This window comes from Streptomyces venetus, from assembly GCF_039540295.1.
Lineage (GTDB): Bacteria > Actinomycetota > Actinomycetes > Streptomycetales > Streptomycetaceae > Streptomyces > Streptomyces venetus.
The window spans coordinates 403,197-517,717 of sequence record NZ_BAABET010000007.1; the positions used below are offsets into that span (position 1 = coordinate 403,197).

The window sequence follows — 114,521 nt, forward strand, 5'->3', positions numbered from 1 at the left end:
GCGCGGGGGCCGGCCAGCTCTCGCCGAGGGCCGCGACCGCGTCGTCGATGGCGTGCACCAGCCGCAGCCGCGGGAACGCGTAGCGCCGGTACACCGACCTCGGGCCGCCCCACTTCTTCGGGTCGCTCAGCGCCCGCACCATGGCGGCGGCCCGGCGCACCTCGGTGGGGCCCTCGTAGGCGTCCTGCACCACCGCGCAGCGCGTGCGGTGCGCCTCCTGACCCGCGTGCAGCTGGCGGACCAGCCCGGCCACCGCGTCGTCGTCCGCGCTCTCCTGCGCGTGCACGACGAACACCGGCATCGGCGGCTCGGCGCTCGTGCGGAAGTCCTGGATGAGGATCTCGAGCTGGTCCTGGAGGTGCGCTGCGGCGCTGCTCTCCGGTCTGCCGTCATGCCCCCCAGGGCAGTCCGGTGGCGTGCGGTCGGCGTTCACCATAAGCAACCCCCGTTCACCTTCGGTGACCTACGAGGCTAGCGGGTGCGAGTGGGGTGGGAGTGGGTGACGGACGAACTTCGGCACGTTTCGTCAGACTCGGCCACGCGGGCCGGATCCGCCGCACCGCGAGCTGAGCCGGACGCGACCGTATCGCTGTGCGAAGGGTCCACGGTGATCCGAAGGGCGGGACGCCTCAGGGCCGGGTGACCTCGTATCAGGGCCGGATGACCTCGAACCAGACGACCTTGCCGGTGCTGAGCCGGGTCGCGCCCCAGCGCCGGGCCAGCCGGTTCACCAGGTACAGGCCGCGTCCGCCCTCGTCGGTGGCACGGGCCTGCCGCAGCCGCGGCAACTGGGGGACGTCGTCGCCGACTTCGCAGCGCAGGACATCGGTGCGCAGCAGGCGCAGGCTGATCGGCCGGGAGGCGTGCCGTACGGCGTTGGTGACGACCTCGCTGACCAGCAGTTCGACGGAGTCGCTGAGCTCCTCCAGACCCCACCGCGCCAGGGCGCGCCGGGCCAGGCGGCGGGCCCGGCCGGGGGCGGTGTCCTCCGGGTCGAGGAACCAGTAGGCCACGTCGCCGGCCGCGATCCCTTCGAAGCGGGCGGCGAGCAGCGCGATGTCGTCGTCCCGGTCGCCCGGGCCGAGCATGTCGAGCACCTCGTCGCACAGCGCTTCCAGCGAGGGCGGCCGGTCGGGGCCGGCGCGCAGGGCGGTGGCCTCCGCCTTCTCGCGCAACTGCTCGATGCCGGTCCACACGTCCCTGAGGCGTGACTCGACCAGGCCGTCGGTGTACAGCAGCAGGGACGCGTCGGCGGGGGCGTCGAGTTCGACCGCCTCGAAGTCGACACCGCCGACCCCGATGGGGGCCCCGGGCGGCACGCGCAGCACCTCGGCCCGGCCGCCCAGGTGGAGCAGGACGGGCGGCGGGTGACCGGCGTTGGCGATGGTGATGCGGTGCGACACCGGGTCGTAGACGGCGTAGAGGCAGGTCGCCATGTGCTCGGAACCGAGGCGCTGGGCCTGTTCGTCGAGGTGGTGCAGGACCTCCTGCGGCGGCAGGTCGAGCCCGGCGAGCGTCTGGGCCGTGGTGCGCAGCTGGCCCATGATGGCGGCGGAGGTCATGGAGTGGCCCATGACGTCGCCGACGACGAGGGCGACACGGTTGCCCGGCAGCGGGATCACGTCGTACCAGTCGCCGCCCACACGGGCCGATTCGGCGGCGGGCAGATAGCGCGCCGCGAGCCGGACCCCGGCGGGGCTGGGCAGGGTCTCGGGCAGCATGGTGCGCTGGAGCTCGTCCGCGATGTAGGCCTCGCGGCCGTAGAGGACGGCCTTGTCGATGCCGAGGGCACTGTGCGTGGCGAGCTGTGCCGCGACGAGGAGGTCGGCGGCCTCGAACGGCGCGCTTTCGGGGCGGCGCAGGAACACGGCCGCGCCGATGACCCGCCGTCGTCCGCGCAGCGGCGCGAGGATCGCGCGCTGGCCCTCCGGTACGACGAACTCGCGGTCTTCAGCGAGCAGTTCGGCCAGGGCGGCACGGGCCGCCGGGGCGTCGGTGAACACCGGGCGCACCCCCCGCAGCACCTCGGCGAGCGCACTGCCGGGCCGCACCTCGCACAACTCGGCGGCTCCGGTGTCCGCGAACGGCACGGCGCCCGGATCCTCCTCCGCCGGGAACCGCTCGTCGCGGAACAGCCGCAGCGCCACGGGGCCGGCCGACCGCTCGTCGCCGACCGGCAGCGGCTCACGCAGGTGGACGAGGACCGCCTCCGCGAAAGTGGGCACCACCGCCCGGCACAGGCCGGTCAGGATCTCGTCCAGCTCCATGGCGCGGCTGATCCGCCGGGTCGCGGCACCCACGAACCGCAGCCGGTCCCCGTCCCGCCGCGCCGGCGTGGAGGCCGGTGCCGGGGTGGGCGAGGCCGGTGATGACCCGCTCACGCCGAGCGCGGCATGGGCCGCCAGCTCGCAGAGCACCTGCCGGTCCTCCGTACGGAAGACCTCCCGGTCCGGCCGCCGCAGGAACAGGGCGGCACCCGCCGCTCCGTGAGCACCGGCCAGGGGGACGAGCAGGACCCGGTCCCCCTTCGGCAGCCGGGCGTTCGGCCCCAGCAGCTCGCGCAGCGCCGGATCCAGGTCGATGGAGTCCCTGCCCAGCGCCTCGCCCGCCTGGAGGACCTTCGCCAGCACGCCGGACTCCGCCATCGGCACGGTGACGAGCGCCGTCCCGTCCAGCGTGCCGCCGAGCCCCTCCCGCGGGCCGGGCTGCCACAGCGCGCCCCCGTCGGGCGACGGGTCGGCCGGGAGATACGGGGCGACGGCGGCAGCCGGTGCCGGGCGCGATGCGGTGGTCCCCGTGGGGCGGCAGCCGCTGCCGCTCAAGTGCAGCCGCACCCCGGAAGCCCCGGGATCCTTGTGGTCCGGAGCGGCGAGATACACGACGAGGGCGTCCGCGACGGACGGCACCGTCGTCCCGCAGAGCTCCTGGAGCACCTGCGCCGGATGCCCGGCGCGCGCGACACGACGGACCGCGTGGGTGAGAAAGCGTTTGGGGTCGGGCCGCATCGCCCACATCCTGCGCGAGGCAGGGGGTTCTGTCCAGCCGTAGGCGGCAGCCAACCCTTCGGGCCCTCGCTCCAGTTGGCGGACCGGGCCCGGCCCCTGGTGCCGAGCCCGCGCACCCGGGCCCCGTGCGCCGGGAAAGCGGTTCCGTACGAACCGGCTCACCACCGAGTTCATCGCCCGGCAGGCCGGCATCGCCGTGCGGGACGTGCTGTCCGAGACCGTGTACGCCGAGGCGGTGCCGCTCGGCCCGTGGGACGTGAAGGTGCTTCAGGACGAGAGGCTCCAGCAACCACCCTTTCCGCCCGGGGAGTTCCGGCCGCCTGTTCGCTGGGCATCGTGTCAGGGGCGTGGGCCGCGCCGCCCCGGAGGGGGGAGCGGGCGGGCCTGTCGGCCGGGCGAAGGGATGGGAAAGCCATGACGTCACCGCTGCCCCCGGGAGAGACGCTGCCACAGCCGGTGCTGAACCCGCCGGCCTCGGTCGCGGTGTTCCTGGTCGCCACGATCGACACCGGCGGGGAAGCCGCCGTACGGGAGGTGCTGGGGTCCCTCGCGGGACTGGTGCGGTCCGTCGGCTTCCCGAGCCCCGACGGCGGCCTCGGCTGCGTCGCCGGCATCGGATCCCGGGCCTGGGGCCGGCTGTTCGGCGGCCCCAGGCCCGCCGAACTGCACCCGTTCCGCGAACTGGCCGGGCCCCGGCACCACGCCCCGTCGACCCCCGGCGACCTGTTCTTCCACATCAAGGCCGCCCGCACCGACCTGTGCTTCGCCCTCGCCGCCGAGCTCATGCGGCGGCTGCGCGGCACGGTCACCGTGCGGGACGAGACGCAGGCCTTCTCGTACTTCGACTCGCGCAACGTCCTCGGCTTCGTCGACGGCACCGAGAACCCCGTCGGGCAGGCCGCGGCCGACGCGGCGCTGGTCGGCGAGGAGGATCCCGCCTTCCGCGGCGGGAGTTACGCCGTCGTGCAGAAGTACCTGCACGACGTGGACGCCTGGGAGGCCCTCGCCGTCGAGGCGCAGGAGAAGGTGATCGGCCGCACCAAGCTCACCAACCTCGAACTCGACGCGCCCGGCTCCCACAAGGACGTCAACACCGTCCTCGGCCCGGACGGCGCCGAGCAGCGGATCCTGCGCGCCGCGATGCCGTTCGGCAGGCCCGGGCACGGCGAGTTCGGCACGTACTTCGTGGCCTACGCGCGCACGCCCGGGATCCCCGAGACGATGCTGCGCAAGATGTTCCTCGGCGGGCCGGGCTCGGGCCCCGACCCGCTGCTGGACTACTCACGGGCCGTCACCGGCAGCCTGTTCTTCGTCCCCCCGGCGGGGTTCCTGGAGGCCCTGCCGGAGGGCTGACGGCCGGGCCGCTCGGTCAGACTCGGTCAGACGCGCTCCAGCGGCCGGTGCGGTTCGGCCGGCAGCCGGACCTCGATCGGGTCGCCGGGGCGCACCACCCCGCCCTCCCGCACGACGCTCATGATGCCGGCCTTGCGCACCACCCGGCCGCTCGCGTCACGGCCGACGACCTGTTTCAGCAGCCCGTCCTGGAAGGCGTCGATCTGCAGGCAGGGGTTGCGCAGGCCGGTCACCTCCAGCACCGCGGTGTCACCGATCCGCAGCAGCGTGCCGACCGGCAGGCCCAGCAGGTCGATGCCGCGCGTGGTGATGTTCTCCCCGAGCGCGCCGGGCGCCACCTCGAAGCCCGCCTCGCCGACCTCGGCGAACAACTCCTCGTGGATGAGGTGCACCTGTCGCAGATTGGGCTGGGTGGGATCCTGCGCGATCCGCGAACGGTGCTTGACCGTCACCCCCGCGTGCACGTCGCCCTCCACTCCCAGCCCTTCGAGCAGCGTGATGCTGTCCCTGTTCGGCTTGGTGAACGAGTACACCCCGTTACTGCTGACCGCCGTCACCGTCGCGTCCACGCGTCCGGTCCCCCTTACCCGTTGGCAGTGATCCACCAGGAGCCTAACGCGTACGCGGGTCTCACACCTGGCGGGGCCGGCCCGAAAAGTACACGGTCAATGCGCCGCGTCGGCGGCCTGCCCGTAGCCGAGCGGGGCTGGTTTGGCCCAGCGTGGTGGTTCGAATGCCGGCATGCCGGTCCCAGTTACTCCGGCCTACCTCATTCTCACCATAACCGGGAGGGGAGCTCCCAGCCGAATCAGCCACAGAGCTTAGTAATTCAACCTGAAATAGTTGACAAAAGACCCAGTGAGAAGTAGTGGTGAGGGTTGTGATCTGTTGCGGGTTTGATCAATACTGGTGGTGTACATCTAGGTACTCCTGAAAGAGTGACCCCAAAGTAGTTGCAGGGGGTAGCGCCATGGTGCTGGAGCCGGGCGATAAGTACGCTGACCAAGGTCGGCATGAGGAAGCCCTTGAAGCCTACGAATGGGCGCTTGGTGTGGACCGTTACAACATCAGAGCGTTGCGCGGGAAGATAGCGGCCCTGGTTGCGCTGTGTCGATGGACTGATGCCGAGGGTGCCGCCGACGAAGCAGTTGCCATGTATCCAAGGGATGCGGGCCTGCGGGTGGCACGAGGATGGGTTCTCAGTGAGCAGGACTACGCTGAAGATGCACTTCGGGAGTTCGAAAAGGCCAGCGGCATAGATCCAAATTCTAAAGAAGCCCTGCAGGCGCAAGCCGCCCAGCTGCGTTATATGCGTCGTTGGGAGGAAGCTGAGGAGGCAGCGCGGATAATGAGTCAGTTGCCGGACAGCACGGATGCGCATGTGATGCTTGCGTGGGTACTGTCCGACAGGGGCCGTCATGGCGACGCAATGAGAGAAGTCAACGAAGCGATAGCCAATGAGAAAAAGCCCCACCGTTGGGCCTGGTCCACCAAAACGCAGTTTCTGGCCATGCGGCAGCGTTGGGAAGAGGCCGAGAAAAACGGATACAAGGCGATCCAAGAACTTCCGGACGACCTTCCTCAGCGTTCCGCGCTCTGTGATGTGCTCCGGGGGGAAGGGAAATACGAGGAGGCGCGGGAGCATGCAGAGAAGGCGTTCTCCGAAAATCCTGTCCACCCGAAGGTGCTGTCGGACTATATTCAGATCCTGAAAGAACTCCAAGAATTCAAGACGGCGGAGGAGGAGGCTCGCAAGGTGGTCGCCGAGCATCGAAGGTCGGTGGACGCACACACAGTCCTGGCGCAATTGCTGGACAGCCTCTGCCGACCCGGGGAGGCCTTGAAATCCTACGATGACGCCCTGGCGCTGAATCCGCAATTCGAGCCGGCGATCATCGGAAAGTCCTCTGCTCTGCGGGGACTGGGCCTCCTGGACGAAGCGCAGAGGTTTATGGGTGGGCACCTTGAGCGGGCCCATTATCGGCCATTTCTTGTTGAACAAGGCATGATCGAGCTTGAACGAGGCATCGCTCACCCGGAACTTGACCACTTCCGGAAGGCGGAAATCCGCCTTGAGGATCTCCTTGAAAACCATAGCGAGTCCGCGGAAGAGAAAGGCGAAGCGCTGGAGCAGCTCGGGTGGGTAGCTTTCGAGCAGGGAGACTACAGAAAGGCGGACAGGCAATTCAAGAAGGCGCGTGAGCAGGATCCCATGCATGAGTACAAGTATTGGCTTGGATCGGCTTGGGTGAGCGCGCGGGAGAAGAAGTCGGATTCTCGGGAGGAAAATTCTAATTGCGATGTCGACAGTGGCCTCCGTCGGCGCATTGCAGATTTCCTGGACCGCGCGCCCAACGATCCTTTGGCTCCATTGGCTCACTCGTGGCAAGGCGTCATCAAATTCCGTGACGGCGACTGCGCGGCCGCGGAGCAAAGCTTCAAGAAGGTAGTCGAGCTTGCGCCCTTCTCCAGTGGTCATTTCGCTCTGGGGTCCTTGTATAGAATGATGGGCTTGTATAAGGAAAGCCTGGAATCCTTGGAGCGTGCGAAGGAGCTCAATGAAAATGACGCGAGCGTGCGCATCGAGCTCGGTCAGCTCTGCCTGGAGCGCAGTGAGTCTTCTGAGGATGCGGAAGCGGCTGCCTGGCACTTCCGTCGGGCCCGAATGTCGACTGCGAACAGAAATGAAAAGGGAGAGGCGGCTTTGGGGCTGGCAGTTGCTCTCGTGCGATCACGGGGCGATTTGAAGGCGGCAGAGGATACGCTGTACACGGCCATCCAAGTCGGAGACACCGTGAGTGATTCCACAGCGAAGCTCCATCAGGCCTTGGCTCGGGTGCTGGTAGAGGACGGCGATGCGGTCTCGGAATCAGCGGAAGGCGAAGCCTCCATGACGCCCTTCTATGGTGAAGCCCAGGAGGCGGCCAAGAAAGCGATTCAAAGGAACAAGAACGACCCCGAATCGTACTTCGTAGCCGGAGTGGCGGAACAGAGGTTGGCGAGTCAAGCATCGAGCGCATTTGGGCAGAGCAGGCACCGCAAGAGTGCTCGTTGCCATTTCAAGAGGAGCAAGGAATATCACCACGATGAAGCCGGCAAGCGCGAGGCCGGGCGCGCTGTTGAACTGCTTGGGAAAAGCCCTTTGGTGGGGCCTGCCGTCGCAGCACCTGTCGTGATCTTTATTGTTGCACTGGTTTTGCTGGCCACCTGGGTCAACTTCCTCTGGTGGAGCGAGGTGACTACGACAATGGTCATGACGCTCACGCCAGTTCTCCTCGGGCTGATTTTCGCAGGGTTCTTGTTGCCCAAAGTGATCAGCTTGAGGCTGCCCGGCGGTGTGGAAGCCAGGCTGGAGGAGAACCTGAGCATTGTGCCGAATGTGCGGCCAAAGGTGATGCTCAACCCCTCCCGATTCACCCCGTCGTCCAGCTTCTTCGGAAGTCCCTCCCAACTTCGGTGGCGGATGCCGAAGGCGTGGGCGACCAGGTATATCGATAGGTGATGTCCCGAGTCGTCCGTTCCCCGGCGACGGGAAACCCCGCCGACCGCAGCACCCGCCGCCCCGCGTCCACCGCGAAGACCTCACAACCGGCCCGATCCGCCGCCCACTCGACCCCCTCGGCGCCCATCGCGAAGGCCGCCGTCGCGACGGTGTCGGCCTCGGTGAGGGTGGGGGCGACGACCGTGAGGCTCAGGAGCCCGGTCGCCGGGCGGCCCGTGCGGCCGTCGATGATGTGGTCGCCGCGCTCGTAGCGGGCGGAGGTCGCGACGGCCCGGTCCGTGAGGTCCAGCACCGTGCACAACCGGTCGGCGTGCTCGGGATGCCGTACCCCGACCCGCCAGGGGCCACCGGCGGCGACGACGTCACCGCCCGCGTTGAGACAGAAGCGCCGGGCCCCGGCCGCCGCCAGCAGCTCGGCGCCCTTCTGCACCGACCAGCCCTTCACCACGGCGCACGGGTCGAGGCCGCGACCGGGCAGACGCACGTCGAAGGCGCCCCCGGTCGCGACCCGGTACTCCTCGCACAGATCCAGGACCTCCCGCAGCTCGGGGCCGGGCACGCGCACCTCCCCGCGGTCCAGCCGGGACACCTCGCTGTCCGGACGGAACGGGCTGAACCGCGCGTCGACCGCGCGCAGCCAGGCGAAGAGGCCGTCCACCGGCGCCTCGGGGAAGTCCTCGTCGTCGATCCGCACCGACACCGGGAAGCCCATGACGTGCTCGACGCGCCGCATGTCCTCAGCCGTTCGCGTCGATGGCGGCCTGGAGCGACTCCTTGTAGCCGTCGCTGGTGATCGTGGCGCCGGAGACGGTGTCGATGTCGGCGCTCTGCGCTTGGAGGGTCTCCTCGATCAGCTTGGGCACGGCGGCCGTTGTCTGGGGGTGGTTCGGCTGTTGCAGCATGCGGACCGAGGCGATCTTCTCCCCGTCGAAGGTGACCTCGACCTGCACCGGGCCCTTCTCGGTGTCGATGGCCGAGCCCGACACGACCGTGGACGTCGCACCTCCGGACGAGGAGGCCGAGGGCGTCGACGCCGGTGCCGCGGCCTCCGTGACGGTCGACGACGACCCGCCGTCGTGCGAGGGCACGTACCGCCAGACCGGGATCAGACCCGCGACGCTCAGAACCAGGACGGGTATGGCTCGCTTCACGACAGTCTCCTCGTCATCCGGCCAGGCTGAAGCGTTCGAAGTGGACCTGCGGCTTGGGCACGCCCAGCTCGCGCAGGCTGCCGAGCACGGCGTTCATCATCGGTGGCGGGCCGCAGAGATAGACGTCCCGCTCGGTGATGTCCGGCACGAGACGGACCAGTTCCCCGGGCGCCAACCGGTCCGGCACGGGCGGCCCCGTCACCAGGTGCAGCTCCGCGCCCTTGGCGAGCGCGAGCTCGCGCAGTTCGCCGTGGAGGACGGCGTCCCGGTCGGTGGCGACCCGGTAGATCACGACGGCGTGGCCGTGCAGTTCCTCCAGCAGGGCCCGGACGGGCGTCACGCCGACCCCGCCGGCGATGAGCACGGCGTCCGGGCGGGTGCGGTGCAGGGTGGTGAAGGCGCCGTAGGGGCCCTCGGCGAACACGCGCGTGCCGACCTTCAGATGGCGCAGGGCGGCGCTGCCGTCGCCCGCCCGCTTGGCGGTCAGGCGCAGGGTGCGGCCGTCCGGGGCGGCCGACAGCGAGAACGGGTTGGCCTGCCACCAGCGGTCCTTCGTCAGGAACCGCCACAGGAAGAACTGTCCGGCCCGGGCGGGGAGACGGTCGAGGTCGCGGCCGGTGACGTAGACGGAGACGACGTCGTCGTTCTCCGGGACGACCGCCGTGACACGGAGCCGGTGGCGGAGGTTGCGCCACAGGGGCAGCACCAGCCGGCCCGCGAACACCGCGGCGAGCGCCCCGCCCCACACGGCCGACCAGTACGTCCTCGCCACGGACGACGAGGTGAACGTCGTGCCCGCCGCCACCTGGTGGGTGAAGGCCAGCACCACCGCGACATAGGTGTACAGGTGGATGAAGTGCCAGGCCTCATAGGCCAGCCGGCGCCGGGCCCAGCGGGCCGAGACCGCGCCGACCACGATGACGACCGCCAGGGCGACGATCGCGCGCAGCACGCCCTCCGTGGTCTCGGCGAGGTCCACCAGCTGGTCCACCGGGTCCAGGGACGAGGACCGCGCGTAGCCGAACGTGATGAACACCGCGTGCGCGAGCAGCAGCCACAGCACCGAGAAGCCGGTCCAGCGGTGGAGGGACGTCAGCCGGTCCATGCCGATCCGCCGGTCGAACCACGGCAGCCGGGCCACCAGCAGCAGCTGGAACGCCATCAGCAGCGCCCCGTACAGCCCGGTCAGCCGGCCCAGCACGATCAGCGCGTTCGAGGCGAAACCGGCCTGGACGAAGAAGACGGCCACCACGGCCGCGTTGGCGAGCAGCACCGCGAACAGGCCGGCGCGGCCCACCACTCCCGGGCGCACGCCCGGCCGTGTGGCGGTGGGGGGTCGTTGGAGGGTCGTCACGGTCGGCAGCTCCTTGATCGGATCCTGGGACACCGAGCTTGTCGCGAGGGAGCTGTCGAAATACTGTCGCTCAACTTTCAAGTTTTTATCGATCCGGCGGGAGAAGGCCGTGCGGCTATGGAGGCTCGGGACAGGTGAAGCACTATGAGCGGGTGGAGAAAGTACGACTGCTCGTCGTCGACGACGACCCGCCCATCGCCGATCTCGTCGCCACCGTCGCCCGCTACGAGGGCTGGGAGGCGGTCACGGCGTACACCGGCGAGGACGCGCTGCGACGGGCCGCCGCGTTCCACCCCGACATCGTGGTGCTGGACCTGATGCTGCCCGGCGTGGACGGCTTCGGCGTCCTGGACCGGCTGCGCGCCTCCGGCACGATGGTGCCGGTGGTCTTCCTCACCGCGCGCGACGGCGTCGCCGACCGGGTCGCGGGCCTGACCCGGGGCGGCGACGACTACCTGGTCAAGCCGTTCGCCGTGGAGGAACTGATGGCCCGGCTGCGGACCGTGCTGCGGCGCAGCGCCGGACCCGCCTTCCAGCGGTCCGTGCTCCAGGTCGGCGACCTGACGATGGACGAGGACACCCGTGAGGTGCGACGCGGCGACACGCTGCTGTCGCTGACCCCCACCGAGTACGAGGTGCTGCGCTACCTCCTGCGCAAGTCACCCACCGTGCTCACCAAGGCGCAGATCCTCGACCACGTGTGGGAGTACGGCTTCGGCGGCCGGTCCAACGTCGTCGAACTGGTCGTCAGCCGGCTGCGCCGCAAACTCGACGAGACGGACGACGGCGCCGCCCCGCTGATCCACACCGTGCGCGGCTTCGGGTACGTCCTGCGACAGGCCTCCGAGTGATCGCCCGGCTGCGGCGGGCGTACCGCGGGATGCGCCTGGGCACCCGGCTGGCCCTGGGTCTCGGCGTCCTGGCGCTGGTCGTGTTCGCCGTCGTCGGCACGGCCCTGACCACCTATATGCGGGACTACCTCTCCGCCCAGCTCAACGACCAGCTGAAGCTCGCCCAGCTCGCCCAGTCCAAGAGCATCGCGGACCACGGCACCCTCCAGGGCAAGAAGTACTACCGCTGGTACTACGCCGTGTACGACGTTTCGGACGGCACCCCCGAGCTGCGCAAGCCCGAGGACCCCGCCGACGTGCCGCGGGACGTCGACGACTTCACGGCCCTGGCCCGGGCCCAGGCCGCCACGCACGAGGAGCTCGTGCGCACCGAGCACCTCAAGGGCGCGGGCGCCTACCGGCTGCGCGCCTGCGAGGTCGAACCCGGGGTGGTGCTGGTGAGCGCCGCGCCCATGGACGACATCGAGGACACGGTCGGGCAACTGATCACGATCCAGGCCGTCACGTTCGGGCTCGCGCTGCTGGCCCTGGTGGTCCTCGGCCGCAGGATGCTGCGCCGCGGCCTGAAACCGCTCAGCGACATGGCGTACACCGCGAACGGCATCGCGTCGCACGACCTGACCGAGTCGGCGGCCCGGCTGCCGCTGCGCGCCGACGGCCGGGACGGCGGGCCGGAGGTGGACGAGCTGCGGACCGCCTTCAACACGATGCTGGAGCACATCGACGACTCCCTCGCGGTGCGCGCGGAGGCCGAACAGCGGCTGCGCCGGTTCGTCGCCGACGCCTCGCACGAACTGCGCACCCCGCTGATGTCGGTGCGCGGCTACGCCGACCTGTTCCAGTACGCCGCCGCCAACGCCCCCGAGGAACGCGACCGGCACCTGACCCGGCTGCGCGCCGAGGCCGCCCGGATGGGGGTCCTCCTGGACGACCTGCTGCTGCTCGCCCGGCTGGACGCGGCGGAGGTGGAGACGCCGCTGCGGCTCCAGGACGCCGACCTGATGGAACTGGTGCACCAGGCCGCGGACGCCTTCCGCGCGGGCCGCCCCGGCCATCCGCTGACCGGGCCGGCCGGGCCGCGGACGGTGTGGCTGCGGATGGACCCGCTGCGCATCCGGCAAGTCGTCGACAACCTCCTCACCAACGCGGCCGTGCACACGCCCCCCGGTACGACGGTGTCCGTGGAGGTGCGCGTCGGTCCCGGCACGGCCGAGGTGCGGGTCACGGACACCGGCCCCGGCATCCCGCCCGACGACCGGGCCCGCGTCTTCGACCGTTTCTACCGCGTCGACAAGGCCCGCAGCCGCGACCGCGGCGGCAGCGGACTCGGCCTCGCGGTCGCCCGCTCCCTGGTCCGGGCCCACGGCGGCCGCATCGAGCTGGACAGCGAGCCGGGGGCGACGGTGTTCACCGTGCGCCTGCCGCTGAACGCGCGGGGGCCTGCGGCTGCCCGGGGGCCGGAAACGGCCGCGGTCTAGACTCGTCCGGCACAGCCCGTACGACCATGGCCAAAAGTCTCCGCCAACCCGAAGGGCTCCGGCGTCTTGATACGGATCGAATCAGTCACCAAGCGGTACCCGGACGGCACGGTGGCGGTGGACCGGCTCTCCATGGAGATACCCGACCGCTCGATCACCGTCCTCGTCGGACCGTCGGGCTGCGGCAAGACCACCACCCTGCGGATGATCAACAGGATGGTCGAGCCGAGCGAGGGAACGATCCTCCTCGACGGCGAGGACATCCAGCGGCAGCCCGTCACCACCCTGCGCCGGTCCATGGGGTACGTCATCCAGAACGCAGGCCTCTTCCAGCACCGCACGATCGTCGACAACATCGCGACCGTGCCCCGCATGCTCGGCTGGGGCAAGCAGAAGGCCCGGGCCCGGGCGGCGGAGCTGATGGAACGCGTGGGCCTCGACACCGCGCTCGCCAAGCGGTACCCCTACCAGCTCTCCGGCGGCCAGCAGCAGCGCGTCGGAGTGGCCCGGGCGCTCGCCGCCGACCCGCCGGTACTGCTCATGGACGAGCCGTTCTCGGCGGTCGACCCCGTGGTGCGCAAGGGACTCCAGGACGAACTGCTGCGCATCCAGGAAGAGCTGGGCAAGACGATCGTCTTCGTCACCCACGACATCGACGAGGCGATCAAACTCGGCACCATGGTCGCCGTGCTGCGCACCGGCGGTCACCTCGCCCAGTACGCACCGCCCTCCGAGCTGCTGGCCGAACCCGCCGACGCCTTCGTCGAGGACTTCCTCGGCGGCGACCGCGGCATCCGGCGGCTGTCGTTCTTCCCGTCCGGGCGGCTCGAGCTGACGACCGGCCCAGTGATCCCGCTCGACGCGACCGCCGAGCAGATCGCCGCCCCCGACGCGCCCTGGCTCCTGGTGACCGACGCGGACGGCAGGCCGCTCGGCTGGGGCGAGCCGGGCGACCTGGCGGCCGGGGACATCAGGCCGGACCGGCTGCTGTCCCACGGGCGGCCGTTCGTGCCCGGCACCGACTCCCTGCGGGTCGCTCTCGACTGCGCGGTGCTCTCCCCGACCGGCTGGGCCGTCGCCGTGGACGGCGACGGCCGGGTGACCGGAGTCGTCTCGCAGCAGACCATCGGCGAGGCGATCCGCAGCGCCCACGCGGCGGGGCGCGACGACGAGAAGGTCGCCGGATGAGCGGCTTCCTGCACGACTTCTTCGACATCCCCAGCGACCTCCAGCACAGCTGGCTCGGACTGATCGGGCTGCACCTGAGGGAGGCCCTGCTGCCGGTCGCGGCCGGACTGCTGCTCGCGCTGCCGATCGCCCAGCTGTGCGTGCGCTTCCGCTGGCTGTACCCGCCCGTCCTCGGTGTCACGACCGTGCTGTACGCCATCCCGTCGCTGGCGTTCTTCGTCGTGCTCATCGACTACACCGGGCAGACCGAACTCACCGTGATGATCCCGCTGGCCGTGTACAGCCTGGTGGTGCTCGTCCCGGCGATCGTCGACGGGGTGCGCTCGGTGTCCGAGGAGACCCTGGCCGCCGCCACCGCCATGGGCTTCGGACCCGTACGGCGCTACTTCCAGGTGCAGTTGCCGATCGCGGTACCGGCGATCATCGCCGGCCTGCGGGTGGCGACCGTGTCCAGCATCTCCCTCGTCAGCGTCGGCATGCTGATCGGCAACCAGGGCGCGCTCGGCAACCTGCTCCACGACGCGCAGATCTACAACCGGCCCGAACTGACGTGGAACTCCGTGATCACCACGGCCCTGCTGGCGATCCTCGTCGACGCCCTGCTGGTTCTCGTCCGCGTGCTGCTGACGCCCTGGATGCCCAGCGGCACGGCCCGGCGCAAGCAGGCGCCCGCACTTGAGGATGCCGCCCGGTGAACGTTCTGAACTTCGTCAACTCCTTCTTCAGCGACAGCGCCCACTGGCACGGCTACGACGGCATCCCCGCCCGCCTCGGGGAACATGTGCGGTACACCCTTCAGGCGCTGCTCCTCGCCGCGGCGATCGGACTGCCGATCGGCCTGTTCACCGGCCACTACGGCCGGGGCGGAAACGCCCTGTCCCTGGTGGCCACCGCGGGACGGGCCCTGCCCAGCTTCGGGCTGCTGGTGCTGATGACGACCCTGCTGGGCTTCGGCATGCTGCCCGTGATGATCCCGCTGGTGATCCTCGCCGTCCCGCCGATCCTGGTCACCACCTACGAGGCGATGCGCAGCGTCGACCCGTCACCGGTGGACGCCGCCCGCGGCATGGGCATGCACGAGTCGCGCATCCTCTTCCAGGTCGAACTGCCGGTCGCGCTGCCGCTGATCCTGAGCGGACTGCGCTCGGCGGCCATCCAGATCGTGTCGACCGCGACCATCGCCGCGTACGTCAGCCTGGGCGGCCTCGGACGGTACATCGTGGACGGCCTTTACCAGCGCGACTACGAGAAGGTCGTGGGCGGCGCGACCCTCGTGGCGGTCCTCGCGCTGGTCACGCTCGCACTGTTCTGGGCGGTGGCCCGGACCGCGGTGTCGCCGGGTGTGCGCAGGAGATGACGCCAATCGGTGACCAAGCAGCTCTTGACTGACCGAATGGCCGCTGGCTTGGATCAGTGGGTGATTACTACGCCGAAGAGCAGTACCCGGTCCATATCGAGGCACCCCGGTGCGGCGGCGGTCGCGCTCGCCGCTGCGGTTGCTCTGCTCGGGGGCTGTTCCTCCGGCGGCACCTCCGACGACCCGCTCAAGGGCGGCGGGGCGAAGGGCGACACCGTCGTCGTCGGCTCCAACAACTTCGCCGAGAGCATCCTGCTCGCCGACATCTACGGCGAGGCCCTCAAGGCCAAGGGCATCAAGGTCACCTACAAGCCCAACATCGGCAGCCGCGAGACCACGTACGGGCTGATGAAGAACGGCACGATCACCGTGCTGCCGGAGTACAACGGCTCGCTGCTCGCCTACCTGGACGCGAAGGCCAAGCCGAAGACGGTCGAGGAGACCACGACCGCCATCGACGCCAAGCTCGACTCCAAGCTGGAGCTGCTGAAGCCGTCGGCCGCGCAGAACAAGGACTCCGTGACGCTCAACGCGGAGACCGCGAAGAAGTACAAGCTGACCTCGGGCTCGTCCATCGCGGACCTCAAGGACGTCGCCAAGGACCTGGACTTCGGCGGCTCGCCCGAGTTCCAGACCCGGCACCAGGGACTGGCCGGCCTGAAGTCGGTGTACGGGCTGGAGTTCAAGTCCTTCAAGTCCCTCGACGCGGGCGGGCCGCTGACGCAGGCGGCACTGAAGAAGAACACCGTGCAGGCCGCGGACCTCTTCACCACCGACCCGACCATCACCCGGGAGAAGTTCGTCGTCCTGAAGGACCCGGAGAACCTCTTCGGCTTCCAGAACGTGCAGCCCCTGGTCCGCAAGGGCGAGCTGTCCAAGGAGGGCGCCGCGGCGCTCGACGCGGTCTCGGCCAAGCTCGACACCAAGGCCCTCCTCGACCTGGACGCGCAGGTGCAGCTCGAGAAGAAGGACCCGCTGGACGTGGCCAAGGCCTGGCTGAAGTCGGCTGGGCTGGCCTGACCGGCCGTCCGACCATCGGGCCCGGGCGGCGACGACCGCCCGGGCCGCAGGCCGTGCCGCCCCGGCCTTTGCAGGCCTGGATGCCGCGGCGGCTTCCCTAGGCCTGCACCGCCGACGCGATCAGCTGGTCGATCAGGGCGATCAGCACGTCCCGGCACGACTCCCGGTCCCGTGCGTCGCACAGCAGGACCTGCACGTGCTCCGGGACGGCGAGCGCGTCCCGGATGTCCTCGGGCGGGTAGGGGTGTTCGCCGTAGAAGCCGTTGACGCCGACGACGAACGGGATGTCCCGGCGTTCGAAGAAGTCGATCGCGGCGAAGCTCGACTCGGGTCTGCGGACGTCGACCAGGACCACGGCACCCAGCGCGCCGAGGGCCAGGTCGTTCCACATGAACCAGAACCGCTGCTGTCCCGGCGTGCCGAACAGGTACAGCACCAGTTCCCGGCTGATGGTGATCCGGCCGAAGTCCAGGGCCACGGTGGTGGCCCGTTTCTCCTCGATGCCGTCGAGGTCGTCGACGCCCAGACCGGCCATGGTCAGGGGTTCCTCGGTACGCAGCGGGGCGATCTCGCTGACCGACCCGACCATGGTGGTCTTGCCGACGCCGAAGCCGCCGGCGACGAGGATCTTGACCGTGTCGGGTGCCGAAGGCGCGTCCGTGGTGGAGTCAGAGCCGGCCAAGGCCGTCCCTCACTTTCTGCAGCAGGTCCAGGTCCGGGGTGGTGCGGGAAACGAGGCGCGGTGCGCGGACGGTGATCCGGCCGGCTTCCAGGAGGTCGCAGAGCAGGATGACGACCACGCTCACCGGGAGGTCGAGCCGGGCGGCCAGCTCCGCGACGGCGACCGGCTCGGCGCACAGCCGCAGGATCCGGTTGTGCTCGGGCTGGCACCGGACGGCCGCCACGGGCTGCGGATCGACCGCGGTGACCGTCGCGATGAGCGTGAAGTCGGTGCGGCTGGGCCGGGTTCTGCCACCGGTCAGAGTGAACGGCCGGACGAGCCGGCCCGCCGAGTCGCCTCCGCCCACCTCACACGCCTGGGTCGACGACGGGCCCGGCCGTGCCCCGCGGTGCCGCGCTGAGGTGCTCGCCGATCTTCTTCACCAGCATGTTCATCTGGTACGCCACCACCCCCACGTCCGCGCCCGGCCCGGTGAGCACGACCAGGTGCGCGCCGGGGCCGGCGGAGGTCAGGATCAGATAGCTGTTGGCCATCTCGATGAGCGCCTGGCGCACCGGACCGCCCCGGAAGTCCATGCTGACGCCCTTGCTGAGGCTCATCAGCCCGGAGGCGGTCGCGGCGAGCCGCTCGGCGTCGTCGCGCAGGAATCCGGTGGACTTGCTCACCACCAGACCGTCTTCGGAGAGCACCACGGCCTGGCTCACGTCGGCGACCCGCTCCACGAGTCCGGTCAGCAGCTGGTCGAGCTGGGTGTGGGTGGCGGGGATGGGGCGTGTCATTGCGGTGTCCTTCGTCAGCGGTCAGCGGGCGGAGTCGAGGGGACGGAGTCGGCGGCTGCCCGGCGCGGTGCGGCCGGCTCGTCGTCGTACGGCGGCTCGGCGTCGCCGTCACGGGCCCGGAGCGTGCCGCGCTGGAAACCGGCCAGGGAGGAGGCGGCCGCTTCCGCGGTGAACTCGTCGGGGGAGTCGTCCTCGTCGGGTCCGGACTCCTCACGCAGCTCCTCCACCAGGCTGGTCTGCGGGACCCGGCGGGGGAGCGGGGCGAGACCGTCCCGGCGGGGGACGACCTCGCGGGCGGCGGTCGGGGTGGTGGCGGAGGCCGTGCGCGCCACGACGAGGGGGCGGGGCTCGCGGGGCGGTCCGGCGACGCGGTCGGCCTCCTGCGGGGCGTCGCCCCCGCGCGGCGCCTCGCCCCCCGGGGAGGCCGCGGCCCGTCCGGTGTCCGTGTCATCCGGCCCAGTGTCCGTGGCGGCCCGCCCGGTGTCCGTAGCATCCCGCCCGTCCACCGAACCCCGCACGTCCACCGAATCCCGCCCGTCCTGCGCAGTTCCGCCGTCCGTCGCTCCGCCGTCCGTCGCTCCGCCGTCCGTCGCTCCGCCGTCCGTCGCTCCGCCGGCCGTGCCCCTCGGGCCGGCCGTGGCCACCAGACCGTTCACACCGGCGCCCCGCGCCCGGGACGTCCCGCCGCCCGGGGCCTCCCGCACCACGATCTCGTGCGGGATCAGCACGATCGCCGTGGTCCCGCCGTACGGTGACGAGCGCAGGGTCGCCGTGATGCCGTGCCGGTGGGCCAGCTGGGCGATCACGAACATGCCGAGCCGCAGGTCGTCGGCGAGCGCCACCACGTCGAACTGCGGGGGCACCGCCAGCTGTTCGTTGAAGGACGCGTAGTCCTCCTCCGACATGCCGAGGCCGCGGTCCTCGACCTCGACGGCCAGGCCCTTGGCCACCATCTGGGCGCGCACCGTGACGGGGCTCGGGGCGGGGGAGTAGGCGGTCGCGTTGTCGATGAGCTCGGCCAGCAGATGGATGACGTCGGCCACCGCGGGCGGGGCGACGTACACCTCCTCCTCGGTGTGCACCTCCACCCGCTGGTACTCGGCGACCTCGCCGACCGCGCTGCGCAGGATGTCGATCAGTGCGACCGGCTCGGACCAGCTGCGGCCGGGCCGTTCGCCGCTGACGATGACGAGGTTCTCCTCGTAGCGGCGCAACTGGCTGGCCGTGGAGTCCAGTTCGTACAGGCCCTTGAGGATGTCGGGGTCGTTGTGCTGACGCTCCAGCGCGTCCAGTTTGCTGAGCTGGAGGTTGACGAGGTTCTGGCTCTGCCGGGCGATGCCCAGGATGATCTTCTGGAAGCCGCGCCGGGTGTCGGCGAGTTCGACCGCGGTGTGCACGGCGGTGCGCTGGGCGGTGTTGAACGCCCGTGCCACCTGGCCGAGTTCGTCGTGGCCGTAGTCCAGTGTCTTCGCCGCCGTCTCGGGGTCGACCGTCTCGCCCCGCTCCAGCCGCGCCACCACGTCGGGCAGCCGCTCCTGCGCGAGGCTGACGGCGGCCCGGCGCAGGCCGCGCAGCCGCCGGGACAGCGAGCGGGTGATCCGCCAGGACATCCCGACGCACAGCAGCAGCGCGAGCAGCCCGCCCGCGCTCAGCAGGCCCGCCTTGATCAGCAGAGCGTCCGCCTGGTCGGCGCTGCGCTCCAGCAGTCCCGTCGTCTGCTGCTGGATCAGGGCCGCGTAGTGGTCGGACAGCTTGGCCATGGCGGTGTGCCACCGCTGCTGCGCGTCCGGCAGGGCGATCCGGTCCGCTTCGGCGCTGGAGTTGCGGGCCGCCAGCACCTGGTCCTCGACGGCCTGCAACGTCTTCCACTCGGGGCTCGCCAGGATCCGCTCGGTCTGCGCCTTGGCGTCGCCGGTCAGCTGGGGCAGGACCTGGTCCTGGACCAGCCAGCGCCGGGTGTTCACCAGCTCCGCGAACTGCACCCAGGCCTTGTCGTCCAGATGCCCGGTCGGCCAGGCCAGGGTCAGCTGCGCGTCCTCCCGGGAGACCAGCTCCGCCGCGTGCTCCAGCGCGACCAGCGGGCCTGCCTGCGAGGTGAGGTCGCCGTCGTCGACCTGCGAGAGCTCCTGGAAGGCGTGGATCTGGTCGTCGATGATCGAGGAGTACTGGTCGAGCGCCTGCTGGGCGGTGATGTCGGTGGGGTTGTCCACCTGGTCCCGGTAGTACTCCAGGCTGCCCACGGAACCCAGCACCGAGTACAGCCGGTCCGAGACGCGGGAGGGCGCCTTCTCGATCGCGTCCGCCTGTCCGATCAGCTTCGCGACGGCCTTGTCGGTCTCCGCGCGCTGCGCGTCGAGTGCGGCCCGGGAGCCCTTGGGTGAGGCCAGCCAGGCGGCCGAGAGGCTGCGTTCCCGCTGCAGTGCGAGCGTCGCGTCGGTGCCCATGGCACCGGTCGACCGGCTCAGCTCCGTCTGGTCACGCAGCCGAAGCCCCTCCGAGAACATCTGGATCGTCGTCACGCCCCACATGGCGGCGAGGGTGACGCTCGGCACCAGGGCCAGCAGCACCAGGGAGAGGCGTATGGAACCGAGACGGCGCCGGGCACCTGTCCGTCGAGACATCGTCGTCCTAGGGCGATCAGCGGGGAACGAGGAACGGGGAGGCGGAACGGTCGGGGGGTGCGGGGGACGCTCGCGGGGATGAGGGGCTGCCGGGCGCGGCACAGGGGATGCACAGGATGTTATCCGTACAAGTGACCGCACGGACCGGGCCTGACCGAATCTTTGGCGACACCGTCACAGGAAGCGTCCGGTCACCGGGTTCCGGCGGCCGCGAACCGGGCCACAGCGGACACGTTCGACCTGGTCACCAAGGCCGGCCCGGTGAGCACCGGAGCGGTCCCGCCGCCACTGACGTTGCCGTTGGTGCGGTACAGCCACAGGGCGTTCACCGCGAGGTAGCCCTGGAGGTAGGGCTGCTGGTCCACGGCGAACTGCACGTCGCCGCCCTGGACCGCCTTCACCAGGTCCTTGTTGAGGTCGAACGTGGCGACCTTGGCTCTGCTGCCGGCCTGTCTCACGGCCTTGACCGCGCTGAGCGCGTACTGGGCGCCGTTGGTGACGACCTCGTCGATGCTCGTGTCCTGACGCAGCCGGGAGGCGATCGTGGCGCCCACCGCGTCCATGTCGCTGCCGTCCACGTACAGGTTGTCGGTGTCGCCGTGAAAGGTCTTCTTCACGCCGGCGCAGCGGGCCTCCAGCGCCACGTTGCCGCGCTCGTGCACCACACACAGGACGTGCTTGGCCTTCACCTCGTCGAGCTTGTCGCCGACCGCCCGGCCCGCGACGGACTCGTCCTGGCCGAAGTACTCCAGCAGTCCCGACGGCCGCCAGGCGTCGATGCCCGAGTTGAGCCCGACGACGGGGATGCCGGCCGCCTTGGCCTGGGCGATCGGCCCGCGCATCGCCGCCGGCTTGGCCAGGGTCACCGCGATGCCGTCGACCTTGTCGCGGACCGCGCCGCGCACCAGGTCGGCCTGGGCGGCCGGGTCGGAGTCGCCGGCGTAGGTCAGGTCGACGCCGTCCTTGGCGGCCGCCGTCTCGGCGCCCCTGCGCACCAGGTCCCAGAAGGCGTCGCCCTTGCCGCCGTGCGTGACCAGGGCGACCTTCATCCCGCCGCCCGACCCGCCCGCCGCGTCCGCGCCCTCCCCGTCCCGGGCCACGCCGAGGACGGAGCAGCCGGCCACCAGCAGACACACGGCGGACGCCAGAGCGGCGACTCGGAAGAGTCTCGCTGCGGTGTGCGGTGGGGGAGGAGTGTTCATGGGGGGCGGACCTCGCTGTGCGGCCGAGCAAGAGCAGGGTGAGAGCACAGATATGGCCGTGAACGTGCACGACCCGATGACTCTCGCTGGCCCGGAGCCAACCGTGTGTGACCACTGGTCGTCAAGTGAGCAGCCACATGCAGTGAGTTGCCGCCGCCGCATCGTGATGACCGTTCGACCGGTCGAACGACGAGACCCTGCTCGTGGGTTGAGCGCCACCCCCCGTACATCGCGATGCCCTCGTCCCGGATGCCCTCACCTCCGCTTTTCCGTACCGTCCGCGCGGTTCGGACGCCACGTGTGGACCTGGACGATGCCGGGCCGCACCAGGTCGGCTCCGGCCGGGGACCGTCCCTCGAGCGCCCTAGACTGGTGCGGCTCAGGCGACGGGGACGACGGAAGGACGGCGACGGTGGCGGCAGCCGGCAGTGGCTTCGAGGACCCGTCCGCCGACGTGCTCGCCCAGGCGTCCGCGGCCTTCGGGCTGCTGGCCTCGCCCGCCCGGCTGCACATCGTCTGGGCGCTGGCCCAGGGCGAGAGCGACGTCACCGGGCTCGCGGAGCGGGTCGGCGGCGCGCTGCCCGCCGTCAGCCAGCACCTCACCAAACTGAAGCTCGCCGGCCTCGTCCGCTCCCGCCGGGAGGGGCGCCGGCAGGTGTACTACGTCGACGACCCCGACACCGTCGACGTCGTACGGCTCATGGTGGGCCGGCTCGCCGACCGCGCCGCACCGGCGCGCCGCCGCCTCCATGGCCTCTGACGCCGCCGCGGGCACCACGCTCGAGGTGCTGCGGCGACTGGAGTCGGGGCCCCGGGGGCTGACCGACGCCGAGGCCGCGGCCAGGCTCGTCACCTCCGGGGAGAACACCCTGCCGGAACGGCGTACGCCGTCCTGGCCCCGCCGGTGCGTGCGGGCCCTGCGCGACCCTTTCACCGCCGTCCTGCTCTGCCTCGGACTGGTGTCCGCCGCCGTCGCCTCCTGGGGCACCGCCGTGGTGATCCTCGCCCTGGTCGCGGTCAGCTGCGTCCTGCGCGCGAGCGGGGAGCACCGGGCCGACCGGTCCATGGCCGCCCTGCGCGAACTGGTCGCCGGCACCGCCACGGTACTGCGGCGCGACGACGCCCACGAGCCACCACGGGCCCGCGAGGTGCCGGTCGGTGAACTGGTCCCCGGCGACGTCCTGCGCCTCGGCCCCGGAGACCTGATCCCGGCAGACGTACGACTGCTCCGGGCCCAGGGACTGACGGTGCGCCAGGGCGCCCTCACCGGGGAGTCGGCGCCGGTGGGCAAGAGGGTCGTGGAGGTGCCGGGCGGGGCCGGGCCGGGCAACGGGGCGGGGGGCGACGCCCCGAACACACCCTGGCCGGGGGCCGCTTCCGCGGAGGGCGGGTTCGGCGCCGAGCCGGGGGCGTTGTCCGCAGGTGGCGGGCCTGGGGCTGGGTCGGGGGCCACGTCTGCCCGTGGTGGGTTCGGGGCCGGGCGGGATGGTGTGTCCGGTGGTGGCGGGCCCGGGGTCGGGTCGGGGGCCGCGTCTGCCGGTGGTGGGTTCGGGAACGAGCTGGAATTCGCGGCCGCCGGGGGTCGGGCCGGGGGCGTGCCGACGGCATCAGTCGCCGGCGAAGTGCCCGGCGCGGCCGGTGGCACCGCCTTCGACGCTCCCCACCTCTGTTTCCAGGGCAGCGCCGTCGCCTCCGGAACCGCCACGGCGGTCGTGATCGCCACCGGGGACGCGACCCGGTTCGCGGCCGCTCACCGGACGCCGGACACGCCCCGCGAGGGAGGTGCCTTCGACCGGTCCGTGCACGGGATCTCCTGGGTGCTGATCCGGTTCATGCTGCTGACGCCGCCCCTCGTGCTGATGGCGAACGCCGCCCTGCGCGGCCGCGGTCTGGAGACACTGCCCTTCGCCGTCGCGGTCGCGGTCGGGCTGACGCCCGAGATGCTGCCGGTGATCGTCACCACCTGCCTGGCCCGGGGCGCCACCCTCCTCGCCCGGACGCACGGTGTGATCGTCAAACGGCTGCCCGCGCTGCACGACCTGGGCGCGGTCGACGTGCTGTGCGTCGACAAGACCGGCACCCTCACCCAGGACCGGCCCGTCGTCGAAGGGTCCCTCGACCCGGACGGGCGGGACGACCCGGAGGTGCTGCGCTGGGCCGCCGTCGGCGCCTGGTGGACCCTCCAGCTCGCCGAACTGCCCGCGCCGGACGCCCTCGACGAGGCCCTGCTGGAGGCGGCCGGGCCGGTGGGCGAGGAGTACGACGGGGTGGACGCCGTGCCGTTCGACCCGGTACGGCGGATCTCGACGGCGGTGGTGCGAGGCTCCCTCGGTCGGCACACCGTCGTCGTCACGGGTGCCGCCGAGGCCGTGCTGGAGCGCTGTGCGACAGCGCCCGGCGCGCACGACCGGCTCCTGGCGCTCGCCGCCCGGGAGGCGGACGCCGGGCTGCGGGTGCTGGCCGTCGCCACCGCGGACCGCCCGGCCGGCGCGGGTGCCCCGGCCGATGCGCGGGACCTCGCCTTCCAGGGGCTGGTGACCTTCCGGGACGCCCTCGCCCCGACCGCCGCCGAGGCCCTGCGCGTCCTGGCCGACCGCGGCGTCACCGTCAAGGTCCTCACCGGCGACCACCCGGCCACGGCGGCCCGGGCCTGCCGGGAACTGGGCCTGGATCCGGGGGAGGTGCGGACCGCCGCGCACCCCGGGGACGCGGGGGCCGTCGGCGCGGCGACCGTCGTCGCCCGCTGCACCCCCGAGGACAAGGCCCGCGTCGTCGCCGCCCTGCGTGCCGCCGGGCACACGGTCGGCTACCTCGGGGACGGCGTCAACGACGTGGCCGCGCTGCGTGCCGCCGACGTCGGCCTCGCGCCCCGGTCCGCCGTCGGCGTGGCACGCGAGAGCGCCGATGTCGTGCTCGCCGAGAAGGACCTCACGGCGATCGGTCACGCGGTCACGGCCGGCCGGCACGCCAGCGGCAACATCGCCTCGTACCTGCGCGTCACGCTCTCCTCCAACCTCGGCAACGTCGTCGCCATGCTCGCCGCGGGCCTGCTCCTGCCCTTCCTGCCGATGCTCCCGGCCCAGGTGCTCGCGCAGAACCTGTGCTTCGACGCGGCCCAGCTGGCCTACGCCCACGACAGCCCCGGCGCGGCGGCGCTGCGCGGCCCGGCCGTGCTGCGGCCGCGCTCCTTCCTCCGGTTCGTCACCGCTTTCGGACTGCTCAACGCGGTCGCCGACCTCGCCACCTTCGCCGTCCTCGCCCTCGCCCTGAACGGCCCCGACGCCGTGGACGACGAGGCCGTGTTCCACTCCGCCTGGTTCACCGAGAACCTGCTCACCCAGGCGCTGGTGATGCTGCTCCTGCGGACCGGCCGGCGCCGCGAGGGGAGCCGGGTGCCGGGCCCGGTCGGCCTGGCGGCGGCCGGCCTCGCCGCCGTCGGCCTGCTGCTGCCGCCGAGCCCGCTCGGCGGTGCCCTCGGCATGACGGCCCTGCCCGCCGCGTACTACCTCCTGCCGGGGGTCGTCCTCGGCCTGTACGCCCTGGCCCTGACGGCGGCCCGGGCCCGGCTCCGGCGGCGTCAGCCGTAGCTGAGGTTCGAGCAGGGGTTGTCGTCCGCGGACCGGGCCCCGTCGGCGACCTCGGACGGTACGGCGGCCGGAGCCGGGGACGCGGACCCGGACGCCGCCGGGCTGTCCGCGTACGACCGGCCCAGCACGACGCTGATTCCGCTGCCGGTCACCGACCGGAGCCCGGCGCCCGGGAAGGCCGCCGCGACGGTCCGGGCCCGGTCCTCGAGGCCGGGGCCGTACTCGACCACCGTGGTGGCGTGGTCCTGGGCGGACGCCGTCGCCGTGCCCGTGACGGTGAAGCCGTCCGCGGTGAGGGCGGCGGCGGCGCGGGCGGCGAGGCCGGGGACGGTGGTGCCGTTGTAGACGGCGACGTCGATGCCCTCACCCGAGACCGGCGTGGCGGAGGCGGAGGGCGAACCGGTGGCCGAACCGGCTGCTCCGGTCCTCTTACCGCCGGCGTCCTCGCCGTCGATGGTGCGGTCGGCCTTGAGCGCGGCCCACAGGGCGTCGGCGTCCGGCTGCACGATCGCGACCCGGGAGCCCTCGTAACGCCAGGGCAGGGTGACGAACTTCGTGTTGTGCAGGTCGATGTCCTTCAGGGACATCGCGAAGGAGATCAGTTTCTCGGCGGAGCCGAGGCCGGGGTCGACGGTCAGCGACTCGGTGGCGGCGTCCGCCAGCGGCAGCAGCTTCGTGGGGGTGAGGCCCTTGCTCCTCACCTCCTTCAGCAGGCTCGCGACGAACGCCTGCTGGCGCTTGATCCGGCCTATGTCGGAACCGTCGCCGATACCGTGCCGGAGCCGTACGTAGTCCAGCGCCTTCTCGCCCGACACGGTCTGCTCGCCCTTGGGGAACAGCAGCTTGCCCGGCGCGGTGCGATGCGGGTCGAGGTCGTTCTCGTACACGTCCTGCGGGAGGCACACCCGCACGCCGCCCACCACCTCCGTCAGCCGTGCGAAGCCCTTGAAGTCGACGACGACGGTGTGGTCGACGCGCAGCCCGGTGAGCCGCTCCACCGTGTTCTGGGTGCAGGCGGGGTTGCCCTCGGCGGTCTGGCCGACCGAGTACGCCGCGTTGAACATCGTGTCCGGCTGGGTCTTCGTCCAGTTGCCGTCGGGCAGTCTGCACGGCGGGACGGTGACCAGGGTGTCGCGGGGGATGGAGACGGCGAGGGCGTGCCGGTGGTCGGCGTAGACGTGCAGCAGGAACGCGGTGTCGGAGCGGCCGATGTCGTTCTTGTCGCCGCCGCCCAGCGCCTCGTTGCCGCCGGTGCGCGAGTCGGAGCCGATGACCAGGACGTTCACGCCCTTGGAGGAGCCGGCTTCGGGGCGGTCGTCGGACAGGCCGCCGGAGTCGAAGGTGCTGATGTTGCCGTCCAGCTTCAGGTACAGCCAGCCGGCGCCGCCCGCGGCGAGCACGAGCAGGGCCAGGCAGACGGCCGGCCCGACGCGTACGCCGCGGCCGCGCCGGCGCCCGCGCCGCCGCCCCCCGTCCCGTTGGGCGGCCCTGTGCCGCGGCGGTTCCGTCGTCCGACTGCTGGTGACCGTCATCGGCGTCTGCTTGCCTCTCGCCCGAGGGTTGTACAGTTGCGCAATGTAGCAACTATTGAAGAGAGGGAGGGCATGACGTGCTGCGCAACGGACTGGAGCCCTGGCACCTGCTGATCGTGGCGATCGTCGTCATCGTCCTGTTCGGATCGAAGAAACTGCCGGACGCGGCACGATCGCTGGGCCGCTCGATGCGGATCCTCAAGAGCGAGGCGAGGGCACTGAAGGAGGAGGGCGCCGAAGATCCGACGCCCTCCGGGCCGTCCGTCAGCCCGTCAGGACCGGCAGCGACCGATGGCCGTGGGAGATGAACGAGTCCACCGGCCGCAGCTCGTCCGAGGGCACGGCGAGGGTGAGGCCGGGGAAGCGTTCGAACAGGGCCGGCAGGGCCACGCGGGCCTCCAGCCGGCCGAGCGGGGCACCCAGGCAGTGGTGGACGCCGTAGCCGAAGGCCAGATGGTCCTTCGCCGCGCGGGTGACGTCGAACGCGGCGGCGGCCGGGTCGTGCTGCTCCGGGTCGCGCCCGGCGGCGGCGTAGGAGGCGAGGATCGCCTCGCCCTTGCGGATCACCGCGCCGTCCGGGCCGCCCAGTTCACCGAGCGGGAGGTCCTCGACGGCGTACCGCAGCGGCAGGCTGGCCACCGGTGCCTCGGCCCGCAGGGTCTCCTCGATCACGTCGTCCCAGGTGGCCCGGCCGTCGCGGACGTGCGCGAGCTGGGCGGGGTGGGTGAGCAGCGCGTGGACGGCGTTGTCGAGCAGGTTGACCGTCGTCTCGTGGCCGGCGCTGATCACCAGCATCAGTGTGTCGAGCAGTTCCTGCTCGCTCAGCCGGGTGCCGCTCTCCTCCTCGTGGGCCGCGATCAGCGCGGAGGTCAGGTCGTCGCCGGGCGACGACCGTTTCGCGGCGACGAGTTCACCGAGGACGGCGTAGAACCGGGCGTAGATGTCGGTGACTTCGGCGGCGTCGGCCGAGGTGTGGAAGACGCCGTCCACCACGGCCCGCAGTTCGGTCCCCAGCTCCTCCGGCAGACCGAGCAGTTCGCCGATGACCTGGATGGGCAGCGGATAGCAGAACTCCTCCCGCAGATCGACCGCGTGGCCGTCCGCGTCAGCGCCGGCCCCGGCCTTGGCGACCCGGTCGAGCAGCGCCCCGGTGATCTCCTCGATCCGCGGCCGCAACGCGGCGGTGCGGCGGGCGGTGAACGCCTTGGAGACGAGGGTGCGCAGCCGCTTGTGCTCGGTGCCGTAGGCCGTGAACATGCTCTGCACCGCGACCCAGGTGTACAGCGGCCAGTCGGGTGAGACCTCGCCGTCGATCCAGCGCTGCCAGTGCCGGCGCGGGTCCTTCGACACCCGCGGGTCGGTGAGCAGCCGCTTCAGCAGCGGGGTGCTGCTGACCGCCCAGGCCGGGACGCCGTGGGGGAGCTCGACGGGGGTGACGGGTCCGCGCTCGCGGATCCGGGTGGCCTCGCCGTGGATGTCGCGGCCGGTCGGGTCGATCACAATCGGGCGGGTGAACTCCATCGGACTCTCCCTGTCCTGGCGGTCGTTCGCGTGGCGCGCCCGCACGTCGTGGGGGAGAGCGCGCCCCGTCCAGCCAAGTGGCCGCGGCGGGGCGACGCCAGGGGATGGCCGATCACTGGCTTGTTTCAGGCGGTCTGGCTTGCTTCGCGCTCCAGGGGCCGAGCCACCGCCTTCGCGGCCCGCGCCTCCTTCCTGCGCTTGCGCCGGCTGACGCGCGGCTCCTGGTCCGGGAGCCAGCCGAAGGTGAGGCAGCTGCCGACGACGCCCAGCAGCAGACCCACGAAGAAGCCGCCCAGGTTCGAGGTCATCCAGGTGCCCAGGGAGACCAGCACGCCGATGATCGAGTAGAAGAGGCGCTGGGCCGGGCTGAAGAGGATCAGTACGCCGCACAGCAGCATCACGGTCGGCAGCAGGTAGCCGGCCAGCCCCTGCATGCCGACGTGCATGATGACGGCGAGCGACGCCTTCAGGGTGAGCAGCACCTCCGCCCCGCCCAGGGCGAGCAGCAGCCCGCCCCAGAACGGCCGGCCGGCCCGCCACCGGCGGAACGCGGGCCGGAACCCGCCGGGCGAACCGTCGGGCATCAGCACCCCTTCTCGCTGAAGCTCAGCTTCAGCCCGGGCAGCTTGAACACACCTGCCGTCGTGGCGTAGTTGGTCTGCCGCAGGTTCTTGATGCGCACGGTGTCCGACTGCTGGCTGAACACACCGATCGGCCCCTTGCCCAGCGGACCGGCCTTGTTGAGCTTGCTGGCGTCGTTGCCGATCTCGATGTTCTTGAACGCGGCGTCGCCGGACAGCTCCGTCGAGTCGGTCGTCAGGTCGGTGGCCCTGACCTTCTTCGCACCGCCACCCGCCTTGATGAGGAGGTTCGTGCCGCCCAGGTCCACGCTCTGGCACAGCTTGGTGAGCGTGGCGTCCTTGATCACGGACTTGACGACCAGCACCTGGCCACCGGTGTCACCCGCGTTCGGGCTGCCCTCGGCCATCTCCCTCAGGTCGCCGAACTGTGCGAAGCCGGTGCCCTTCAGATCGGTGGCGGTGACCGTGAACGGCATGCCGGAGATGGCGAACTGCACGCCCAGCGCCCCCTCGGCGGTCATGACCGCGAGTCCGGCGGCGACCAGGGTGGCCGGCACCGCCATCACCGCGGCCCGGCGTGCCCGGACCCGTCCCCGTCGCGCGGGGGCATCACTGACGTCCGGCGCGGCGGCGCCGTCCGGTCTTTCGGGGCTGTGCTCGGCGGAGGAGGTCATGTCTGCTCCAGGTGCATGTCGGTGCGGATCGGACTTCGGTGGCACGTTGCCCTGGCGCGGACACCGACCGCGTACGCACGTCTCCCCGCAACTCCCGGCGGTTGCAAGGGCTTGCTCGTTACGCCGCAGTAGCCGACTCGGAAGTTACCGGGGGTTACATGAAGGGTCAAGGGAAGTGTGAACAAAGAGTGTTGAATGTGCGCCGCATGTGAGTCGCCACTCCCGGGGAAGGCTCAGCGCACGCACAACTCCCCTGCGAAGCCTTGACGTTGACTGACGAGTAGGTCTACAACTCTCCTCGTCTCACCGGATCCGTGGCGCCGGATCCGCCGCGCGGCGCCGTCCGCGTGTCCCGGACCGCCCGTCCCGCACGGGAACTCCCGCCGCCCGGTGTCTCCGCACGGGCTTTCTACCGCCCGAGTCCGACCCTCCACGGCCCCGGCACGGTCCCCTCCCTCGGGAGACGTGCCACCAGCCACCCCCCCCCACCCGGCCCGTCCGGAGCCGCGTCCCGTGCGGGCCTCCGGACGGTGACCGGCCTGCCGTTGCCGGCCCGTCACGTACGGAGAAGGCGTGACGGGCCGGCGGCGGCGGACGCGCACCCGCGTCCCCACCCTCCCCCCGCTTCACAGAAAGAGGTACACCCGCATGCGTACGCGCACCCTCCTCACCCTCACCGCCGTCGCCGCCCTGGGTCTCGCCACCCCCGCCTCGGCGGCCGACACCCCGGTCCTGACCGCGGGCGGCGCGGCCGTCGCGGTCGGGGACGTCCTCAACGCGTCCCTGGCGAGCGGCACCGCCGCCACCTTCTACTCCAGCGCCACCGGCGCCAGCGGCATCTCGTGCACCTCGTCGGCGTTCTCCGCCACGGTCACCGGCAACCCGGCCGCCCCCGGCACCGCCACCGAGTCCCTGACCTCGCACACCTTCGACACCAGCGGCTGTACCACCAACGTGGTCGGTGTGCTCGGCGTCAGCGGCATCACCGTCGACAACCTGCCCTACACCACCAGCGTGTCCTCCGACGGCACCGTCTCCGTGACCCCGCCCGCGGGCTCCACCGTCCAGTCCACGGTCAAGCTGCGCACCCTGCTCGGCACCATCAACTGCGTCTACCGGGCGCCCGGCCTGACCGGCAAGGCGGGCAACGCCGACCACAGCATCGCCTTCACCAACCAGCAGTTCACGAAGGTGTCCGGCTCGTCGCTGTGCTTCGCCAACGCCTTCTTCACCGCCAAGTACGCCCCGGTGACCGCGAACGGTGTCGCCGTCGACGTCAACTGAGCGCTGAGCGGCGCCGGTTCAGCGCCGACGCAGCCGTAGCACCAGGGCGGCGCCGCCGGTGAGCACCAGCACCGCGGCGGCGCCGCCCGCCAGCATGGGCGTGGACGGGCCCGAGGAGGGGGTGGAGGAGGAGGCCGCCGGGGTGGCGCCCTCGGCGTTGTCCTCCAGCCCCTTCCGTGTCTCCTTCTTCTCTCCCGCCCCCTTCTCCGCCTCCTCCTTTCCTGCCTTCTCCTCTCCCGCCTCCTTCTTCTCCGCCGTCCCCTTCGCTCCGTCCTTCTTCTCCGCCTCCGTCTTCTCCGCCTCCGGGAACACCACGTCCGAGCACGAGTAGTACGTGTCGGGCGTGCTGCTGTTCTGCCAGACCGTGTACAGCACGTGCCGCCCGGTCCGGTCGGACGGCAGGGTCGCCTCGAAGCGGTACGCGCCGTCCGTCAGCTCCGGGTCCGTCACCTCGGCGAACGGCTTCTCGGGCAGGTCGGACCAGGACAGCGGCCCGGCCGGGTCGTAGCCGGGCTTCGTCAGGTACATCCGGAACGTGCCGGTGTGCGGGATCGTCGAGACGTACCGCATGTTCAGCGTCGCTCCGGGCGTGACCCGGGTCGCCGGCCAGTCCGTGCGGGCGAGGTCGAGGCCCTTGTAGTCCGGCAGCCCTCCGCTGCACAGCTTCCCGTCGGGGACGACCTGCCGGTCCCGGCCGTCGACGTTCGCCACCCGCAGGTTGTCCCACGCCGTGAAGGGCGCGCCGTTCGCGGCGACGGCCGCCCGGCACGCCGCCGAGCCGGCGTCGTCCCCGCCTTCCGGGGAGCAGGCCACCACCCGGCTCAGCGGATCGGTCGGCGCGCCGTGCGCCCGCGCCGGGCCCGCCGTCCACAGCGGCAGCAGCAGCGGGGTGACGAGGGCGGCCGCGAGTGCGGCGCGGTGTGTGGTCGTTCGGCGCATCCGTCTGCGTCTCCTCGGCCGGGGCGGGAGTGGTCGGAAGTGCAGTACGGGAAAACGGCCCGGCGTGTTCACCCCGCCACGACCCGATCGAAAACGGGCCATTCGCACCCAACTGGCCGCCATGCAGGGGGGTTTTCCGGCCGGATCGAGGGTTTCCCCCGTATCCCGGTGACCTTCCCTTTGCCTATCGTTCGAGCGCAGCTGACCCACAGGTAACCCCGAACGGGTCGCTCCCCACACGCCTGGCCGGCCATCGCGTCGCTTGTCGAACCACCCCCCTCCGCTTCGACGACGAAGCGCGTCCACCGCCGCTCCGCGCGCAGCCCGGAGCCCGGTATCGAAAGGCAACGAGCGTGCGTACCTCCCCAGAGCTCAGACGGAAGCTGATATCCGTCGCCGTCGTCTCCGCCGCCCTGCTGACCGCCGCCCCCGCCTCGGTCGCCGTCGCCCAGGAGTCCGCCTCCACCCGGGCCGCCGCGGTTCCGGCCGACCGGACCGAGGCCGCCCCCGGCACCCCCGCCGAGCGGCTCATCGTCGGCTACAAGTCCGGCGCCACCGAGGCCAAGTCGAACAAGGCCGCGGCCGCCGACGCCCAGGCCAAGGCCGAGAAGACCGGCGAGCACGTCGACTTCCAGCGCCGCCTCGGCACCGGCGCCGCCCTCGTCGAGCTGGGCACCGACCCCACCCGGGCGGACGTCGCCGACGTCGTCGCCCAGTACCAGGCCGACCCGCAGGTCGCCTACGTCGTCCCGGACCGCCTCAACAAGCCGACGGCCGTCACCCCCAACGACACCGAGTACTCCAAGCAGTGGGACCTGTTCGAGTCCACCGCCGGCATGAACGTCCCGGCCGCCTGGGACACCACCACCGGCACCGGCGTCACCGTCGCCGTCATCGACACCGGCTACGTCACCCACTCCGACCTGGCCGCGAACATCGTCGCCGGTTACGACTTCATCTCCGACACCGCCGTCTCCGTCGACGGCAACGGCCGTGACAGCAACCCGGCCGACCCGGGCGACTGGTACAACGACAACGAGTGCGGCCAGGGCATCGCCGCCTCCGGCTCCTCCTGGCACGGCACCCACGTGGCCGGAACCATCGCCGCCGCCACCAACAACGGCAAGGGTGTCGCCGGTATCGCCCACGGCGCGAAGATCTCGCCGGTCCGCGTCCTCGGCAAGTGCGGTGGCTACGACTCCGACATCATCGACGCCATCACCTGGGCGTCCGGCGGCACCGTCTCCGGCGTGCCGGCCAACACCAACGTCGCCAAGGTCATCAACATGAGCCTCGGCGGGGGCGGCGCCTGCTCCAGCGCCACCCAGAGCGCCATCACCGGCGCCGTGAACCGCGGCACCACGGTCGTCGTCGCGGCCGGCAACGAGAACCAGAACGTCTCCAACGCCTCCCCGGCGAACTGCAACAACGTCATCGCGGTCGCCGCGACCAACCGCGCCGGCAGCCGTGCCTCGTACTCCAACTACGGCTCGCTCGTCGACATCGCCGCCCCCGGCGGTGAGACCCGCACCGGCACCGCCAACGGCATCCTGTCCACGCTGAACTCCGGCACCAAGACGCCGTCGAGCGAGAACTACGCCTACTACCAGGGCACCAGCATGGCCACCCCGCACGTCGCGGGCCTCGCCGCGCTGGTGAAGTCGGCGAACTCCGCCCTCACCCCGGCGCAGATCGAGTCGGCCATCAAGACCAACGCGCGTGCCCTGCCCGGCACCTGCTCCGGCGGCTGCGGCGCCGGCCTCGCGGACGCCGCCAAGACGGTCCAGGCCGTCAAGGGCGGTACGTCCACCGGCACGACCTTCTCCAGCACCACGGCCGTGGCCATCCCGGACAACGGCGCGGCCGTCGAGTCGCCGATCAGCGTCACCGGCCGCAGCGGCAACGCCCCGTCGGCCCTCCAGGTCGGCGTCGACATCACCCACACCTACCGCGGCGACGTCGTCATCGACCTCGTCGCGCCGGACGGTTCGGCGTACCGTCTGAAGTCCGCCGCCTCGGACTCCGCCGACGACGTGAAGACCACGTACACGGTGAACGCGTCGAGCGAGAGCGCGAACGGCACCTGGAAGCTGCGCGTCCAGGACACCGCGGCGCAGGACACGGGCACGCTGAACAGCTGGAAGCTGACCTTCTGATCCCGGCACGGGAACGCTGAACGGATCCAGCCACGAGCGGGCGGGCCGGCAGGTGCGGATGGGCACCTGCCGGCCCGTCTTTACGTCTGGCCGCACAACCCCCACAGTTAGATACCGAACGCGCTGTTTTCTTTCACCGGTTGCGCTTGTTTTGCCGGATGTGCCCCCGCACTCCGGCACACTGGTGTGATGAGCGCCGTCCCAGGGTGAGTTATCGTGTACACGGGGTAAAAACAAACGGCATGACCCGTTCATTTCCGTCCCGGGAGAGTTCAGTCGATGGTGAGGCAGTTGCGAGCCGAGCAGACCCGCTCGACGATCATCACGGCCGCCGCTGACCTGTTCGACCGTCGCGGCTACGAATCGACCAGTCTCAGCGACATCGTGGAGCACGCGTCGGTCACCAAGGGTGCCCTGTACTTCCACTTCGCCGCGAAGGAGGATCTCGCGCACGCGATCCTCGAAATCCAGTCGCGCACCGCCCGCCGGCTGGCGACGGAGACCGACAGCCGCGGCCACACCTCCCTGGAGGCGCTGATGCGCCTCACGTTCGGCATCACCCGTATGTCCGTCGAGGACCCGGTCCTGCGGGCCGGTCTGCGGCTCGCCACCGGGGGGATCCGGCCCCGCCCGCCGCTCAGCCACCCGTTCACGGAGTGGCTGGACATCGTCACGGCCCGGCTCGTCGCCGCGGTCAAGGAGGCCGACGTCCACCCGGACATCGACATCGACGTGGTGGCCCACTCCCTGGTCTGTTTCTTCGTCGGCACCCGGGTCGTCGGGCGCTCCCGCGAGCCCGTCGCCCGCCAGCCGCGCCGGACGGCCGAGATGTGGAACATACTGATCCGGGGCCTGGTCCCGGTGACCCGCCGTGCCCGCTACCTGAGCCTCGCGGCCCGCCTGGAACGCGAACTCGCGCCGGTCTGAACGGAACCCGCGGCGGTCCGAACGGGAACGCGCGCCGCTCCGAAGGGGCAGGCCGGGGACAAGGAACCCGCGCGCTACCGTGAGCCGCATGCCCGACACCGCATCCGCACCCGTCCTCCTCGGCAACCAGCCGGGCTCCTTCCCCCACAGCGTGCTGGCCGAGCGGCACCCCGCGATCATCCGGCAGGTGCGTGAGGCCTTCCCGTACGAACCCGGACAGCACCGCGCACTCGACGAACTGCTGGCGAACTGCACCAAGGGCGAGATCGAACCGCTCCCCGCCGACGCGCACGACCGCGACCTCTGGGAGACCTGGGGACTGCGCGAGTACGCCGGCCGGTCCTGGTTCGACGTGCCATGGCTTTGGTCCGAGAGCTGGTTCTACCGCCGACTGCTCCAGGCGGTCGGCTACTTCGGCCCCGGCCCCTGGCAGGGCATCGACCCCTTCCGCCCCTCCAAACTCGCCGAGCTCGACTCCCACGAGACCGACGAGGAACTGGCCGCACTGGACGACCTCGCCCACCGGCCCGCCGGTGAACAGGCACAGGCCCTCCTGCACGGCTCCCTCTGGGGCAACCGCGCCGACCTCGGCTTCCGGCTCTCCGCCGAAGGCGCACAGGCCGCCGACGCAGCGCCGGGCCTGGTCGCCGACGACAGCGAGACGCTCTGGTCGCTCCTCGACGCCGAAGGCCCGGACAGCGGCAACCGGACTCTGTGCCTGGTCGCCGACAACGCGGGCCGCGAACTCGTCCCCGATCTGCTCCTCATCGCCCACCTCCTGGCCGCCGGCCGCATCGGACGGGCGGTCCTGCACGTCAAGCCGTACCCCTACTACGTCTCCGACGCCACCACCGCCGACGTCGTCGACGCACTGCGCCGCCTCACCGGTGCCGGGGGAGCGGCCGCCGCGTACGGACGCCGGCTGTGGTCCGCCCTGGGCGACGGCCGTCTCGTCCTGCGAGCCCACCCCTTCTCCAGCGCCCCGCTGCCGTACCAGGAGATGCCCGGGGACCTGCGCGCCGAGTTCGCCTCGGCCACGCTGACGATCGTCAAGGGCGACCTCAACTACCGCCGCCTCGTGGGCGACCGGCTGTGGGCCCCGACGACCCCCTTCCCGGACGTCACGGCCTACTTCCCCGGCCCGGTCGCCGCCCTGCGCACCCTGAAGTCCGACGTGATCACCGGCCTCGACAGCCGTACGGAATCCGAGCTGGTCGCCGCGGAGGACCAGCGCTGGCGCACCAGCGGCACCCACGCGCTGATCCAGGTGAGGGTCCCCGGGTAGCGGGCACGGGCGCCGCCGAGGCCAGGTGGTGATTCACGCGATGGTGTGACCATGTCCCACCCCGCGGATGCGGCCACGGGGCGCCGGGTAGGGCCCCGGCCATGACGCAGCCGTTCGAACTCCCGCATTTCTACCTGCCGCACCCCGCGCGCCTGAACCCCCATGTCGACGAGGCCCGGGCCCACTCGACGCACTGGGCGCGCGAGATGGGCATGCTGGAGGGGTCCGGCGTCTGGGAGCAGGCCGACCTGCACGCACACGACTACGGCCTGCTGTGCGCCTACACCCACCCCGACTGCGACGCCCCCGCCCTCTCCCTCATCACCGACTGGTACGTGTGGGTCTTCTTCTTCGACGACCACTTCCTGGAGAGGTACAAGCGGAGCCAGGACCGCGTCGCCGGCAAGGCCCACCTGGACCGGCTGCCCCTGTTCATGCCGCTGGACCTCTCGACTCCCGTACCGGAACCGGAGAACCCGGTGGAGGCGGGCCTCGCCGACCTGTGGGCGCGTACGGTGCCGAAGATGTCCCAGGACTGGCGCCGCCGCTTCGCCGTGGCGACCGAGCACCTGCTCGACGAGTCCATGTGGGAGCTGTCCAACATCAACGAGGGGCGGATCGCCAACCCCGTCGAGTACATCGAGATGCGCCGCAAGGTGGGCGGCGCACCCTGGTCGGCCGGGCTCGTGGAGTACGCGACCGCCGAAGTGCCCGAGTCCGTCGCGGGGTCCAGGCCGCTGCGGGTGCTGATGGAGACGTTCTCCGACGCCGTGCACCTGCGCAACGACCTGTTCTCCTACCAGCGGGAGGTGGAGGAGGAGGGTGAGAACAGCAACGGCGTGCTCGTCCTGGAGACCTTCTTCGGCTGCACCACGCAGGAGGCCGCCGACACCGTCAACGACGTCCTGACCTCCCGCCTCCACCAGTTCGAGCACACGGCGTTCACCGAAGTGCCCGCGGTGGCCCTGGAGAAGGGCCTCACCCCGGACGAGATCGTGGCCGTGGCGGCGTACACCAAGGGACTCCAGGACTGGCAGTCCGGCGGCCACGAGTGGCATCTGCGCTCCAGCCGCTACATGAACGACAACGCCGTGCGCGGCGGCGGCCCATGGCCGGGGTTCACCGGCATCGGCACCTCCGCGGCCGACGTCCGCGCCCTGCTCGCCACGGCCGGAGCCATGGGGGCACCTCCCACGCCTTCCGGGCAGTGGGGGAGGCTGCGCTCCTACACGCACGTGCCGTACCAGAAGGTCGGCCCCGCCCAAATCCCCGAGATCCGCATGCCGTTCCCGCTGGAGCTCAGCCCGCACCTGGACGACGCCCGCCGGAGTCTGCGCGACTGGGCGGAGCGCATGGGCATCCTCGCCGAGGGCGTCTGGGACGAGGACAAACTCAGGGCCTGCGACCTCGCGCTCTGCTCGGCGGGCCTCGACCCGGACGCCACGCCCGAGGCACTCGGCCTCAGCGCACAGTGGCTCGCCTGGGGCACCTACGGCGACGACTACTACCCGCTGGTCCACGGCCGCCGCCGCGACCTGGCCGCCGCCCGGCTGACCACGGCACGCCTCTCCGCCTGCATGCCGCTCGCCGGTGAGGAGCCGCCGGCCCCGGCCGGCGCCCTGGAGCGCGGCCTGGTCGACCTGTGGCTGCGCACCACCGCGGGGATGACGCCCGAGCAGCGGCGCCCCCTGAAGGACGCGGTCGACGCCATGACCGAGAGCTGGGTGTGGGAGCTGTCCAACCAGCTCCAGAACCGCGTCCCCGACCCGGTCGACTACCTGGAGATGCGCCGCGCGACCTTCGGCTCCGACCTCACCCTGAGCCTGGCCAGGATGGGCCACGGCCCGGCCGTCCCGCCCGAGATCTACCGCAGCGGCCCGGTCCGCTCGCTGGAGAACGCCGCGATCGACTTCGTCTGCCTGCTCAACGACGTCTTCTCGTACCAGAAGGAGATCGAGTACGAGGGCGAGATCCACAACGCGATCCTCGTCGTGCAGTCGTTCTTCGGCTGCGACTACCCGGCCGCCCTCGTCGTCGTCCACGATCTGATGAGTCAGCGCATGCGCCAGTTCGAGCATGTCGTGGAACACGAACTGCCCGTTCTCTACAATGACTTCCAGCTCACGAACGAGGGGCGCGCCGTCATGGGGGAGTACGTGACGGAGCTGCGGAACTGGCTGGCGAGCATCCTGAACTGGCATCAGAACGTCGACCGCTACAAGGACGCATGGCTGTCCGGGCGCGCCCACGGCTTCCTCCCGGACCGGCCGCCCGCCGTGCCCGTGCCCGCTCTCGGCTGAGAGGGCGTTTTCCAGTCAGATCGCTCCGGAACGGGACATCGAGGAACCCCCGGCGGTGCTCCGGGGGTCTTCCTGAGTGAGGGGAACAGACAAGCACCAACACGGGGGTTTCACCTTGACCGACATCATCGACAAGCCTGCCGACGTCACCGGGGAGACGGGGCAGCCCCAGGCACCCGCACCGGCCGACCTCACGCCGTACGTCGCGCCGCTGCCCGTCCCGCCCGTCCTGCGTCCCGCCTCCGGCGACGTCCTGCGCGAGACCGAGATCGCCCTGCGCCCGACCTGGGTGCGCCTGCACCCGCAGCTCCCGCCGACCCTGATGTGGGGCTACGACGGGCAGGTGCCGGGCCCGACCATCGAGGTCCGGCGCGGGCAGCGCGTCCGCATCGCCTGGACCAACCGCATCCCCGAGGACAGCGAGTACCCGGTGACCTCCGTCGAGGTGAAGCTGCGCCGGGACGGCCGCCCGCAGGCCAGCACCGAACCGGGACGCGAGGGCGTCGAGCCGAACAAGGACGTCGCGGCCCTGCCCGCCTGGTCCGTGACCCACCTGCACGGCGCCCAGACGGGCGGCGGCAACGACGGCTGGGCCGACAACGCGGTCGCCTTCGGCGACGCCCAGCTCTCCGAGTACCCGAACGACCACCAGGCCGTGCAGTGGTGGTACCACGACCACGCCATGAACATCACCCGGTGGAACGTGATGGCGGGCCTGTACGGCACCTACCTCGTCCGTGACGACGAGGAGGACGCCCTCGGTCTCCCGGGCGGGGAGCGGGAGATCCCGCTGCTGCTCGCCGACCGCAACCTCGACACCGACGAGGACGGCCGTCTGAACGGCCGGCTGCTGCACAAGACGGTCATCGTCCAGGACAAGAACCCGGAGACGGGCAAGCCGGTCTCCATCCCGTTCACCGGCCCGTACACCACGGTCAACGGCCGTATCTGGCCGTACGCCGGCGTCGACGCGGCCTGCTACCGGTTCCGGCTGGTCAACGCCTCCAACGCGCGCATCTACGACCTCGTCCTCGTCGACGAGGAGAACAACCCGGTCCCCGGTGTCCTCCACCAGATCGGCAGCGACGGCGGACTGCTGCCGCGCCCCGTCCCGGTCGACTTCGGCGAGACCCTGCCGGCGCTGACCGCCGCGCCGGCCGAGCGGTTCGACCTGCTGGCCGACTTCCGGGGGTTCGAGGGCCGGACGCTGCGCCTGGTCAACAAGGGCCGCAACCAGCCGCCCGGCGTGCCGGATCCGGCCGGTGACGTGCCGTACCCGGCCGTCATGGAGTTCAGGGTCAGTGAGACCTGCGAGCCGGACACCTTCGAGCTGCCCACAGTGCTCTCCGGCTCCTTCCGCCGCCTCACCCACGACATCGGGCACGGCCACCGCCTGGTCGTCCTCACCCCGCCCGCCACCAAGGGCGCCGGCGGCCACCCCGAGATCTGGGAGATGGCGGAGGTCGAGCTCCCGGGCGACATCCAGGTCCCCACGGACGGCGTCATCCAGGTCACCGGGCCGGACGGCAGGACCCGGACGTACCGGCGTACGGCACGGACGTTCAACGACGCCCTCGGCTACACCGTCGCCGAAGGCAGCCACGAGCAGTGGAGCTTCCTCAACCTCGCGCCGATCGTCCACCCCATGCACATCCACCTGGCCGACTTCCAGCTGATGGGCCGGGACGCGTACGACGTGTCGGGCTTCGACCCGGCGGTGGGCGGCACGCGCACGCCGATCCGCCACGACGCGGGCACGTCCGTCCCGCTCGCCCCCAACGAGCGTGGCTGGAAGGACGTCTTCCGGGTGCCCGGGAACCAGATGCTGCGCGTCATGGGGAAGTTCGACGGCGCGCACGGCCGGTTCATGTACCACTGCCATCTGCTGGAGCACGAGGACATGGGCATGATGCGGCCCTTCGTCGTGATGCCGTCCCAGGTGCTGAAGTTCGACCACGGCGGTGCCCACGGCGGCCACGGGGAAGGCCACACGGGCTGAACGCGCCAGGCCCCCCACCGGCACCGTTCAGTCTCACTCGTTCGTGGCTCGTGGTGCGCCGATGTGCCGGGTAGAGCACCTGCCGTGATCGTTCCGCATCCGCCGGAGACGATCCGCGCATCCGGAGGGGAGCCATGGAACAGACCGCGTTGCGACCCAAACCCATGCCGGGTCAGGAGCCCGGCGGGGCTGCGCCTCCCACCGGGGCCGCCCCGCCGGCCCGGCCGCGCCCGCACGCCGCCCGGCGGCGCGGCCGGCGGCTCCTCAACGTGCTGTTCGCCGCGTTCGCCGGCGCGGTCCTGGTCCTGTCCGGGGTCGGTCTGGGGGCCATGGGCGCCACGGTGATCGGCGAGGACGGAATCCTCGACCCGAGGGAGCGGCACCTGCCGTGGCTCTCCGGCCCCTCGCCGTCCCCCACCGTGCCGTCGCCCGCCGCCGTGACGCTCGGCGTACAGGTCATGGACGCCGGGAGGCCGGGAGCCCGGGTCGTCGGGATCCATGTCCCCGGCCCCGGGCACGCGGCGGGCCTGGTGCGCGGCGACGTCCTCCTCGCCTTCGGCACGACCCGCATCGACACGGCCGCCGACCTGGCCCGGGCCGTCGCCCGCGCCCGCCCCGGCTCTGAGGTCAGGCTGACGGTCCGGCACCGCGGCGGCGGCTATCAGCAGCTGACGGTCGTCCCGGCCGTCAGCACCTGAGCGCCCGCCCACGGCTCGTCGGCCGCGCCGCCACGAGGCCGGCCGGTCGGGGCGACGCAGCGGGGACGCGGGGCAGCCGGGCATTACTGTTGATGCCTGGACAGGTATCTGCCGTGCGTGCCCGGGCGAAGTGCGCGGACGGCTCGCGCTGCCCCCTCCGGACGGGCAGGATGCTGCCCGTAGCCCCTTCGCCCGTCCTGGGAGGCCCGGATGACCGGAAGCACGGCCACGCCCTTCACCGCCGACGACTACCGGGCCCGCCTGGAGCGTGCCGCGCGGGCCGCCGCCGAGGCGGGTCTGGCGGGCCTGCTGGTGGCCCCGGGACCGGACCTGGTGTGGCTCACCGGCTACACCCCTCCGGCGGTCACCGAACGGCTCACCCTGCTGGTCATCGCCCCCGGCGAGGACCCCGTCCTCGTCGTCCCGGCCCTGGAGGCTCCGGACGCGCGGAAGGCGCCCGGCGCGTCCGCCCTGGTCCTGCGCGACTGGACCGACGGCAAGGACCCCTACGCCGCCACCGCCGCCCTGCTCGACGCCTCGGGCCGGTTCGGCATCAGCGACAACGCCTGGGCGCTGCACCTGCTGGCGTTGCGGAAGGCGATGCCCGCCGGCTCCTACACCTCGCTCACCGAGGCCCTGCCGATGCTGCGTGCCGTCAAGGACGCGGCCGAACTGGACCTCATGGCGGCCGCGGGAGCCGCCGCCGACGCGACCTTCGAGGAGATCCGGAACGTCCGCTTCTCCGGCCGTCGGGAAGCCGAGGTGGCCGCGGACCTCGACCGGCACCTGCGCCGGCACGGGCACGAGACGGTCGACTTCACCATCGTCGCCTCCGGACCGAACGGGGCCGACCCGCACCACGAGGCCGGTGACCGCGTCATGGAACGCGGCGACATGGTCGTCCTCGACTTCGGCGGCCTGCGCGGCGGCTACGGCTCCGACACCTCCCGCACGGTCCACGTCGGCGAACCCACCGACGAGGAACGCCGGGTGCACGACGTGGTGCGCGCGGCCCAGGAGGCGGGCTTTCGCGCCGTGCGGCCGGGCGCCGCCTGCCAGGACGTCGACCGGGCCGCCCGCGCGGTCATCGCGGACGCCGGATACGGCGAGTACTTCATCCACCGCACCGGACACGGCATCGGCGTCACGACCCACGAGCCGCCGTACATGATCGAGGGCGAGGAGCAGCCCCTCGTGCCCGGCATGTGCTTCTCCGTGGAACCCGGCATCTACCTGCCCGGCCGGTTCGGTGTGCGCATCGAGGACATCGTGACCGTCACCGAGGACGGCGGACGCCGTCTGAACACCACCTCCCGCGAGCTGGTCATAGTGGAGTGACGCCACCGATGTCCCCCGCACGCCTCCCGAACGGCAACGGCGCGACCATGACCCAGGCACCGACACCCTCCGCGGACACCGTCCGCGACCTGGTCCGTTCCCTGCTGAAGGACAGCGGGGACGGCAAGGAGACCAAGCAGGGCAGGGCGGGTGCCGGACCCGACGTCCGGCCCGCCGGCGCCGCTCCCGCCACCTGGTGGGTCGGCACCCGCCATGTGCTGCGGCTCGCCCTCGACCGCGAGGCGACCCTGCGCCAGCGCCGCGAACTGCGGCTGCGCGACCTCGTCCGCCCGCACGTCCCGATGGCGGTGCCGACCAGCGTGGCCCAGGGCGAGTGGGCGCCCGGGCTGACCTACACGCTGGACACCAGGGTGCAGGGCGGCTCGGGGGAGGAGCACGACGTGTCCGCGGTCGGCGAGGCCGACCTGGCCGGACTGCTCACCGGCCTGCGCGAGGTGCCGGTCCGGCAGGCCGAGACCCTCGGCGTGCCGCGGACCGCTCCGCGCTCCCTGGAGGCGCTGCGCCGCTCCGCCGTACGCTCCGCGGAACGCCTCGCCGACGCCGACGAGTTCGACGCAGCCCGCCTGAACCAGCTCACCGCGGCCGCCGCGGCCCAGCTCGCCGCCCAGCCCGGCTCGGTGGTCCTCACCCACCGCGCCCTCACGAGCGGGCACCTCGTGGTCAGCGCCGACGGGCGGGTGCGCGGCGTCCTCGGCTGGGCCGGCGCGGTCGTCGGCGACCCCGCCGAGGACATCGCGGGCCTCGCCCTCGCCGTCGGCTCGCCCGCCGCCGTACGCGCCGCCACCCTCGCCGGCTACGGTGCCCGGCCTTGCCTGCGCGGGCTGTGGCTCGCCCGCTGCGACAGCGTCATCCACCTCGCCGCGGCCCTCGACAGCCGCGACGCCGCCCGGACCACCCTGGCGCGGGCCCGGCTGCGGCACGCCTGGGAGCCGATCCTGCTGGAACGCGTGAGGGACCTGCGGGACACCGACGACGCCCTTTGACGGGTCGGGCGGCGAGGTCCCGTACGGCTATTCTCCGCACATGAAGCGCACTGTCGCGGTGACGTCCCTGCTGACCGCCGCCGCCCTCACGTGCCTGGCCGGCTGCTCTGGCGACCCCGTGAAAGCCACGCCCGGCGCCACGGCGTCCCCGGCGCGGACGACCCCGGCGGAACGCCTCACCGCGCTCGTGGTCACGGCGGCCGACCTCGGCACCGGCTACTCCGTGCGGAAGTTCGACGCGGCCGAGGGGAAGTCCGTCTTCGCCCGGTCCGCGCAGGAGATCACCGGCAACGCCTGCACCCCGCTGGCGGCCATGACGCACCAGCTGCCCCTCGGCAGGCCGCAGGCCTCCCTGAGCCGCGTCGTCGCGACCAAGGAGGCCCCCGGCACCCGCATCCACGTCACTCTCGCCACCTACGACAAGGGCGCGGCGGTGACGGCGATGGACAGCCTCCTCACCGACGCCGTGCGGGGCTGTTCCCTCGGCTTCACCGTCAGGGCGAACGGCGCCGCCGAGCTGTACGACCCGTTCGAGCCCGAGGACACCCCCTCGGCCGGCGACGAGGCCCTCGCCTACCGCGGCGTCGTCACGCCGGAGGGCGGCACGCCCCGGCCGGTGCGCACCACGGTCGTACGCCACGCCGACGTCATCGCCGTCTACACCGCGGTCGGCGGCGCCCGCATCACGAGTCCGGAACTCCTCGCGCCCCTGATCGAGGCGCAGGACGCGAAGCTCGGCTGACCTCCCCGGCGCTCAGTACTGCGCGAGCACCACGCCCGACTCACCGGGCACCCGCAGGACCCCGTCCGCGCCGGGCGTCTCCACCGGCTCCCACGCGGCCAGCACGCGCGCGTGCGGGACGCCGAGCGACAGCACGGCCGGTTCCGGCGCCAGGTTCACGGCCACGACGACGTCCCCGCGCCGGAAGGCGATCCAGCGGCGCTCCTCGTCGTGGGCCACCTTGGTGTCGGCGAGGTCGGGATCGGTCAGGTCGGGCTGCTCCCGGCGCAGCGCGAGGAGCTGCCGGTACCAGGCCAGCACGCGCGCGTGGGGCTCGCGACCGGGTTCGGACCAGTCGAGGCAGGAGCGGTCCCAGGTCGCCGGGTCCTGCGGGTCGGGCACGTCCTCCTCCTTCCAGCCGTGCGCGGCGAACTCCCGCCGCCTGCCCCGCCGTACGGCGTCCGCCAGCTCCGGGTCGGTGTGGTCGGTGAAGAACTGCCAGGGCGTGCCGGCCGCCCACTCCTCGCCCATGAAGAGCATCGGCGTGAACGGTGCCGTCAGGACCAGCGTGGCCGCGCAGGCCAGCAGTCCGGGGGAGAGCTGGGCCGAAAGCCGGTCCCCCTGGGCGCGGTTGCCGACCTGGTCGTGGGTCTGGGCGTAGCCGAGGAGCCGGTGGGCGGCCACCCGCGTCCGGTCCAGGGGGCGCCCGTGGTGCCGCCCGCGGAAGCTCGAGTACGTCCCGTCGTGGAACCAGCCGCCGGTCAGGGTCTTGGCGAGCCCGGCGAGGGGAGCACGCGCGAAGTCGGCGTAGTAGCCCTGCGCTTCACCGGTCAGCGTGGTGTGCAGGGCGTGGTGGAAGTCGTCGTTCCACTGCGCGTGCAGCCCCAAGCCGCCCTCGCCCCGGGCGGTGACGAGCCGCGGGTCGTTCAGGTCCGACTCGGCGACCAGGAACAGCGGCCGGTCCACCTCGGCGGCCAGGGCGTCCACGGCCGTCGACAGCTCCTCCAGGAAGTGCTGGGCGCGCGTGTCCACCAGCGCGTGCACCGCGTCCAGGCGCAGTCCGTCGATCCGGTAGTCGCGCAGCCACGCCAGCGCGCTCCCGATCAGGTACGCGCGCACCTCGTCCGAGCCGGGCGCGTCCAGGTTGACCGCGGAGCCCCAGGGCGTGTGGTGCGTGTCCGTCAGGTACGGCCCGAAGGCGGGCAGGTAGTTGCCCGACGGCCCGAAGTGGTTGTGCACCACGTCGAGCACCACCCCCAGGCCGAGTTCGTGGGCCCGGTCGACGAAGCGTTTCAGCGCCTCGGGCCCGCCGTAGGGCTCGTGCACCGCCCACAGGGAGACGCCCTCGTACCCCCAGCCGTGCGTGCCCGGGAAGGGGCACAGCGGCATCAGCTGCACGTGGGTGACGCCCAGTTCGGCGAGATGGCCGAGTCGCCCGGCGGCCGCGTCCAGCGTGCCCTCGCGGGTGTACGTCCCCACGTGCAGCTCGTACAGCACCGCGCCGGGCAGCGGTCGCCCCGGCCACCCCGCGCGCCAGGCGTACCGCTGGTGGTCGACGACCGCGCTCAGCCCGTCCGGGCCGTCCGGTTGCCGGCGCGACCGCGGATCGGGCAGCACGGGGCCGTCGTCCAGCGCGAAGCCGTAGCGTGACCCGTCGCGCGCATCCGCCTCGCCCCACCACCATCCCGTCCGTTCCGGATCGCGTTCCAACGCGTGCGTGACGCCGTCGCACTGGAGCGTCACGCGGTCTGCCTGCGGTGCCCACACCTCGAACTGCACGGACGGTTCCCCTTCGTCTGCTCACCGTGATGTAGCCCGTCCATGGTGCGTCAAAAGAGATCAATCCGCCGGTGCATCCACCCATTTGCGGCGGGTGTCGCCGGGTACGCGCGCGTGGCGGCCCTTTTCCCGTTTTCTGGACAGCCCGGCCGCGCTGCCCGAGAATCACCAACGTGACGTCGTCCTTCGAGTTCAACACGTACCCCGCGCGGCTCTCCGACGCGGAGCGCGACAGGGCGCTGAAGGTGCTCCGTGACGGCGTCGCCATGGGCCGCCTGTCCCACGACACGTTCGTCCACCGCATGGAGCTGGCACTCGCCGCCCGCCGCCCGGACGAGCTGGCGGTGCTCACCGCAGACCTGCCCACGGAGAGCCGCTTCTCCCGCGCGGTGTTCGGCACCGTCGAGGCGCTCTCCGGGTTCACCGTACGGCTGCGCAGGGCCTGGCGGGCCGAGCGGCTCCCGAAGCTGCTGCTGCCCCACCCCGCGCACGGCCATCCGCTGCGTATAGGGCGCGACCCCGCCAGCGGACTGCGCCTCAACCACGAGACGGTCTCCCGGGTGCACGCCGAACTCCGCCACCAGGGCGGGATGTGGGTCCTGCGCGACCTCGGCTCCACCAACGGCACCACGGTCAACGGACGGCGCGTCGTCGGTGCCGCCGTCGTCCGCGAGGGCGACCAGGTCGGCTTCGGGCGGATGGCGTTCCGGCTGTCGGCACCCTGACCGGAAACGAAGCCCTCCCTCAGCTCTGGCCTGGGCGTTACCGCCTGTCGCCTCGCTGAGGGTGGCCAAAACCCTGTGCCTCCCACGGTGTTGACGTACCCCGGAAGTCGTGACTGACTGTGCGTACGCCATGTACACGTGGTGAACCGACGGCACCGAACCGGGGAGGTGTGCCCTGCCGCCCCTCCCGCGCTACCCGACCGTCGACGAACTGGGCGCCCGGGCCGCCGCCCTCGTCGCCCGCCATCCCCGGGACGCCCGGCTGCGCCGGGTCGGCACCTCCCGCGCGGGCACGCCCATGTGGCTGCTCTCCGTCGGCCACGGCGGCCGTCAGGCCCTCGTCGTCGCCGGCCCCCATCCCAACGAACCCGTCGGCGGCGCCACCGTGCTGCGCCTGGCCGAGCGCGCCCTGGCCGACCCGCGGCTCACCGAGGGCGCCGACGCCACCTGGAACCTGCTGCTGTGCCTCGACCCGGACGGACTGCGCCGCAACGAGGGCTGGCTGACCGGCCCCTACACCCTCGGCCAGTACTTCCGGAACTTCTTCCGGCCCGGCTTCCTGGAACAGCCCGAATGGCTGCCCGACGGCGCGTCCGGCGCCGCACTGCCCGAGACCCGCGCACTCCTCGACGTCCAGGACGAGCTGCGTCCGTTCCTCCAGTGCTCGCTGCACGGCGTCGACATCGGCGGCGGATTCGTCGAGCTCACCCACGATCTGCCCGGCCTCGCGCAGCGCCTCGCCCACATCGCCGCCCGGCTCGGCATCCCCCGCGAGCTCGGCGCCTACGACGCCCTGTACTGGCCCGGCCTCGGGGACGCCGTCTACCGGATCCCGCCGCCACGCAGGGCCGACCTGGCCGCGGCCATCACGGAGGCCGCCGTCGAGTCGACCTGGTTCCACCCGTACCGGCACGGCACCGTCACCGCGGTCGTCGAGGCGCCCATGTGGGGCGTGGCGGCCGTGGCGGACGGTTCCCCGCCCGCGGACCGGGACGCGGTGCTGCGGGCCGTCAGCCGCACCCTGCGCCACGACACGGGCCTCCTGCGGCACCTGCTGGCCCGGATCAGGCCGCACCTCGCAGCCGTGCCCGACGCGGCGCGTCTGCTCGCCCCGGTCGACGACTACTTACTGGTCTGCCCCGGCCTCGCCGACGCCTGGGACCCGGACACCGGCGTCGGCACCGCCCACCCCCTCCCGCCCCTGAGCACCGCCCACCTGGTCGCCCTGCGCATCTCCGGGCGGCGGCTGGCGCTGCGCACCGCGGGGCTGCTGCACCAGCTCGTGCGGGCCGCCGGACACGACCCGGCCGGGGCACTGCCGGAGCTGGACCGGCTGATCGACGAGTGGTGCGCCGACTACCGCGACGGCTGCGGGGCGCGCTGGATCCCGGTGGCACGCCAGTCGGAGTACCAGGCGCGCGTGGTGCTCGCGGCCTTCGGACTGGCCGCGCGGCACCCGCGCCTGCGAGCCCCTTCGGGCGAGCCGGGAGTGGAGTCCGGGGCAGCGGTGCCGATGCAGCGGGAATGACGCGTCCGACCACCAGGTGGGTCCCCGGCCCCGCCCAGGGGCCTACGACGCCCCCTCGCGCGCGTGCAGCGCCGCTGCGACCACCGTGCGGGACTGGTGCTCGACCTGGTGCTCCAAGGGCACCCAGCGCGCGCGGAAACGTTCCGCGAAGGCCTCGCTCCAGGTCGCGACGAGTTCTTCGAGCTGCTTCGCCGCCCGGTCGTCCGTCCCGCGCAGCACCCGCAGCAGCATGGCCGCCGCCCGCAGCGGCACCCGGCGCGCGAACGCGTCCACGCTGCCGACGTACGCCCTGGTGAGGTCGGCGGGCGGAGTGTGGAGCAGGTCCGAGGCCAGCCCCGGCACCAGCTCCAGCCCCCACCGGGCGGCCCGCAGCAACGGCCCGTCCGGGCCGGCGAGCCGGGGCAGGGCGTCGTCGAGCACCCGCGTCACCTCCAGCGCGTCCCGTTGCAGCCGGCGTGCGAGCCGCCCGATCGCCGCCGCCGGAGCCGGATGCGGAGCCGGGTCGTCCACCAGGTCGCTCGCCCACATCGGCACCTCGACCACCGCGGTCAGACCGCCGTACCGGTGGGCGTGGAACCAGGTGCTGTGCCGCGCGTCGTCCGGCAGGCTCGGGTACGCCGGTCCGATCCCCGGCGCGGGCATCACATGGACGCCCGGTCCGGAGGCGGGCCAGCCCGCGGCGTCCGAAGCGCCGGTCTCGACCGGGATGTGCAGCTCGGCGGCGGACTTGGCGAACGGCTCGGCGAGCCCCGGCACGTCCCGGGTCAGCTGCACCCAGCTGCCGCCCAGGTCCGTGCCGTGCAGCGTCACCTGGAGATAGGGGCGCAGTTCGTCGATGACACCGGTCAGGGCCCTGGTCTCGGGCGGCAGCCGGTCGGGCGGCAGCAGGGACGGCGCCCACTCCGGCTGCTCCGGCCCCGCGGGACGGAAGAAGCCGAGGTGGTAGTCGAACAGGCTGCGGGGCGCCGGCGTCACGTGCAGGCTGGCCCCGTCGGGGTCCGCGCACAGCAGGAAGTGCCAGGAGATGCCGTCGCGCAACCGCCGCTCCTCCAGCACCCTCCGGGCGACCGCGAGCAGGGTGCAGGAGCCCGTCGGCTCGTTGGCGTGGGCGCCGGCGACCACCAGCACCGCGCGGCGGGCGCGCCCCACCGACAGCAGATGCAGGGGCCGGCCCGCACGGGAGGCACCCACCTGGCGAAGGGTGCAGACACCGGGGCGTTCAGCGGTCAACGCCCGGGCAGCAGAGACCTGTTCGGTCACCGTCGGGTAGCGCAGCTCCGGCAGGACACTCACCCCCGTCATATCCGCCCGAGTTCGCAGTCGCAGTACCCCACGGCCGTGGGACGGTGTCAAGGGCGCGGCGGGGGAGCCTCCACGGGGCGCCCGGAAGCACGGCCCGCCGGGACCGGGAGGCGTCCCTGAGGAGGGGGCGGTTCCGTCGCGGACGCGCCTGGCACCCGTCCCCGGCTCATTCGCCCACCTGCTCCAGCAGAGCCACCGGCGACCGCCCGAGCAGGTCCGCCACACGCGCGTGCCCTGTGAACTCCCGCCCCGGCTCCAGGGCATCCGCCCAGCGCCCCGGCGGCAGCGGAAGCCGGGTGTCCTGCCAGCCACCGGCCTCCTCGAGCCGCAGCGAAAGGCGTGTCACGGCCGTCAGTGCCGCGCCGGAGCGGACGAACGCCAGACAGTGGCGTGCCGCCGGGCCCTCGGCGGTCAGGGGCGTGTACGTCGCCGTGTCGCCGAAGGCGCCGGGGCGCCGTGCCCGCAGAGCGAGTGCCGCGCGCGTCACCCTGAGCTTCTCCTCGGACGTCGCGCCGGACACCTCGGGCGGGAAGCCCACCGCCCGCCGGTTGTCCGGGTCCACCAGGGCCCGGTACTCCGCCTCCGTGCCCTGGTAGACGTCCGGCACCCCCGGCATCGACAGCTGGACCAGGGCCGTGCCCAGCACGTTCGCCCGGATGTGCCGTTCGAGCGAGTCGCGGAACGCGGCGACCCGCTCGCCCGGCGTCCCGCACGGCCCGGCCGTCACGAACCGGGCCACCGCCTCCTCGTACGGCGGCTCCTGTTCGGTCCAGCTCGTGTACAGACCCGCCTCGCGCACGTGCTTCAGCAGCGCCCCCCGCACCCGCTCCGCGTCCGCCGGGCCCAGTCCGAACACCGTCTGCCAGGCCGCCCACGCCAGTTGCGCGTCCGGCACGCCCTCGCCGGTGCGCGTCACCTCGGCGAGGACGTCCGCCCAGCGGTCCGGGCACTCGGTGAGCACGTTCAGCGCCGCCCGGACGTCGGCACTGCGCTTGGTGTCGTGCGTCGAGACGACCGTCCCGGTCACCGGCCAGTCCCGCTGCACGCGCGCGCAGTACGCGTGGAACTCCTCCGGCGACAGCGCAGGACCGCCCGGATTCCCGCCCACCTCGGTCGCCGACAGCAGCGGCACGTAGCGGTAGAACGCCGTGTCCTCCACGGACTTCGCCCGCAGCGCCGACGAGGTCTGCGCGAACCGTGTCCGGAACTCCACCTGCGCGGGCTCGTCGCCGTACCGCCCCAGCACCAGGTCCCGTACGACGTCCACCGCACCGGCCTCCTCCGGCACGGCGAAGGCGAGCCGGGCCTCGGCCGCGGCCTCCTCGGTGACCACGCAGGCGGCGTCGACGGACTCGTACGGCCGGTAGACCTCCATCCGGACCAGGAGCTCCTGAAGCGCGGTGCGCAGCGCCCAGGGCGCGCGGTCGCGCAGGGCCGGTTCCGGCGAGGTCGCGCAGAGCCGGGCCGCCACCCGGGTCAGCCGGTCCGTCTCGGTGGCCAGCTCGTGCGTGAGGACCTTGTAGGCAGCCCGCCGCACCGTCGCCTCCCAGTGCCCCCCGCGGTCCGTCTGAGGCGCCGCGAACCGCCGGTACTGCCCCAGGAGGTCCCCGAACCCGGCCGGGTCCGTGAAGAGCCCGTCCACGTGCCGCAGCCCGTCGTAGCCGGTGGTCCCGGCGACGGGCCAGGAGGCCGGCAGCCGCTCACCGTCGGCCAGGATCTTCTCCACGACCGTCCACCGGCCACCCGTCGCCTCGTGCAGCCGCCGGAGGTAGCCGTCGGGGTCGGCGAGGCCGTCGGGGTGGTCGACGCGCAAGCCGTCGATCACGCCCTCGTGGAGCAACTGGAGGATCTTGCCGTGGGTGGCCTCGAACACCTCGGGGTCCTCCACCCGCACCCCGATGAGCTCCGAGATGCTGAAGAACCGCCGGTAGTTCAGCTCGGTGCGGGCCAGCCGCCACCACACCGGGCGGTACCACTGCGCGTCCAGCAGGTGCGGCAGCGGCAGGTCCCCGGTTCCCTCGCGCAGCGGGAACACGTGGTCGTAGTAGCGCAGAACGTCCCCGTCGACGCGCAGCTCCCCGAGCACCTCGCCCAGCGGCCCGCCGAGCACCGGCAGCAGCACCTGGCCGTCCTGGGCCTCCCAGTCGATGTCGAACCAGCGCGCGTACGGCGACTTCGGGCCCTCGCGCAGCACCTCCCACAGGGCCCGGTTGTGGCGCGGGGCCATGGCCATGTGGTTCGGGACGATGTCCACCACCAGGCCGAGCCCGTGCTCCCGCGCGGTGCGCGCCAGGGCCCGCAGCCCCTCCTCGCCGCCCAGTTCCTCGCGCACGCGCGCGTGGTCGACGACGTCGTAGCCGTGCGCCGAGCCGGGCACGGCCTCCAGGACGGGGGACAGGTGCAGGTGCGAGACCCCGAGCGAGGCCAGATACGGCACGACGGCCGCCGCGGCCCCGAACGGGAAGTCTGGCTGCACCTGCAGCCGGTACGTGGCCGTGGGCACCACCGGGTCAGTTCGCTCAGGCGTCATGGAAACGTACGTACCCGCCCCGCCGCCGTTCGTGCCCTCCCGCACGCCAGGTGCGCCGCGCGTCGCCCGGACGGGTGGCTCCCCCGGCCGACGGCGACGGCACGGGCCGGAGCCCGCGCCGCACGGGCCGCTGGAGCTACACGGGCCGCTGGAGCACGGTCAGGCTCCGGTCCGTGAGGGTCAGCCGGTCCCCGGCCTGCACCTTCGGTCCGGTGTCCGGCGGCACCCCTTCCGGGCGGGCCGTGTCGACCACGACCTGCCACTGCCGCCCGTGGTCGACCGGCACCACGAAGTCCAGCGCCTTCGGCGAGGCGTTGAACATCAGCAGGAAAGAGTCGTCGGTGATGCGCTCCCCGCGCGCGCCCGGCTCCGAGATGGCGTTGCCGTTGAGGAACACCGTCAGCGCCGAGGCCCGCGCCGAGTCCCAGTCGCGCTGGGTCATCTCCCCGCCCTCGGGAGTGAACCAGGCGATGTCGGACAGGTCGTCGTGCGTGCCCTCCACGGGTCGGCCGTGGAAGAAGCGCCTCCTGCGGAAGACCGGGTGGTCCCTGCGCAGCCACACCATCGCGCGGGTGAAGTCCAGCAGCTCCCGCTTGAGCCCGCCTTCCTCCTCCTCGCCCTCCGGCCACTCCACCCAGGCCAGCTCGTTGTCCTGGCAGTAGGCGTTGTTGTTGCCCCGCTGGGTGCGGGCGAGCTCGTCACCGTGGCTGATCATGGGCACGCCCTGGGACAGCATCAGCGTCGCGATGAAGTTCCGCATCTGCCGGGCCCGCAGCTTCAGCACCTCGGGGTCGTCGGTCTCGCCCTCGACGCCGCAGTTCCAGGACCGGTTGTGGCTCTCGCCGTCCCGGTTGTCCTCGCCGTTGGCCTCGTTGTGCTTGTCGTTGTAGGACACCAGGTCGTGCAGCGTGAAGCCGTCGTGGCAGGTCACGAAGTTGATGGAGGCCAGTGGGCGGCGCCCGTCGTCCTGGTACAGGTCGGAGGAGCCGGTCAGCCGGGAGGCGAACTCCGCGAGCGTGCGCTGTTCGCCCCGCCACAGGTCGCGCACGGTGTCCCGGTACTTGCCGTTCCACTCGGTCCACAGCGGCGGGAAATTGCCCACCTGGTAGCCGCCCTCGCCCACGTCCCACGGCTCGGCGATCAACTTGACCTGCGAGACGACCGGGTCCTGCTGGACCAGGTCGAAGAACGACGACAGCCGGTCCACCTCGTGGAACTGCCGGGCGAGCGTCGCCGCCAGGTCGAAGCGGAACCCGTCGACGTGCATCTCCGTGACCCAGTACCGCAGCGAGTCCATGATCAGCTGGAGCACGTGCGGGGACCGCATGAGCAGGGAGTTCCCGGTACCGGTCGTGTCCATGTAGTAGCGGGGGTCGTCGGTGAGCCGGTAGTAGCGCGGGTTGTCCAGGCCCTTGAAGGACAGGGTCGGGCCCAGGTGGTTGCCCTCGGCGGTGTGGTTGTAGACCACGTCGAGGATCACCTCGATCCCGGCCTCGTGGAGCGCCTTCACCGCGGACTTGAACTCCAGCACCTGCTGGCCCCGGTCGCCCCAGGACGCGTAGGCGTTGTGCGGGGCGAAGAAACCGATGGTGTTGTAGCCCCAGTAGTTGTTCAGGCCCATGTCGACCAGGCGGTGATCGTTCACGAACTGGTGGACGGGCATCAGCTCCAGGGCCGTGACCCCGAGCTCGGTGAGGTGTTCGATGATCGCCGGGTGCGCGAGGGCCGCGTAGGTGCCGCGCAGTTCCTCCGGGAGCCCCGGGTGGCGCATCGTGAGGCCCTTGACGTGGGCCTCGTAGATCACCGTGTGGTGGTACTCGGTGCGCGGGAGCCGGTCGTCGCCCCAGTCGAAGTACGGATTGACCACGACCGACGTCATCGTGTGCGGTGCCGAGTCCAGGTCGTTGCGCCGGTCGGGATCGTCGAAGTGGTAGCCGTAGACCTCCTCGCCCCAGCTGATCGAACCGCTGATCGCACGCGCGTACGGGTCGAGCAGCAGTTTCGCGGAGTTGCAGCGCAGCCCGTGCTCCGGGGCGTACGGTCCGTGCACCCGGAACCCGTACCGCTGTCCCGGCATGATGCCAGGCACGTACGCGTGCCGCACGAAGGCGTCGCTCTCCCGCAGCTCGACCGCGGTCTCCGAGCCGTCGTCGTGCAGCAGACACAGCTCTACTCGGTCCGCGGCCTCCGTGAAGACCGCGAAGTTGGTACCGGCGCCGTCGTACGTGGCACCGAGTGGATACGCCTCTCCAGGCCAGACCTGCATGGATACGACTCTTTCAGGTGTGCGGCGCCGGTGGGGACGCCTTGGCTCCGAGTCTCCCCAAAAGTGAGGGAACCACCTCTGACTCGCCTCCCTCTTACCGGGCGACCAGTGCATACGCGGTATGCCGAAACCAATGGGGCCAACACATACTCCCGGGGCCGTTGGGGGAGTAGGGGGAAGATGTGCGCAACATAGTGCACCGCCATCTCGGAAAGGTCGTGGCCGGTGCGGCCATCGCGGTCGCCGGAACCGCCGTGATGATCGGCGTCACCCTGCCGGGCACGGCCGGGGCCGAGGAGACGGGGGGCGTCGCGGGGCAGTCCGCCCGGCAGGCGGCCGGTCCGGAGCGGGCCGTGGCGCCCGGGGTCGTCGAGGAGGTACCGGCCGAAGGCGAGAAGGGCACGGGGCGTGACCCGCTGACCGACGACGAGCTGCGGCGGGCCGAGAAGATCGCCCTCAGCCGGCAGCTGTTCCAGGGCAGCGAGAGCGTCGACGGGAAGCGGGGCCCGCAGCCCCTCGGCGTCGACCTCGCCGAACCGGAGGCCGGCGACGCCGGCGACCCGGCCGCGCCGCGGCGCGCGGACGTGACCTTCTACGATTACCAGGACGACACCCTCGTCACCAGGACCGTCGACCTGGGCACCGGCAAGGTGGTCGCGAACGGCACCCAGCACGGTGTCCAGCCACCCCTGAGCCGTGCCGAGAAGGCCGAGGCGGCCGACCTGCTGATCGCCGACCCGCTGGGCGCCGGCCTCAAGGCCGACTACCGGGACGCCACCGGCAAGGCTCTCACCTCGCCGGACCAGCTCCAGCTCAGCGGCGCCGTCTACCGGGCCGCGCCGGGCGCCCAGCCCGCCGTGCTCGACCGCTGCGGAGAGCACCGCTGCGTCCGGCTGTTCCCGAAGATCAAGAACGGGCCGTGGGTCGACATGAGGTCGCTCGTGATCGACCTGAGCGCCCGCAAGGTCGCCGAGCTCGGCCACTGACCCGCCCGCTCCACTCATCCGTCCACCTCGCTCCTCCTCAGGGAGTCACCTCGTCATGCGCGTGAACAGAAACAGCAGGGCCCGCACCCGGGCGGCCGTGGGGCTGACCGTGGCCGCGCTGGCCGCCGGCGCCACGGCCGGCGCGGGACCCGCGAGCGCCCGGCCGGAGACCGCCCCCGCCGCGGCCGCCGCCCCCGCCGCGGCCTACTGCGGTGCCGCCCATCGCATCGAACAGAAGCTGTCCACCGGCACCACCTGGCGGATGTGCTGGCGCTACGACGGCAAGGCCGGCCTCGTCCTGGAGAACGTCTCCTACCAGCCCAAGGGCGAGCCCAAGCCGATCAAGGTCCTCAACAGCGCCAGGCTCGGCCAGATCCACGTCCCCTACGACGACGGCAACGTCGAGTACGACGACCTGACCGGCTTCGACTTCGCCCAGGGCCTGATGAACCTCGCCCCCGGCGAGTGCCCCGGCGGCACCATCAAGACGATCAAGGTCCCGGACTCCTGGAACGAGGACCCGAACGTCAAGGGCCTGTGCACCACCACCCGCTCCCGCGGCCACGCCTACCGCATGCAGGGCGACACCGCGAACAAGGTCTACCAGACCCAGGGCAAGGACCTCCTCGTCTACACGGTGAACCAGGTCGGCTGGTACGAGTACATGACCGAGTGGCGCTTCCAGGACGACGGCGCGATCACCATGAACGTGGGCGCCACGGGCAGCCTCTCCTGGGACGACTACGACGCCGGTGACGGCCGCGGCTGGCCGATCGGCAAGGGCGCCGCCGCCAAGGCCACCAGCCACAGCCACAACGCCTTCTGGCGGCTCGACTTCGCCCTCGACGGCTCCACGAAGAACAGCGTCGAGCAGTACGACTCCACCGTCACCGCACAGGCCACCGGACAGCGGGCCCCGACCACGAAGACGACCCGCACCAAGATCACCAAGGAACTCGCCGCGGACAGCAAGAACTACCGCTGGTGGCGCGTGGTCAGCGCGGCGGGCAAGAACAAGGACGGGCACGCGCGCTCCTACGAGATCGTCCCGGGGCCGACCACCAAGTACCCCGGCCGCAGCTTCACCAAGCACGACCTGTACGTCACGCAGTACAACAAGTGCGAACTGTTCGCCAGCAACAACCCCGGCAACTGCGGGCCCGGAGCCGGTTCGTCCGTCGACAAGTGGGTGAACGGACAGGCCGTGAACCACCCCGTGGTCTGGATGAACATCGGCTTCCACCACATAGCCCGGGACGAGGACCAGCAGCCCATGCCCGTCCACTGGCAGGGCTTCTCCATCGCCCCGCGCGACGTCACCGCCATGAATCCGCTCACTCCGGCCGAGCTCGGCTGGCAGAACGGGCACTGGCAGCCGCGCGGTTGAGAATCACCCTGCCCATCCGGCTGCACCGCCGACCGCTCCCGGAGTACCCTTCCTTGATCGTTGGGTGGGGTCTGGCACCCCTCGGGAGTGCTCGGGGGAGCGGAAGGCGGTGCGCGGGTGGGCTCGGGAGGGCTGGAGCTGCCCCCTGGTGACGAGGGTCACGAGGGGAACTCCGCAGACGTCCCGGCCGGAGCCGTGTCCCTGGCACGGCCGATGGACGTGTCGGGCTCGATCGGTCCGGAACTGGACTGGGACGCCGACAACTGGCGCGAGGTACGCACCCGCGCCCAGCGGGCCGGCCGGGCCTACATCTGGCTGAACCTCGTCGAACAGCGGCTGCGCGCGGTCGTCGCCGCCGTACTGCGGCCCGTCTACGAACCCGTCCACGGCGAGGACTGGGTGGTGGCCGCCGCCGGCCCCGCCGGGCAGGAGTGGGTGCAGCGCGCGGTCGCCGTACGCGAGGTCAGCCGCCGCAAGGGCTATCTGCTCGACCCGGCCGACGACAACGTCCTGTCCTTCCTCACCCTGCCCCAGCTGCGCGAGCTGATGGTGCAGCACTGGCCGTGCTTCGAGCCCTACTTCGACGACCGGCGGGAGGTCGAGCTCGCCCTGGACGAGCTGGAGGTCACCCGCAACGTCGTCTCCCGCAACCGGGCCCTGTCCGAGGCCGTCCTGAACCAGGCCGAGCGCGCCTCGGCCCGGCTGCTGGAGATGCTCGGCGCGGGTGGTGACGTGCCGTCCGCGCGCCGGCTGCCCATCGACGCGGTCGAGGACCTGGTGGGTGACCGGTACGCCGACGTGGTCGCCGTGCACTCGGACCGGGTGCGGCTGATGCGGCAGTTCCCCGCCGAGGACATCTTCGGCGGCGCCCGCCGCCTCGACGCCATCGGCATCGGCCTCAACCTGCTCGTGCAGAACTTCTCCGGCCGGCGTCTGGTGCGGCTCGCCGAGTCCGGCTGCCGGGTGCGGCTGCTGTTCCTCAACCCGGCCTCCAGCGCGGTCAAGCGACGCGAGCGCGAACTCGGCCTCAAACGCGGTGAGCTCAGCCGGGCCGTCGAGATGAACATCCTGCACATGCGCCGGGTGCGGGCCCGGCTGCGCGACCCGGGCGCCTTCGAGATCCAGGTCTTCGACGAGACGCCCCGCTTCACGGCGTACCTGGTCGACGGCGACGGGGCCGACGGCATCGCGGTCGTGCAGAACTACCTGCGCCGCACCCGCGGGATGGAGGCGCCGGTGTTCGTGCTGCGCAACGGTGGCAAGGTGGTCAAGTCGGGCGAGATCGACGAAAGCGGCCTCTTCCCCACGTATCGCGAGGAGTTCGAGGTGATGTGGGCGGATTCGCGACCGGTGTCGTGAGCGGGACCCCGGTGTGCGGTCGGGCGGGTGAGCGGAACGCGATCCCCTGATTGTCAGTGGTGCATGCGAAGGTGGGGATCACTGGGGGAACGCACCACAAGAAGGGGGACCGCCCATGGGCTGGCACCGGGAGCTGCTGATCGGCTTCGACCTGGAGACGACGGGCACGGATCCGCGCGAGGCGCGCATCGTCACGGGGGCCGTGATCGAGGTCAGGGGCGGGGAGCCGTTGGGGCGCCGGGAGTGGCTGGCCGACCCGGGAGTGCCGATCCCCGAGGACGCCGTGGCGGTACACGGCATCAGCAGTGAACGAGCGGCGGCCGAGGGCGGACCGGCCGACCAGGTGGCGGACGCCATGGCCGAGGTCCTCATCTCCTACTGGAAGACGGGCGTACCGGTCGTCGCCTACAACGCGGCCTTCGACCTGACCCTGCTCTCCGCAGAGTTGCGGCGCCACGGTCTGCCGTCCCTGCGCGACCGCCTGGGCGGCGTGGACCCGGCCCCGGTCATCGACCCGTACACCATCGACCGCTGGGTCGACCGCTACCGCCGCGGCAAACGCAACCTCGAAGCGGTCTGCGCCGAGTACGGCGTGGTCCTCGACTCCGCCCACGACGCCCTGTCCGACGCCCTGGCGGCAGCCCGCCTCGCCTGCGCGATAGCCACCCGCCACCCCAAGATCGCCTCCCTCGGCCCGGCGACCCTGCACCACCGCCAGATCGAGTGGTACGCACAGTGGGCGGCGGACTTCCAGACCTTCCTGCGCAAGAAGGGCGACACGACGGCCCTGGTCGACGGGGCCTGGCCGGTACGGGAGTTGGCCGAAGTGTAGAAGAGCCGCGGGCAGTCGTGCCGCTGGGGCGATGGGGGTACCCCCTGCTCGAGCGAAGCCGAGAGCTTGGGGGAGGCACCCCGCAGCGCCGAGCTGCGCACCCACCTGTCAGAAGGGCAGCCACCGCACGGTCTCATCGCCCTCCCGCAAGGACGCCACCCGCCGCTCGAACTCGGCCAACGCCTTCGGATTGCTCGGCGCATGCTGAGCAACCCACGCGCAACTGGCCGTCTCCCGAGCCCCCCGCAACACCGAACATCCCTCCCACACCCGCACATCCCACCCGTACGCCTCCGCGAAGGACTCGTACGCCGCGTCCGAAACCCCGTACCGGTCGTGCGACAGCACCATCACCACCAGATCGTGCTCCCGCAGATCCGACGACACCGTCTCCAGATCCACCAGCACCGGCCCGTCCGGACCCACATGCACATTCCGCGGCAACGCGTCCCCGTGGATCGGCCCGGGCGGCAGATGCGGCGTAAGGCCCGCCGCCTCCGTCGCGAACCCGTCCCGCCGCGCCCGTAGATACGCCGCGTCACCGGGATCGATCGCGTCGCCCGCGAGCCGCAGCCACCGTTCCACACCCCCCAGCAGATCACGGCCGGGAAGCTCGAAAGGAGGAAGAGGCGTGGCATGCACGACCCGCAGCAGTTCGGCCAGATCCCGCGGCTCGGCGGGCCGTACGGCGTCCGGCAGCCGATGCCACACCGTCACCGGGTGCCCGTCGACCAGCAGGGGCTCGGAGGCGGCCGCCCGCACCGCCGGCACCCCCGCCTCGCCGAGCCACCGCGCGATGTCCACCTCGCGGCGCGCCCGGTCGAGAAGCTCCGCGTCGCGGCCCACCTTGACGACCAGGTCACCGGCGGCGAACACCGCGTTCTCGCCCAGCGCGAGCAGCCGTGCCGCGCGGGCCGAGCCGGTCCCCGCGCCGGGCAGCACCCCCGCCGCGGCCAGTACGTCCCGCGCCCGTGCCTCGTCCATCGTCCGCCTCCGTCGTCCTGGTTTTCGCGTGTGCTGCCGCCGTACGGTTCCGGCCATCCGCCGGTCAGTGTCGCATCGGCACAGGTCGGACGGCATGCGCGGGGCCTTGACGAGGCATACCGCCTTCACGACCATGACCTGGCCAGCCGAGCCGTGCAAAGGGGCTGATTCCGTGACATCGGTGACCGAGGTGCGGAGACCGGCTCGCCGGGAGTCCGGGACACGCCCGCCCCGCCGGGCCGTCGACCACGGTGCATGGTTTCTCGTCCTGCCCGCACTGATCCCCATCCTCGTCCTCAGCGCCGGACCTCTGCTGTACGGGATCCTGCTGGCCTTCACCGACGCCCAGTCGGGCCGCACCGCGCCCACCCAGTGGATCGGCGGCCTCAACTTCCGGGACCTGCTGCACGACACGCTGTTCTGGGAGTCGTTCCGGATCGGGCTGGTGTGGGCGGTCGGGGTGACCGTGCCGCAGTTCCTGCTCGCGCTGGGCCTCGCCCTGCTGCTCAACCAGGACCTGCGGCTGCGCTGGCTGGCCCGCGCCCTGGCGATCATCCCCTGGGCCATGCCCGAGGTCGTGGTCGGCATCATGTGGCGGCTCGTCTACAACCCGGACGCCGGCATCCTCAACGAGACCCTGCGCGACCTCGGCCTGGGCAGTGGCCGCGACTGGCTCAGCGGGCTCGCCACCGCGCTGCCCGCCGTGATCGTCGTGGGAGTGTGGGCGGGTATGCCCCAGACGACGGTCGCGCTGCTCGCGGGTCTCCAGAACACCCCGCGCGAACTCCACGAGGCGGCGGCGGTCGACGGCGCGAGCGCCTGGCGCCGGTTCCGCACGGTCACCTGGCCCGCCCTCAGACCCGTCGCCCTGGCCATCACCGCGCTCAACCTGATCTGGAACTTCAACTCCTTCGCCCTGGTCTACGTCCTCACCAGCGGCGGCCCCGGCGGCCGGACCCGCCTGCCGATGCTCTTCGCCTACGAAGAGGCCTTCCGCTACGGGCAGTTCGGCTACGCGGCGGCGATGGGCTGCGTGATGGTGGCGGTGATCTCGATCGTCCTGGCGGTCTTCCTCGCCGGACGCCTGAGGGGAGGTGACGACGCGTGAGGACCGGCACCCCCGCTCGCGTCGGCCAGTACACGGCGCTGCTCGCCTACCTCGGCTTCCTCGCCTTCCCGTTCCTCTGGCTGGTCTCCACCGCGTTCAAACCGCCGCGCGAGCTGGGCAGTCTGCACCCGACCTGGATCCCGGAGGATCCCACCCTCGACAACTTCCGGCAGGCCTTCGACGAACAGCCGCTGCTGCACGCCGCCCTCAACTCCCTGCTCGCGGCGCTCGGCGCGGCGGTCGTCGCGGTGCTGATCGCGACACCGATGGCCTACGTCGTCGCCCGCCGCCGCACCCGGCTCGCGAAGGCGGTGACGGGCTGGGTGGTGGTCAGTCAGGCGTTCCCCTTCGTCCTGCTGATCATCCCGCTGTTCCTGGTGCTGAAGCACCTCCGGCTGATCAACTCCGTGCCCGGGCTGGTGCTGGTGTACGTGGTGTGGGCGCTGCCGTTCGCGCTGTGGATGCTCGCCGGGTACGTGCGGGCCGTGCCGCCCGAACTGGAGGAGGCCGCCGCGGTCGACGGGGCCGGACGGCTGCGGACACTCGTGTCGGTGACCGCCCCGCTGCTCGCGCCGGGCATCGTGGCGACCGCGCTGTTCGCCTTCATCACCGCGTGGAACGAGTTCTTCTTCGCGCTGGTGCTGCTCAAGACGCCGGAGAAGCAGACCCTGCCGGTCGTGCTCACCCATTTCATCGGCGCCGAGGGCGTCGCCGACCTCGGCCCGCTCGCGGCGGCCGCGTTCCTCGCGACGCTGCCCTCGCTGGTCGTCTTCGCGCTCATCCAGCGGCGCATCACCGGCGGCATGCTCACCGGGGCGGTGAAGAGCTGATGAGACACCTGCGTCTGCTGCTCCCGGTCCTCCTGCTGCTCCTCGCCGGCTGTTCCTCCGGAGGCACCCGCGACGACGGCCGGATCACCCTGCGCTTCCAGTCCCTGGCCTGGCAGGAGGAGTCGGTCGCAGCGAACAAGGACCTGGTGAAGGAGTGGAACGCCACCCACCCCGATGTCCGGGTCGAGTACGTGCAAGGCACCTGGGACAGCGTGCACGACCAGTTGCTCACCGCCTTCGAGGGCGGTGAGGCGCCCGACATCATCCATGACGCCTCCGACGACCTGGCGGACTTCGCCTACGGCGGCTACCTCGCCGATCTCACCGACCTGCTGCCCGCCCGGCTGAAGTCGGACATCCCGCCGCGCAGTTGGAAGACCACCACTTTCGGCGACGGCATCTACGGCGTGCCGTTCCTCCAGGAACCCCGCGTGCTGATCGCCAACGCGACGTGGCTCAAGCGGTCCGGCGTCCGGATCCCGACCCCCGAGCGCCCCTGGACCTGGGCCGAGTTCCGCCGGATCACCGAAGACCTCAGCGGCCGGGGCGAGTACGGCGTCGCCTGGCCGCTGAAGGAACCGGTCTCCGCCACGCTCAACCTCTCCCTGTCGGCGGGCGGACAGCTCTTCCACCGCGGGCCGGACGGCAAGGTGACGGTCCGGTTCGAGGCGGCCGACCAGGTGGTGCCGCGGACCGTACACGCCCAGGTCGGCACCGACCGCAGCGCCTCGCCCACCACCCTGGGCAGCGGCGGTTCGGACACCCTGCCCGGTTTCTTCGGCGGCCGGTACGCGATGGTCCCGCTGGGCTTCTCCTACCGCCAGCAGATCGTGCAGCAGGCCCCGAAGGGCTTCGAGTGGCAGGTGCTGCCCGCTCCGGCGGGCGCGGGCGGACTCACCCAGGGCGTCAGCCCGCAGACCCTCTCGATCGCCGAGGACTCCCCGCACCAGAAGGAGGCGGCCGCCTTCATCGACTTCCTGTTGAAACCGCGGAACATGGTCCGACTCGCCCTCGGCGACTGGATGCTGCCCACCGGCACCCGGGCCCTGAACGACCCGGCCCTGCGCACGGCGGAGCACGGCTGGTCCACGGGCACGGCGCTCGCCGCCCACCTGCGCCCGGCGCCCGCCCAGACCGTACGGGGCTACCCCGAGTGGAAGGACAAGGTGGCGACCCCGGCCTTCCAGGAGTATTACAGCGGGGCCATCGGCATCCGCGAGCTGCGGGAACGCCTGGAGCGGGACGGCAACCTGGTGCTGGCGCGCTACCAGCGCTGAGTACGGGCCGGCCGTACGGCCCCACCGGCGGCGATATTCCGTTGTGCGCCGCCGAGGGCCTCACCTAGCGTGCTGCTCGTGGGTATCAACGCGATCTACATCTCCGGTCACGCCCGGAGTTGCGTGCGCGCCGTACGGGTGCGCCGCGGCCCCGGAGCCCTGACCGGCCCGGGGAGCCACGCCCGCTGAGCCTTTCGAGGCCGGCGTCTCACCCTCCCCGTTCGTTCTCTGTCTTCCGGTCAGGGCCTTCGGCTGCCCTTTTCCCCTCACGGAAGACAAGGACCGCAGGCCATGGCCCGCCCCACCGCGACCTCCCGCGCGCTCTCGCAGAACTTCCTCGCCGACCGCGCCACCGCCGAACGCTTCGCCCGACTCGCCGTCCCACAGGACCGGCCGATCCCGCTGCTGCTCGAAGTGGGTGCCGGTAAAGGGGCGTTGACCGTCCCACTGGCCCGGCGCTGCCGGGAGCTGCGCGCTTACGAGATCGACCCGCGGCTCGTGCCCGTCCTGCGCGGCCGCCTCTCCGGCACGCCGCACGTGCACGTCGTCGGCGGGGACTTCCTCGCCCTCCGCCCGCCGCGCAGGCCCTTCTCGGTCGCCGGGAACGTGCCGTTCTCCCGGACCGCCGCCGTCGTCGACTGGTGCCTGCGCGCTCCCGCCCTCACCGACGCCACCCTGCTCACCCAGCTCGAGTACGCCCGCAAACGCACGGGCGACTACGGCAACTGGACGCTGCTGACGGTCCGCAGCTGGCCCCGCTACGAGTGGCGGCTGCTCGGCCGGGTCGACCGGCGCGGCTTCCGCCCCGTCCCGCGCGTGGACGCCGGGGTGCTGCGCCTCGAACGGCGTGCCACCCCGCTGCTCGACGACGCCGCGTACCGGAGCTGGCGGTCCCTGGTCGAGCTGGGCTTCTCCGGGGTCGGCGGTTCGCTGCACGCCTCCCTGCGGCGGGCCCACCCGAGGCGGCGGGTGGACGCCGCCTTCCGGGCCGCGCGCCTGGATCCGGGGGCGCTCGTGGGCGAGGTGACGCCCGCGCGGTGGCTGCGGCTGCACGAGGCGCTGACCGCATGAGCCACAAAGACATTGACGAGACGTCTCGTCTCGCATACGGTCGGCGCATGACCAGTCGCGCTCACATCGCCATGTTCTCCATCGCCGCTCACGGGCACGTGAACCCGAGCCTCGAGGTGATCCGCGAGCTCGTGGCGCGCGGCCACCGGGTCACCTACGCGATCCCGCCGGTCTTCGCCGACAAGGTCGCGGCCACCGGTGCCGAGGTGAAGACGTGGAATTCGACGCTGCCCTCACCCGACGACGACCCGTCGGCGTGGGGGACCACACTCCTGGACAACGTGGAGCCGTTCCTCGACGACGCGATCCAGGCCCTCCCGCAGCTGATCGAGGCGTACGAGGGCGACGAGCCGGACCTCGTGCTGCACGACATCGCCTCCTACCCGGCCCGCGTGCTGGCCCACCGCTGGGGCGTTCCCGCGATCTCCCTGTCGCCGACCATGGTCGCCTGGGAGGGGTACGAGAAGGAGGTCGCCGAGCCCATGTGGGCGGAGCCGAAGGAGACCGAGCGGGGCCGCGCCTACTTCGCCCGTTTCCAGGCCTGGCTGGAGGAGAACGGGATCGCCCTGCACCCCGACGCGTTCGGCGGCCGGCCCGAGCGCTCGATCGTCCTGATCCCCAAGGCGCTCCAGCCGAACGCGGACCGCGTCGACGGGAGCGTGTACTCCTTCGTCGGAGCCTGCCAGGGCGACCGGACCGCCGAGGGCGACTGGCAGCGGCCGGCCGGTGCCGAGAAGGTCGCGCTCGTCTCCCTCGGGTCGGCCTTCACCAAGCAGCCCGGCTTCTACCGGGAGTGCGTCAAGGCGTTCGGCGACCTGCCGGGCTGGCACCTGGTGCTCTCGATCGGCAAGCACATCGACCCGGCCGAGTTCGCGGACGTCCCCGCGAACGTCGAGGTGCGGTCGTGGGTGCCGCAGCTGACGATCCTCAAGCAGGCCGACCTGTTCGTCACACACGCGGGCGCGGGCGGCAGCCAGGAGGGCCTGGCCACCGCCACGCCGATGATCGCCGTACCGCAGGCCGCGGACCAGTTCGGCAACGCCGCGGTCCTGGAGGGCCTCGGCGTCGCCCGGCACCTCCCCACGGAGGAGGCGACCGGTGAGGCCCTGCGCGAGGCCGCCCTCGCCCTGGTGGGCGACCCGGAGGTCGCCCGCCGGCTGAAGGTGATCCAAGTCGAGATGGCCGAGGAGGGCGGCACACACCGTGCGGCCGACCTCATCGAGGTCGAACTGCGAGCCCGGCAGCGGTAGTCGGGACGGTCGCCCCGCTCCGTCGGGGCGACCGCCCCGCGCCGGGCCGTCTCGCCCTCACACCGCGACGGCCTGGCGGGTCAGGGGCATGCGGGCATGGTCGAGTGCCGCGTCCATGCGTGCCGCCTGCCCCTTGGTGAACATGAACATCGCGGCGTCGTCGGTGTAGTCCATGTAGTTCATGAACATGTCGCCGTCCGGCCCGTTGTTGCACGTCACATGGGGGAAGCTGGGGGAACCGAGGTTCGGCCCGCCCTGGTTGGGGGTGTCCGAGACGAAGTCGCTGCCGCTGCACCCCTCGTCGTCGTCGCCCCAGATGTGCCGCAGGTTCAGCCAGTGCCCGATCTCGTGCACGGCCGTGCGGCCGCCGTCGAACGGGGCGGTGGCGGTGCCGGTGGTCCCGAAGGCCGTATAGGTGACGACCACACCGTCCGTGGAGGCGGCGCCGCCCGGGAACTGGGCGTAGCCCAGCAGTCCGCGGCGCAGCCGGCAGACCCAGAGGTTCAGGTAGACGTCCGCGGGCCAGGCGTCGTGGCCCCCGCTCAGGCTGAACTTGACCAGGTCGTCGGTGTCCCAGTCGGGGCTCGAGGTCTGGGTCCGCGTGATGCCGTCGGTGGGGCGGCCCAGTGGGTCGGTGCGGGCGAGGTGGAACTGGATGCGGGCGTCGGCCACCAGGTCCTGCCAGGTCGCGGGGACCTTGCCGACGTCCGGGTTGCTCGCCCGGAAGTCCTGGTTGAGCACCGCGATCTGACTGTGGATCTGGGCGTCGCCGACGTTCTGCTCCGGGGTGTTGTGCACGACGTGCACCACGACCGGGATGTCGACGATGCTCTGCCGGGCGGACACCTGCTCCGTCGCCTCGTAGGTGAACGCGGCGTTCTCGATCAGGGCGCGGTTCTCGGCGTACTCGGGGTTCAGGCTGAGGAGTCTGCGGTGTACCTCCATGGCGCCGCACCAGCGGCTGTACTCGGCGGAGGTGGCGCGAAGATAGGACTGAGCATCGGACATGACTGCCCCTCGGGAAGCTGGGGACGTGCCGCGCTCGCGGCTGCGGAACTGCGCGTCTGACACGCGCCGCGGGGGCCGGGCGACGTCCGGGCGGAGCGGCCGGTTGCCCGTTCCCTCCGAACCCATACACTGATAATCCTAGTCACCCAGGTGCAATACCGGCAATTTGGGCAGCGTTGAGCGAGTGAGGTGGCCGGGTCATGCGAGAGCCCCCGTCGGGCCTGTTCCGCTCCTGGTTCCACTCCTACGAGGAGGACCACGACGACGTACGGGTGTACCGGCCGGACGACTACCCCTTCCCGCCGGCGCGCGGACGCCGCGGCATGGAGTTCGCGCCCGACGGCACCTTCGTCGACCACCCGCTGGGACGCGGGGACGCCCCCGGCGCCGTGCCCGGACGCTGGCGGCTGGTGTCGGACCGTCACATCGCGCTCACCTTCGACGGCGCCCGCCCGGACCGGGAGCTCGAGATCCTGCGCTGTGACGAGGACGTCCTGCACGTGCGCCGCCTCACGCCCTGAGAGGGCCCGTTGGTTCATCCGGCAACCAACGGGCCCTTCGGGCGGCGGCGGGGATCAGACCTTGAGGGGCTCGCCCCCGCCCCGCGCCGCCGGTCCCGCGATCGTCCGCGGCGTCTCGTCGTGCGTGAGGTCCGGCAGCCGGTGCAGCCACTTCGGCAGGTGCCAGTTCCGCTCGCCGAGCAGCGCCATCACCGCCGGCAGCAGCACGCCCCGGATGATCGTCGCGTCGATGAGCACCGCCGCCGCGAGACCGACGCCCATCTGCTTCATGGACTGCATGGACAGCGTCCCGAAGATCGCGAAGACGGCGACCATGATGACGGCGGCGCTCGTGACCACGCCTGCCGTGGTGACCACGCCGTGCCGGATCGCGTCCTTCGTCGCCAGGCCCCGCAGCCGCGCCTCCCGGATCCGGGAGACCACGAACCCGTGGCCCTCCCCACAGGGGAGGACCGCGACGGGAGGTGGGCCCTTACACCTATCGGGGCCCCAAGAGGGGCATACCGGGCTCCTCGGCTGTGTGGATCCTGAGCAGACGGTTGTGCCCCGCGGTGACTGGTGAGTAATTTACGGGGCCGGGCAGCTGCCCACCGGCCGTCGTGCCCACCCCCACGGGGCACGACGGCCGTCTTATCGTGTGCGGATGACGACGATGTATGCGGCGCTGTTGCGCGGGATCAACGTGGGCGGCAGCAGGAAAGTCCCGATGGCCGATCTGCGCGCCCTCCTGTCGGGTCTCGGCCACGAGGACGTGGCCACGCACCTCCAGAGCGGCCAGGCCGTGTTCTCCTCCGGCCACGGCGACGAGGAGTCGCTGGCCGCCGAGATCGCGCAGGCCGTCGAACAGCACTTCGGGTTCGGCGTCGACGTGATCGTGCGCGACCACGCCTATCTGAAGGCGGTCGCCGACGCCTGCCCGTTCCCGGCCGCCGACCTGGAGCCCAGGCAGCTCCACGTCACCTACTTCTCGGCGCCCGTGGGACCCGAGCGCTTCGCGGAGATCGACCCGGCCGCCTACCTCCCCGAGGAGTTCCGCCTCGGCGACCGCGCCCTGTACCTGTACGCCCCCGACGGCCTGGGCCGCTCCAAACTGGCCGAGCACCTGTCGAAGCCCCGCATCAACAAGGGAATCGTCGCCACGACCCGCAACTGGAACACCGTCGTCAAACTGGTGGAGCTGACGCGTGCCTGAGCACAACCCGGCCGTCGAGGCCGCCATGGAACTCGAACTGGCCCTCCTCACCCCGAAGATCCGCAGCTCGTCCGACAGGGTCGGGGCGCTGCTGCACCCCGACTTCCACGAGTTCGGCGCCTCCGGCCGGCACTGGAACCGGGCCGCCATCATCGCCTCCCTGGCCGCGACCACCGACCCGGGGTCCCGGCCCGTCGCCGTCTCCGCGTTGAGGGGCGTACAGCTCGCCCCGGACCTGGTCCACCTCACCTACGACACGGAGTACGACGGCAGCCGCGTGCACCGCAGTTCGCTGTGGCGGCGGACGGACGGCCGGTGGCTGCTCTACTTCCACCAGGCGACCCCGTTCAGCGAACGGGCGGGGTAGGCGTCTGGCCGATTCACCCCCCACACGTGCCCCGGACTTGGCACGGTAGGACCATGACGAGCACTGATCACGACACGACACCCCCCGGCCGGCTGACGGCTCTGCAGGCCATGCGCGGCGCCGCCGCCCAGCTCGCGGAGCTGCTCGGCACCACCCCCGACTCCGTCTCGGCCGTCCGCCCCGCCCCGGACGGCTGGACGGCCGACGTGGAGGTCGTGGAGCTGGAGCGGGTCCCCGACACCATGACCATCATGGCGACGTACCGCGTCACCCTGGACCCCCAGGGCCGGCTCATGGGCTACGAACGGGTGCGCCGCTACGCCCGAGGCCAGCTCGACCGGCAGCGGTAGCCCTCCCCTTCTCCTCTCAACTCCCGTTCCCGGCAGTCGATTTTGTGTTCACGTGAACACCCCCGCCCCCACCCCCGTACCTACGGGCGGCACGAGAACGGACTCTCGCGAGAGGAAACGCACCGTGACCGTCATGACGCAGTCCGGCGGGATCCAACCCGCCGCCACCTCCAGCGGTTCGGGGACCGCCGGCCTCTTCGACATCCTCGAACTGATCCTGGACCGCGGGCTCGTCATCGACGTGTTCGTACGGGTCTCCCTGGTCGGCATCGAGATCCTGAAGATCGACATACGCATCGTCATCGCGAGCGTCGACACCTACCTCCGCTTCGCCGAGGCCTGCAACCGCCTCGATCTGGAGGCCGGCCGCAAGGCCCCCGACAAGCTTACCGACATCGTCGGCAACCTCGTCGAGAGCGGCGCCCGGGGCAAGACCAGCGGTGCGATCGGCGGCGCCATCGACGCGATCGGTGACATCTTCGACCGCGACGACAAGGACCGGGAGGACGAGCGGTGAGCGGCGTCTACGTCTACGCCGTCACCCGCGCCGACCACCCCCTGCGGCTCGACGGCCTGCGCACCGTCGGCGGGACCGACGAGCCCCCGCGGGTCGTCGTCCACGGCCCGCTCGCCGCCGTGGTCAGCGCCGCGCCACCCGACCTGCGCCCCAAGCGGCGTGACCTCGGAGCCCACCAGGAGCTCCAGGAACGCCTCATGGCCGACGGATCGGTCCTCCCCATGCGCTTCGGTCTGCTCGCCCCGGACGACACCGCCGTCAGGACGGCCCTGGAGGCGAAGCGCGACGACTACGCCCGCAGACTCGGCGAACTGCACGGCACCGCCGAGTACAACCTCAAGGCCGCCCGCTCCCAGGACGACCTGCTGCGCGAGGTGCTCGACGGATCCGACGAGGCCCGCCGGCTCAACCAGTGCACCCGCGACGGCACCGGAACCTACGAGGACCGCCTCGCCCTCGGCGAACTGGTCGCCCGGCAGGTCGACGCCCGGCAGCGGCGCGAGGCCGACGAGATCGTCGCGAGGCTGTCCGGCCTGGCCCGGGCCAGTGTCGTCGCCGACCCGTCCAAGGACGACTTCCTCAACGTGTCGTTCCTCGTCGAACGGGCCCGCGCCGAGGAGTTCAGCGCGGCCGGCCGGACCCTGGCCCACGACTACGGCGCCGCCTACGACTTCCGGCTGCGCGGCCCCCTGCCCCCCTACAGCTTCGCCGCCTGACGGGGGACCGGCCATGGGTCTGCTCACCGGCATCCTCACCCTCCCGCTCGCGCCCCTGCGCACCACCCTCTGGGCCGCCGAGCAGCTACAGGCCGCCGCCGAGGCGCAGTACTACGACCCGGCCCCCGTCCGGCAGGCCCTCGTCGACCTGGAACGGGCCCTGCTGGAGGGCCGGATCGGCGAGGACGAGTACGACCGCCGCGAGGACGAACTGCTGGACCGACTCGACGAGATCACCGCCCGGAGACGAGCCCCCCGACCATGACCCACCCGGACCCCTCGGCAGCCGGCGGACTCACCCGAGCCTCCCGCCTTCCCTCCCCCTACGACCACGGGCCCGGCGCCCAGTCCGCCAACCTCGCCGACATCCTCGAACGGGTCCTCGACAAGGGCGTGGTCATCGCCGGCGACATCCGGATCAACCTGCTCGACATCGAACTGCTCACCATCAAACTGCGCCTGCTCGTCGCCTCCGTCGACAAGGCGAAGGAGATGGGCATCGACTGGTGGGAACACGACCCCTCCCTCTCCTCCCGGGCCGGCCGCACCGAGCGGTCCCTGGCCGACGAGAACGAACGCCTGCGCGCCGAGATCGCCGCCCTCAAGGCGGCCGACAGGAGGCCGGAGCCATGACCGAACCGCACCGCGTCTACGCCTACGCCGTCCTGCGCCGCACCCCCGAGGCCGCCGCCGCGGTGACGGGCCTGCGCGGGGTCGCGGGGGACCCGATCCACCTGGTGGAGCCCACGGACCCGGCTCCCCGGCTGGCCTTCGCCGTCGGCCGGGTCCCGGCCGCAGACTACGACGAGGCGCCCCTGAAGGCCCACCTCGACGACCTGGACTGGCTGGAGACCACCGTCCGTTCCCACCACGCCGTGGTCGCCGCACTCGCCGCCGGCGGCGCCGCCGTCCTCCCGCTGCGCCTCGCCACCGTCTACCTCGACGAGGAGCGCGCCCGGCACGCCCTCGACACCCGCCGCGCGTACTTCCTCTCCCTGCTGGACCGCCTCACCGGCCATGTCGAACTCGGCGTCAAGATCTACGCCACGCCGGACATCACACCGCCGGAGGCCGAGACCGACAACGCGCCGGAGCCGGTCACCGGCCTCGGGGTCGGCCGCGCCTACCTGTCGATCCGCCGCCGCAGACAGCGCAGGAACGAGGACGCCTGGCGCACGGTCGCCCAGGCCGCCGCCCACCTCACCGAAACGGCCGGCGCCCTCGCCGTCGACCGCGTCGCCCACACCCCGGAGCGCGGCAGCCTGGCGGGCTCGGCCCCCGGCACCAACGTGGGCAACGACGCCTATCTGGTGCCCGCCGACCGCGTCGACGCCTTCCGTAGGAGCCTCCTCACGGCCGCCCAGGGCATCCCCGGCCTCCGCGTGGAGGTCAGCGGCCCCTGGGCCCCGTACTCCTTCGCCCTCCAGCCGGAACCGGAGGCCGCCGCGTGACCGCACGTCCCGGGATCAGTGAGGCGACGCCGGGCTCCGCACCTCAACTCGGGCCCGGGGCCGCTCCGCACCCTGCCGTGATGGTCTCGATCACCGACCGGTGCCGGAGGTAGTCCAGCACACTGTGCGGCCAGGCGGGCGCGATGCTGATCTCCGGCAGCTGCACGACACCCGTGAACACTCGGGCCAGTTCCCCCTTGGGAACGGCGACGAAGTCCCCGACATCGGCGACGTTCACCCATCGCCGCACACCGGGGGGCTTCTCGCCCGCGCCGTCCCGCGGAGCGGGGTCGAGACGGTGGAAGACGGCGTGCGGGAGCGCCAGCGGCGACCCGAGGGTGAGCAGCAGCTTCACATCCACTCGGCTCGCCAGCTCGTGCAGCACTTCGTACGCGACGACGCTGCCCAGCGAGTGGGCGACGACGATCTCGGGCCGGTGCCGAAGCAACGCGGCCCGTACCCTCTCGCGCACGCTCACACGCCCGGCGGCGAAGTACCGGGCCACCTCGGGGAAGAGCAGCCGAACCGTCTTCTCCACAACGGCGGGACGCTGCCCCGACCGCTGGGCGACCTGTCCGCAGATCCACCGGACCCACCCGGTCGCCCGCCCCTGCACCCCGCTGGGGTCGACCCCCCAGGCCCGCGCCCACTGCTCGACCAGCACCACCTCGGCGTCGTCCAGCTCGTCACTCTGCCGCTCACTGCGGAGAAGATCCGCGTAGTACGCCACCTCCAGGTCAAGCCTCGGCACCCTGTTGCCGAGCGCTTCGAGCCACTCCGTGCGCAGACGCTTGCCGCCGATGTCGGGCGTGGTGTCGGCGGCCTTGTAATTGCGGACGCCGTGGATGCCGAGGACGTGGGTCATACGAGCGGGGCCTCCGGTCCGATGGTGCAGGCGTACGTGCCGATCGCGCCGTCCACGACGGCGAAGACCCGCTGCGGACCCGCGAACCCGAAGGAACCCGGCTGCCCGGGCAGCGGGATCCGCGCGGCCGGGCGCAGTGTCCGGGACTCCCAGACGGTGAGGGCGCTGATGTCACGGTCCTCCAGCACCACCAACCCGAGGTATCTGCTGTCGGGTGAGAAGGCGAGCGGAGCGCCGACCGCGACCACGCCGCTGATGCGTACGGTCTGGACCTCCGGAAGGGGGAGGGAACCGGTGTGCAGGACGTGCAGACTGCCGCCGGAGGACACCGCCGCCAGGACCTGGCCGTCCGGGGAGAAGGCCAGTTGGTCCACCGAACCCTCCAGGGAACGGCTGGCGAGCTCGTCGCCGGTGGCCGGATCGAGCAGAGCCACCCGTTGCTCCTGGCGGTCACGGACGGCGATGAAGCGGCCGTCCGGTGAGGCGATGACACCCTGGCCGTCGAAGCGCGGGAGCTCGATGGTCTCCGTCTCCTCGGTGAAGCCCTTCCACAACCGGAGCTTTCCGTCACTGCCACCGCTGACCAGGAGCGACGGGTTGGTGGGGTGGAAGGCGACGGCTGGCGGGAGGGGGCCGCTGACCGCGAAGCGGTTGATGACTCGCCCCGACCCCGCGTCGGCGACACACAGCGATCCGAAACAACTGACCGCCAGAAGGGAGCCGTCCGAGGCGAACGCCACCTTGTGCCCTGAGTTGGGGCTTACGTCGACCCAGGTCACCGGGGCCCGCTTCTCCATGCAGAACACGGCGACACCGTCGTCGGAGGCCACGCCGAGGAACCGGCCGTCGTAGCTGAAGGCCACCGACACGGTGTGGCTCTCGCCCATCGAGCTCCATTGCCCGCTCCCGGGTTCCCAGAGTGTGAGTCCGGCGGTGCCGGCCACGGCGAGGAAGCGGCCGTCCGGGCTGAACGCGACGTCCCGCACACTGCCGACGTCCTCGGAGCCGTCGACCCGCCCACGTCGTTCCCGTTCCGACGGAGGGTCGTCCGTGACGTCCCAGACGGAGACCCCGAGTTCTTCCGTGCCCACAGCCAGCAGACGACTGTCGGGGGAGTAGGCCAGGGCGTTGACGGTGCCGGTGCGGCCCCGCTGCGACTGCCCCGCGAGCACACGGTTCTCCACGTCCCAGAACTGGACGTTCCTGGTGAAGGAGGATTGCGCGAAGGCGATGTGGAGGCCGTCGGGTGAGAAGGCGACATCGGTGACCCAGTACAGGGGCGAGTCACCGAACAGCGGAGTCACGGACCGCCAGGTCTCCGTCTCCACCACCTGCACGCCGCTGTGGGTCGCGGCGGCCAGCAGACTGCCGTCGGGGGAGAACGCCACGTTGTGCACCATGTTGCTCGCGCTCTCGATGAAGCGGCTGCTGGTGTCGACGCGGCCGCCCCGCGACCACAGGAGCTGGTGAGTGGTCGCCTCCGGCCCGAGGGCCGTCTCCCGCGCGATACGGGCGAACTGCTCCCGCAACTCGGTCAGCCCCAGCCGGTCGGCGTCGAAGGCGAACACCGACGCCCGGTCGCACGCCGTGCGCAGCCGTGCGTGCGCCGCCCAGGAAGCGCTCAGCAGACGCTGGTAGTCGGCGGCCTCCTCGGACTGCGCCAGGTCGATCGCGCGGTGGTCCTCCCGCAGATCGAACCGCACGAGGAAGTACGCGTCGGTGAGCAGCCTCTCGGCGTGGGAGACCGAGACGGCCGTCGCCACGTGCCCGAGGGCGTGGCGCAGCACATAGGGCTCGTCCTCGGCGGCCTCCCACGGATCGGTCCGTCCATGGTCGTCGGACTCGAAGGGGCTGATGATCTCCGCCAGCAGTCGCCGCTCCAGGGACAGGCTCTGCTCCGGGTCCAGCGGGTCCTCGCTCACCGGATGCGCGCGCAGGTAGTCGACCAGGCCCTGGTGGAACAGCCGGTACAGCGTCTCGCCGCTCTGCGGGTCGCTGCCGTAGCGCAGGAAGGGGGACGCCTCCTCCAGAGTGTCCCGGAAATGGCCGTCGTCGACGCTGTCGGCGTCCAGGGCCTTGACGCACCGCTTGAGCGTGGTGAGTGGCATGCCGTCGCCCCTGGAGCGGGCCAGCACCGCGAGCACCGCACGCAGGGACGGGAAGTCGTGCCGCCGTGCTCTGAGAATCGCCTCGAGCAGGGTGGGCAGATCGGCTGATGCCGTTTTCGCATAGGCGTCCGCGCCCACCTCGTCCTGCGGCGGATGCTTCAGCGTCCTGAGGTAGTGGACGTACAGGCCCGCGAGCAGGAAGGGCCCCCACAGTGCGCCGGGACGCTGCCCGCGCACGATGTGCTGGGCTCCCTTCTTGGCGAGCAGCTCGACGAACTCCGAGCAGGCGCCGGTGGCGTACGGTTCGCTGCCCGCCAGCAGGCGCTGGATGTAGCCGCGTACGTCCTCCTCGACTTGGACGGGGTCCGACTCGTCGAGGTCGATGGACTCGCTCGCCACGCCCACCGGCTGCTCGAACGCGGACAGAGCGGTCACCACTTCGCGCCGGCCGCCCAGCAGGATCCGGCATGGCGCGAGGGTCGTCTCGCCGTCCGAGTCCGACGGCCTGAGCAGGTCGGCCACCAGACGGAGCACTCCCTGCGGCGCGGTGCTCTCGTCCACCGCGTCGAGCACGATGAGCCGGTCCTTCTTCTCGCGCTCCAGCGCCGTCCGCAGCAACTGGGCGGTCCACACGCTCCCGTCACGCTCATCGGCGTCCGCGGTCGGGCCGTCCTCCGCGTCGGTCTCCGTCGGCCAGGGCAGATCCGCCAGCGCCACGACAGCGTCGATGAGCTGCTGCGCGGAACGCTGTCGGGCATGCAGCGCGATGGTGCCGGGCACCTCGGGTATGTCGTGGCCGGCCGATTCCCACAGCTCGCGGAAGCGTCGTCGCAGGCCCGGTTCCGCCGCGCAGACGATCACACCGAGGAGCCCGGACTTGCCGACGCCGGCCGCGCCCGTGACGGTGAGCAGACGTCCCTCGCCGGCGATCCACTCCGCGTACCGCGTCAGTTCCGCGGTGCGCCCGGAGAAGAAGCCCACGCTGGTGTCGGTCGGGACGAGGCCGCGTCCCGAGGCGCGGTCCGCGAAGTAGCGCGTGTCGTCGATGGGCTGGCCGGCCGGTGTCTGAGGGCCCAGGTCACTCTCCCCGGGGATGTTGCCCAGGGAGCGGCGTTGCAGCCGGAGTTGCTCGGCCGTGAGGGCGGCTGTTCGCGGGTTCGGCAGGAACGGCCAGTCGGCGTCGCCCTGTTCGACGCTGAAGCCCAGCGACATACGGCGGGCCGTCGGGTCGTTGCGGATCACCCGGATCAGTTCCCGGACGAACCGGCGGAAGGTGATGGCCTCCTCGTCCAGGTTGAAGTCCCGGTCCGCCAACCGGTGGAGCGCCGCCGCGAGCCAGCTGCTGAACCGCCCTTGTTCCGTGGGCGAGTCGCTGACGGAGGCGCCGAGCGCCCAGACCCCGCGCTCGACGTCGAGTTCGGTGAAGGGCTGCCGTCCGGTGGCGGTGCCGGCCGAGCAGGTGTCCACGAGGAAGACGACGCGGTGCAGGTACCCGCCGCGCTCCACCTCCTGTTGCGCCTTCTCGATCCACCGGTCGACGTCGACTTCGCGGTTGTCGCGCGCGATGAAGGACAGCCGGTGGCTGCGATCGGCCCTGCCGTGGCCGATGAGGTGCACCACCATCACGTCGGCCGGTTCCGACACACCGACGAGTCGCTCGCGCAGGAGGTTCTCGATGTCCCCCTCGTAGCAGTCGAGGAACGTCTCGACCTCGGCGTTCAGTCGCTCGAAGGCCTCTTTCACCTCGTCCAGGCGTGCCCGGACGAAGCCGAGTTCCTCCACGTCCGCGGAGTCGTCGAAGCTTCCCACCCCGATGGACAGCACGGTGATGCGCGGAGCGCCGTCGTGCTTGGATGCTCTTTCCAACAGGTCTCCTGAGGCGCCTCAGCTGACACGATGCCGGAACCTCCCCGACGCCGCAGACCGACGTTACCGGATGTGGCCGCCCACTGACGGGGCATCACCCTGATGGGGAAAGTCGGTCGTCACGACCTGGTCCGACGAGGCCGAGGCCTGTACGGTCAGGCGCTCACGGCCGCCGGCGCCGGTACCCGTGCCGCCTCGTACCGCTCCAGCACGACCCGTGCCACCTCCGGCGCCGGGCCCAGTACGTCCGCGAGGACGTCCGCCTCCGCCGCGCCCCGGGCGATGCGGTCCGGGAGGAAGCCGGGGGCCAGGACGTAGGGGGCGACGGCCACCCGGGAGCAGCCGAGTGCGCGGAGTTCGCGGACGGCGTCCTGCGTGCGCGGAAGGGATGCGGAGGCGAACGCAGGCCGCACGGCGCACCAACCGGTGTGCCGCCACTCCCGCGCGATTTCTGCGATCACTGCGATCGCCTCCGGGTCGGTGGACCCCGCCGAGGCCAGGACGACCCCGGTCGAGGACTTGTCGGCGGGGGTCAGGCCCGCCTCGTACAGCCGTCGCTCCAGCGCGGACAGCAGCAGCGGCGACGGGCCCAGGACCTCGGCCTGGTGGACGCGCAGCTGCGGGGGCGCGTCCGCGAGGACCGCGGGGATGTCCGCCTTCGCGTGGAACGCCCGGGTCAGCAGGAGCGGGAGGGCCACCACGGTGCGGACGCCCTGTGTCGCCAGGGACTCCAGCACCCCCTGCACCGAGGGCACGTTGAAGTCCAGGAAGCCGGTCTCCACCCGTACGTCCGGGCGCAGCGAGCGCACCCGGCGTACGAGGGCGTGCACCGTCGCGGCGTGCCGCGGGTCGCGGCTGCCGTGGGCGATGACGAGGAGGACAGGCTTGTCGATCATGGAACTCAGCTCTTCACCAGCAGCCCGCGGTTGCGCAGCACCCAGCGCTCCAGGGGGCTGAAGATCAGCAGGTCGATGGCGATGCCGACGATCAGGATGAGCAGGATGGCCTCGAAGACCATGGCCATGTCGCTGGCGTTGCGGCCGTTCTCCAGCAGCTGGCCGAGGCCGACGCCGAGGTCGGGGAAGGACGCGATGATCTCCGCGGCCATCAGGGAGCGCCAGGAGAAGGCCCAGCCCTGCTTCAGGCCCGCCACGTAACCGGGCAGCGCCGCCGGGAGCACGATGTGCCAGGTGCCCTTCAGGCCGGTGGCGCCCAGGGTGCGGCCCGCGCGGAGGAACAGCGGAGGCACCTGGTCGACACCCGACACCAGGCCGTTGGCGATCGACGGGACCGCGCCGAGCAGGATCACCGCGTACATCATCGAGTTGTTCAGGCCCAGCCAGATCACCGCGGGCGGCACCCAGGCGACCGACGGCAGGGACTGCAGACCCGACAGGATCGGGCCGAGGGCCGCGCGCACCACCTTCACCCGGGCCACCAGCAGGCCCAGCGGCGTGCCGATCACCAGGGCGAAGAAGAAGCCGAGCAGACCGCGCGAGACGCTGGTCCAGATGTAGCCCAGCAGTTCGCCCTGGAGCCACGCGGTCTGGACGACGTTCCACACGTCGGACGGCGCCGGCAGCTTGCTCGGGTCGTCGACGACCTTGAACGAGACGAGGGCCTGCCAGACCGCCAGCACCAGCACGATGGCGACGACGGGCGGCAGGATCTTCTCGACGAAGGTCTGCCGGAACGGGGTCCGGCCCGTCTGCCGCGTCTCCAGCGCGTCGAGGCCCGCCTCCAGTCCGGCGAGATCGTTGCCGTCCTTGGCGACGGTCGTCGAATCAGTGCTGGCCATGACGGCGGATCTCCTCACGAAGTTCTTCGGTGATCTCGACGGACAGCTCCGCCACGGCGGTGTCCTCGATGCGGCGCGGATGCGGGATGTCGACGCTCCACTCGCGCGCGACCCGACCCGGGCGGGAGGACAGCAGCACCACGCGCTGGGCGAGGCGCACCGCCTCGCGCACGTTGTGCGTGACGAACAGGACGGACACCTCCGTCTCGCGCCAGATGCGGGTCAGCTCGTCGTGCAGCACGTCCCGCGTGATGGCGTCGAGCGCGGCGAACGGCTCGTCCATCAGCAGCAGCTTGCTCTCCTGGGCGAGCGAGCGGGCCAGCGCGACGCGCTGCCGCATACCGCCCGACAGCTCGTGCACCCGCTTGCCGTACGCGCCCTTCAGGCGCACCAGCTCGAGCAGCTCCTCGGCCTTGCCGCGCCGTTCGGGCTTCGGAACACCGCTGAGCTTCAGCGCGAGTTCGATGTTCTTGCCCGCGGTCAGCCACGGGAACAGCGCGTGCTCCTGGAACATCAGCGCCGGGCGGCCGTCCGTGGTGATCTCGCCGGCGGTGGGCCGGTCCAGGCCGGCCACCAGGTTGAGCAGCGTGGACTTACCGCAGCCCGAGGCCCCCAGGAGAGTGACGAACTCACCGGGCGCGACATCGAGCGTGATGTCGTCCAGGACGAGCTGCTGCCCGGCGGGGCCCGCAAACGACTTCGAGACGTGTTCGATCCGGGCGGCGTGCGTGGCCGACTCGGTGGCGTCGGCGGCCTTGGCGAGGGTCGTGGCCATGGTCGTCACCTCCTGGGAGCTCTTCAAGATGCGGCTTCGTGGGCTTACTTCGCGCCGAGACCGGCGTCGTCGACCGCGGGCTCGCCCTCGGCCTTGAGGACCTTGTTCAGCGGCGCGAGGTCGTAGATGCCCTTGAGGTCGGGCTTCTCCAGCAGCCCCGCCTTCACGGCGTGCTCAGCCTCGGTGTTGAGGGTGGAGGCCAGCGGGTCGTCGGTGAACCGGATCGACTTCCACGCCGGGTCGAGCACGTCGGCGGGCAGCGCCTTGCCGGAGTCGGCCTCCAGCTGCTTGTTCGCCGCCGCCTTCGCCGCGTCCGGGTTGGCGTTGATCCACTTGTTGGTCTCGACGGAGCCCTTCAGCACCGCCTCGACGACCTTCGGGTGCTCCTTCAGGAAGTCCTGCCGCACGATGATGTTCGTGATCACGAACTTCTTGTCGGGCCACAGCGATCCCTCGTCGAGCAGCACCTTGCCGCCCTCGGCGACCAGCTTCGACGCGGTCGGCTCCGGCACCCACGCGCCGTCGACGGACCCGGACTTGTAGGCGTCCGGGGTGACCTTGTTGTCGCTGCGGACGACCGTGACATCGCCCTTGCCGCTCTGCGGGTCGACCTTCCAGCCCTGGTCCGCGGCCCAGTTGAGGAACGCGACGTCCTGCGTGTTGCCGAGCTGCGGGGTGGCGATCCGCTTGCCCTTGACGTCCTTCAGGGACTTGATCTTGTCCGGGTTGACGACCAGCTTCACCCCGCCGGACGCCGAACCGCCGATGATGCGCAGGTTCTTGCCCGCGGCCTTGGTGTAGCCGTTGATGGCGGGGGAGGGGCCGATCCAGCCGATGTCGATGGACTTGGAGTTCAGCGCCTCGATCTCGGAGGGACCGGCGTTGAAGATGGCCGGCTCGACCTTGGTGGCGCCGAGCGCCTTCTGGAAGATGCCCTTCTGCATGCCCACCAGCGCGGTGCCGTGGGTGAGGTTGCCGAAGTAGCCGATCTTGACGGTGTCGAGACCGTCGATCTTCTTCGCCCCCGCGGCCACCTTGGCGGCCCCGTCGTCCTTGGACTCGGAACCGTAGCCGCAGGCGGCCAGCGTGAGCAGGGGAAGTGCGGCGATGACCGCGAGGCTGCGGCGAAGAGCGGATGATGCAGGCACGGGAGGTGTTCCTCTCGGAGGCCCGGCGGTCACGGTCTCTCAGGTCGTGGCCGGGAGGTCGGCAGTTTTCGTCTACGGCGGTGGGGGGTGAGGGCGCGCAGGCAGTGCGCGTACGTCAACGCACACATCGCGCCACTCCGCCCTGCCCGCTGCCGAGAGCACCGCTGCCGACGCGGCCGCCCTCCTTCGCGAACGAGGAGTAGAAGTCGGGGAGATTCATGTCAGAAGTCCCACCCGTCGTCCTCGGCCTCGTCCTTGACGGGCTCCGGGGAGGCGAAGGACTCGCCGACCATGCCCGCGGTGAGGGTCTGGCCGTCGTTCGGGTCGATCAGGATGAAGGAGCCGGTGCGCCGCGAGTCGGAGTAGGAGTCGACCGGCAGCGGCTCGGCGGTACGGATCTTCACCCGGCCGATGTCGTTGGCGACGAGCTGTCCCGGGTGCGGGTGCAGGGACAGGTCGTCGAGCGTGAGCCGGGACGGGATGTCCTTGACGATCGCCTTGACCGTGCGAGTGCCGTGCTTGAGCAGCACCCGGTGGTTGACGGTCAGCGGCGCGTCCGCGACATGGCAGACGGTCGCCTCGATGTCCTGCGTGGTCGCGGGCGCGTCCTTGGTGGGCACGATCAGGTCGCCGCGCGAGATGTCGATGTCGTCCTCCAGCAGGAGGGTCACCGACTGCGTCGTCCAGGCGACGTCGACCGGCTCGCCCAGCAGGTCGATGCCGGAGATCTTCGAGGTGCGGCCCGAGGGCAGGACGGTGACCTCCTCGCCGACGCGGAAGGAACCGGCGGCGATCTGACCGGCGTACCCCCGGTAGTCCGGGTGGTCGGCGCTGCGCGGCCGGATCACGTACTGCACGGGCAGCCGGGCGTGGCAGTGGCTCAGGTCGTGGCTGACCGGCACCGTCTCCAGGTGCTCCAGCACGGTCGGGCCGCCGTACCAGTCCATGTTGGCGGAAGGCTCCACCACGTTGTCGCCGACGAGCGCCGAGATCGGGATCGCGGTGACCTCGGGGACGCCCAGCTCCGTCGCGTACGCCGTGAACTCCTCGGCGATGGCGGCGAACACCTTCTCCTCGTAGCCGACGAGGTCCATCTTGTTGACCGCGAGGACCACGTGCGGGACGCGCAGCAGGGCGGCGAGGGCGGCGTGCCGGCGGGTCTGCTCGACGACGCCGTTGCGGGCGTCGACCAGGATGACCGTCAGCTCGGCGGTGGAGGCACCGGTGACCATGTTCCGCGTGTACTGCACATGGCCGGGGGTGTCGGCGAGGATGAACCGCCGCAGCGGCGTGGCGAAGTAGCGGTACGCCACGTCGATGGTGATGCCCTGCTCCCGCTCGGCCCGCAGACCGTCCGTCAGCAGCGCGAGGTCCGGCGCCTCCTGGCCCCGGCTCGCGGAGGCGCGCTCCACGGCCTCCAGCTGGTCGGTGAGGACCGACTTGGAGTCGTGCAGCAGCCGGCCCACGAGGGTGGACTTGCCGTCGTCGACGGAACCGGCGGTGGCGAACCGCAGCAGGGTGGTCTCCGAGAGTTCCTCGGTGGTCACGGTGCTCATCTCTAGAAGTACCCCTCGCGCTTGCGGTCTTCCATCGCGGCTTCGGACATCTTGTCGTCGGCGCGGGTCGCGCCGCGCTCGGTGAGCCGGGAGGCGGCGATCTCGACGATCACCTTCTCGATGGTGTCGGCCTCGGAGTCGACGGCTCCGGTGCAGGACATGTCACCGACCGTGCGGTAGCGCACCAGGCGCTTCTCGACTGTCTCGCCGTCCTTCGGCCCGCCCCACTCGCCGGCGGTCAGCCACATGCCGCCGCGCTTGAAGACCTCGCGCTCGTGCGCGTAGTAGATCTCCGGCAGTTCGATGCCCTCGCGGGCGATGTACTGCCACACGTCCAGCTCGGTCCAGTTGGACAGCGGGAACACGCGCACGTGCTCGCCGGGGGCGTGCCGGCCGTTGTACAGGTTCCACAGCTCGGGGCGCTGACGGCGCGGGTCCCACTGGGAGAACTCGTCCCGCAGGGAGAACACCCGCTCCTTGGCCCGGGCCTTCTCCTCGTCGCGCCGTCCGCCGCCGAAGACCGCGTCGAACTTCTCCGCCTGGATCTTCTCGGTCAGCGGCAGCGTCTGGAGCGGGTTGCGGGTGCCGTCCGGGCGCTCCTTCAGCACACCGCGGTCGATGTAGTCCTGCACGGAGGCGACGTGCAGCCGCAGCCCGTGCTCGGCGACCGTGCGGTCGCGGTAGTCGAGGACCTCCGGGAAGTTGTGCCCGGTGTCCACGTGCAGCAGCGAGAACGGCACCGACGCCGGCCGGAAGGCCTTCAGCGCCAGGTGCAGCATGACGATGGAGTCCTTGCCGCCGGAGAACAGGATCACCGGACGCTCGAACTCGCCCGCCACCTCGCGGAAGATGTGCACCGCCTCGGACTCGAGGGCGTCGAGGTGGGAGAGCGCGTACGGGCTGTCCGTCCCCTCGGAAACGGTGGCGACGGTCGTCGTCATGCCAGTCCCCTTTCGCTGAGCAGGGCGTACACGGACGCCGCGGACTCCTGCACGGTCTGGTTCTGCGACTCGATGCGCAGGTCGGGCGACTCGGGCGCCTCGTACGGGTCGTCGACGCCGGTGAGCCCGGTGAGCTCGCCCGCGGCCTGCTTGGCGTACAGGCCCTTCACGTCCCGCTCGCTGCACACCTCGACCGGAGTCGCCACGTGGATCTCCAGGTAGGCCGTGCCACCCGCCTGGTGACGCTTGCGCACCGCCTCGCGGCTGTCCTGGTAGGGCGCGATGACCGGGACGAGGGCGAGCACGCCGTTGCGGGCGAGCAGTTCGGCGACGAAGCCGATCCGCTGCACGTTGGTGTGCCGGTCCTCGCGGCTGAAGCCGAGGCCCGCCGAGATGAACTCGCGGATCTCGTCGCCGTCGAGCACCTCGACGCGGTGGCCCTCGGCGCGCAGCCGGCCGGCCAGCTCGTGGGCGATGGTGGTCTTGCCGGCACTCGGCAGACCCGTGAGCCAGACGGTGGCTCCGGTCGTCACGTCGCTCTCCTGAATCGTCGTCGTCATCCGTGCAGTCCGCACTCGGTCTTGCTGCGGCCCGCCCAGCGGCCGGCGCGGGCGTCCTCGCCCTCCAGCACCCGGCGGGTGCACGGGGCGCAGCCGACGGAGGCGTAGCCGTCCATCAGCAGCGGGTTCGTCAGGACACCGTGTTCGGCGACGTAGGCGTCCACGTCGTCCTGGGTCCAGCGGGCGATGGGGGAGATCTTGACCTTCTGCCGCTTCTCGTCCCAGCCGACCACCGGGGTGTTCGCCCGGGTCGGGGACTCGTCGCGGCGCAGACCGGTCGCCCAGGCCTGGTAGTCCTTCAGGCCCTCTTCCAGCGGCTGGACCTTGCGCAGCTTGCAGCACAGATCCGGGTTGCGGTCGTGCAGCTTCGGGCCGTACTCCGCGTCCTGCTCGGCGACCGTCTGGCGCGGCGTGAGCGTGATGACGTTGACGTCCATCACGGCGTCGACCGCGTCACGGGTGCCGATGGTCTCCTCGAAGTGATAGCCGGTGTCGAGGAACACCACGTCCACGCCGGGCATCGCGCGGGAGGCGAGGTGGGCCACCACCGCGTCCTCCATCGAGGAGGTCACGCAGAAGCGCTTGCCGAAGGTCTCGGCGGCCCACTGGAGGATCTCCAGCGCGGAGGCGTCCTCCAGGTCGCGGCCCGCCTGCTCGGCGAGCGCCTTCAGGTCCTCGGTCGTGCGCTCTTCCTGAGTGGTCGTCATATCTCTGCCCCTCCGGAGTCGGATCGCTTCAGTCCCTGGGCCAGCAGCCCGAGGAACTTCAGCTGGAAGGCTCGACTGCACGCCGCGCATTCCCAGGCGCCGTGCTTCTCCTCGCTCGGACGCAGGTCCTCGTCCCCGCAGTACGGGCAGTAGAAGGGTGCCGCGCGCTCGCTCACGACAGGGCCTCCTCGCTGGCCCGGGCCGCCCAGGTGGCGAACCGCTCGCCGTCCTCGCGCTCCGCCTCGAACCGCTTCAGGACGCGCTCGATGTAGTCGGGCAGCTCGTCGGACGTGACCTTGAGGCCGCGCACCTTGCGGCCGAAACCGGCCTCCAGGCCGAGCGCGCCGCCGAGGTGCACCTGGTAGCCCTCGACCTGCTCGCCCTCGCTGTTGACGACCAGCTGGCCCTTGAGACCGATGTCCGCGACCTGGATACGGGCGCAGGCGTTCGGGCAGCCGTTGAGGTTGATGGTGAGCGGCTCGTCGAAGTCCGGCAGACGGCGCTCCAGTTCGTCGATCAGCTGCGAGCCGCGCTGCTTGGTCTCGACGATGGCGAGCTTGCAGAACTCGATGCCGGTGCAGGCCATGGTGCCGCGCCGGAAGGAGGACGGCCGCGCGGTGAGGTCGAGCGCCTCCAGGCCCTCGACGAGCGAGGCGACCTTGTCCTCCTCGACGTCGAGGACGATCATCTTCTGCTCGACGGTGGTGCGCACCCGGCCCGAGCCGTGGGCCTCGGCGAGGTCGGCGATCTTCGTGATGGTCGCGCCGTCGACGCGTCCCACGCGCGGGGCGAAGCCGACGTAGAACCGGCCGTCGTTCTGCCGGTGCACACCGATGTGGTCGCGCCACTGCTGGGACGGCTGCTCGGGGGCCGGGCCGTCGACCAGCTTGCGCTTGAGGTACTCGTCCTCCAGCACCTGCCGGAACTTCTCCGCGCCCCAGTCGGCGACGAGGAACTTCAGCCGGGCGCGGGTGCGCAGCCGGCGGTAGCCGTAGTCACGGAAGATCGACAGGACGCCCTCGTAGACGTCCGGGACGTCATCGATCGACACCCAGGCGCCCAGCCGCACACCCAGCTTGGGGTTGGTGGACAGACCGCCGCCGACCCACACGTCGAAGCCCGGGCCGTGCTCGGGGTGCACGACGCCGACGAACGCCACGTCGTTGATCTCGTGCACCACGTCCAGCACCGGCGAGCCCGAGATCGCGGTCTTGAACTTCCGCGGGAGGTTCGAGTACGCCGGGTTGTTCAGGACGCGGCGCTTCATCTCCTCCAGCGCCGGGGTGGCGTCGATGATCTCGTCGGCGGCGATGCCGGCGACGGGCGAGCCGATCATCACACGCGGGGTGTCGCCGCAGGCGGTGACCGTCGACAGGCCGACGCCCTCCAGCCGGTTCCAGATCTCGGGCACGTCCTCGATTCGGATCCAGTGGTACTGGACGTTCTGCCGGTCGGTGATGTCGGCCGTGCCGCGCGCGAACTCCTGGGAGATCTCACCGATGACCCGCAGCTGCCGGGTGGTCAGCGCACCGCCGTCGATGCGGACGCGCAGCATGAAGTACTCGTCGTCCAGCTCCTCCGGCTCCAGGATCGCCGTCTTGCCGCCGTCGATCCCGGGGCGGCGCTGGGTGTACAGGCCCCACCAGCGCATCCGGCCGCGCAGGTCGTTCGGGTCGATCGAGTCGAAGCCCCGCTTGGAGTAGATCGTCTCAATGCGTGTCCGCACATTGAGACCGTCGTCGTCCTTCTTGAACTGCTCGTTGCCGTTGAGCGGGGTGTGGTGTCCCACGGCCCACTGACCCTCACCGCGGTGACGGCTCACCTTGCGGCGGGGAGTCGCGGCGGCAGGCTTCTGCGGGGTGGCGGCCATGGTTGATACGTCCTTCGGGACAGGCGGGAAAGCGGCTCTGACCTGCGCGCGCGGGCGCATGGGCATAGGGCGCGTCATTGCGCAGGAATGAGGAGAGGAAGGGGTCTGTCGGGCGCGGGCTGAGTACTCTCAGAGCGCCGGACAGATGGCGCTGGACATGCGGCCGAGGTCGACGTGCCGTCGACTCACCAAGGCGATTCCAGTTCCAGACATGACGGAAGCGTGTCACGGCGATCTGGACACAGTCCAGCTTCGTCCAAGATTCGGACATCCGTGTCTCGGAATCCAAGACACGGGTGTCCTTGGTCACATTCGGCCACTTCGGGGTGTCCGTACTGGTCAGACGGGGAACGCCCCAGGCCAGGGTCCCGGAGCGACGGCGTCCGTTTCCTCCTCGACCTTGGTGTCGAACAGCTTGAAGCCGCGGCGCTGGTAGTTGTCCATCGCGTGCTCGCCGTCCTTGCTACAGGTGTGCAGCCAGACCCGCTTCGTCGGCGACAGTCCCGCCCACCGGTCCGCGAGGTCCCAGGCGCGGGCGGTGCCGTACGACAGCAGGTGGCCGCCGATGCGCCGACCCCGGAAGGCCGGGATCAGCCCGAAGTAGACGATCTCCACGACCGCGTCGTCCTGCGCCTCCAGCTCCACGTACCCCGCGGGCGTGCCCCGGTCGTACGCCACCCACGTCTCGACGCCCGGACGCTCCAGGTGCTCGAGCCACCGCGCGTACGACCAGCTCAGCCGGTCCGTCCAGAGGATGTCGCCCCCGACCGAGGCGTACAGGAACCGGCTGAACTCGGGCGAGGGTACCTCGGAGCGGACGATCCGGACGTCCCCCTCCGGCGCGGCGGCCGACAGCAGGTCGGTCGGCGCGGTCTGCTCCAGGGACCAAGTGGTCACGGCGATGGTGGTCATGAGGGCCAGAAAATCATCCGGCCCGGTGTCGTGTCGATGGAGGTCGGTGGAGGTCGGGGCTTCGCCGCTCAGTCCAGCGCCCGGTCGACCGACGCCAGCGGCAGCGCGAACAGCGTCCGCCCGGACTGCGACCAGACCTCGCCGGTCGCCTCCCAGTAGGACAGCGAACCCGATCCGCCGCTCCAGCACTGGCGCGTCTCGTCGGTCCCGCACTCCGTCGCCCGCGCGCCGTCCCGGTCCTGGCGCCACAGCGTCCCGTGCCCGGCCGGCCGGTCGGCGGCGCGGTCGATGTACCAGCCCGAGCCGTACGACAGCACACCCCGCACGTCGGCCGTCCTCGTCTCGTACGCCTCGACCGGGTCCGCGTGCCCGGAGGAGTCCGTGGCGAGCAGACCGGACCGGGCCGGGTCCCGGCTCAGCGCGTAGCGCCACAGCCGGGTGTGCCGGTCACTGTCCGCCGACACCCACTCGCTCGCGACCAGACTGTCGGGAGCGGTGCTGCGGTCGAGGGAGACGGCGGCCGGGCGCGGCACGTCGTCACCGCCGGGCAGGGCGTACGAGCCGACGGCGGGCAGGACGTACCGGTAGCCGTGCGCCGACCAGCCGCCCCGGACCCGGCCGACCGCGTCGGAGTCCACGGTGGCGCGCTGGATGCGGTCCATGTCGTACACGTACAGCGCGTTCCGGTCGCCCTCGCGGGTCGTCACCAGCAGCTTGTCCTGGTACCAGACCATGCCGGACAGCGAGGAGACCAGCCCCCGGTAGTCCCGGCCGCCGTCCACCGGGACGGCCAGCAGCGCCCAGGTGTAGCGGAGCCGGCCGAGGTCGTCGGCGTCCATGAAGGCGACCTTGGCGAGGCCCCGCTCGGGAGCCGGTCCGTCCATCGAGCCGCCCCCGGCGCCGCCGCGGGACCAGCCGGAGAGGATCACGCGGTTCCCGCCCCAGCGGCCGTCGTCGTCGGCGTCCCCCGAGGTGGTGACCGCGCCGGGCCGCCAGCCCCGGGTGTCGGCGCCGCCGAAGCAGTACGCGCGCGTGGCCGCCGGCTCCACCGGCAGGGTGTGCTTCTCGGCGGTCGAACAGTCCGCCGCGCCCCGCAGGGTGCGGTCGGCGCCGGCCAGCACCGTGCCGACCCCGACCGGCCGGCCCATCGACGAGGCGAGCCGGTCGAGCCACCGCTCGGGCACCCGGTGCTCGGCCAGCGGCAGCCGCCCGGCCCCTTCGGACGCGCTGATCGGCTTCAGGGCCCCGGGGGCGTCGGCGACCGTGGCCTGTGAAGCGCTGATCAGCGTGGCGGCGGCGGTGAGCGCGAGGGCCGTCCCGGCCAGGGTCGCGCGCAGCGCCCTGCCCCGTCTGCGTCGCCGGTGTCTGCCGCGCTGCTTCATAACATCCTCCCGAGGCGGACCAACTGCGCCTTGTGATCCGTACGTTGACGGAGGAGCAGGTGGGGTGGCCCGTAGGGGGATGCTACGGCAGGTGGGCGGGTTGCGGACGAAGACCTCGCAAATATGCGAAAGATGTACCCCTGAGCGCCACCGGACGGCACCCTGGCGTGAACCTCAGGGCATCGCCGCGGAGGTGCGCAGCCCGCCCACCGCCGGTGCCGTCGAGTACGGCAGCAGATCGCGTGGATCGTCCGGGAGCAGCACCTCGACCTCGGTGTCCTCGGCGAAGCGGTACGGCCGGTGCTCCAGGAACGCGCCGAGGTACCTCCGCACCCGGGACATCTCGGCCCGCACCGTCACCGTGCGGGCCGGGTCGCCGAACAGGTCACCGGCCAGGGCCGACGCGCTGCGGCCGGTGCGGTGCACGGCGAGCAGGCAGAGCAGTTCCGCGTGGCGGGGAGTCAGTTCGCGGGTCCAGGAGCCCGCGCCGCCGGACACCTCCACCGACCATCTGCGGGCCTGTCTGAGGTCCAGCACGATCCTGCTCGCCCCGCGCGGCGCCGGGTCGCCGCCGGCCGCCCGCAGCAGCCAGCCGCCGGCCAGCGGCTCCACCGAGCACGGCCCGAGCGCCGGCAGCCGCATCGGACCCGGCGACAGCGACTTCGGCAGCGCGACCCGCCGGGTGTACGGCATCCCGCTCACGGCGGCGGTCCAGCCGTCCGCGTCGACGACCAGGGCGCGCCCGTCGAGCCGGGCCAGCACCGGCGCCGCCACCGCCCGCAGCCGCTCCAGCGACTCCACGTGCATCTCCCGCAGCCGGGCCTCGGCGAGCTTGGCCACCGAGTCGACCCAGGCGAGCGTCGCCGGGTGCATCGTCTCCAGCGGCCCGCTCACGTCCACCACGCCGAGCAGCCGTCCGTCGCGCGGATCCGTCAGGGGAGCGCCGGCGCAGGTCCAGCCGGCCTGGGACCGCACGAAGTGCTCGGCGGCGAACACCTGCACGGGCCGGCGCACCACGGCCGGGGTGCCCACCCCGTTCGTGCCGACGACGTCCTCACGCCAGTCCGCGCCGAGTTCGAAGCCGAGCCCGTCGGCCCTGCGCAGCACCGGCGCGCTGCCCTCGCGCCACAGCACCCGGCCCTCCTCGTCGGCGACCACCATGATGTGGTGGGCGACGTCCGCGGCCGCCAGCAGCCCCTCCCGCAGCACCGGCAGCACATGGCGCAAAGCCGACGCCTCACGCCGCCGCTGCACCTCCTCGCGGGACAGCAGACCGGACCGGAAATCGTGGTCCGGGTCCACCCCGCTGCGCAGCATGCGCTCCCAGGACTGCTCGATCACCCGACGCGGCGCCGCGGGGGCGGGCTGCCCGGCCAGCCGGGCGGCGCGGACCTCGTCGAGCACCCTGGCCGCACGCGTGGCGTCCACGGCGGCGAGCTGCGTGACGTCCATAGGCGTGTCCCCCCGGAAGCCTTTTCCTGACTGTCCGTCTCATAGTGCCGTCTGCCCACGAGGAGCGCGCACACTCCGCACACAGTCAGCAGCAACTTGCAACCCCCTGCAACCCTGGTGGACAGCCCGGCCGTGGCTGAAACTTGAGCGGCGCCGTCCCGAGCGGCGTTCAGTGGCTCGAACGGGCCAGTGCGGCAGGGGTGGTGCCGTGTCGGCGCAGCACCACCCCCGCTGCGGACACGCGGGTCAGGACACCGGGCGGGCCCGCTCCACCACCGACGCCAGGTCCAGGGTGTGCGGCAGCGTCCCGAACGCCGCGCCCCCGTCACCGCCCAGCCGTGCCGCGCAGAACGCGTCGGCCACCTCCGGCGGCGCGAACCGGACCAGCAGCGACCCCTGGAGCACCAGCGCCAGCCGCTCCGCCAGCCGCCGCGCCCGCCCCTCCACGCCCTCCAGGTCGGCGAGTTCGGTCAGCAGGTTCTTGATCGCCCCGTCGAGACGGTGATCGGCGCCGCGCGCCTGCCCGACCTCCCGCAGATACGCGTCGAGCGCCCCCGGCTCCCGCCGCAGCGCCCGCAGCACGTCGAGGGCCTGGACGTTGCCCGCGCCCTCCCAGATCGAGTTCAGCGGCGACTCGCGCACCAGCCGGGGCAGCCCGGACTCCTCGACGTACCCGTTGCCGCCGAGGCACTCCGCAGCCTCCACCGCCACCGCCGGGCACCGCTTGGTCACCCAGTACTTGGCCGTCGGCACCGCGATCCGCAGCAGCGCCCGCTCCTGCTCGCCGCCCTCGTCGTAGGCCGCCGCGAGCCGCAGCGCCAGGGTCGTCGCCGCCTCCGACTCGATCGCCAGGTCGGCCAGGACGTTGCGCATCAGCGGCTTGTCGACGAGCTTCCCGCCGAACGCCTCACGGTGGGTGCAGTGGTGCACCGCCTGGGCCACGGCCTGCCGCATCAGCCCCGCCGAGCCCAGCACACAGTCGAGCCGGGTCGCCGCCACCATCTCGATGATGGTGCGCACCCCGCGCCCCTCCTCGCCCACCCGGCGCGCCCAGGTCCCGTCGAACTCGACCTCGCTCGACGCGTTCGACCGGTTGCCGAGCTTGTCCTTGAGCCGCTGGAGGAGGAAGACGTTCCGGGTACCGTCCTCCAGCACCCGCGGCACCAGGAAGCAGGTCAGGCCGTCCGGAGCCTGCGCCAGCACCAGGAAACCGTCGGACATCGGCGCCGAGCAGAACCACTTGTGCCCGGTCAGCTCGTACGCACCGGCCTCGGCGAGCGGCCGCGCGGACGTGGTGTTCGCCCGTACGTCGCTGCCGCCCTGCTTCTCGGTCATGCCCATCCCGAACAGCGCCCCGGCCTTCTGCCGGGCGGGCCTGAGCTCACGGTCGTAGATCTGGGACGTCAGCCGCGGCTCCCACTCGGCGGCCAGCTCCGGGTCCGTGCGCAGGGCCGGCACGGCCGCGTGCGTCATCGACAGCGGGCAGCCGTTGCCGGCCTCGACCTGCGTCCACACCAGGAAGGCGGCGGCCCGCCGCACGTGCCCGCCCGGCCGGTTCCAGGCCGCCGTGAGACCGGCCGCGACGCCCTTGCCGAGCAGGCGGTGCCAGGACGGGTGGAACTCGACCTCGTCGATCCGGTTGCCGTAGCGGTCGTGGGTGCGCAGCCGCGGCGGGTTCTCGTTGGCCTGCGCCCCCCACTCCTGCACCTGGGCCGAGCCGGAGGCCCGCCCGAACCCCGTCAGCTCGCCGAGCGCCTCGTCGAGCAGAACGGGGTCCAGATGCCGTTCGACCGCCGCCGTGAGGGCCCGGTCGGCCGAGAAGACGTCGTAGCCGACCAGCGGCGGGACCTGGTTGCTCACGGTATGGGTGCTGCCAGTCATGGTGCGAAAGTACCCCGTGGTACCCCCTCGGTCACCGGCGAACGGGGCCCGGTCGCGGAAGACCGGCCTGTGGATGAGTGCGGTGAGGCACGACGGATACCGTTAGGGGGTGCAGCCAGCGAGTGAAACCCCCGACACACCCTCCGGACGCCTCCACCGGGCGCGGGCTCTCTACCGGAACGTCTCCAAGCGCAGGACCGCCTGGCTGTTGCTCAAGGACACCGTCAATTCCTGCGTCGAGTACCGCATCCTGGGCCTGGCGGCCGAGGCCGCGTTCTTCACCCTGCTGTCGGTGCCGCCGCTGCTGCTGAGCATGATCGGACTGCTCGGCTACGTCGACGCCTGGACGGGCGCCGACACCATCCAGAGCCTCCAGACCAACATCCTGGAGGCCTCCCGCACGGTGCTGTCCGACCGGGGCGTCCACGAGATCGCGGACCCGATCCTGCACGACGTGATGAAGGGCGGCCGGCCCGACGTCATCTCGATCGGCTTCCTGTTCGCCCTGTGGTCCGGCTCCCGCGCGGTGAACGTCTTCATCGACACGATCACCGTCATGTACGGCCTCGACGGCGTCCGGGGCATCGTCAAGACCCGCCTGCTGGCCTTCCTGCTGTTCATCGTGGCCCTGCTGATCGGCTCGGTCGCGCTGCCGCTGATGGTGGCCGGGCCGGACGCGGTGGTGCGGATCGTGCCGTGGTCGACGACGGTCGTGCAGGTCCTCTACTGGCCCGTGGTGATACTGCTGTCGATCGCCTTCCTGACGACGCTCTACCACGTGTCCGTCCCGGTCCGCTCCCCGTGGATCGAGGACGTGCCCGGCGCGCTCGTCGCCCTCGGCATGTGGGTCCTCGGCAGCTTCCTGCTGCGGATCTACCTGACCAGCACCGTCGAGGGCCCGACGATCTACGGCTCCCTGGCCGCGCCCGTCGCCGTGCTGCTGTGGATCGGTGTGTCCGCGTTCGCCGTGCTCGTGGGAGCCGCCGTCAACGCGGCCATCGACCGGGTCTGGCCGGCCGCCGCCACGGCCGCGGCCCGCGAGGCCAACGAGCGGCTGCGGCAGGCCCAGGTCGCCGAGTACGTGGCCCGCGCCGCCGCCCAGGGCGAGGCCGACCCCGACATGCCCTCCGAGTTCCCGGAGCGCTGGTCCCGCTTCCTGCCGCCGGAGGACGTGACCTCGCGCTTGCGGACGCATGTGAAGAGCACCCACGCGAAGAGCACGCACGCGAAGAGCGGCAAAAGCCAGGACAACGGGGAGGGACCACCGCCCGCCGAGAAGTGACGGGCGCCGCTCTCGTCGCGTTGCGGCCGTCGAGCGGGGGTGCCGAAGATCTCGGGGCGCGTCTCGACCCGCCGTGGGCGGTGCGCGCGGCGGACCGGGCCCCGCTCGCCCGCGTTGCCCGGTCGTGGCGCGTGGTGAGGCTGGGCCTCGCTCGGCGTGAGCGGGTCGGCACGGCTGGGGGCGGAGGCCCCGCGGTCTTCGCCCGAGGGTTGGCCCCGCTCACTCGCGTTGCTCGGTTCGTCGCGTGTGGCGTCGCCTGGGCTTCGCCTGGCGTGAGCGGGTCGGCGCGGCTGGGGGCGGAGGCCCGCGGTCTTCGCCCGAGGGTTGGCCCCGCTCACTCGCGTTCCCCGGCTCGTGGCTCGTGGCGCGTGGTGAGGCCCGGGCCCTGCCCGGCGTGAGCGGGTCGGCGCGTTACGGGCCGAAGTCCGTGTTCTTCGCCCGAGGCCCGGACCCGCACACCTGCGCCGACGGGCCGGCCCGGATCCGCGCCCCCGCGCCGACGCCCCCGGCTCGGCACCGCGGGCGCAGGTCGGCGTGCTGTGGCTGCTCGCGGGCGACCCCGGCGACCCGTGGGCCATCGGCGGGGCGCGGCGCTGTGGTGCCCGGCGTAACGTTGCGCACGTGTACGTGGAGCGGGCGTCGCGGCTGGCGGGGGCCGTCGTGTGGACCAACGCCCCGGAGCGGGACGGGGCGGGGCGGGTGCTGCCCGACGGGTGCATGGACCTGCTCTGGCACGAGGGGCGGCTGCTGGTCGCCGGGCCCGACACCCACGCCTACCTCACGGACGGCGAGGGCGGCACCTGGTCCGGTGTCCGCTTCTACCCGGGCACGGCCCCGGCCCTGCTGGGCGTTCCGGCGCACGAGCTGCGGGACCGTCGCGTCGAGCTCGCGGACCTGTGGCCGGCCTCGGAGGTACGGCGTCTGGCCGCCCGGGTGAACGCGGCCCCCGACCCGGCGAGCGGCCTGGAGGATCTCGCTCTGCGGCAGGCGGCCGGTGCCGCTCCGCCCGACCCGGTTTTGCGACAGGTCGTCACGGCCCTCGGACAGGGCCGGACCGTAGGCGAGACGGCTGACGAACTGGGACTCGGAGCCCGCCAGTTGCACCGCCGCTCGCTCACCGCGTTCGGCTACGGCCCCAAGACCCTCGCCCGTATCCTGCGGCTGCGCCGCGCCCTCGCGCTCGCCCGGGACGGGATGCCCTTCGCGGCGACGGCAGCCCGCTCCGGTTACGCCGACCAGGCGCATCTCGCCCGTGACGTGAGGGAGTTGGCGGGCCTGCCCCTCGGGGAGCTACTCGCCCGGTGACCCCAGCGGCGCGAACAGGTCCACCCCGTTGCCGTCCGGATCGAGCACGACGGCGTACCGCTGCCCCCAGAAGGCGTCCCAGGGCTTGAGCTCGCCGTGGCACCCGGCGCCGACCAGCTCCTCGTAGAGCGCGTCCACCTCCTCGGGCGCGTCGCACCGCAGGGCCAGTCCGGCCCGGCCCCCTCCGACGGGCGGCCGCCACGCCGGGTGGAAGGACCGGACCGTCTCCTCGGTGTCGAACAACAGCCGCAGTCCGCCGGGCAGTTCGGCCTCGGCGTGCGGCTCGTTCTCGGCGCCCTCGGGGAAGGCGAACCCGAGCCGGCGGTAGAAGGCGACGGAGGCGGCCATGTCGGAGACGACCAGGCCGATGGCATCGAATCGTGCAGTCATGGACTCACCGTAGAAAGTGCGGCGACGGCCGGTCTTGAAGAAAACGGACACCGGCCGGCAGCGGCACCGCACCGCGCCCGGCCGTGTCCGATCCGTACAAGACCGCCGCCCGGTCAGGCCCGTAACGTCGCCGCCATGACGAGCACCACACGGCAGTCCCGGCACCTCGGCATCTCCATCGACCGCCCCGCGCGGGAGGTCTACGACTACGTCTCGGAACCCGCGAACGTACCCGGCTGGGCCCCCGGACTGGCCCGTTCCCTCGACCTGGTGGACGGCCGGTGGGTGGGGGAGTCGCCCATGGGTCGGATCGTGGTGGCCTTCACGCCCAGGAACGACTTCGGCGTGCTCGACCACCACGTCACGCTGCCGTCGGGGGAGACCGTGCACAACCCGATGCGGGTGATCGCCGACGGCCCCGGCTGCGAGGTGGTGTTCACCCTGCGCCGCAGGCCGGGAACGAGCGACGAGGAGTACCGGCGCGACGAGGAGGCGGTCTCCGCCGACCTCACCGCCCTCAAGCGCGTGATGGAACGCGCCCAGCCTTGAGCTCCCGCCCGGCCCTGAGAAGACCGGTGTGCGGCCCTCCGGTCCGCCCCGGCCCACGGCGGCCCCGGCGCGACCCACGCTCCGGAGTGGGACGACGCCGTCCAGGGCGTGGGTCGTCCCTGGGCGGTCCGGGTCCGGTGGGAGGGCTCGCCCCGTACCTCCCCGGTCCGTGAGGCTGTGCGGTGCCAGACCAGACGAGCCGCCCCAGGGGGAACCCACGGGGGACGGCGGTTCGGAGAGGAAGACCGCATGAGCATGCGCAATCGGGCCGTGGCGATGGCGACGGCCGTGTTGCTGGGGGCCGGGGCCACCGGGATCGCCCTGGCGCCGGCCGCGAACGCCGCACCCGCGTACTTCGGGATCGACGGCGGCGGAGCCGTCGGAAACGACTGGGAGGACGAGGAGAACCTCGGCGTCGACTCGTACGCCAGGGGCAACGCCGTCGCCCTGTGGGAGACCGTCCTGTGGGCGGACGGCGCCCTGTGGGAGGACGACGAGGGGGAGTGGCGGCCCTTCAAGAAGAGCCAGTTCGACGGCTCGTTCGGGCCGGAGACCGAATCGGCCACGCAGTGGTGGCAGAGCCGGCACAACCTGCCGGAGACCGACGGCGTCGTCGTCAGCGAGAGCTGGGACTTCGCCCAGACCCGGCTGCAGAGCCTCCCGGGCAACATCGTGCAGTACAAGGGCATCGCGCGGAACGTCAACCTCAAGCGCGTGGGCAGCAAGTACCAGGTGAAGCTCAGGAACGTCGGGCCCTGGAAGAACGCCCACTACCGCATCGTCGGCTGAGCACGCCCTCACCCCGGTGAGGAGCGGGGCACCCCGCGGTCACCCGCTCCCCACCGGCAGCACCCACAACAGCAGCCCGGCCAGCAGCACCGCGATGACCACGAAGGAGACCAGGGCCGCGGCCCGCCAGCGCCGGTACTCGGCGCCCGGCGGCGCCGCGGCCGCCGAGGTCTGCGCCGCCTGCCCCGCCGGCCCGCCGTGCGGCCAGGCCTGGTCGGCCAGATCCCATAGCGCCAGCAGCCGCGCCTGCTCCGCCCCCGCCACCCGGCACAGCGCCTGCACCGCTCCCCTCGGCGGCTGCTTGGCCCCGCTGAGGTACCGCTGCCACGACGACTTGCTGTACGCCGTCCGCCGCGCCAGTTCGGCGAGGCTCAGCTCCGTACGGTCCTTCAGCGCCCGCAGTTGCTCGACCAGGTGCCGCGCCTCCCTCGGCAGTGCGTCCGGAAGCGGCCGCCAGCGTGCCATGGTCGTCCCCCAACCGCTCGCCGCCACCCCGCCCGGGCACCGGCCCCTCCCCGCCGCATCGTTCGACGCCGAACAGTTCCGGCCAGTTCCCCGCCTCACCGGGCGCGCGGCGCGCGTCAGGGGTGTGCGGTGTCCGGCCGTGCGACGGTGGTGCTCGTCCGGTGCGCCGGGGCAGGGGCGCGAGGCGACGGTGAGGGTCAGCCGGCGTCCGGCGCCTCCGTGCGTACCGCCACCGCGTCCACCTCGAACAGCATGCCCGGCAGCGCCAGCGACGCGACCCCGCTCAACGTCTGCGCCGGGAGCCGCTCCCCGAACCGGGCGTGCAGCGCCTTGCCGAGGACCTGCAGCTTGTCGAGATCGTGGTCCACGATGAACGTACCGAGCCGTACGACATGCTCGTAGCCGAGACCGACACCCTCCAGCGCCGACCGCAGCCGGTCGAAGGCGAGCTCCACCTGCGCGGCGAAGTCACCCGGCACGGGCGCGCCGGTGGCGTCGGAGGCGTACTGGCCGCCGATGAAGACCGTCTCGCCCGGCGCCGAGACGGCGTGGCTGTAGCCGAACGGCGTGGGGTCGTGCAGGGTGGCCGGGTTGGTGATCGTGCGCGAGTCGCGCGTCATGGCCGGGCAGTCCTTTCACGGAGTACGGCCGCCGCCCCACCGGCGACGACCCTGACACCACAGCCAACTCCCCTTGCACACCGGTGCATTCCGCGATCGCCCGTCCGTGGACTCAAGGAACCGCTACGTCCGTGCCGCCGCCGTACTCGCCCGTTCCACCAACCGTGTCGACAGCTCGGTCCGGGTGCTCTCCGGGCAGTGGCCGTCCATCAGGCGCAGCAGTGAGCGCAGCGCCGTCGCGGCCATCTCCGACAGCGGCTGGCGGACCGTCGTCAGGGCGGGGGAGGCCCAGCGGGCCTCGGGCAGGTCATCGAAACCCACCACGCTCACGTCGTCGGGGACCTTCAACCCCCGCTCGGCCAGAGCCTCGTACACCCCCAGCGCCATCCGGTCCGAGCAGACGAAGACGGCCGTGGGCGGCTCGGGCAGGTCGAGGAGCTCCAGCATGCGGCGGCGGGCCACGCCCTCGTCGAAACCGGCGTGCCGCACGTACTCGGCGCGGTGCCGGACACCGGCCGACTGGAGCGCCGAGCGGTAACCGGCGACCCGGGCACTGCTGCACATCGTGCGCCGGTGCCCCGCGACGACGGCGATGCGCCGGTGCCCGAGGGACAGCAGATGCTCGGTGGCCGTCAGACCGCCCTGCCAGTTCGCCGCGCCCACCGACGCCACACCCTCCGGAGGTTCCTGGACCGGGTCGATCATCACGAACGGGATGCGGTGCTGCTCCAGCCAGGCGTACTGGGAGTCGCTCAGCTCGGCCAGGTTGAACAACACGCCGGACGAGCCCCGGGCGACCAGCTTGTCCAGCCAGCCGCGCTCCGGGCGCCCCGCCCGGGTGCGGGTCAGCGCCGCCGACACCACCACCTCCAGACCCGCGTCGTGCGCCGCCTCCTCCGCTCCGTGCAGCACCGCCCCCGACCAGGAGCTGTCCAGCGAGTGCACGACCAGGTCGACGAGCCGGGGCGCCTTCGTCGCGTCGAAGCGGGGTCTGCGTACGTAACCGAGCCGGTCGAGGGCCTCGGTGACCCGGCGGCGGGTCTCGGGCGCCACGTCCTCCCGGCCGTTGACCACCTTCGACGCGGTCGGCACCGACACCCCTGCCTCGCGGGCCACGACCGCCAGCGTCGGACCGGCCGCCACGCTCGCACTCGCCGTACGGACCATCGGGAACCCCCGCCTCTCCGGCCCGCCCGAGGGCCGTGGAAAGTTTCGACCAGCCTGCTCACGGCGGTAAGGAGACCGACCGGGCGGCAGAAAGCGCTTCCTATTTTAGGTGGGGCGCCGGACGGCGGGAAGACGGAAGTGAGTTCACGGCTCCCCGCCGGTCAAAACTTTCGAAACTAGGCCGAACGGCCCCATCACCCGCCCGTGCGCCGGAATACCGGGCCACAATGAGTTGCTCTGATCTTCACGGTGCACGAGCGCGGTGAGGAGGCTGGTGGACCCATGACGGTAGTCCAGGCAGACCCCGTGGTGAGCACGCCGTACGGCGCCCTGCGGGGCCGGTACGAACACGGTGTCGCCGTCTTCCGGGGCATCCCCTACGCGGCACCCCCCTTCGGCCCCCGCCGCTTCCGGCCGCCCGTACCCCCGGAGCCCTGGGACGGCGTCCGCGAGGCCGACGCCTTCGGCCCCACCCCGCCGAAGCCCCCGTACTCCGACGCCTTCGCGCACTACCTCTCGGACCCGGTCGTGCCGGGCGACGACTGCCTCAACCTGAACGTCTGGACCCCGCAACCCGGCCCCGGAGCCCGCCTCCCCGTCCTGGTCTGGCTGCACGGCGGCGCCCTGACCAGAGGTTCTTCCGCCGTCCCGGTCTACGACGGGCACGCCTTCGCCCGCGACGGAGTCGTCTGCGTCTCGATCAACTACCGGCTGGGCGTCGAAGGCTACGGACTGTTCCCGGACACGCCCCCGAACCCCGGCCTGCGCGACCAGATCGCCGCCCTGACCTGGGTGTACGAGGCCGTCGAGGCCTTCGGCGGCGACCCCGGCCGCATCACCCTCTTCGGCCAGTCCGCCGGAGCCATCAGCATCGGCGCCCTCGTCGCCGCCCCGCAGACCCAGGGCCTGGTCCGGCGCGCGGTCCTCCAGAGCGGTCCGCCCGAGGCGTCCGAGCGGGCCAAGGTACGGCGCATGGTGCGCCGCATGGCCTCCCGGCTGAAGATCCCCGCCACCGCCGAGGCCTTCGCCGCCGTCGACCGTGACCTGCTGCTGCGCACCCAGGCCGAGGTGGGCCGGCTGAGCAGCCCCGTCGTCGGCGGCCCCGCGTTCGGCCTCGTCGTCGACGGTGACGTCGTCCCCCGCGACCCCTTTCAGGCCCTCACGGACGGCGCCGCGCCCGGCGTGGAGCTGCTGATGGGCTGGACCCGCGACGAGTACCGGCTCTGGCTGGTCCCCGGCGGGCTCCTCGACCGGGTCGACCGACTCGGAGCCGTCGCCCTGGCCGGTGCCATGGCCCGCTGCCACTGCGGCAGCGAGGTCCCGCGCGGCTACCGCGCCCTGCACCCCGGGGCGAGCACCGCGGAGACCGTCGGCCAGCTCGTCACCGACCACTTGCTCCGCATCCCCCTGCACCACCTGGCCGACGCCCGTACGGAACCCTCGTACGTCTACGAGTTCGCCTGGCCCTCGAACCTGCCCGGCCTCGGCGCCTGCCACGCCCTGGAGCTCGGTTTCGTCTTCGACACGGGAGGCGTCCCCGAGTCGCGCCAGCTCGCCGGGGAGGGCGCCCCGCAGGAGCTCGCCGACGCGATGCACGCGGCCTGGGTCCGTTTCGCCACGGACGGCGACCCGGGCTGGGAGCGCTGGAACCCGGCCCACCCGGTACGGGTCTTCGGAGACCGCGCCCCGGACGCCGAGAACGGCCTGGCCTACACGGCGTACGGCCCACGGGACCGTGAACTCGCCCTCTGGGCGACGGCTCCGGTCCCGTCCCCTGAGGAACTCACACCGGCGTCGCGGTCAGCCCTGCGACGGCTCCGCCGACACTGAGGAAAGGAAGGCGGTCCAGGTGGTGGGGGCGACCGTGAGGTGGGGGGTGGTGGGGGTCTTGCTGTCGCGGATGTGGATGGCGGTGGGGTGGGTGGCTACTTCGAGGCAGGCGCCGCCTTCGCTGCCGCTGTAGCTGGACTTGCGCCAGGTGTAGGCGACTTCGATGCAGGCGCCGCCCTCGCCGCTGCTGTAGCTGGACTTGAACCACTCGAGTGTGGTGGCGCTCATGCTTCTCCCAGAAGACGGTCCAACAGGTCCCTCGTGTCTTCGGTGTTGAGGGCCTGCGTTCGCAGCATCGCATACTTCTGGGTAAGGATCCCCACCTCGTCAGGGGCTGCGACGAGCGTGCTGCCACGCTGAGTCTCGCTGTAGGCGAGCCGCTGGTGATCGGGGGTCTCCAGCAGGATGAAGGGGCCTTCCAGCCCGGCATGGGAGGTGCGACCCAGTGGCAGAACCTGGAGGGCGATCCCGGGCAGGCAGCCGTACTCATGCAGATGCCGCAACTGTTCGACGTACACCTCCCTTCCTCCCAGTCGGTCGCGTAGAGCGGCCTCCCAGATCACGAAGCTCGCGGTGGGCGGCACCTTGCGATGCAGGATCTGCCGCCGTTCGATGCGGGCCGCGACGAACTGCTCGATCTCGTCCTCGTCGTAGACCGGAACCCGGCTGCGGAATACGGCACGAGCGTAGGCCTCGGTCTGAAGCAGCCCCGGAACCAGCAGGCTCTCGTACCAAGAGATCGCAATGGCCTCCCGCTCCCTGTCCAAGTACTCCTCCGCCCAAAGCGGCACAAGATCCACCTCAGGCATCTCGGCAAGAGCCGCCGCCAACGCCCCCTTAGTGTCCAAAAGCTGGTCCAGCTGCTCGGCGAGATCCGGCTTGAGTGGCCGTCTGCCCTGCTCGATGGAGGCGATCTGCTGCTCGCCGACGACGAAGATCTCCCCGAGGGACCTCTGCGTGTGCCCGGCGGCCTCGCGGAAGAGGGCGAGCAGCGCGCCCACCATCTTCATCGCCGAGGCGTTCCTGCGTGACCGTCGTGACCGTGTCGTGGTGCTCATGGCGGCGAACTCCCCACCCGTACGCGTACTTTCACTGTCGCGCACCCGTACAGAGCAGCTGTACGGGTGCGCGCTCTGTTTCATGATGACCACGGAGTGTCACCGTCGTCCCGTGAATGACGAAACTCCACGCCAGCGGTTCTATCGCCGGGAGCGCCAGTCGGTACCCGCCGCACGGGCGTTCGTACAAGAGGCACTTCGGGACTGGCGCGGGTACGGGCGGGCGGACGACGTACTGCTGTGTGTGAGCGAACTGGCGACGAACGCCCTGGTGCACGGCGTGCCGCCCGGCCGGGGGTTCCTGCTCCGGCTGGTGCCGTACGGCGAGGGCGGCGGTGTACGGGTCGAGGTGCACGACAGCGGCGACGGCGGCGCGCCGGTGCTGCCGCAGCGGGATGACGGGGAGCCCCGTGAGGGCGGCCGGGGGCTGTTACTGGTGTCGGAGCTCGCGGACAAGTGGGGCGTGGAGGAGAGGTGTCCCGGCAAGATCGTGTGGTGTGAGTTCGCGGGCCCTGGTCACCGCTGACGCCCACGGTCCACCGCGTACGTCTGCCCGCCGGAGCCGATGTTGGCCTGGGCCCGTCGATAGGCGCGCCGGCCCGGCGGGTCGGCGGCCCGGTTCTGCTCGTCCCGGCGGGAGGTCAAGTCCGCGAGCACGGCCCGGGCTTCTTCCTCCGGCAGCGTGGCGAGGTCCACGGTCCGGGTCTGCCGGACGGCCGCCTGCACCTCCAGACAGGCGTTCGCGCACCTCGTGGCGCACGTCATGCGCTGCGGCGTGTTCACCGTGGTCATGAACGCGCTGCCCGGATGGTGCCGCGGCTCGCGTCCCCGCAGGGGAGCGGAGGAGGGGCGTGCGCGGACCGGCCCCGGCCCCCCCCCCGGGCCCCGGCCCCCGCCTACGCCGCGCCCAGCGTCTCCGCGATGCCCGAGATCGCCTCCGGGCCCACCCGGCAGCAACCACCGATCAGGCGGGCCCCGGCCTGCTGCCAGCCCTTCACCTGGTCGGCGGTGAAGGTGGCGCGGCCGGTCCAGGAGCGGGACCCGGCGTCCCAGGTCTCACCGCTGTTGGGGTAGACGACGACCGGCTTGCCGGTGACCCGCGCCGCCGTGGCGGCGGCACCGTCCACGTCCTCGGGGGCGCAGCAGTTGACGCCCACCGCGATCACCTCGTCGGCGTCGGCGGCCAGGGCGAAGGCCTCCTCCAGCGGCTGCCCGGCGCGGGTGCTGCCACCGGCGACGGAGTACGTCAGCCAGGCCGGCACCCCGAGCCCGCGCACCGCCCGCAGCAGGGCCGCGGCCTCGTCGGCGTCGGGGACCGTCTCCAGGGCGAGGACGTCGGGGCGGGCGGCGGCAAGCGCCTCCATGCGCGGGCGGTGGAAGCGTTCCAGTTCGTCCACCGTCAGCCCGTAGCGGCCCCGGTACTCCGAGCCGTCCGCGAGCATCGCCCCGTAGGGGCCGACCGAGGCCGCCACCCACAGGGGGCGTGAGACGCCCGCCTGCCCGGCGGCTTCCCGGGCCGACTCGACACTCAGCGCCATGAGTTCGGCCGCCCGGCCGGGGTTGATGCCGCGCTTGCCGAAGCCCTCGAACGTGGCCTGGTAGCTGGCCGTGATCGCCACGTCCGCGCCCGCCCGGAAGTAGGCCAGGTGCGCTTCGGTGACGGCCTCCGGCTGTTCGGCGAGCAGCCGCGCCGACCACAGCTCGTCACTCAGGTCGTGCCCGGCGGACTCGAGCTGGTTGGACATGCCGCCGTCGAGGACGACGGTCCCGGCGGCGAGGGCTTCGGCGAGGGTGATGGTGCTGGTCATACGGACGACGGTAATCCAGGTCCGGCGGCGGACCCCAGCCCGAATATGTCCAGTACATGAACAGGTCGCCCAGCATATGGGATGGCGGGTTACGATCACGGCCTCCCCCCTCCGCTCGTACCTCCCCCTCCGCTCAACCTCCCCCTCTGCTCGTACCTCCCCCCCTCCGCTCGTACAGGAACGCCCATGACGGTCCCCGCCCCCACCGACGCCACCGAACCCGCCGACCCGGCCCCGCCTGCGGCACCCGCTCCCCGCCGTACCTTCGGGCTCGCCGCCGCCACGGCCCTCGTCATGGGCAACATCATCGGCGGCGGCATCTTCGCCCTGCCCGCGACCGTCGCCCCGTACGGCACGGTCAGCCTGCTCGCCTTCGTCGTGCTCTCGGTCGGCGCCGTCGGGCTCGCGCTGCTCTTCGGCAGGCTGGCCCGGCGCAGCCCGGTCACCGGCGGGCTGTACGTCTACCCGCGCGACGCGTTCGGCGAGTTCGCCGGGTTCCTGTCGGCCTGGTCGTACTGGACGATGTGCTGGGTCAGCATCGCCGCCCTGGCCGTCGCGGTGGTCGGCTACGTCGACGTCCTGATACCCCTGCACGGCAACCACGTCCTCCAGGCCGCCGTCGCCCTGGCCGCCCTGTGGCTGCCCGCCGCCGCGAACTTCGCGGGCACCCGGTGGGTCGGCGCGGTGCAGGTCCTCTCCACGGTCCTGAAGTTCGTCCCGCTGCTCCTGCTCGCCACGATCGGCCTGTTCTTCGTCGACGTGGACAACTTCGGCCCGTTCAACGCCTCCGGCCAGAGCGTCTCGGGCGCGCTGGCCGCCTCCGCCGCGCTGCTGCTGTACAGCTTCCTCGGCGTCGAGTCGGCCGCGGTCAGCGCGGGCGAGGTCCGCGACCCGGAGCGCACGGTCGCCCGGGCGAGTGTCCTCGGCACACTGGCCTCGGCCCTGGTCTACGTCCTCGGCACGGTCGCCGTCTTCGGCCTGGTCCCGCACGACCGGCTCGTCGACTCGGGAGCTCCGTTCGCCGACGCGGTGAACAACATCACCGGCGGCGGCTGGGGCGGCACGGCGATCGCCCTGGTCGCGGTCGCCTCCATCACCGGCTGCCTCAACGGCTGGATCCTCATGGCGGCGCAGATGCCGTACGCCGCCGCCCGCGACGGCCTCTTCCCGGCGCCCTTCGCCCGGGTCGGCAAGGGCGGCGTGCCCGGCTTCGGCGTCTGGGCCTGCGCCGTCCTCGGCACGCTCCTCATCGCCCTGAACTACACGGCCGGCCCGGACACCACGTTCCGCGTCCTCGTCCTGATCACCACGTTCACCGGTTGCGTGCCGTACCTGCTGTCGGCCGCCGCCCAGCTCTACTGGCTGGCCCGCGGCACCCGCGACCGCGTCCGCCCGGCCGGCCTCACCCGCGACCTGATCGTCGCGGTCGTCTCCTTCGCCTTCTCCTTCTGGCTGATCGCGGGAGCCGGTTACGCGGCCGTCTACCAGGGCGTTCTGTTCCTGTTCGCGGGGATCCCGGTGTACGTGTGGCTGCACGGCCGTAAGGGCAGGGCGGAGGCGTCGGCATAGCATCGGGGTGCCGCAGCGCACTTTCGCGCCTGCCGATTCCGGGGGGATGGCCGTGGCCCGTGTCGTCGAGTTGTCGTCCTGTCCCTCAAGGAGTTGTGACTACGGCTCGCTTTCCGTGCGGGCGGCGGGGCGGCGGGGGTGGTGGTCGTGTCGGGTCGCCATCGGGATGGCCAGGCTGACGGCGAGGGCGGAGGCCAGTGCGTAGGGCCACCAGCCGAAGCCGGTGTTCTGCGGGGTGCCGGCGTCCCGGGGGCCCGTGCCGTCGGGTGCGGATGCCGATGGCGGCGCAGGGAGTCGCTGCGGGGCGGCCATGACCGCGATCATGACTGGCTGTTCCGGGGCGGCCGCGGCCGGGGGAGCGGTGAGCAGGGACGCGACCGCCGCGAGGGATCCGGCGGCCGTTGCTGTGGTGTGGAGGGTGAGGCTGCGCACGTGAACGGAGACGGGTCGGCGGGCGGCCGATAACAGGAACTGGGCGGCCGTCCCCCGGTCTTCGTCCCGTCAGACCCGTTGACCTCCCCGTGACTCACCCTTACCTTTTCCGCGTTCGTAATGACAGATGGTGTTCGACATACCAGACAACGCCGTGTGTCCCCAGTGAGAGGCAGGCCCCTCCCCATGAGCCGCGACCGCGACCCCGCTCTGCCCGAACCCCCCAGCCGCAGACTGCTGCTGAAGGGCGCCGCAGCCGCCGGTGCCCTCGCCGCCGTCCCCGCCGTGGCCCAGGCTTCCGAACTCGCCAGGCCCCCGAAGCCGGCCGCACCCTACGTGAACCCGCTGGTCCCCAACCGGGCCGACCCGCACGTCCACCGGCACAAGGACGGCTTCTACTACTTCACCGCCACCGCCCCCGAGTACGACCGCATCATCCTGCGCCGCTCCCGCACCCTGAACGGCCTCGGCACCGCCGCCGAGTCCGTCATCTGGCGCGCCCACGCCACCGGCCCCATGGGCGCGCACATCTGGGCGCCCGAACTGCACCGCATCGGCGGCAAGTGGTACATCTACTTCGCCTCCGCGCCCGCCGAGGACGTCTGGGCGATCCGCATATGGGTGCTGGAGAACGCCCACCCCAACCCCTTCAAGGGCACCTGGGTGGAGCGGGGCCAGGTCAAGACGGCCTGGGAGACCTTCTCCCTGGACGCCACCACCTTCACCCACCGGGGCAAGCGCTACCTCGCCTGGGCGCAGCACGAGCCCGGCCTGGACAACAACACCGGCATCTTCCTGTCCGAGATGGCGAACCCCTGGACCCTGAAGGGCCCGCAGGTGCGGCTCTCCACCCCGGAGTACGACTGGGAGTGCATCGGCTTCAAGGTCAACGAGGGGCCGTACGTGCTGAAGCGCAACGGCCGCCTGTTCATGACGTACTCGGCCAGCGCCACCGACTTCAACTACTGCATGGGCCTGCTGACCGCCGACGCCGACAGCCACCTCCTGGACCCCATGAGCTGGTCCAAGTCGCCGACCCCGGTCTTCACCAGCAACGACACCACCCAGCAGTACGGCCCCGGCCACAACTGCTTCACGGTCGCCGAGGACGGCCGCACCGACGTCCTCGTCTACCACGCCCGCCAGTACAAGGAGATCAACGGCGACCCGCTGAACGACCCCAACCGCCACACCCGGGTCCAGAAGCTCGGCTGGAAGCCGGACGGCACCCCCGACTTCGGCATCCCGGTCGCCGACACCGCGAAGGCAGGAGCATGAGATGAGACGCGCCCACGCGATCCTCCTCGCCCTGTGCATGGGGCTGTTCGGCGCCCTCGCCACCGCCGGACCCGCCCAGGCCGCGCCCCAGACCGTCACCAACGGCACCCAGTTCACGGACACCTCGGGCAGCCCCGTCCACGCGCACGGCGGCGGAGTCCTCAAGGTCGGCTCGTACTACTACTGGTTCGGCGAGCACCGCAACGCCGACAACACCTTCCGGTACGTCGACGCCTACCGCTCGACCGACCTGAAGAACTGGGAGTTCCGCAACCACGTCCTGACCGAGGCCGGCGACCCGGAGCTCGCAGCCGCCAACATCGAGCGGCCCAAGGTCATGTACAACGCGTCCACCCGCAAGTTCGTGATGTGGATGCACAAGGAGAACGGCACCGACTACAGCGAGGCCCGCGCCGCCGTCGCCGTCTCCGACACCGTCGACGGCGACTACACCTGGAAGGGCAGCTTCCGACCGCTCGGCCAGCACATGTCCCGGGACATCACGGTCTTCGTCGACACCGACGGCGCCGGGTACATGATCTCCGCCGCCCGCGAGAACTACGACCTCCAGATCTACCGCCTCACCGCCGACTACACCGGCATCGCGAGCCTGGTCGCCAACCCCTGGCCCGGCGGCCACCGTGAGGCACCGGCCCTGTTCAAGCGCAACGGCGTGTACTTCATGCTGACCTCGGGCGCCACCGGCTGGAACCCCAACCAGCAGCAGTACGCCACCGCCACCAGCCTCGCCGGCCCCTGGTCCGCGATGAAGAACGTCGGCGACTCCACGGCCTACGGCTCGCAGACCGCGTTCGTCCTGCCCGTACAGGGCACCTCGGGCACCTCGTACCTCTACCTGGGCGACCGCTGGGGCAACTCCTTCGGCGGGACCGTCAACGACTCCCGGTACGTGTGGCTGCCGCTGACGTTCTCCAACTCGACCACGATGTCCCTGTCCTGGTCGCCGGAGGTCACCGTCGACACGGCCGCCGGGACCGTCTCCGGCACCAGTGCCACGTACAACACCCTGATCGCCCGTCACTCCTCCAAGTGCGCGGACGTGACGAGCCAGTCGCTCTGGGCCGGTGCCCAGCTCAAGCAGTACGACTGCAACGGCGGCACCAATCAGAAGTACTGGTTCAAGTCGGTAGGCGGGGGCTACTACCAGCTGATGGTCCGCAACAGCTCCCTGTGCGTCCAGGAGAACGCGAGCACGGTCACGCAGGAGAACTGCAACGCCTCCGCGACGAGCCAGCAGTGGTCGCTGACCACCACCGGCTCGTACGTGAACGTCAAGGCGCGTGCCACCGGCGAGTGCCTGGACGTGAACGGCGCGTCCACCGCCAACTCCGCCGCGCTGATCACGTACACGTGCAACGGAGGGACCAACCAGCAGTGGACGCACGGTACCTGACCGGAACTCAGGCGAGCAGGTCGATCGCGTCGATCGCCGTGCCCGCGCTGAGGTAGCCGGTCGTCCCCGACCCGCTCACCACGTCGATCCTGAGCACGTTGTACTGACTCGCGTCCGTCTTCCACGCGGACGCCGGGACGCTGTACGTGAACGTGTGGTTGTTGCCCCGGTACGAACCGTTGGTCAGCGACCGGGTGTTCGGCTGGGTGGGCGGGGAGGGGATCGCGGACGTCCAGCTGTCGTTGACGGTGACCTGGGGGCGGCCGTTCGCGTACGCCGTCGTCACCCCGATGCGCAGGGTGTGCGCGGCGGCGGCCTGGGCCGCGGTCAGCTTGAAGTACACGAGGATGCCGCTGTTGACGTCCTTCCAGAGGTAGCAGGGGAACGCCGCCGTCTCGCCGTTGCCGACGACGACGTTCCCCGTCCAGGACGCGGCCCGCGCGTCGGACGGATGCGCGTACGTCATCAGCTCCGCGTTCTTGAACCCGCCCGGTGTGCCGTCCCAGTCGCCGATCCGCCAGATCACGCCCGCCTCGGACGGGTCGTTGGAGGCCGGGACGGCGATCGTGTTCAGCGTGGTCGTCCCGCCCGCCGTCACGCTCACCGACGTGGTGTACACCGCCAGCTCGCCCTTGAAGACGGTCAGCGTGTACGTGCCCGGCAGCACCCCGGGGATCGAGAAGTAACCGTCCGAGGAGCGCGCCGAACCCCAGTACTGCGCCGCCGCGTTGGCCAGCCCCACCGTGTACGGGTACGCCGAGTTCCGCCCGGAGATGCCTACCCCCGCCACCTTGCCCCGGCCGCTCGCCGGCACGTACCCGGAGATGCCCAGTCCGTCGGCCCACGGGGTGGTGAGCGTGCCCGGGAACAGCGCCGAGGAGGGCGCCCCGCCGTCCGTGAAGGCGATGACGTACGGACCCTGGAGGCCGAAGCGCTGGTCCTCGGTCTGGTTCTGCCCGTAGTAGAGGATCTCGTACAGGCCGCCGCCGTCCGCGCTCTGGTGACGCAGCAGGGAGCGGTAGAACGGGCCGCCGGAGGCCTTCTCGTGGTTGCTGCGCATGACCCACAGGCCGACGCCGCCGGAGGACCAGCCGACGTAGTCGTAGTCCATGACACGCCGTCTGGCGTAGTGCTTCGAGCGGGTCTGCCCGTCGGCCTTCCGGAACACGTCCGAGGCCTCGATGGTGGTCGGCGCGTACGTGTAGGAGTCGGGCTCGTCGTTCAGGAACGCGCCCTTCTTCACGCGCACGATGTACCGGGTCGCCGAGACGGACGCGTCGGCCTTGTTCGTCCACAGGTAGACGTTGTTCTCGCCGCTGCGGGCCGCGTAGTAGTGCTTCAGCGTGCCGTGCGTGACGGAGACGAGGATCGTCGAACCGGACTGCCTGATGCCGACGGTGGAGGCGCCGAGGCCGGACTCGATGTGCGAGTTCATGCCGCCGTAGCCCTGGTACTCCGTGCCCCGGTACACCAGGGAGGTCAGGTCACCGGTGGACTTGCTGACCTTGAAGACCAGTTGGGCGCCGGTGTCGACGACGTAGTTCGAGCCGTCGTCGGACCAGCCGAAGGCGGCGGCGTGCGCCGTGCCGGTGAGGGCGGCGCCGGCGGCGGCGGTGGCACCGAGGACGAAGGTGCGGCGGCCGACCGGTCTGTGCGCGGATCCGGACATGGGGGTGTCTCCCTCAGGAGGTGGGGGCTGTGGGTGTGAGCGAGAGTGACAGTTGAATCGATTTCGCGAAAGGGCTTTCACGCTCCTGGCGAAGCTCTCCTGTGAAATCGAGCGATAGGCTAGAAAGCGCTTGCCGCACGCGGTACGGTCCAGCGCCAGGCCTTGTCACCGTGACGGAGGAGCCGCGAGTGAGACGTTTCAACATCGCCGTGCTGGCGGCTGTGACGCTGAGCACCGCCTTGTCCGCCGTACCCGCCCACGCGGGTGAGACGCACGGCGGGCCGGGCCTCGCGCACTGCGCCGCCGACACGTGCCACTTCGACGTCCCCCCTGGCACGTACGACGTGCGGGTCACCCTCGGCGGGGAGGCCGCCTCCAGCACGAGCGTCAGCGGCGAGACCCGCCGCTCCCTGCTCCCCGAGACGGCCGCCCCGGCCGGCGAACGGTTTACCCGCAGCTTCACCGTGAACGTCCGCACCCCCGAGGGCGAACCCACCGGCCCCGACGGCACCCCCGGCCTCGACCTGCGGATCGGCGGATCCGCGCCCGCCCTGGCCGGCATCCGCGTCACCCCGGCCCGGCACACCCGCCAGATCTTCCTGGTAGGCGACTCCACTGTCTGCGACCAGCCCGGCGACCCGTACTCCGGCTGGGGCCAGCAACTGCCCCAGTACCTGCGCGAGGGCGTGTCCGTCGCCAACTACGCCGATTCCGGCGAGAGTACGGTCTCGTATCTGGGGAACCCGAAGCTGTGGGCCACCGTACGGCCCCTGATCCGCCCCGGCGACCTGGTCCTCGTCCAGCTCGCCCACAACGACAAGACCACGGACGAGACCACCTACCGGGCCAACCTGGAGACCCTGGTGGCGGGAGTCCGGGAGCGGGGCGGACAGCCGGTCCTTGTCACTCCCATCGTGCGACGCTGGTTCAACCCCGACGGCACGCTGAACAACGGAACCGCGCTCCTGGTCAACGGACTGGGCGTCGACCACCCGGCGGTGACGCGCGCCGTCGCCGCCGCGCGGGGCGTCCCGCTCATCGACCTCACGGCGAAGACGAAGGCACTCGTCGAATCCCTGGGCGTCGAGGGTTCCAAGGCGCTGTACCTCTACAACGAGGCGCGGGACAACACGCACACCTCCGTGCGCGGTGCGACGGCCTACGCGGCCCTGGTCCGCGACGAACTCGTCACCCTGCATCTGGTGCCGAAGGGCAAGGTGCGGGTGAGATGAACCCCTGGGGCGCCCCGACCGGAACCGGGGCGCTCCAGGTCTCACCCACCCGTGTGGCTGTTTCCGACCGCACCGAGCGCACCGACCGCACCGAGCGTTCCGAAGGTTCCGAGCGTTCCGAGCGCCCTGAGCACGAAAGAGAACCGATGCGACTGCCGCCCGCCGACCGCACGCCCAGCCCCGTCACCGGCTACACCCGCGCCCACTGGGAGGCGGCGGCCGACGCCCTGCTCGCCGCCGTCGAGCCGTACGCGACGCCGGACCGCGCGCTGTACCACCTGCCCGGCGACCGCAGCAGCTGGTCGGGCCGGCTCTCCGACGGCCTGGAGGGCTACGCCCGCACCCTGCTGCTGGCCGCCTTCCGTCGTGACGAGAAGGCCCTGGAGCGCTACGCCGACGGCCTCGCCGCCGGCGTCTCGGGTGTCTGGCCCCGCATCGAGGACCGCAGCCAGCCGTTGGTGGAGGCGGCGTCGATCGCCCTCGCCCTGCGGCTGACGCGGGAGCTGCTGTGGGACCGGCTGGACGACGGCGTACGCCGGCGGGCGGCCGCCTGGCTCGGCGACGCCCTCACCGCCGAACCCTGGCCGTGCAACTGGGAGCTGTTCCCCGTCACCGTGGGCGGCTTCCTCGCCGAGGTCGGCCACGAGCCGGAGGCCTCCCGCGCGGCCGTCGACCGGGGCCTGGAACGCATCGAGCGGTGGTACGTGGGCGACGGCTGGTACACCGACGGCGACGGCCGCAAGTTCGACTACTACAACGGCTGGGCGATGCACCTCTACCCGGTGCTGCACGCCTGGCTGGAGAGCGACGAACGCCTGCTGGACCTGTACGGGGGCCGCCTGTCGCGCCATCTCTCCGACTACGCCCGCCTGTTCGGCGGCGACGGCGCCCCCATGCACCAGGGGCGTTCCCTGACCTACCGCTTCGCGACGACGGCCCCGCTGTGGCTGGGCGCCCTGACGGGCCGTACACCCCTGTCTCCGGGCGAGACCCGGCGCCTCGCCTCCGGGGCCCTGCGCTACTTCCTCGACCGGGGCGCGGTCGACGACCGGGGCCTGCTGTCCCTGGGCTGGCACGGCCCCGACGAGTCCGTCCTCCAGGGCTACTCGGGCCCGGCCTCCCCGTACTGGGCGAGCAAGGGCTTCCTCGGACTGCTCCTGCCGGCCGACCACGAGGTGTGGACCGCGACGGAGGAACCCGCCCCGGCCGAGCGCACGGACGCCGTCACCCCCGTCGGCCCGCCCAACTGGCTGCTCCAGTCGACCCGTTCCGACGGCGTGGTCCGCCTGCACAACCACGGCAGTGAGGACGTCCGCTACGACCCGTACTACACACGCCTGGCCTACTCGACCGTGACGGCTCCGGCGTCCTCGTACGACAACAGCGTGTTCGTCGGCGACGACCCGAGCCGCACGGGCATCGAACCGCTGGGCACCGGCGAGGGCTGGGCGGCCTCACGGCACACGGCGGGCGGCGGAGCACGGGTGACGAGCGTGGTGCTGGCGCGGGGAGCGGCGGAGGTGCGGGCGCACTGGGTGTCGGGGGCCGAGCCGGGCACGCCGGTGCGGGTGACCGGCTGGCCGGCGGCGGAGGGCGTCCGGGCGGAACTCCTGCCCGCGATCGGCCTGGACACCGCCCTCACCGGCGTCACCGGCGAGGACACCACCCTCTTCGTCGCCCTGGCCCGGCTGACGGCGGAGGAGGATCCCGTCCCGCTGCCGGACACCGTCGTCGTCAGCGGTTCCGCAGACGGGGAGCTGACGGTCCGCTGGGACGAGGGGCCCGAAGTGCGGGTCCGGCTCGACGGGTCCGGCGTGGATGTCGCCTGAGTCACCTTCCCCCACCATGACCTCCTGCGCCACGCGGACGACCCCCGCCTGGCGCCCGCCGCCGCGATGTTGAGCCGGCTGCTGCCGAGGGGGGCTCCGGGGCACGCTCGAGAGGTCGGGGTGAGGCGCGCTGACGGACGTACTTCGGCCGGGGCCGAAGCGACCCGGACCTAGCGTGGGCCCATGACCGCACACCCGAAGCAGCCGCAGCCCGCGCAGCCCGCACAGCCTGCGGAGACCACCGCCTCCTTCGCCGACCTCCACCGTTCCGAGGAGCCCCTCCTGCTGCCCAACGCCTGGGACTGCGCGTCGGCGCGGATGCTGGCGGCTCAGGGGTACCGGGCGATCGCCACGACCAGCCTGGGCGTCGCCGCCGTCGCGGGCCTGCCGGACGCGGTGGCGGCGACCCGTGAGGAGACACTCCGGCTGGCTTTCGCCCTCGGGTCCGAGCCGTTCCTGCTGTCCGTCGACGCCGAGGAGGGCTTCAGCGAGGATCCGGACGAGGTGGCGGAGTTCGCGCGGGAGCTGTACGCCGTCGGGGTCGCCGGGATCAACCTGGAGGACGGCTGCGGGCCCGTCGACCGGCTGGCGGCGAAGATCACCGCGGTCAAGAGCGCCGCTCCGGGCCTGTTCGTCAACGCCCGCACGGACACCCACTGGCTCCGCGAAGGTGACCTCACGGACACCCTCGCCCGCCTCGACGCCTACCGGCAGGCGGGCGCGGACGGGGCGTTCGTCCCCGGCCTCACCGACCTGCGGCAGATCACCGCCCTGGTGCGCCGCCTGGACGTCCCCCTCAACGTCCTCCACTCGCCCGGCGGCCCCTCCGTCGCCGACCTCGCCGCGGCCGGCGTACGCCGCGTCAGCGTCGGCTCCCTGCTGTACCGACGGGCACTGGGCGCGGCCCTGGAGACGATGGCGGACATCAGCGCGGGCCGGACGCCGAGCGGTGCGGCACCGTCGTACGGGGAGGTGGCGGGGCTTGCGACCGGCGGGGGCACCGTGCCTTAGCTGATGGTGACCCGGAAGATCTTGTCCGAGCCGTCCGCCTCACCTCCGTTGTTGTCGCTGTTGGTGGTCGACAGCCACAGCTGGTCGGCGCCCGGCACCTTGGTGACCGTCCGCAGGCGGCCGTAGGTGCCGACGTAGTACGCCGAGGGGGTGCCGACGCTCTCGTTGTCGCCGTTGATCGGTATCCGCCACAGGCGTTCACCGCGCAGGGACGCCATGTAGACGACGTTGCGGACGATGGCGATGCCGCTGGGCGAGGCCTCGGAGACGTTCCAGGTGGCCTTGGGGTTGGTCATCCCCGAGACGCCGCAGGTGCCCTCGCAGGTCGGCCAGCCGTAGTTGGCGCCCGGCTTGATCAGGTTCAACTCGTCCTTGGAGCTGTTGCCGAACTCCGCCTCCCACAACCGGCCGTTGCGGTCGAACGCGAGACCCTGCGGGTTGCGGTGGCCGAGGCTGTAGACGTAGTTCCCGAACGGGTTGCCGGGGGCCGCCTTCCCGTCCGTCGTCATGCGCAGGATCTTGCCGTTCAGGGAGTTCTTGTCCTGGGCCAGGTCGGGTGTCTGGGCCTCGCCGGTGGAGACGTAGAGGTAGCCGTCGGGGCCGAAGGCGAGGCGGCCGCCGTTGTGGTAGCGGTTCTTCTTGATGCCCTGGAGCAGCACCGTGTAGTCGCCGAGCTTCGTGCCGTCGTACGTCATCCGGACCACGCGGTTGCCCTCGGAGGCGGTGTGCATGAGGTAGACGTAGTGGTTGGTCGCCCACTTCGGGTCGACGGCGACGCCGAGGAGCCCGCCCTCGCCGTTGGTGGTGACGGCGTTGGGGACGCTCCCCACCTGGGTCTTCGCTCCGGCCTTGGTGACCTTCCAGACGCGGAAGTCGTCCCGCTCGGTGACCAGGGCGGACTGTCCGTCGGGCAGCCAGGCGGTGCCCCACGGGATCGTCCAGCCCGTCGACAGGGTGGAGACGGACGACGGGACACCGCCGTCGGTGGCGCACGCCTTGGTGGTGAAGTTCACCGTGTTGCTCTGCGGGGAGACGTTGCCCGCCGCGTCGCGTGCGACGACGTTCAGGGTGTACGGGCTGTCGCAGGCGAGCCCGGTGAGGGTGGTCGACGTGCCGCTGGTGACCGTCTTGTAGACGGTGGTGTCGCTGCGCACGTCGTACCCGGCGACCGCTCGGTCGTCGGTGGAGGCGCCCCAGGTCAGGTCGACGGCGTTCGAGGTGATGCCGGCCGCGGACAGCGGGCCGGGTCTGCTGGGGGGTGTCGTGTCGGAGCTGGGCTTGGTCGTGCAGTCGACGACCGGGCTGGCGGAGGAGGTGTTGCCGGCCGCGTCCCGGGCGATGACGGTGAGGTTGTACGTCGTGTCGGGCGTGAGGCCCGTCAACGCCTTGGAGACCGAACTCCCGGACGCCTCACCGATCTTGTTGCCGTGCTCGTAGATGTCGTACGCCGTCACCCCCACGTTGTCCGTGGCGGCGCCCCAGGCGAGGGTCAGACGGTTCTCACCGATGTCCGAACAGCTGGGCTGACCTGGGCGGGTGGGCGCCTGGGTGTCGGCGACGGCGCCCTGGGAGATGGCG

The 114,521-nt window shown here is 71.8% G+C and carries 103 protein-coding genes and 1 pseudogene (2 of these 104 cut by a window edge); 53 read left to right on the forward strand and 51 right to left on the reverse strand.

The features are described from left to right. Both ABEA82_RS24470 and ABEA82_RS24475 read right to left on the reverse strand, forming a co-directional pair. A protein-coding gene (locus ABEA82_RS24470) for an ABC transporter substrate-binding protein (protein WP_345663907.1) crosses the window boundary here: on the reverse strand, positions 1–436 show its 5' portion. 2,474 nt of this gene lie to the left of the window's left edge; 436 of the gene's 2,910 nt are visible here — the first part of the coding sequence; it begins with the start codon at positions 434–436; the stop codon falls past the left edge of the window. A gap of 214 nt (positions 437–650) precedes the next feature. Further along, entirely contained in the window at positions 651–2,675 is a 2,025-nt protein-coding gene (locus ABEA82_RS24475; RefSeq protein WP_345663908.1) for a SpoIIE family protein phosphatase, read from the reverse strand. Between the two features lie 744 nt (positions 2,676–3,419). Between ABEA82_RS24475 and ABEA82_RS24480 the strand changes: the two genes are divergently transcribed. Further along, positions 3,420–4,358, forward strand: coding sequence for a Dyp-type peroxidase (locus ABEA82_RS24480; RefSeq protein ID WP_345663770.1), 939 nt, complete (start codon positions 3,420–3,422; stop codon positions 4,356–4,358). A 26-nt stretch (positions 4,359–4,384) separates the two neighbouring features. On the opposite strand, the gene ABEA82_RS24485 is transcribed toward ABEA82_RS24480, so the two are convergent. Beyond that, complete coding sequence (locus tag ABEA82_RS24485) at positions 4,385–4,915, reverse strand: MOSC domain-containing protein (protein ID WP_039935532.1); 531 nt, start codon at positions 4,913–4,915, stop codon at positions 4,385–4,387. A gap of 413 nt (positions 4,916–5,328) precedes the next feature. Here ABEA82_RS24485 and ABEA82_RS24490 point away from each other — a divergent pair, with 413 nt between their 5' ends. Then, positions 5,329–7,860 (forward strand): tetratricopeptide repeat protein, encoded by a 2,532-nt coding sequence (locus ABEA82_RS24490; RefSeq protein ID WP_345663771.1) that lies wholly within the window; start codon positions 5,329–5,331, stop codon positions 7,858–7,860. On the opposite strand, the gene ABEA82_RS24495 is transcribed toward ABEA82_RS24490, so the two are convergent. The 3 genes from ABEA82_RS24495 to ABEA82_RS24505 are packed head-to-tail and all read right to left on the reverse strand — an operon-like array spanning position 7,772 to position 10,365. After that, complete coding sequence (locus ABEA82_RS24495; protein ID WP_345663772.1) at positions 7,772–8,593, reverse strand: FAD:protein FMN transferase; 822 nt, start codon at positions 8,591–8,593, stop codon at positions 7,772–7,774. The genes ABEA82_RS24490 and ABEA82_RS24495 overlap by 89 nt on opposite strands. A gap of 4 nt (positions 8,594–8,597) precedes the next feature. Continuing rightward, positions 8,598–9,011, reverse strand: a complete 414-nt coding sequence (locus ABEA82_RS24500; RefSeq protein ID WP_345663773.1) for an FMN-binding protein — start codon at positions 9,009–9,011, stop codon at positions 8,598–8,600. Between the two features lie 13 nt (positions 9,012–9,024). Continuing rightward, a complete protein-coding gene (locus ABEA82_RS24505; protein WP_345663774.1) occupies positions 9,025–10,365 on the reverse strand; it encodes a ferredoxin reductase family protein in 1,341 nt (446 codons plus the stop codon). Positions 10,366–10,517: 152 nt separating this feature from the next. Here ABEA82_RS24505 and ABEA82_RS24510 point away from each other — a divergent pair, with 152 nt between their 5' ends. From ABEA82_RS24510 to ABEA82_RS24535, 6 genes are all read left to right on the forward strand, one after another. Further along, a complete protein-coding gene (locus ABEA82_RS24510; RefSeq protein WP_345663909.1) occupies positions 10,518–11,216 on the forward strand; it encodes a response regulator transcription factor in 699 nt (232 codons plus the stop codon). Next, positions 11,213–12,694, forward strand: a complete 1,482-nt coding sequence (locus ABEA82_RS24515) for a sensor histidine kinase (protein WP_345663775.1) — start codon at positions 11,213–11,215, stop codon at positions 12,692–12,694. The genes ABEA82_RS24510 and ABEA82_RS24515 overlap by 4 nt, the downstream gene beginning before the upstream one ends. 66 nt (positions 12,695–12,760) lie before the next feature. After that, positions 12,761–13,882, forward strand: coding sequence for an ABC transporter ATP-binding protein (locus ABEA82_RS24520; protein WP_345663776.1), 1,122 nt, complete (start codon positions 12,761–12,763; stop codon positions 13,880–13,882). Positions 13,883–13,890: 8 nt separating this feature from the next. After that, positions 13,891–14,577, forward strand: coding sequence for an ABC transporter permease (locus tag ABEA82_RS24525; protein ID WP_039935537.1), 687 nt, complete (start codon positions 13,891–13,893; stop codon positions 14,575–14,577). Next, positions 14,574–15,239: an ABC transporter permease gene (locus ABEA82_RS24530; RefSeq protein ID WP_345663777.1), complete on the forward strand. Its 666-nt coding sequence runs from the start codon at positions 14,574–14,576 to the stop codon at positions 15,237–15,239. The genes ABEA82_RS24525 and ABEA82_RS24530 overlap by 4 nt, the downstream gene beginning before the upstream one ends. 36 nt (positions 15,240–15,275) lie before the next feature. Continuing rightward, positions 15,276–16,259: an ABC transporter substrate-binding protein gene (locus tag ABEA82_RS24535; protein WP_423656675.1), complete on the forward strand. Its 984-nt coding sequence runs from the start codon at positions 15,276–15,278 to the stop codon at positions 16,257–16,259. A gap of 97 nt (positions 16,260–16,356) precedes the next feature. On the opposite strand, the gene ABEA82_RS24540 is transcribed toward ABEA82_RS24535, so the two are convergent. The 5 genes from ABEA82_RS24540 to ABEA82_RS24560 form a co-directional block, all read right to left on the reverse strand. After that, positions 16,357–16,941 (reverse strand): GTP-binding protein, encoded by a 585-nt coding sequence (locus ABEA82_RS24540; RefSeq protein WP_345663778.1) that lies wholly within the window; start codon positions 16,939–16,941, stop codon positions 16,357–16,359. Further along, positions 16,928–17,287 (reverse strand): DUF742 domain-containing protein, encoded by a 360-nt coding sequence (locus ABEA82_RS24545; RefSeq protein WP_345663779.1) that lies wholly within the window; start codon positions 17,285–17,287, stop codon positions 16,928–16,930. The genes ABEA82_RS24540 and ABEA82_RS24545 overlap by 14 nt, the downstream gene beginning before the upstream one ends. A 1-nt stretch (position 17,288) precedes the next feature. Then, complete coding sequence (locus ABEA82_RS24550) at positions 17,289–17,720, reverse strand: roadblock/LC7 domain-containing protein (RefSeq protein WP_345663780.1); 432 nt, start codon at positions 17,718–17,720, stop codon at positions 17,289–17,291. A gap of 14 nt (positions 17,721–17,734) precedes the next feature. Beyond that, positions 17,735–20,341 (reverse strand): sensor histidine kinase, encoded by a 2,607-nt coding sequence (locus tag ABEA82_RS24555; protein WP_345663781.1) that lies wholly within the window; start codon positions 20,339–20,341, stop codon positions 17,735–17,737. Between the two features lie 191 nt (positions 20,342–20,532). Then, the gene (locus ABEA82_RS24560; RefSeq protein ID WP_345663782.1) at positions 20,533–21,543 is read right to left on the reverse strand and encodes a substrate-binding domain-containing protein; all 1,011 of its coding nucleotides are present in this window, start codon (positions 21,541–21,543) and stop codon (positions 20,533–20,535) included. A gap of 412 nt (positions 21,544–21,955) precedes the next feature. Here ABEA82_RS24560 and ABEA82_RS24565 point away from each other — a divergent pair, with 412 nt between their 5' ends. Beyond that, positions 21,956–22,303 (forward strand): ArsR/SmtB family transcription factor, encoded by a 348-nt coding sequence (locus ABEA82_RS24565; protein WP_345663783.1) that lies wholly within the window; start codon positions 21,956–21,958, stop codon positions 22,301–22,303. Beyond that, on the forward strand, positions 22,293–25,130 hold the full coding sequence (locus tag ABEA82_RS24570) for an HAD-IC family P-type ATPase (protein WP_345663784.1): 2,838 nt from the start codon (positions 22,293–22,295) through the stop codon (positions 25,128–25,130). The genes ABEA82_RS24565 and ABEA82_RS24570 overlap by 11 nt, the downstream gene beginning before the upstream one ends. Here ABEA82_RS24570 and ABEA82_RS24575 read toward each other — a convergent pair. Further along, a complete protein-coding gene (locus tag ABEA82_RS24575; protein ID WP_345663785.1) occupies positions 25,121–26,662 on the reverse strand; it encodes an LCP family protein in 1,542 nt (513 codons plus the stop codon). The genes ABEA82_RS24570 and ABEA82_RS24575 overlap by 10 nt on opposite strands. A gap of 77 nt (positions 26,663–26,739) precedes the next feature. Between ABEA82_RS24575 and tatA the strand changes: the two genes are divergently transcribed. Next, the gene (gene tatA, locus ABEA82_RS24580) at positions 26,740–26,970 is read left to right on the forward strand and encodes a Sec-independent protein translocase subunit TatA (RefSeq protein ID WP_345663786.1); all 231 of its coding nucleotides are present in this window, start codon (positions 26,740–26,742) and stop codon (positions 26,968–26,970) included. Here the strand turns inward: tatA and ABEA82_RS24585 are convergent. From ABEA82_RS24585 to ABEA82_RS24595, 3 genes are all read right to left on the reverse strand, one after another. Further along, positions 26,927–28,183, reverse strand: a complete 1,257-nt coding sequence (locus ABEA82_RS24585; protein WP_345663787.1) for a cytochrome P450 family protein — start codon at positions 28,181–28,183, stop codon at positions 26,927–26,929. The genes tatA and ABEA82_RS24585 overlap by 44 nt on opposite strands. Positions 28,184–28,308: 125 nt before the next feature. Beyond that, positions 28,309–28,767, reverse strand: a complete 459-nt coding sequence (locus ABEA82_RS24590; RefSeq protein ID WP_345663788.1) for a DUF6114 domain-containing protein — start codon at positions 28,765–28,767, stop codon at positions 28,309–28,311. Next, complete coding sequence (locus ABEA82_RS24595) at positions 28,767–29,438, reverse strand: DUF6230 family protein (protein ID WP_345663789.1); 672 nt, start codon at positions 29,436–29,438, stop codon at positions 28,767–28,769. Before ABEA82_RS24595 ends, ABEA82_RS24590 begins: the two co-directional genes overlap by 1 nt. A 648-nt stretch (positions 29,439–30,086) precedes the next feature. Between ABEA82_RS24595 and ABEA82_RS24600 the strand changes: the two genes are divergently transcribed. Then, entirely contained in the window at positions 30,087–30,722 is a 636-nt protein-coding gene (locus ABEA82_RS24600) for a Tat pathway signal sequence domain protein (protein WP_345663790.1), read from the forward strand. An 18-nt stretch (positions 30,723–30,740) separates the two neighbouring features. Here the strand turns inward: ABEA82_RS24600 and ABEA82_RS24605 are convergent, their stop codons facing one another. Beyond that, a complete protein-coding gene (locus tag ABEA82_RS24605) occupies positions 30,741–31,661 on the reverse strand; it encodes a lytic polysaccharide monooxygenase auxiliary activity family 9 protein (RefSeq protein ID WP_345663791.1) in 921 nt (306 codons plus the stop codon). Between the two features lie 353 nt (positions 31,662–32,014). Between ABEA82_RS24605 and ABEA82_RS24610 the strand changes: the two genes are divergently transcribed. The 9 genes from ABEA82_RS24610 (at position 32,015) to ABEA82_RS24650 (ending at position 44,110) form a co-directional block, all read left to right on the forward strand. Continuing rightward, positions 32,015–33,817, forward strand: coding sequence for a S8 family peptidase (locus ABEA82_RS24610; protein ID WP_345663792.1), 1,803 nt, complete (start codon positions 32,015–32,017; stop codon positions 33,815–33,817). Between the two features lie 279 nt (positions 33,818–34,096). Then, on the forward strand, positions 34,097–34,744 hold the full coding sequence (locus tag ABEA82_RS24615) for a ScbR family autoregulator-binding transcription factor (RefSeq protein ID WP_003993800.1): 648 nt from the start codon (positions 34,097–34,099) through the stop codon (positions 34,742–34,744). An 88-nt stretch (positions 34,745–34,832) separates the two neighbouring features. Then, entirely contained in the window at positions 34,833–36,029 is a 1,197-nt protein-coding gene (locus tag ABEA82_RS24620) for a damage-control phosphatase ARMT1 family protein (protein ID WP_345663793.1), read from the forward strand. Positions 36,030–36,130: 101 nt separating this feature from the next. Then, positions 36,131–38,329 (forward strand): germacradienol/geosmin synthase Cyc2, encoded by a 2,199-nt coding sequence (gene cyc2, locus ABEA82_RS24625; RefSeq protein ID WP_345663794.1) that lies wholly within the window; start codon positions 36,131–36,133, stop codon positions 38,327–38,329. 115 nt (positions 38,330–38,444) lie between these two features. Then, entirely contained in the window at positions 38,445–40,328 is a 1,884-nt protein-coding gene (gene phsA, locus ABEA82_RS24630; RefSeq protein WP_345663795.1) for an O-aminophenol oxidase PhsA, read from the forward strand. A 134-nt stretch (positions 40,329–40,462) separates the two neighbouring features. Continuing rightward, positions 40,463–41,026 (forward strand): PDZ domain-containing protein, encoded by a 564-nt coding sequence (locus ABEA82_RS24635; RefSeq protein WP_345663796.1) that lies wholly within the window; start codon positions 40,463–40,465, stop codon positions 41,024–41,026. 210 nt (positions 41,027–41,236) lie between these two features. Continuing rightward, on the forward strand, positions 41,237–42,364 hold the full coding sequence (locus ABEA82_RS24640; protein WP_345663797.1) for an aminopeptidase P family protein: 1,128 nt from the start codon (positions 41,237–41,239) through the stop codon (positions 42,362–42,364). A 47-nt stretch (positions 42,365–42,411) separates the two neighbouring features. Further along, positions 42,412–43,368 (forward strand): aminoglycoside phosphotransferase family protein, encoded by a 957-nt coding sequence (locus ABEA82_RS24645; protein WP_345663911.1) that lies wholly within the window; start codon positions 42,412–42,414, stop codon positions 43,366–43,368. Between the two features lie 40 nt (positions 43,369–43,408). Then, entirely contained in the window at positions 43,409–44,110 is a 702-nt protein-coding gene (locus ABEA82_RS24650) for a hypothetical protein (protein ID WP_345663798.1), read from the forward strand. A gap of 12 nt (positions 44,111–44,122) precedes the next feature. Here ABEA82_RS24650 and treZ read toward each other — a convergent pair whose 3' ends face one another. Next, positions 44,123–45,868, reverse strand: coding sequence for a malto-oligosyltrehalose trehalohydrolase (gene treZ / locus ABEA82_RS24655; protein WP_345663799.1), 1,746 nt, complete (start codon positions 45,866–45,868; stop codon positions 44,123–44,125). A 173-nt stretch (positions 45,869–46,041) separates the two neighbouring features. On the opposite strand from treZ, the gene ABEA82_RS24660 reads away from it, so the two are divergent. Beyond that, positions 46,042–46,593 carry an FHA domain-containing protein gene (locus ABEA82_RS24660; protein ID WP_345663800.1) on the forward strand — a complete coding sequence of 184 codons (552 nt, stop codon included), beginning with the start codon at positions 46,042–46,044 and terminating at the stop codon, positions 46,591–46,593. Between the two features lie 211 nt (positions 46,594–46,804). Beyond that, positions 46,805–48,121: a M14 family zinc carboxypeptidase gene (locus ABEA82_RS24665; protein WP_423656678.1), complete on the forward strand. Its 1,317-nt coding sequence runs from the start codon at positions 46,805–46,807 to the stop codon at positions 48,119–48,121. Between the two features lie 42 nt (positions 48,122–48,163). Here the strand turns inward: ABEA82_RS24665 and ABEA82_RS24670 are convergent, their stop codons facing one another. The 3 genes from ABEA82_RS24670 to glgX form a co-directional block, all read right to left on the reverse strand. After that, a complete protein-coding gene (locus ABEA82_RS24670) occupies positions 48,164–49,414 on the reverse strand; it encodes a M14 family zinc carboxypeptidase (protein ID WP_345663801.1) in 1,251 nt (416 codons plus the stop codon). Between the two features lie 175 nt (positions 49,415–49,589). Next, positions 49,590–51,953 carry a malto-oligosyltrehalose synthase gene (treY, locus tag ABEA82_RS24675; protein ID WP_345663802.1) on the reverse strand — a complete coding sequence of 788 codons (2,364 nt, stop codon included), beginning with the start codon at positions 51,951–51,953 and terminating at the stop codon, positions 49,590–49,592. A gap of 136 nt (positions 51,954–52,089) precedes the next feature. Next, positions 52,090–54,219 carry a glycogen debranching protein GlgX gene (glgX, locus tag ABEA82_RS24680; RefSeq protein WP_345663803.1) on the reverse strand — a complete coding sequence of 710 codons (2,130 nt, stop codon included), beginning with the start codon at positions 54,217–54,219 and terminating at the stop codon, positions 52,090–52,092. A 182-nt stretch (positions 54,220–54,401) separates the two neighbouring features. Between glgX and ABEA82_RS24685 the strand changes: the two genes are divergently transcribed. The 4 genes from ABEA82_RS24685 to ABEA82_RS24700 all read left to right on the forward strand — a co-directional run bounded on the left by ABEA82_RS24685 (position 54,402) and on the right by ABEA82_RS24700 (position 58,783). Continuing rightward, the gene (locus tag ABEA82_RS24685) at positions 54,402–55,205 is read left to right on the forward strand and encodes a Tat pathway signal sequence domain protein (protein WP_345663804.1); all 804 of its coding nucleotides are present in this window, start codon (positions 54,402–54,404) and stop codon (positions 55,203–55,205) included. 55 nt (positions 55,206–55,260) lie between these two features. Continuing rightward, positions 55,261–56,592 carry a copper amine oxidase gene (locus tag ABEA82_RS24690; RefSeq protein ID WP_345663805.1) on the forward strand — a complete coding sequence of 444 codons (1,332 nt, stop codon included), beginning with the start codon at positions 55,261–55,263 and terminating at the stop codon, positions 56,590–56,592. Between the two features lie 117 nt (positions 56,593–56,709). Beyond that, positions 56,710–57,951, forward strand: a complete 1,242-nt coding sequence (locus ABEA82_RS24695; protein ID WP_345663806.1) for an SAV2148 family HEPN domain-containing protein — start codon at positions 56,710–56,712, stop codon at positions 57,949–57,951. 115 nt (positions 57,952–58,066) lie between these two features. Then, positions 58,067–58,783, forward strand: coding sequence for a 3'-5' exonuclease (locus ABEA82_RS24700; RefSeq protein ID WP_345663807.1), 717 nt, complete (start codon positions 58,067–58,069; stop codon positions 58,781–58,783). A gap of 108 nt (positions 58,784–58,891) precedes the next feature. Here ABEA82_RS24700 and ABEA82_RS24705 read toward each other — a convergent pair whose 3' ends face one another. After that, the gene (locus tag ABEA82_RS24705) at positions 58,892–59,767 is read right to left on the reverse strand and encodes a phosphotransferase enzyme family protein (protein ID WP_345663808.1); all 876 of its coding nucleotides are present in this window, start codon (positions 59,765–59,767) and stop codon (positions 58,892–58,894) included. Positions 59,768–59,939: 172 nt separating this feature from the next. Here ABEA82_RS24705 and ABEA82_RS24710 point away from each other — a divergent pair, with 172 nt between their 5' ends. From ABEA82_RS24710 to mgt, 5 genes are all read left to right on the forward strand, one after another. Then, complete coding sequence (locus tag ABEA82_RS24710; RefSeq protein WP_345663809.1) at positions 59,940–60,875, forward strand: carbohydrate ABC transporter permease; 936 nt, start codon at positions 59,940–59,942, stop codon at positions 60,873–60,875. Further along, positions 60,872–61,705, forward strand: coding sequence for a carbohydrate ABC transporter permease (locus ABEA82_RS24715; protein ID WP_345663810.1), 834 nt, complete (start codon positions 60,872–60,874; stop codon positions 61,703–61,705). The genes ABEA82_RS24710 and ABEA82_RS24715 overlap by 4 nt, the downstream gene beginning before the upstream one ends. Then, on the forward strand, positions 61,705–62,982 hold the full coding sequence (locus ABEA82_RS24720) for an ABC transporter substrate-binding protein (RefSeq protein ID WP_345663811.1): 1,278 nt from the start codon (positions 61,705–61,707) through the stop codon (positions 62,980–62,982). The genes ABEA82_RS24715 and ABEA82_RS24720 overlap by 1 nt, the downstream gene beginning before the upstream one ends. Before the next feature lie 291 nt (positions 62,983–63,273). Next, on the forward strand, positions 63,274–64,053 hold the full coding sequence (gene erm(O) / locus ABEA82_RS24725) for a 23S rRNA (adenine(2058)-N(6))-methyltransferase Erm(O) (protein WP_345663812.1): 780 nt from the start codon (positions 63,274–63,276) through the stop codon (positions 64,051–64,053). After that, the gene (mgt, locus tag ABEA82_RS24730; RefSeq protein WP_345663813.1) at positions 64,050–65,303 is read left to right on the forward strand and encodes a macrolide-inactivating glycosyltransferase; all 1,254 of its coding nucleotides are present in this window, start codon (positions 64,050–64,052) and stop codon (positions 65,301–65,303) included. Before erm(O) ends, mgt begins: the two co-directional genes overlap by 4 nt. Before the next feature lie 57 nt (positions 65,304–65,360). On the opposite strand, the gene ABEA82_RS24735 is transcribed toward mgt, so the two are convergent. Continuing rightward, positions 65,361–66,311: a zinc metalloprotease gene (locus ABEA82_RS24735; RefSeq protein ID WP_345663814.1), complete on the reverse strand. Its 951-nt coding sequence runs from the start codon at positions 66,309–66,311 to the stop codon at positions 65,361–65,363. 200 nt (positions 66,312–66,511) lie between these two features. Here ABEA82_RS24735 and ABEA82_RS24740 point away from each other — a divergent pair, with 200 nt between their 5' ends. Further along, complete coding sequence (locus tag ABEA82_RS24740) at positions 66,512–66,832, forward strand: hypothetical protein (RefSeq protein WP_345663815.1); 321 nt, start codon at positions 66,512–66,514, stop codon at positions 66,830–66,832. A 54-nt stretch (positions 66,833–66,886) separates the two neighbouring features. On the opposite strand, the pseudogene ABEA82_RS24745 reads toward ABEA82_RS24740, so the two are convergent. Beyond that, positions 66,887–67,264 (reverse strand): annotated as a pseudogene (locus ABEA82_RS24745) (MMPL family transporter); the annotation flags it as partial. Between the two features lie 211 nt (positions 67,265–67,475). Between ABEA82_RS24745 and ABEA82_RS24750 the strand changes: the two are divergent. From ABEA82_RS24750 to ABEA82_RS24785, 8 genes are all read left to right on the forward strand, one after another. Further along, a complete protein-coding gene (locus ABEA82_RS24750) occupies positions 67,476–68,024 on the forward strand; it encodes a DUF1697 domain-containing protein (RefSeq protein WP_345663816.1) in 549 nt (182 codons plus the stop codon). After that, a complete protein-coding gene (locus ABEA82_RS24755) occupies positions 68,017–68,391 on the forward strand; it encodes a nuclear transport factor 2 family protein (RefSeq protein WP_345663817.1) in 375 nt (124 codons plus the stop codon). The genes ABEA82_RS24750 and ABEA82_RS24755 overlap by 8 nt, the downstream gene beginning before the upstream one ends. A 53-nt stretch (positions 68,392–68,444) precedes the next feature. Beyond that, a complete protein-coding gene (locus ABEA82_RS24760; RefSeq protein WP_345663818.1) occupies positions 68,445–68,741 on the forward strand; it encodes a gas vesicle protein GvpO in 297 nt (98 codons plus the stop codon). Positions 68,742–68,874: 133 nt separating this feature from the next. Continuing rightward, positions 68,875–69,258 carry a gas vesicle protein GvpJ gene (gvpJ, locus tag ABEA82_RS24765; RefSeq protein WP_086025191.1) on the forward strand — a complete coding sequence of 128 codons (384 nt, stop codon included), beginning with the start codon at positions 68,875–68,877 and terminating at the stop codon, positions 69,256–69,258. After that, positions 69,255–69,974: a GvpL/GvpF family gas vesicle protein gene (locus ABEA82_RS24770; RefSeq protein ID WP_345663819.1), complete on the forward strand. Its 720-nt coding sequence runs from the start codon at positions 69,255–69,257 to the stop codon at positions 69,972–69,974. The genes gvpJ and ABEA82_RS24770 overlap by 4 nt, the downstream gene beginning before the upstream one ends. Before the next feature lie 13 nt (positions 69,975–69,987). After that, on the forward strand, positions 69,988–70,239 hold the full coding sequence (locus ABEA82_RS24775) for a gas vesicle protein GvpG (RefSeq protein WP_039933982.1): 252 nt from the start codon (positions 69,988–69,990) through the stop codon (positions 70,237–70,239). Beyond that, complete coding sequence (locus ABEA82_RS24780; RefSeq protein ID WP_345663820.1) at positions 70,236–70,607, forward strand: gas vesicle protein; 372 nt, start codon at positions 70,236–70,238, stop codon at positions 70,605–70,607. The genes ABEA82_RS24775 and ABEA82_RS24780 overlap by 4 nt, the downstream gene beginning before the upstream one ends. Then, positions 70,604–71,425, forward strand: coding sequence for a GvpL/GvpF family gas vesicle protein (locus ABEA82_RS24785; protein ID WP_345663821.1), 822 nt, complete (start codon positions 70,604–70,606; stop codon positions 71,423–71,425). The genes ABEA82_RS24780 and ABEA82_RS24785 overlap by 4 nt, the downstream gene beginning before the upstream one ends. Positions 71,426–71,468: 43 nt before the next feature. On the opposite strand, the gene ABEA82_RS24790 is transcribed toward ABEA82_RS24785, so the two are convergent. The 17 genes from ABEA82_RS24790 to ABEA82_RS24870 form a co-directional block, all read right to left on the reverse strand. After that, on the reverse strand, positions 71,469–72,290 hold the full coding sequence (locus tag ABEA82_RS24790; RefSeq protein WP_345663822.1) for a serine peptidase: 822 nt from the start codon (positions 72,288–72,290) through the stop codon (positions 71,469–71,471). After that, positions 72,287–76,264, reverse strand: a complete 3,978-nt coding sequence (locus ABEA82_RS24795; RefSeq protein WP_345663823.1) for an AAA family ATPase — start codon at positions 76,262–76,264, stop codon at positions 72,287–72,289. Before ABEA82_RS24795 ends, ABEA82_RS24790 begins: the two co-directional genes overlap by 4 nt. Before the next feature lie 155 nt (positions 76,265–76,419). Continuing rightward, complete coding sequence (locus tag ABEA82_RS24800) at positions 76,420–77,160, reverse strand: sirohydrochlorin chelatase (protein WP_345663824.1); 741 nt, start codon at positions 77,158–77,160, stop codon at positions 76,420–76,422. A gap of 5 nt (positions 77,161–77,165) precedes the next feature. Beyond that, a complete protein-coding gene (locus tag ABEA82_RS24805; protein WP_345663825.1) occupies positions 77,166–78,062 on the reverse strand; it encodes an ABC transporter permease in 897 nt (298 codons plus the stop codon). After that, positions 78,049–78,837 (reverse strand): ABC transporter ATP-binding protein, encoded by a 789-nt coding sequence (locus ABEA82_RS24810; protein WP_345663826.1) that lies wholly within the window; start codon positions 78,835–78,837, stop codon positions 78,049–78,051. The genes ABEA82_RS24805 and ABEA82_RS24810 overlap by 14 nt, the downstream gene beginning before the upstream one ends. 44 nt (positions 78,838–78,881) lie before the next feature. Continuing rightward, the gene (locus ABEA82_RS24815) at positions 78,882–79,985 is read right to left on the reverse strand and encodes an ABC transporter substrate-binding protein (protein WP_345663827.1); all 1,104 of its coding nucleotides are present in this window, start codon (positions 79,983–79,985) and stop codon (positions 78,882–78,884) included. Positions 79,986–80,206: 221 nt separating this feature from the next. After that, positions 80,207–81,541: a sulfate adenylyltransferase subunit 1 gene (locus ABEA82_RS24820; protein ID WP_345663828.1), complete on the reverse strand. Its 1,335-nt coding sequence runs from the start codon at positions 81,539–81,541 to the stop codon at positions 80,207–80,209. A gap of 2 nt (positions 81,542–81,543) precedes the next feature. Continuing rightward, complete coding sequence (gene cysD, locus ABEA82_RS24825) at positions 81,544–82,482, reverse strand: sulfate adenylyltransferase subunit CysD (protein ID WP_345663829.1); 939 nt, start codon at positions 82,480–82,482, stop codon at positions 81,544–81,546. Further along, complete coding sequence (gene cysC / locus ABEA82_RS24830; RefSeq protein WP_039935544.1) at positions 82,479–83,015, reverse strand: adenylyl-sulfate kinase; 537 nt, start codon at positions 83,013–83,015, stop codon at positions 82,479–82,481. The genes cysD and cysC overlap by 4 nt, the downstream gene beginning before the upstream one ends. A 23-nt stretch (positions 83,016–83,038) precedes the next feature. Next, positions 83,039–83,749: a phosphoadenylyl-sulfate reductase gene (locus tag ABEA82_RS24835; protein ID WP_345663830.1), complete on the reverse strand. Its 711-nt coding sequence runs from the start codon at positions 83,747–83,749 to the stop codon at positions 83,039–83,041. Next, entirely contained in the window at positions 83,746–83,925 is a 180-nt protein-coding gene (locus ABEA82_RS24840) for a hypothetical protein (RefSeq protein ID WP_345663831.1), read from the reverse strand. Before ABEA82_RS24840 ends, ABEA82_RS24835 begins: the two co-directional genes overlap by 4 nt. Next, on the reverse strand, positions 83,922–85,619 hold the full coding sequence (locus tag ABEA82_RS24845) for a nitrite/sulfite reductase (protein WP_345663832.1): 1,698 nt from the start codon (positions 85,617–85,619) through the stop codon (positions 83,922–83,924). The genes ABEA82_RS24840 and ABEA82_RS24845 overlap by 4 nt, the downstream gene beginning before the upstream one ends. Before the next feature lie 129 nt (positions 85,620–85,748). Then, positions 85,749–85,832 carry a putative leader peptide gene (locus tag ABEA82_RS24850; protein ID WP_338117313.1) on the reverse strand — a complete coding sequence of 28 codons (84 nt, stop codon included), beginning with the start codon at positions 85,830–85,832 and terminating at the stop codon, positions 85,749–85,751. Positions 85,833–85,958: 126 nt separating this feature from the next. Next, positions 85,959–86,531 carry a GNAT family N-acetyltransferase gene (locus ABEA82_RS24855; RefSeq protein ID WP_345663833.1) on the reverse strand — a complete coding sequence of 191 codons (573 nt, stop codon included), beginning with the start codon at positions 86,529–86,531 and terminating at the stop codon, positions 85,959–85,961. Between the two features lie 68 nt (positions 86,532–86,599). Beyond that, the gene (locus ABEA82_RS24860; protein WP_345663834.1) at positions 86,600–87,913 is read right to left on the reverse strand and encodes a hypothetical protein; all 1,314 of its coding nucleotides are present in this window, start codon (positions 87,911–87,913) and stop codon (positions 86,600–86,602) included. A gap of 174 nt (positions 87,914–88,087) precedes the next feature. Next, positions 88,088–89,365, reverse strand: coding sequence for a GAF domain-containing protein (locus tag ABEA82_RS24865; protein WP_345663835.1), 1,278 nt, complete (start codon positions 89,363–89,365; stop codon positions 88,088–88,090). 246 nt (positions 89,366–89,611) lie between these two features. Next, positions 89,612–91,246 (reverse strand): acyl-CoA dehydrogenase family protein, encoded by a 1,635-nt coding sequence (locus ABEA82_RS24870; protein ID WP_345663836.1) that lies wholly within the window; start codon positions 91,244–91,246, stop codon positions 89,612–89,614. Positions 91,247–91,355: 109 nt separating this feature from the next. On the opposite strand from ABEA82_RS24870, the gene ABEA82_RS24875 reads away from it, so the two are divergent. Both ABEA82_RS24875 and ABEA82_RS24880 read left to right on the forward strand, forming a co-directional pair. Further along, on the forward strand, positions 91,356–92,528 hold the full coding sequence (locus ABEA82_RS24875; protein ID WP_345663837.1) for a YihY/virulence factor BrkB family protein: 1,173 nt from the start codon (positions 91,356–91,358) through the stop codon (positions 92,526–92,528). A 621-nt stretch (positions 92,529–93,149) separates the two neighbouring features. Then, positions 93,150–93,833, forward strand: coding sequence for a DUF6597 domain-containing transcriptional factor (locus ABEA82_RS24880; protein ID WP_345663838.1), 684 nt, complete (start codon positions 93,150–93,152; stop codon positions 93,831–93,833). On the opposite strand, the gene ABEA82_RS24885 is transcribed toward ABEA82_RS24880, so the two are convergent. Then, entirely contained in the window at positions 93,819–94,223 is a 405-nt protein-coding gene (locus ABEA82_RS24885; RefSeq protein WP_345663839.1) for a VOC family protein, read from the reverse strand. The two genes, ABEA82_RS24880 and ABEA82_RS24885, sit on opposite strands and share 15 nt — an antisense overlap. 135 nt (positions 94,224–94,358) lie before the next feature. Between ABEA82_RS24885 and ABEA82_RS24890 the strand changes: the two genes are divergently transcribed. Further along, positions 94,359–94,772: an SRPBCC family protein gene (locus tag ABEA82_RS24890; protein WP_345663840.1), complete on the forward strand. Its 414-nt coding sequence runs from the start codon at positions 94,359–94,361 to the stop codon at positions 94,770–94,772. A gap of 249 nt (positions 94,773–95,021) precedes the next feature. After that, on the forward strand, positions 95,022–95,561 hold the full coding sequence (locus ABEA82_RS24895; protein WP_345663841.1) for a peptidoglycan-binding protein: 540 nt from the start codon (positions 95,022–95,024) through the stop codon (positions 95,559–95,561). Positions 95,562–95,600: 39 nt separating this feature from the next. Here ABEA82_RS24895 and ABEA82_RS24900 read toward each other — a convergent pair whose 3' ends face one another. From ABEA82_RS24900 to ABEA82_RS24910, 3 genes are all read right to left on the reverse strand, one after another. Then, entirely contained in the window at positions 95,601–96,026 is a 426-nt protein-coding gene (locus tag ABEA82_RS24900) for a helix-turn-helix domain-containing protein (protein WP_345663842.1), read from the reverse strand. Between the two features lie 197 nt (positions 96,027–96,223). Beyond that, positions 96,224–96,646 (reverse strand): RidA family protein, encoded by a 423-nt coding sequence (locus ABEA82_RS24905; RefSeq protein WP_345663843.1) that lies wholly within the window; start codon positions 96,644–96,646, stop codon positions 96,224–96,226. 123 nt (positions 96,647–96,769) lie between these two features. Further along, positions 96,770–97,813: a LacI family DNA-binding transcriptional regulator gene (locus ABEA82_RS24910; RefSeq protein ID WP_345663844.1), complete on the reverse strand. Its 1,044-nt coding sequence runs from the start codon at positions 97,811–97,813 to the stop codon at positions 96,770–96,772. 282 nt (positions 97,814–98,095) lie between these two features. Between ABEA82_RS24910 and ABEA82_RS24915 the strand changes: the two genes are divergently transcribed. Beyond that, complete coding sequence (locus ABEA82_RS24915) at positions 98,096–99,643, forward strand: carboxylesterase/lipase family protein (RefSeq protein WP_345663845.1); 1,548 nt, start codon at positions 98,096–98,098, stop codon at positions 99,641–99,643. Here the strand turns inward: ABEA82_RS24915 and ABEA82_RS24920 are convergent. Then, positions 99,614–99,871, reverse strand: a complete 258-nt coding sequence (locus ABEA82_RS24920; protein WP_345663846.1) for a DUF397 domain-containing protein — start codon at positions 99,869–99,871, stop codon at positions 99,614–99,616. The genes ABEA82_RS24915 and ABEA82_RS24920 overlap by 30 nt on opposite strands. Next, positions 99,868–100,701 (reverse strand): helix-turn-helix domain-containing protein, encoded by an 834-nt coding sequence (locus ABEA82_RS24925; protein ID WP_345663847.1) that lies wholly within the window; start codon positions 100,699–100,701, stop codon positions 99,868–99,870. Before ABEA82_RS24925 ends, ABEA82_RS24920 begins: the two co-directional genes overlap by 4 nt. Positions 100,702–100,813: 112 nt before the next feature. Here ABEA82_RS24925 and ABEA82_RS24930 point away from each other — a divergent pair, with 112 nt between their 5' ends. Further along, complete coding sequence (locus ABEA82_RS24930; protein WP_425588549.1) at positions 100,814–101,227, forward strand: ATP-binding protein; 414 nt, start codon at positions 100,814–100,816, stop codon at positions 101,225–101,227. Here the strand turns inward: ABEA82_RS24930 and ABEA82_RS24935 are convergent. Together ABEA82_RS24935 and mmuM are read right to left on the reverse strand one after the other, a co-directional pair. After that, positions 101,218–101,493 carry a hypothetical protein gene (locus ABEA82_RS24935; protein ID WP_345663848.1) on the reverse strand — a complete coding sequence of 92 codons (276 nt, stop codon included), beginning with the start codon at positions 101,491–101,493 and terminating at the stop codon, positions 101,218–101,220. The genes ABEA82_RS24930 and ABEA82_RS24935 overlap by 10 nt on opposite strands. A gap of 104 nt (positions 101,494–101,597) precedes the next feature. Further along, the gene (gene mmuM, locus ABEA82_RS24940) at positions 101,598–102,509 is read right to left on the reverse strand and encodes a homocysteine S-methyltransferase (RefSeq protein WP_345663849.1); all 912 of its coding nucleotides are present in this window, start codon (positions 102,507–102,509) and stop codon (positions 101,598–101,600) included. 186 nt (positions 102,510–102,695) lie between these two features. Between mmuM and ABEA82_RS24945 the strand changes: the two genes are divergently transcribed. Then, entirely contained in the window at positions 102,696–104,078 is a 1,383-nt protein-coding gene (locus tag ABEA82_RS24945) for an amino acid permease (RefSeq protein ID WP_345663850.1), read from the forward strand. A 99-nt stretch (positions 104,079–104,177) separates the two neighbouring features. On the opposite strand, the gene ABEA82_RS24950 is transcribed toward ABEA82_RS24945, so the two are convergent. After that, a complete protein-coding gene (locus tag ABEA82_RS24950) occupies positions 104,178–104,510 on the reverse strand; it encodes a hypothetical protein (RefSeq protein ID WP_345663851.1) in 333 nt (110 codons plus the stop codon). 186 nt (positions 104,511–104,696) lie between these two features. On the opposite strand from ABEA82_RS24950, the gene ABEA82_RS24955 reads away from it, so the two are divergent. After that, positions 104,697–105,788: a glycoside hydrolase family 43 protein gene (locus ABEA82_RS24955; protein ID WP_345663852.1), complete on the forward strand. Its 1,092-nt coding sequence runs from the start codon at positions 104,697–104,699 to the stop codon at positions 105,786–105,788. Position 105,789: 1 nt separating this feature from the next. Continuing rightward, on the forward strand, positions 105,790–107,202 hold the full coding sequence (locus tag ABEA82_RS24960) for an RICIN domain-containing protein (RefSeq protein WP_345663853.1): 1,413 nt from the start codon (positions 105,790–105,792) through the stop codon (positions 107,200–107,202). Between the two features lie 7 nt (positions 107,203–107,209). Here the strand turns inward: ABEA82_RS24960 and ABEA82_RS24965 are convergent, their stop codons facing one another. Continuing rightward, complete coding sequence (locus ABEA82_RS24965; RefSeq protein ID WP_345663854.1) at positions 107,210–108,871, reverse strand: rhamnogalacturonan lyase B N-terminal domain-containing protein; 1,662 nt, start codon at positions 108,869–108,871, stop codon at positions 107,210–107,212. A 188-nt stretch (positions 108,872–109,059) separates the two neighbouring features. On the opposite strand from ABEA82_RS24965, the gene ABEA82_RS24970 reads away from it, so the two are divergent. From ABEA82_RS24970 to ABEA82_RS24980, 3 genes are all read left to right on the forward strand, one after another. Then, positions 109,060–110,103 carry a rhamnogalacturonan acetylesterase gene (locus ABEA82_RS24970; RefSeq protein WP_345663855.1) on the forward strand — a complete coding sequence of 348 codons (1,044 nt, stop codon included), beginning with the start codon at positions 109,060–109,062 and terminating at the stop codon, positions 110,101–110,103. A gap of 146 nt (positions 110,104–110,249) precedes the next feature. Continuing rightward, entirely contained in the window at positions 110,250–111,932 is a 1,683-nt protein-coding gene (locus tag ABEA82_RS24975; RefSeq protein ID WP_345663856.1) for a DUF2264 domain-containing protein, read from the forward strand. Between the two features lie 183 nt (positions 111,933–112,115). Further along, complete coding sequence (locus ABEA82_RS24980) at positions 112,116–112,943, forward strand: isocitrate lyase/PEP mutase family protein (protein ID WP_345663857.1); 828 nt, start codon at positions 112,116–112,118, stop codon at positions 112,941–112,943. On the opposite strand, the gene ABEA82_RS24985 is transcribed toward ABEA82_RS24980, so the two are convergent. Beyond that, a protein-coding gene (locus ABEA82_RS24985) for a PQQ-dependent sugar dehydrogenase (protein WP_345663858.1) crosses the window boundary here: on the reverse strand, positions 112,940–114,521 show its 3' portion. The gene runs 131 nt beyond the window's last position; 1,582 of the gene's 1,713 nt are visible here — the last part of the coding sequence; its start codon lies beyond the right edge, outside the window — the gene reads right to left on this strand; its stop codon occupies positions 112,940–112,942. The genes ABEA82_RS24980 and ABEA82_RS24985 overlap by 4 nt on opposite strands.

Coding starts and splice junctions, on each gene's coding strand:
- ABEA82_RS24640 (WP_345663797.1), top strand. CDS start 41,237: ATGACCGGAAGCACGGCCACGCCCTTCACCGCCGACGACTACCGGGCC.
- ABEA82_RS24965 (WP_345663854.1), bottom strand. CDS start 108,871: ATGTCCGGATCCGCGCACAGACCGGTCGGCCGCCGCACCTTCGTCCTC.
- ABEA82_RS24855 (WP_345663833.1), bottom strand. CDS start 86,531: ATGACCACCATCGCCGTGACCACTTGGTCCCTGGAGCAGACCGCGCCG.
- ABEA82_RS24780 (WP_345663820.1), top strand. CDS start 70,236: ATGACCCACCCGGACCCCTCGGCAGCCGGCGGACTCACCCGAGCCTCC.
- cyc2 (WP_345663794.1), top strand. CDS start 36,131: ATGACGCAGCCGTTCGAACTCCCGCATTTCTACCTGCCGCACCCCGCG.
- ABEA82_RS24895 (WP_345663841.1), top strand. CDS start 95,022: ATGAGCATGCGCAATCGGGCCGTGGCGATGGCGACGGCCGTGTTGCTG.
- mmuM (WP_345663849.1), bottom strand. CDS start 102,509: ATGACCAGCACCATCACCCTCGCCGAAGCCCTCGCCGCCGGGACCGTC.
- ABEA82_RS24550 (WP_345663780.1), bottom strand. CDS start 17,720: ATGACACGCCCCATCCCCGCCACCCACACCCAGCTCGACCAGCTGCTG.
- ABEA82_RS24760 (WP_345663818.1), top strand. CDS start 68,445: ATGACGAGCACTGATCACGACACGACACCCCCCGGCCGGCTGACGGCT.
- ABEA82_RS24920 (WP_345663846.1), bottom strand. CDS start 99,871: ATGAGCGCCACCACACTCGAGTGGTTCAAGTCCAGCTACAGCAGCGGC.
- ABEA82_RS24900 (WP_345663842.1), bottom strand. CDS start 96,026: ATGGCACGCTGGCGGCCGCTTCCGGACGCACTGCCGAGGGAGGCGCGG.
- ABEA82_RS24490 (WP_345663771.1), top strand. CDS start 5,329: ATGGTGCTGGAGCCGGGCGATAAGTACGCTGACCAAGGTCGGCATGAG.
- ABEA82_RS24720 (WP_345663811.1), top strand. CDS start 61,705: ATGAGACACCTGCGTCTGCTGCTCCCGGTCCTCCTGCTGCTCCTCGCC.
- ABEA82_RS24555 (WP_345663781.1), bottom strand. CDS start 20,341: ATGTCTCGACGGACAGGTGCCCGGCGCCGTCTCGGTTCCATACGCCTC.
- ABEA82_RS24955 (WP_345663852.1), top strand. CDS start 104,697: ATGAGCCGCGACCGCGACCCCGCTCTGCCCGAACCCCCCAGCCGCAGA.
- ABEA82_RS24590 (WP_345663788.1), bottom strand. CDS start 28,767: ATGCCCGACGGTTCGCCCGGCGGGTTCCGGCCCGCGTTCCGCCGGTGG.
- ABEA82_RS24935 (WP_345663848.1), bottom strand. CDS start 101,493: ATGACCACGGTGAACACGCCGCAGCGCATGACGTGCGCCACGAGGTGC.
- ABEA82_RS24735 (WP_345663814.1), bottom strand. CDS start 66,311: ATGTCCGATGCTCAGTCCTATCTTCGCGCCACCTCCGCCGAGTACAGC.
- ABEA82_RS24890 (WP_345663840.1), top strand. CDS start 94,359: ATGACGAGCACCACACGGCAGTCCCGGCACCTCGGCATCTCCATCGAC.
- ABEA82_RS24865 (WP_345663835.1), bottom strand. CDS start 89,365: ATGGACGTCACGCAGCTCGCCGCCGTGGACGCCACGCGTGCGGCCAGG.
- ABEA82_RS24635 (WP_345663796.1), top strand. CDS start 40,463: ATGGAACAGACCGCGTTGCGACCCAAACCCATGCCGGGTCAGGAGCCC.
- mgt (WP_345663813.1), top strand. CDS start 64,050: ATGAGCCACAAAGACATTGACGAGACGTCTCGTCTCGCATACGGTCGG.
- ABEA82_RS24570 (WP_345663784.1), top strand. CDS start 22,293: ATGGCCTCTGACGCCGCCGCGGGCACCACGCTCGAGGTGCTGCGGCGA.
- gvpJ (WP_086025191.1), top strand. CDS start 68,875: ATGACGCAGTCCGGCGGGATCCAACCCGCCGCCACCTCCAGCGGTTCG.
- ABEA82_RS24700 (WP_345663807.1), top strand. CDS start 58,067: ATGGGCTGGCACCGGGAGCTGCTGATCGGCTTCGACCTGGAGACGACG.
- ABEA82_RS24810 (WP_345663826.1), bottom strand. CDS start 78,837: ATGGCCACGACCCTCGCCAAGGCCGCCGACGCCACCGAGTCGGCCACG.
- ABEA82_RS24975 (WP_345663856.1), top strand. CDS start 110,250: ATGCGACTGCCGCCCGCCGACCGCACGCCCAGCCCCGTCACCGGCTAC.
- ABEA82_RS24845 (WP_345663832.1), bottom strand. CDS start 85,619: ATGGCCGCCACCCCGCAGAAGCCTGCCGCCGCGACTCCCCGCCGCAAG.
- ABEA82_RS24560 (WP_345663782.1), bottom strand. CDS start 21,543: ATGAACACTCCTCCCCCACCGCACACCGCAGCGAGACTCTTCCGAGTC.
- ABEA82_RS24585 (WP_345663787.1), bottom strand. CDS start 28,183: ATGGAGTTCACCCGCCCGATTGTGATCGACCCGACCGGCCGCGACATC.
- ABEA82_RS24750 (WP_345663816.1), top strand. CDS start 67,476: ATGACGACGATGTATGCGGCGCTGTTGCGCGGGATCAACGTGGGCGGC.
- ABEA82_RS24620 (WP_345663793.1), top strand. CDS start 34,833: ATGCCCGACACCGCATCCGCACCCGTCCTCCTCGGCAACCAGCCGGGC.
- ABEA82_RS24835 (WP_345663830.1), bottom strand. CDS start 83,749: ATGACGACCACTCAGGAAGAGCGCACGACCGAGGACCTGAAGGCGCTC.
- ABEA82_RS24885 (WP_345663839.1), bottom strand. CDS start 94,223: ATGACTGCACGATTCGATGCCATCGGCCTGGTCGTCTCCGACATGGCC.
- ABEA82_RS24775 (WP_039933982.1), top strand. CDS start 69,988: ATGGGTCTGCTCACCGGCATCCTCACCCTCCCGCTCGCGCCCCTGCGC.
- ABEA82_RS24905 (WP_345663843.1), bottom strand. CDS start 96,646: ATGACGCGCGACTCGCGCACGATCACCAACCCGGCCACCCTGCACGAC.
- treY (WP_345663802.1), bottom strand. CDS start 51,953: ATGACGCCTGAGCGAACTGACCCGGTGGTGCCCACGGCCACGTACCGG.
- ABEA82_RS24945 (WP_345663850.1), top strand. CDS start 102,696: ATGACGGTCCCCGCCCCCACCGACGCCACCGAACCCGCCGACCCGGCC.
- ABEA82_RS24870 (WP_345663836.1), bottom strand. CDS start 91,246: ATGACTGGCAGCACCCATACCGTGAGCAACCAGGTCCCGCCGCTGGTC.
- ABEA82_RS24850 (WP_338117313.1), bottom strand. CDS start 85,832: ATGTCTGGAACTGGAATCGCCTTGGTGAGTCGACGGCACGTCGACCTC.
- ABEA82_RS24800 (WP_345663824.1), bottom strand. CDS start 77,160: ATGATCGACAAGCCTGTCCTCCTCGTCATCGCCCACGGCAGCCGCGAC.
- ABEA82_RS24785 (WP_345663821.1), top strand. CDS start 70,604: ATGACCGAACCGCACCGCGTCTACGCCTACGCCGTCCTGCGCCGCACC.
- ABEA82_RS24605 (WP_345663791.1), bottom strand. CDS start 31,661: ATGCGCCGAACGACCACACACCGCGCCGCACTCGCGGCCGCCCTCGTC.
- glgX (WP_345663803.1), bottom strand. CDS start 54,219: ATGCAGGTCTGGCCTGGAGAGGCGTATCCACTCGGTGCCACGTACGAC.
- ABEA82_RS24740 (WP_345663815.1), top strand. CDS start 66,512: ATGCGAGAGCCCCCGTCGGGCCTGTTCCGCTCCTGGTTCCACTCCTAC.
- ABEA82_RS24575 (WP_345663785.1), bottom strand. CDS start 26,662: ATGACGGTCACCAGCAGTCGGACGACGGAACCGCCGCGGCACAGGGCC.
- cysD (WP_345663829.1), bottom strand. CDS start 82,482: ATGACGACGACCGTCGCCACCGTTTCCGAGGGGACGGACAGCCCGTAC.
- ABEA82_RS24805 (WP_345663825.1), bottom strand. CDS start 78,062: ATGGCCAGCACTGATTCGACGACCGTCGCCAAGGACGGCAACGATCTC.
- ABEA82_RS24960 (WP_345663853.1), top strand. CDS start 105,790: ATGAGACGCGCCCACGCGATCCTCCTCGCCCTGTGCATGGGGCTGTTC.
- ABEA82_RS24600 (WP_345663790.1), top strand. CDS start 30,087: ATGCGTACGCGCACCCTCCTCACCCTCACCGCCGTCGCCGCCCTGGGT.
- ABEA82_RS24790 (WP_345663822.1), bottom strand. CDS start 72,290: ATGACCCACGTCCTCGGCATCCACGGCGTCCGCAATTACAAGGCCGCC.
- ABEA82_RS24615 (WP_003993800.1), top strand. CDS start 34,097: ATGGTGAGGCAGTTGCGAGCCGAGCAGACCCGCTCGACGATCATCACG.
- ABEA82_RS24980 (WP_345663857.1), top strand. CDS start 112,116: ATGACCGCACACCCGAAGCAGCCGCAGCCCGCGCAGCCCGCACAGCCT.
- ABEA82_RS24915 (WP_345663845.1), top strand. CDS start 98,096: ATGACGGTAGTCCAGGCAGACCCCGTGGTGAGCACGCCGTACGGCGCC.
- ABEA82_RS24480 (WP_345663770.1), top strand. CDS start 3,420: ATGACGTCACCGCTGCCCCCGGGAGAGACGCTGCCACAGCCGGTGCTG.
- ABEA82_RS24820 (WP_345663828.1), bottom strand. CDS start 81,541: ATGAGCACCGTGACCACCGAGGAACTCTCGGAGACCACCCTGCTGCGG.
- ABEA82_RS24595 (WP_345663789.1), bottom strand. CDS start 29,438: ATGACCTCCTCCGCCGAGCACAGCCCCGAAAGACCGGACGGCGCCGCC.
- ABEA82_RS24910 (WP_345663844.1), bottom strand. CDS start 97,813: ATGGTCCGTACGGCGAGTGCGAGCGTGGCGGCCGGTCCGACGCTGGCG.
- ABEA82_RS24650 (WP_345663798.1), top strand. CDS start 43,409: ATGAAGCGCACTGTCGCGGTGACGTCCCTGCTGACCGCCGCCGCCCTC.
- ABEA82_RS24860 (WP_345663834.1), bottom strand. CDS start 87,913: ATGAAGCAGCGCGGCAGACACCGGCGACGCAGACGGGGCAGGGCGCTG.
- ABEA82_RS24495 (WP_345663772.1), bottom strand. CDS start 8,593: ATGCGGCGCGTCGAGCACGTCATGGGCTTCCCGGTGTCGGTGCGGATC.
- ABEA82_RS24535 (WP_423656675.1), top strand. CDS start 15,276: ATGGCCGCTGGCTTGGATCAGTGGGTGATTACTACGCCGAAGAGCAGT.
- ABEA82_RS24925 (WP_345663847.1), bottom strand. CDS start 100,701: ATGAGCACCACGACACGGTCACGACGGTCACGCAGGAACGCCTCGGCG.
- ABEA82_RS24690 (WP_345663805.1), top strand. CDS start 55,261: ATGCGCGTGAACAGAAACAGCAGGGCCCGCACCCGGGCGGCCGTGGGG.
- ABEA82_RS24645 (WP_345663911.1), top strand. CDS start 42,412: ATGACCCAGGCACCGACACCCTCCGCGGACACCGTCCGCGACCTGGTC.
- ABEA82_RS24705 (WP_345663808.1), bottom strand. CDS start 59,767: ATGGACGAGGCACGGGCGCGGGACGTACTGGCCGCGGCGGGGGTGCTG.